Below are 113,806 nucleotides of genomic sequence, written 5' to 3'. Positions count from 1 at the left end.
CAAACTCACCTCAGCTGGCGAGGGACCCGCGGCTCCTGGCTGGTTTGTAAGCACCCGGGCAAGAATAGAAAACATGATGAAAGGTACTGCCTGGCGACACCAGTGAAACACACATAAGAATAATTGCTCGCAGCGGCCGGGGCGTTCCGTTCGCCAGCTGCAAGCGTACAAGGAGGTGGCATGAAAATCGTGATTGCCCTGGTCTTGCTGGTGGTCGGTTCTCTGGCATTTCACTGGTGGAGCCCCTGGTGGTTTACGCCGCTGGCGTCCAACTGGGAAGCTATCGACACGACCATCAACATTACCCTGTGGATCACCGGCTTTGTCTTCGTCGCCGTCAACCTGTTCCTGGCGCTGGCGGTATTCCGCTACCGCAGCACCGCCGGCCGGCGGGCGGACTATGAGCCCGAGAACGCTTCCCTGGAGAAGTGGCTCACCGGCATCACCACCGTCGGCATCGTCGCCATGCTGGCGCCCGGGCTGGTGGTGTGGGCAGATTTCGTCGACGTGCCCGAGGACGCCGATGTCGTAGAGGTGTTCGGCGAACAGTGGCAGTGGAGCTATCGCTTCCCCGGGGCCGACGGTGAGCTGGGTGAAGTCGACGCCCGCTTCATGTCGGCTGAAAATCCTTTTGGCATGAGCCCCAACGATCCCACGGGCGCCGATGACGTCCTGGTCCGTGGCGAAGACCTGCGCCTGCCGCTGGACCGGTCGGTCAAGGTGCTGCTGCGCTCCCGCGACGTGTTGCACAATTTCGCGGTCCCCCAGTTCCGGGTCAAGATGGACATGGTGCCCGGCACCGTCAGTTACGTCTGGTTCACCCCCACCCGCACCGGCCGCTTCGATGTGATGTGCATGGAGCTGTGCGGCATCGCCCACTACGCCATGCGCGGCAATGTCATCGTCGAGGAACCACAGGACTTCGAACAGTGGCTCGCCGGGCAGCGTACCTGGGCCGAAATCCAGGGTGAAGGCCGGGGCGATCCCGTTGCCGGGCAGGAGCACTATGCGGTGTGCGCGGCCTGCCATGGCGCCGACGGTGAAGGCAACCGGGACATGAATACGCCACAGCTGGCGGGCCTCCCGGCCTGGTATCTGCAGCGCCAGCTGCAACACTACCAACAGGGTATTCGCGGTGCACACGAGGCCGATACCTATGGTCAGCAGATGGCGCCCATGGCCGCTGTCCTGGGCAGTCGGGAGGCAGTGCGGGATGTTTCCGCCTGGCTGGCCTCGCTGCCAGCGTCGGACACTGCAGGCACAGTCAGCGGCGATCCGCACCGGGGCGCCGCCCACTACAACAGCTGTGGCGCCTGCCATGGCAGCCGGGCCCAGGGTAACGAGGCCCTGCAGGCGCCGGGCCTGGCCGGGTTGCAGGATTGGTACATCCGCCGGCAGCTGGAGAATTTCCGCAAGGGCGTGCGCGGCGGCCACAGCGACGACCGCTACGGCCAGCAGATGGTGCTGATGTCGCGGTCACTGCAGAACGAGCAGTCCATCGACGACCTGCTCTCCTACCTGAACACGCTTTGAGGGGAAAGGCATGCAACACACTGCAATCGCCGACCAGATCGAGGAAGACCAGCACGAGCCACACAGCTTCTTCACCACCTACATCTGGAGCCAGGACCACAAGGTCATTGCCATCCAGTACTCGATCACCGCGGTCTTCGTCGGCCTGGTGGCGCTGGTCCTGTCGGGCTTGATGCGCCTGCAGCTGGGCTTTCCCGACACCTTCGATTTCATCGACCCCAGCGCCTACCTGCAGTTCGTCACCATGCACGGCATGATCATGGTGATCTACCTGCTGACGGCCCTGTTGCTGGGCGGCTTCGGCAACTATTTGATCCCGCTGATGATCGGCGCCCGGGACATGGTGTTCCCCTACCTGAACATGCTCAGCTTCTGGACCTACCTGCTGTCGGTGATCGTGCTGCTGGCAAGTTTCTTCGTCCCCGGGGGGCCCACCGGAGCCGGCTGGACCCTGTACCCGCCGCAGGCGATTCTGCAGGGCACGCCCGGCTATGACTGGGGTATCATCCTGATGCTGGCGTCCCTGGCCATATTCATCGTCGCTTTCACCATGGGCGGGCTGAATTATGTGACCACCGTGCTGCAGGCACGCACCCACGGCATGACCCTGATGCGCATGCCGCTTACTATCTGGGGCATCTTCACTGCCACCGTGCTGGGTCTGCTGGCCTTCCCCGCATTGCTGGTCAGCGCCATCATGATGATGCTGGACAAGGTCATTGGCACCAGCTTTTTCATGCCTGCGCTGGTGTCGCTGGGCGAATCGCTGGACTATACCGGCGGCAGTCCTATCCTGTTCCAGCACCTGTTCTGGTTCTTCGGCCACCCGGAGGTGTATATCGTCGCCCTGCCTGCCTTCGGCATGGTATCGGATGTGATCGCCACCCACGCCCGCAAGAATATCTTCGGCTACCGCATGATGGTGTGGGCCATCGTCGCCATCGGCGGTCTCAGCTTCGTGGTCTGGGCCCACCACATGTACGTCAGCGGCATGCACCCGGCCTTCGGCTTCTTCTTCGCCACCACCACCCTGATCATCGCGGTACCCACCGCGCTCAAGGTCTACAACTGGGTGCTGACACTGTGGCGCGGCAACATCCACCTGACGGTGCCCATGCTGTTCGCCATCGGCTTCATCTTCACCTTCACCCACGGCGGCCTGACCGGCCTGTTCCTGGGCAATGTCACCATCGACCTGCCCCTGTCCGACACCTACTTCGTGGTGGCGCACTTCCATATGGTCATGGGGGTATCGCCAATCATGGTGCTGTTCGCCGCCATCTACCACTGGTTCCCGCTGGTCTCCGGGAAGCAGTTGCATGTGGGGCTTGGCAAGGCCCACTTCTGGTTTACCTTCCTCGGCACCTATGCGATCTACCTGCCGATGCACTACCTCGGTTTCCTCGGCGTGCCGCGGCGCTACTTCGCCACGAGTGGCACCGACTTCATACCCGAGTCCGCCGAGGCCCTCAACGCCAGTATTACCATGGCGGCGATTATCGTGGGCCTGAGCCAGCTGATTTTCATCTACAACGTGATCCGTACCCTGCGCAAGGGCGAGCCAGCCGGGCACAACCCCTGGGGGGCGACCAGCCTGGAATGGCAAACCCCGGATGTACCGCCCCGGCACGGCAACTGGGGCCCGGAACTGCCGGTCGTGCACCGCTGGGCCTATGACTTCAGCGTGCCGGGCGCAGAGCGCGACTTCATTCCCCAGAACGAGCCCGAAGGCAAAGGAGCTGAAGGATGAATTTCTTCAAGACACTGGGGACCAAGCCCTGGCTCGGCCCCACCATGGTCAGCACCGCCGGAGTCGCGGTCGCGGCCGACCCGCTGGCGGCGCCCCGCACCGCGTTGCGCTTTATCATGGGCATCGTCAGCGTATTGTTCTTCCTGTTCATCATTACCTTCCTGTCGCGCTCCCAGTATCCGGATTTCCAGGCCCTGGCCGGGCAGCCCTGGCAGCCCTTCACCGACCCCAGCCGGCTCTGGCTCAACACCGCTATCCTGGCGCTCAGCAGCCTGGCAATGCAATGGGGCCTGTGGTCGGCGCGGCGCGACCAGGTCAACCGGGCAGTCGCGGGGATCAGCGCGGCGGTATTCTTTGCGGTGGCCTTCCTGGTAGCGCAACTGGAGCTGTGGCGCCATCTGCAGACCATGGGCTACTACGTCAACACCAATCCCGCCAACAGCTACTTCTACCTGCTGACCGCAGTGCACGGGCTGCATGTCCTCGGCGGTCTGATGGTGCTGGCCAATGTGGTATTCCGGGTCTGGTATGACGGCGCCGTGGCCCGCTTGAGCAGCCCGCTCGCACTCTGCACACACTACTGGCACTTCCTGCTGGGAGTCTGGCTGCTGCTGTTTGCCGTGCTCACCAGCCGGGCCGAGACTATCAACATGTTGGCAGCCCTGTGTGGCTTCTGAGGGAGCTCTCATGAAATCAGCCGATCCCGTCAGCAGCGATTACACCCAGCCCGGCGTTCCCGGCATGGTCCGGGACTGGGGCGCCGACAAGCAGGCCTTCGACTTGCCCTGGGGCAAGGTGATGATGTGGATATTCCTGCTCAGTGACACCTTTATTTTCAGCATCTTCCTCACTGGTTACATGAACGTGAGGTTGTCGGCCACCGACCCATGGCCACCCGCCAGCGAGGTTTTTGCCCTGACCATTGGCGGTGTTTACCTGCCACTGGTGTTGATCGCCATCATGACGTTTATCCTGATCACCAGTAGCGGGACCATGGCCATGGCTGTGAACTTTGCCTACCGGGGCGACCGCCGCCGCACCGTAATCCTGATGGCAATCACCGCCGTGCTCGGTGCCAGCTTTGTCGGCCTGCAGGCCTTTGAATGGAGCAAGCTGATCCACGAGGGCGTAAGACCCTGGGGCAACCCCTGGGGCGCAGCTCAATTCGGCTCCGCATTCTTCATGATCACGGGCTTCCACGGTCTGCATGTGAGCGCCGGTGTCATCTACCTCGCCATCATCGCCCGCAAGGTGGGCCGGGGCGACTACGAAAAGAAAGGCTACGCGATCGTCGAGATCACTGGCCTCTACTGGCATTTCGTGGACCTGGTCTGGGTCTTCATTTTCGCCTTCTTCTACCTGTGGTAAGGAGGATTGCATGAGCGACACCGCGGGTGAACAGCACCCCATAGGTATCTACCTGAAAATCTGGCTGCTGCTATTTGTGCTCAGTACCTTTTCCTACATGGTCGATTACTTCCACGTGCAGGGTTACCTGCGCTGGACCCTGATCATCATTTTCATGCTGCTGAAGGCGGGCCTGATCGTGGCCATCTTCATGCACTTCCAGTGGGAACGGCTGGCGCTCAAGTACACCCTGCTGCTGCCAACACTGGCGATTATGGTGCTGATCGCCCTGATGCTGATCGAGGGCGACTATACCTTTGCAACCCGGCAAGCGTTCCTTGACCACGGATGAACATGCAACCTCGCCAGCGCATGTTGCTGGGGTTTGTCCTGGCCAATAGCGCCATCGCCGCAGTCGCGGCCATCCTCCTCCTGAACCGGCCAACACCGCCGCCCCAGATCGAGGGCGTACTGCTGCCCGAGGCCAGGGCGCTGGCGCCGTTTGTGCTGACTGACCACCACGGCGATGCCTTCAGCAACAGCGACCTGAAGGGGCGCTGGCATCTGGTGAGCTACGGTTTCACCACCTGCCCCGATGTCTGCCCCGCAACCCTGGCGGAACTTGCGGGCTTTCGCAGCCAACTGGCACCCGAGTTGCGTCGCGACCTGCAGGTGCTGTTCTACAGTGTGGACCACCGCCGGGATACTCCCGTGCAGATGGCCAGCTATGTCGCGTTCTTCGACCCCAGCTTCACTGGCCTCACCGCTACCGATGGCGGTGAAGCGGGAGCTGCCGCCTTTGCCAGCAGCCTGGGCATCATGTCCGTGCTGGAACCCGCCGAGGGCACCACCCTGGAGGACGGCGATTACGAGGTCGGTCACGGGGTATCGCTGTTGCTGCTGAATCCGGAGGGCAAGCTCCAGGCCGTGCTGGAACCCGGACGCGTTGATGCCCAGGGCTTCCCCGGCTTTGACATTCCCACCCTGGTACGGGACTACACGGCCATCCGCACCCACCTCAGCGATACCCGCAAGGCAAATCCCGCTCGCGGTCAGGATGTCTGAACCGTTGCCGCAGGCAGCCCGCCCCGCAGGGTATACACTCAGCGACCGGCTTCAATAAAAAAGGAATCGCCATGTTTGAGAACGAACATCCCGCGCGCCGTGCGGCGCTGCTGTCGCGGGAATATGTCCACAGCAAGAACAAGGCGGGCTGGCTGGGCCTGTATGCCGAGGACGCCATCATCCAGGATCCCATTGGCGTCTCCCACATCGACCCGGAGGGCAACGGTCACCGGGGGCCAGCGGCGCGCGAAGCCTTCTGGGACAATTTTATCGCCCCGGTGGATATCCGCATCGAAATCCTGGAGTCCTTTGCCGCCGGTGATGAGGTCGCCAACCATGTCAATCTGACCATCACCATTGACGGCGGCGAAGGCAAGACCTTGCAACAGAAGGTGCATGGCATTTTTACCTACCATGTCGACGCCGAGGGCAAGCTTCTGTCCCTGCGCGGCTATTGGGAAACCGACGACCCCCGCAATGCCCTCATGGAAGTGGACGCCGAGGGTAACCTGAAGGCGCTGGCCTGAGCGCTTCCCTATCCCGGGAGGGATCAGTATGCTTGCCGGGAGCATAACGAGCCCGGCTAGCGGGCGCTGCAGGGAGTGGCATGGCAAGCATCCGACAATTGCTTAAGGACATTGAGGCGGCACCCGACGGACCCGGGGTCGCCGCCATCTTCGATTTCGATGGCACGGTCATTTCCGGCTACTCTGCCACCCTGTTCATTCGCGAGCAGCTGCGGCGCGGCGATCTCAATGGCCGGGAACTGATTGAACTGGTGCAGGCCATGGCCAGCTTTGGCCTCGGCAACATGGGCTTCTCGGCGATGATGACCGTAACCGCCCAGTTTCTGCGCGGCATTGACGAAGACAGCTACCACGAGTTCGGCGAAACCCTGTATCGGGACCAGATCGCACGCCGCGTATACCCCGAATCCCGCGCCCTGATCGACGCCCATCGCGCCAAGGGCCACACGGTTGCCATCATTTCCTCGGCCACCTGTTACCAGGTCGAGCCCGCGGCGCGGGACCTGGGCATCGAACACGTCATGTGCACGGCACTGGAGGTTGAGAACGGCAGGTTCACCGGCGGCGTCGTGCGCCCCACCTGCTTCGGCCAGGGCAAGGTGGACGCGGCCGAGCAACTGGCTGCCGACCAGGGCGCCGACCTCGACCAGAGCTTCTTCTACAGCGACAGCCAGGATGACCTGCTGCTGCTGGAGCGGGTGCGCTATCCGCGGGTACTGAATCCGAGCAGCCGCCTGCTGGGCATTGCCCGCGACCGGCAGTGGCCCGTGGTGCGCTTTACCAGTCGTGGCCGCCCGTCCGTCTCCCAGTACCTTCGCTCCGCCGCGGCCACGGTCAGCCTGGTCCCCACCTTCCTGGCGGGCCTGCCGGTCTATGCCCTGACCCGCTCCAGGCGCCAGTCGCTCAATTTCTCCCTGTCCCTGTTCGCGGACACCGCCAGCGCCCTGATCGGCCTGGACCTCAACGTCAAGGGCCAGGAACACCTGTGGTCGCAGCGACCCGCCGTATTCATCTTCAACCACCAGAGCAAGGCCGATGTGGTCATCATGGCCAGCCTGCTGCGGCGCGACATGGCCGGGGTGGGCAAGAAAGAGATTCGCGACATGCCGGTCATCGGCAGGGTGCTGGAGCTGGGCGGGGTGGTGATGATCGACCGCGCCAACTCTGCCAGCGCCATCGAAGCCATGACGCCCCTGGTGGAAGCGATGCGCGAGGAAGGCAAGTCGGTGGCGCTGGCACCCGAGGGCACCCGCAGCGTTTCACCGCGGCTGGGCGCCTTCAAGAAGGGCGCCTTTCATCTGGCGATGCAGGCCGGCGTCCCCATCGTCCCGATCGTGATCCGCAACGCCGGCGATGTGGCGCCCAAGGGCGAGTTTGTATTCCGGCCCGCGACCGTGGATGTGGAGGTGCTGGAGCCTATCGACACCTCGGCGTGGACGGCAGCCAGCCTGGACCGGCATGTGACAGCGGTGCGCAACCTGTTCCTGCAGAGCCTGGGCCAGCCGCTGGAAGAGGGCGTCGCGGCAACCGCGAGCCGGGCGCCGGCAGAACCCACACCCAACGCCAAGGCCAAGGCCAAAACCGGGCCCAAGCCCAAGCCCAAGCCCAAGCCCAAGCCCAAGCCCAAAGCCAAATCCAAGGCCCAAGCGACACCCAAAGCCAAAGCGAAGGCGAAGGCTAGAACCAGTCCCAGGCCCAAGGCTGCCGCCAGGCCCAAGGCCCGGCCCAAAAACCGGGCCGGGACGCAGGCAGCCAGCTCGTGAGCCTGGAGGGCAAGTTCAGCGCCAATCCCTGGCCAGCCGGGGAGGCGCCGGTGGTGTTTATTCTCGATGCCCGCAACGGCTTCGAGCAGGATTTGCTGGAACGCTGGATCACAGCCCATGAAGAGACGGCGTCTGGCCAGTGCCGCACGCATCGGCGCCTGAACCTGAACCTGGGCAATGATCGCCGCGGCATCGATCCCGGCAGCATGCGCGAGCAGCTTTCCAGCAGCGATGACGCCATCATCGCCCCGCTGCGGGTAGCCTGGACACCGCCCCTCGCGGCCCTCAATTCCGGGCCGCGCCTGCGCGACCTGATCATGGGCGACCCCCGGCGCCCGCGCCAGGGTCGGGCGCGGCGTATCGCGGCGCGGGAGCCCGAACGGATGCACCTGGTCAGCGGCGAGCCGGACTCGCTGGCGAACCTGCGCGGCCGCTACCTGGCCAAGTACGCGGAGGACAGCGCCACCGACGTGCACGCATTCGGCATTTTTGTCGCGCGGCAGGCCGCGGTGGTGCTGGATATCGCCGAACGCCGGCTGCAGGGTGGGCGCTACAAGGTGCCTCGCTATGTCGCCGAGAGCCTGCGCGCCAACCGCAGCTACAACGAGGCGCTGGAGCACCTCGCCGCGCAGCAGGGCAGCAGCAAGACTGCACTGCTGAAGGAAGCCTCGGCCTACATGGAGGAAATGATTTCCATCCCCAGCACCTTCTGGCTGGACGTGTGGGCGAGCTTCTGCGGTTTCTGCCTGCGCCTGGGGTACGAGCGCAAGATCGTGGTTGATCCGGCGGCGATCGAGGCAATGCGGCAAATTGTCCGCGACCATCCCTCCATGCTGCTGTGGACCCACAAAACCTACCTCGACGGCATGGTGGTACCCAAGGTCCTGTATGACAACGACTTTCCCATGCCGCACATGTTCGGTGGCGCCAACATCAACTTCGCCGGCGTCGGCTTCATGGTGCGCCGGGCGGGCGGCATCTTCATCAAGCGCAGCTTCAGCGACAACACTCTGTACAAACTGACCCTGCGCCACTACATCGGCTACCTGATGGAAAAGCGGTTCCCGATGAACTGGTCTTTCGAGGGCACCCGCTCCCGCCTGGGCAAGCTGATGCCACCGCGCTACGGCCTGCTGAAATATGTCCTCGAAGCCTGCCACGCCACCGATGCCCGGGACATCCACATCATCCCCATCTCCATCAGCTACGACCTGATACGCGACGTCGAGGAGTATGCCACCGAGCAGACCGGCCGCGGCAAGGGCGCCGAGTCACTGCGCTGGTTCATCGGCTACGTCCGCAGCCTCGCCAGGCCCATGGGCAAGATCTACATGGATATCGGCCAGCCCGTGGTGCTGTCGCAGGCACCGGAACCCGAGGACAGCCTGGCCCTGTCCAAGATCGCCTTCGAGGTGGCAGTAGAGGCCAACCGGGTCACTCCCATCACCTTTCCCTCGCTGGTGACCATGAGCCTGCTGGGAGCGGCTCCCAAGGCACTCACTGAATCCGAAGTGGTGGAGGAGCTGCGCGCGCTGCTGGCCTGGGCCGAGACGCGCCAGCTGCGAATTTCAGCGGATTTCGACCGCGCCTACGCCGAACAGATGGACGGTCTCCTGGGCATCATGATCAACGAGGGCATCGTTACCCGCTATGACGAAGGGCCGGAAGTGGTGTATGGCATCGCCCTGGAACAGCACCCGGTAGCCAGCTACTACCGCAATACCATCATCCACTTTTTCGTCAACAAGGCGATCATTGAGCTCGCCCTGGTGAAGTCCACGGAAGCCAGCGAGGCCCAGGCCCTGGAGGTGTTCTGGGCCGAGGTTGACGAACTGCGAGACCTGTTCAAGTTCGAATTCTTCTACGCTCCCAGCGCTGAATTCCATCGCGAGATCCGCGCCGAGCTGGCGCGCTACGAGCCGGACTGGGAGTCGCTCCCGGAACGCACCCCCGGAGGCTTCACCCAGCTGCTGCTGGCCATGACCCCGCTGGTGGCCCACGTCACCCTGCTGACCTATGTCGAGGCCTATTCCGTGGTGTCCGACCTGGCTGCAAGGTTGCCCGCGGAGCAGGGCATGGACGAGCAGGCCTGCGTCAGCGAGGCCCTGAAACTGGGCCGCCAGCTGTACCTGCAGCGCCGCATCAGCAGTGAATCGTCCATCGGCAAGCTGCTGTTCCGCAACGGCTTCCAGATGTTGCAGCACCGGGGACTCACCAGCGGCGGCGGCCAGGAACGGGGCGAACAGCGGCAGACCCTGGCGCGGCAGCTGCGAGAGCTGAAACGGCGGCTGGAAGTCATCCGCGCCATCGGCCTCACCGGCCGCGACCGATTCAAGGAACCCATGCCATGAGCAACCTCAAAGTCTGTCTCCTGGGGGGCGGCTCCTGGGGCACCACGGTTGCCGCCCTGGTGGCCCGCAACGCACCGGTCACCCTCTGGGCCCGCAATGCCGAGACCGTGCAGGAAATCAATACACGCCACAGCAACGAGACCTACCTCCCTGGCGCCCGCCTGCCGGAGAAGCTGCGGGCGACGGCGGACATCGGCGAGGCCGTGGCCAGCGCCGATGTCATTGTCATGGGGATCCCGTCGCAGAATTTCCGCAGCGTGCTGCAGCAGGTACGCGAACATATCCGGCCCTGGGTACCGATCATCAGTCTGACCAAGGGGCTGGAACTGGACACCCGCATGCGCATGACTGAAATCATCGCCGAGGTGCTGCCCGGGCATCCGGTGGGCGTCCTCACGGGTCCCAACCTGGCCCGGGAGATCATGGCGGGCCAGGCGGCGGCGAGTGTAATCGCGATGGAAGACGCGATCATCGTGCGCGAACTGCAGTGCCTGTTCTCCAGCGGCCTGTTCCGAGTCTACACCAACACCGATGTGGTGGGCTGTGAGCTGGGCGGGGTACTGAAAAACATCATCGCCATCGCCGTGGGCATGGGCGACGGCCTCGGCGCCGGGGACAACACCCGGGCGTCCCTGATCACCCGCGGCCTGGCGGAGATCAGTCGCCTCGGCTGCGCCATGGGCGGCCAACCGGAAACCTTCGCCGGTCTCGCGGGCATTGGCGACATGATCGCCACCTGCACCAGCCCCCAGAGCCGCAACCGTCACGTCGGCATGGAACTGGGCCGTGGCAAGAGCATGGCAACCATCTCCGCGGAGATGTTCATGGTCGCGGAGGGCGCCAAGAGTGCACCCGCGGTGATGGCGCTGGCGGATCAGCACGGGGTGGAGATGCCGATTGCCAGTGACGTCTACAAGGTATTGAGCGGCGAGACATCGGCCCAGCGCATTTTCCGCGGGCTGCTGCGGGTCACCGCGGGGGCCGAGTCGGAGCCCGGCTGAGCCGGACCCGGGAAATGTGCAGGTAACTAAAGTTCAGGGCTGGCGCCGGCACTGGGGCTGGGGCAAACTGGCCCCAGAGGAAAAAACCACGGGATCGGATCATGAAGACGCCGCAGTGGGCCCTGTGCCTGTTTCTGTTGTTACCCGTCACTGCCCTGGCCGCAGGCAACGGCAAGTTTGGCCAGCTCAATGGCAACCCCGGACTGAGATCCGCCTCCGCCATCGTGCTGGACGCCGATGGCAACATCATCTACGGCAAGGACACGGACACGGTTCGCCCCATAGCCTCTATCACCAAGCTGATGACCGCGATGGTCATTCTCGATGCCGGACTGGACCTGGAACAGCCGATCACGGTGACCCGGGACGACCGCGACCTGATCCGTCTCACCGGCTCGCGGCTGGACTACGGCGCCACTCTCAGCCGGCGGGAAATGCTGCTGCTGGCCCTGATGTCCTCGGAAAACCGCGCCGCCAGCGCGCTCGGACGCACCTATCCCGGCGGGCTTGACGCCTTCGTCACGGCCATGAACCTGAAAGCGGAGGCGCTGGGCATGCGCAACAGCCAGTTTGCCGACCCCGCCGGCCTGCACGGCGATAACCTGTCCACCGCCCGGGACCTGGCGCTGATGGTGCGCGCCGCGGGCACGTATCCGCTGATTACCGAAGCCAGCACGACGCCGGGCATGGAAGTCCACCCCTTTGCCCGCCGCGGGCCCCTGAACTACAACAACACCAACCGCCTGCTGAAAAACCAGACCTGGGAAATCGGCCTGAGCAAGACTGGCTACCTCAATGAGGCGGGCCGCTGCCTGGTCATGCAGGCAACCATTGAGGGCGAACCGGTGTCCATAGTGCTGCTCAACTCGTTCGGCAAGCTGACCCCCTTCGGCGATTCCAACCGCCTGCGCAAGTGGATGCTGGCAAACAGCTGAGGAGCGGGCCATGCTGAACAGACGCCAGATTCTGCAACTCGCCGCGACACTACCCCTGCTAGGCACCGGCACGGCTAGCGCGACAGGCCCGGCGGGAAACACTGGCCCGACTGTGAACACGCGCCCCATACCCAGCTCCGGCGAACTGCTGCCGGTCATCGGCATGGGCACCTCGCAAACATTTGACGAGCCCGCCAGTCCCGAGACGCTGCAGCAGTTGGGCGCAGTCCTGCAGGCTTTCTTCGCCGCCGGCGGCACGGTCATTGACTCTTCCCCGATGTACGGTGAAGCGGAGTCGCGGGTCGGCGACATCCTCCGCACCCTGTCGCCGCGGCCGCCGGTATTTGCCGCCACCAAGGTCTGGACCACGGGCCGGGAGGAAGGCATCGCCCAGATGCAGACTTCCGCCGAGCGCATGGCGGTCGAGCGCTTCGACCTGATTGCAATCCACAACCTGCAGGACTGGCGCACCCACCTCGCCACGCTGAAACAGTGGAAAGAGGAGGGCAAGGTGCGCTACATCGGCATCACCACCTCCCATGGCCGCAACCACGAAGAACTGTTGCAAATCATGCGCACGGAGCCGCTGGATTTCGTCCAGTTCAGCTACAACATGGAAGATCGTACCGCAGAGCAGGCCCTGCTGCCGCTGGCGCAGGAGCGCGACATCGCCACCATGATCAACCGCCCCTACCAGCGCGGCTCCCTGTTCGCCAAAACCCGCGACCAGGAATTGCCGGCAGTAGCCGCGGAGCTTGGCTGCAGCAGCTGGGGACAATTTTTCCTGAAATGGATCCTGGGCCACCCGGCAGTGACCAACCTGATTCCCGCCACCTCCAAAGTCCATCACATGCAGGACAACATGCAGGCCAACTTCGGCCCGTTGCCGGACCGCAACCAGCGTGCGGAAATGATGCGCGTCTTCAGCGCACTGTAGTGGCAGCTTGAACGCACAGAAACCCTCCCTGCTGCAGCGGGGACTGGACTTCGCCTGCGACATCCACCCCCGTGAGGCGCGGGCCACCCTGGGCTCCTTCAGCCTGGTGCTGATCCTGATGGCCGCTTACTACATCCTGCGGCCCGTGCGGGACGCCATGGCCAGCGACTGGAGCGATGCCGAAGTCAGCGTGCTCTGGACCCTGACTTTCCTGTTCAGCGTGGTCGCGGTATCACTGTACGGTAACGCCGTGACCCGCATTCGCCTGCGACACCTGGTACCGGCGGTGTACGGCTTCTTTGCCGCAACGTTTGTCCTGTTTTACGTCGGTATCCAGACCGTGGCCGAGCGCACCTTGCTGGACAAGGCCTTCTACGTCTGGATCAGCGTCTTCAGCCTGTTCCACATCTCCGTATTCTGGAGCTTCATGGCCGACACCTGGGCCAGGCCCCAGGCCACGCGCCTGTTCGGATTCATCGGCGCCGGTGCCAGCGTCGGCGCCATGCTCGGCCCGGCCTTTACGGCCCTGCTGGCGGCGGAAGCGGGGACCGACACGCTGCTGCTGATCGGCAGCGCGGCCCTGGTCGCCACCCTGCCCCTGGTCTACTGGCTGCAGCGGCTAAAGGTCGAGGATCTGGGCAATGCCGGTCTCACCGCCAGCGGCCGGGATTTTGACTATATCGGCGGCAACCCCCTGGCGGGTTTCTCCGAATTCCTCCGCAGTCCCTACCTGCTCGGCATCGCCCTGTTCATCGTGCTCTACACCTCCATCAGCTCATTCATCTATTTCGAGCTGAAAAACCTGCTGGAGCCCTATGACCGGGAGACCCGGACCCAAATCTGGGCCGCCATGGACCTCGCCGTCAACACACTGACCGTGGTGATCGCCGCCTTTGCCACGGGGCGCATTGCCAGGCACCTGGGACTGCCCTTCACCCTCGCCTGTATTCCCGCGGTCATCTGTGCCGGGCTGCTGCTGCTGGCTGCAGCGCCCATCGTGGCCGTGGTGGTGGGCGTACAGATCGCGCGCCGGGCGGGCAATTTCGCCATTACCCGGCCCGGGCGGGAGATGCTGTTCACCGCCGTCGACCAGGAGGCCCGCTACAAGGCGAAACCGGTGATCGATATTGTGGTCTACCGGGGCGGAGACATGGTCAACGCGTGGGCCTTCACCGCGCTGACCCAGGGCCTGGGCCTGGGCATGGCCCCGGTGGCCCTGATCGGCGCCGGCATTGCCGCCTGCTGGGGGGCAACGGGGGTATATCTCGGGCGCAGGTTCAACCAGCAGCACAACCCGTCAGACCAGCAAGCCAAATAGTTGAGCCAAGCCCAGCTGCCTGCCGGGCCCGCGGCTCCACGATGTGGCTGCGGCGCCCGCGGCCGTTATACTGGGAATAATCGCGAACACTGGAGGCAAGCACCATGGCAACAGCGGCTGATTACAACCTGGGCCCCAATACCTTTCCCCGGGGCTGGTTCATTGTGGCAGAAAGCAAGGAACTCGACGCCGGACCCATGGCGGTGCGGTTCTTTGGCCAGGATCTGGCGCTGTACCGGGGTGAAAGCGGCAAACCCGTCCTGCTGGACGCCTACTGTGCCCACATGGGCACCCATCTGACTGCCAGCACCAGCGCCATGATCGTCAAGAATGGCGAGCAGATCGAGGGCGATTCCATCCGCTGCCCCTACCACGGCTGGCGTTACAGCTGTGACGGCGATGTCGATGACATTCCCTACGCCGAAGGCCCCTACCCCAAGTCGGCCTCGATCCGCTCCTACCCGGTGGTGGACAACATGGGCTGCGTGATGGCCTGGTATGACCCGGAAGGGCGCCCTCCCGAGTACGACGCGCCCCTGTTGCAACAGTGGGATGATCCGCAGTGGGTGCAGTGGGAGCTGGACCACCTGGGTGAACTGCAGATCCACCCCCAGGAAATCCTCGACAACATGGCCGACAGCCGCCATCTGGGGCCCACCCACGGTGCACCCTGCGAGTATTTCGAGAACGAGTACCGCGACCAGGTGTATATCCAGCGGCAGGGTGGCCCGATGCAGCTGTATGATACCTACCTGTATACCACCACCTGGTACACCGGGCCGGGCCTGCTGTTGTCGAAGCAGGTATTCGGCGACGCCGTCATGTTCGAGCTGATCGCCAACACTCCGGTGGACGACGGCGTGGTCAAGTGCTGGCATGCTGTACTCTACAGGGGCGCCAGCAGCCCAGCCAGCAACGAGGACCGGGAGGCCGCCAGGCAATTCCAGGCCAACGCCCTGGAGGCCTTCGGCGCGGATTTCAATGTCTGGAAGTTCAAGCGCCCGGCACTGAAAATCATGCAATTGAAGACCGACGGACCCTTCCGTACCGGCCGCCAGTGGTACTCGCAGTTCTTCGCCACACCGGATGACGCCGCAAGGATTCGCGATGAAGTCAACGGCAAGCACTACACGAAAGGCCTGGCAACACCCGAGGAAGCGGGCCACGCCATCGACGACGGCCTGCCCTTTTAGGGGGGCCCGCCAAGGGGGGCCCGCCGAGGGGGGCCCGCCAAGGGGGGCCGCCGAGGGGAACGGCCATCCCTCAAAACAGTCAAAATCCTCGCGACATAGACTAGAATAGCCGCCCGTTCGCGAGGGTTCCCCCGATGAAAAAAGTATTTATCCTGCTGACAGTCACCTGCTTCCTGACTGCCTGCGTCACCAGTCCCACCGGCCGCAGGCAGCTGATGCTGATTTCGCCGGAGGCCGCGATCGTGGAATCCCGCGCCGCCTACCTGAACACCGTCTCGGATATGGGCGCCAAGGACCAGCTTTCGAACGACAAGGCACTGGCCAAGCGAGTGGCAACGATTACCGGACGCCTGGTGTCGGTGGCAATTTCCGAATATCCGCAGTCGGCAGGCTGGGAGTGGAGCGTGGCTCTGGTGGATGACGACAAGACTGTCAACGCCTGGTGCATGGCGGGGGGTCGGATGGCGGTGTATACCGGCCTGTTCAAACAGCTCAAGCTGACCGACGCCGAGTTCGCCCAGATCATGGGCCATGAAATCTCCCACGCCCTGGCCAACCACACCGCCGAACGCATGTCCCGGGCGATGGCGACTACCCTCGGGGTGGTCGCGGTCGGTGCCATGTCAGAAAACCCCAACATGGCCATGGGTGCCGCAGGCATGGCTGCCACCCTGGCCCTGCAGCTGCCGAACAGCCGTACCGCCGAGCTGGAGGCCGACCAGTTGGGGCTGGAGCTTGCCACCCGCGCGGGCTATGACCCGGACGCCGCGGTCAGCCTGTGGGCCAAAATGGGCTCTGTGGATGGCGGCAGCCGCCCGCCGGAATTTCTCAGCACCCACCCGGCACCGCACAACCGGCAGGCGGCGCTGGCCGCAATGGCTCTGGCGGCGCGCAAACTGAATCCCCGGGGCCAACTTGCGCCAGTGCATCCGGTGCAGGTACTGACAGCAGAGAAGCGGCCCTGATACGATTTGCCCGGCCTCGGGTTCCGGTACCCGACCGCGCCAGTACAACTCAACCCGCAGGCGGGGTATAGGTCACATCGTCGAGCTCTGCCGGCAGTACCTGACGCAAATATCTGGCCGCAGCTGCCCGCGCCGGCGCCGATAGCGAAAACTGGCGCTCAAAGAAACTGCTGACCACCACCCGGGTAATCATCTGCTGACGCAGGGTATTCATGGCTGCCGGCAGGGGATCCAGCGTACACAGATCGGGCTCCGCCGCGTAATCCAGCCCCATTTCAGGGGGGCCGATGAGGTCGAACCAGGGCTCCTCCATGACGTCGCCGGCATTGCGCTGGACTATCCAGCAGCCGACAACATCCGGGTTGTGCAGCCAGCGCATCACCGCGGCCGGCCCGGCAAAGCCGGTATGGGACCCGGCGCGCAGGGTGACCAGCTCGCCCCCGGGTACCTGCCCGGGTACCGGCGCGGCATTGGCCGCATAAGGCACCAGCGCATCGATGTCCCCGGCCAGCATCAGGAAAGGCAGGCTGTGGTGGCGATAAAAAACCGGGGTGAAAACAAACGTGGGGCCCGCAATCGAGATCGCGGCCCGGATCCGGGGATCGCGCAGCTCCGGGTGAAAGCCCGCCAGCGTAGTGGTCAGGCCACCCAGAGACAGGCCCAGGGCGCCAATGCGCTCCGGATCGATTTGCCGGTACAGGCTGTGGTCGACATCCGCCGACAGCTGCAGCAGGCTGTCGATCAGGAAGCTGACGTCCGCCGGCTGGTTGACCACATCCTTTACCTGCGGACCACCGGGCGCACGCATGTTGGTCAGGGGAAAGTCCGCGGCCACCACCACGTAGCCAAGACTGGCCAGGTGGCTGTTCAGATACGCCCCTTCCCGGCGTGACGAGGAGTACCCGTGGCTGTATACCAACAGTGGATAGGGGCCGTACTCCCGGTCTTGCGGATACCACACAGTGGACTCCAGGCGCCGCTGCTCGCTACCCGCATAGTCACCATTGGCGGCAGTTGGACGGGTGGGGTCGAGGAACTCATGATCCAGGCGCACCACCTCCAGCGGCCCCATCTGCAGGCGGGACGCACTTTCCGAGCCGGGCGGGAACGGTTCCGGCTGCTTGCCATTGACCAGCACCAGTACGCCCACGCCAACAATGGCTGCCAGTATCAGCACGATCTTGAGAAAAGTCTTCATCCGTACCCACCATTGCCAGGAAACAGCGATTATTGCCGATCAGGTGACGCGCCCGCCACTATACCCGCACCTGCAGTTGTTGCACACGTGCCACTACCGCCTGCGCGGAGCGCACTGCGGACTCCAGCAGCGGCACTCCGGGGTAGGCCCAGGAGCCACTGTAGAAGACGCGGCGATCCGGTTCCGCATGCCACCCGACGAGGGTGCTGTGGATCTCGGCGGTACCGGTGTGGACCACCGCCCGCTGCAGCGGCACCCGGGCCAGTACGGTTTCCGGGTCCGGTTCATACAGGGGGTTCCAGGTCTGCAGCACCGGCTCCGCTGCCGCCAGCGTCGGTTCCACGGCATTGACCAGCACCGTGAACATGACCCGTGCAAGTTCAGGGTCAGTCTGGAAATTGAGCGCACTCCAGTCAGCGGTCCGGCGCGGCAGAAAGCGCTGGTCCCGATGCAGCCAGAGCTCGCCGCTGCCGAATCGCACCTGGTCCAGTACCTGCCGCTCCCGCTGGAACTGCTCGCCCTCGAGAAAATCGAGCTGATTGGCCTGCACTGCCAAAATAACCCGATCAAACTGTCCGCCTTCGCCACGGGCATTGTGCACCAGAACCCCGTCTTCCCGCGCCGCCAGCCGCTGTACCGGGCTGCCGGTAAAGGCCGGTATGGCAGCTGCAAGCGCCGCCACCAGTGCCGAGCTGCCACCCTGCAGCCGCACCAGGCCGCCGCCGTGGAGAATCTCATCCAGCAGCGACAGCAGCTGGGGGGCGGGCCAGGTCAGCAGCTGTGCTTCGTCGCAGGTACAAATGGTGGTGAGCAGGGGCAGCACCAGGCCGCGCCAGAACAGGGGGTCAAAAGACTGTTGCTGCAGAAAATCCGCCAGGGTGAAGCTGGCGTCCCCAGCCGCCAGCCCGGCGCTGGCGCGACGCAGCTGCCAGAGGCCCCGCGCCAGGCGCAGGGAGCGGTGGTTGAGATAACGCCAGGAGCCCACCCAGGGCCAACCGGTCACCGGCATGCGGCCGCTGCGAAACCAGGTCTGGCGGTCGGTCCAGCTGCAGGAGGCATAGGTGGCAACCGGGAATGTACCCACCCCCACCTCCGCCGCAAGCGCCAGCACGCTGTGCCAGTTGCGTGGACTCATGACCCGCAACGGCAGGTCGACATTGCCCCCCTGCACGGCCATGGCATGGGCATCCATGCCGTGGCCCGGGCGGGCTTCAAACAGGGTGACGTCAAAGCCCGCCTTGCGACAACCATGGGCCGCGGCGAGTCCCGCCATGCCGCTGCCGACCACTGCCACAGTTGCACCCATCAGCCGCTCCGCTCACCCCTTCGTCCCGGCAGAATGCCCGGATAGTGAGTGAATCTCAAGCGGCGCCAGACCCGGATTCCCGGCGCCTTGAGCATTCACGGTCTATCGGCCATCATTTGTCCGTAATGCCTGAGCGAGGCCCCCGTATGCGACGCCAATGCCGCTACGCTGCGCAGGTCAGCGCCACACTGCTTCTGCTCGCCAGCCCCATCACCGTGGCCGAAGCACGACTCAACCTGTCCGCCGGTCAGGTGGGCATTGATCGCGCACTGGACAACCGCGGCCGCTATGGTCTTGAGTATCGCTTCTCCAGCGAGGTCCGCCTCGGGCTGGCCCTGTACCACCTTTCCAACGCCAGTCTCGGTGACGAGAACCCGGGTAACGAGGAGATCGTAATCTCGGTCAACTTTCCCCTGCGTTGAACCTGCCCGCCCGTGCCAGCAGCTCTGCGGTATCCTGCCCCAGGGTCGGCGGTGCCGCGCCATAGGTGACTGGCGTGCGCGACAGCTTGATCGGGTTGCCCACCAGCTCCAGATCAGGATTCAGCGGGTGGGGCACGTTCACGCGCATGTCCCGCGCCAGGATCTGGGGCTCGTTGAACACCTCCGCCACGCTGTTGATCGGGCCGGCCGGAACACTCGCCGCCTCCAGGCGCTGCAGCCAGTCGGATTTATCCCGCCTGAGCATGCACGCCTGCAACAGCGGAATGAGTTGCTCCCGGTGCTGGACCCGCAGGCGATTGTTCAGAAAGCGGGGATCATCCGCCAGCTCCGGGCATTCCAGCACTGCGACAAACCGCCGGAACTGGGCATCGTTGCCCACTGCCACTACCAGATGACCATCGCGGGCGACGAAGCTCTGGTAAGGCACGATGTTCGGGTGGGCATTGCCGAGACGGCCGGGATTAATGCCACCGACCAGGTAATTGCTGGCCTGGTTGGCCAGGGTTGCCGCAGTCACGTCCAGCAGTGCCAGGTCGACCTGCTGGCCCAGCCCGGAGCGGTCGCGTTCGGCCAGCGCCGCGAGGATGCCGATAGTGGCGTAGAGCCCGGTCATGATATCCGTGAGTGCCACCCCCACCTTCATCGGCTCCGCACCCGGGCTGCCGTCGGGCTGGCCGGTGACGCTCATCAGGCCACCCATGGCCTGTACCAGGAAGTCGTAACCGGGTCGCTCGCGCAGTGGTCCGGTCTGGCCAAAACCGGTAATGGAGCAGTATACCAATCCCGGGTTCAATGCCGACAGACTGGCGTAATCCAGGCCATGGCGAGCGGCATCGCCGACCTTGAAATTCTCCACCACGACATCGCACTGCGCGGCCAGGGCGCGCAGGGTTGCCTGACCCTCGGTGGATTTGATGTCCAGGCAGAGCGACTGCTTGCCGCGATTGGTGCAGAGAAAGTAGGCAGACTCCGCGGTCGGCTCGCCGTCCGCATCCGCCATGAAGGGCGGTCCCCAGGCCCGGGTGTCATCGCCGCCATCCGGGCGCTCGGCCTTGATCACCTCGGCACCGAGATCCGCCAGGATCTGGGTGGCCCAGGGGCCGGCCAGCACTCGCGACAGGTCCAGCACCCGGATGTGGGACAGGGCGCCCATGCTAGAAGGCCGGAATGTCCGTCTGCGTGCGACCCAGGATCAGGGCGTGCACATCGTGCGTGCCCTCATAGGTGTTGACCACCTCCAGGTTCACCATGTGCCGCATCACCGGGTACTCGTCGGAGATACCGTTGCCGCCCAGCATGTCGCGGGCCTGGCGAGCGACGTGCAGGGCCTTGCCGCAGGAATTGCGCTTGATCAGGGAAATCAGCTCCGGTGCAATCTGGCCGGCATCCATCAGCTCACCGGCGCGATGACAGCCCTGCAGGGCCAGGCTGATTTCGGTCTGCATGTCCGCCAGCTTGAGCTGGACCAGCTGGTTGGCGGCCAGCGGGCGGCCGAACTGGGTGCGCTCCATGGTGTAATCGCGGGCGGCAAACCAGCAGCTCTCGGCGGCACCCAGGGCGCCCCAGGCAATACCGTAGCGGGCATTGTTGAGGCAGCCGAAGGGACCTTTCAGGCCCTCCACATTGGGCAGCAGCTGTTCTTCACCCACAAAGACATCTTCCATGACGATCTGCCCGGTGACCGAGGCCCGCAGGGCCAGCTTGCCCTCGATCTTCGGCGCACTCAGGCCCGCCATGCCCTGCTCCAGGATGAAGCCGCGGATCTTGCCGTCGTCGGTCTTGGCCCAGACCACGAACACATCGGCAATGGGGCTGTTGGTGATCCACATCTTGGCGCCGCTGAGCCGGTAGCCGCCATCGACACTGCGGGCGCGGGTGATCATGGAGCCGGGGTCGGAGCCGTGGTCGGGCTCGGTCAGGCCGAAGCAGCCTATCCACTCCCCGGTGGCCAGCCTGGGCAGGTATTTCTCCCGCTGCGCTTCGGTACCGTAGGCGTGGATGGGATACATGACCAGGGATGACTGCACGCTCATCATTGAGCGGTAACCGGAGTCCACCCGCTCCACCTCGCGGGCGACCAGCCCATAGCTGATGTAGTCCACCCCGGGGCACCCGTAGCCGTCGATGGTGCTGCCCAGCAGGCCCAGCTCGCCCATTTCGCGGAAGATGGCAACATCGGTCTCCTCGGCGCGAAAGGCATCCCGCACCCGGGGCGCCAGTTGCCCCTGGGCGTAGTGCCGGGCGCTGTCGCGCACCATGCGCTGTTCGTCGGTCAGTTGCTGCTCCAGCAGGAACGGGTCCTGCCAGTCGAGACGTTGCCACTGCTTGTTCTGTGCCATGGGATTCACTCCAGAGTCATCTGCAGCCACCACCCTAACAGGACATTGTTCATTTATAAAATATATGTTTTCTATGACTTGTATATGCTAAATATATCAAATGGACTTGAGAAAGCTGGATATTTTTCGCGCAGTGGCGGCCCAGGGCAGCTTCAGCCGGGCCGCGGAGCAGCTGCACATGGCCCAGCCGGCGGTCAGCATCGCGGTGCGCAAGCTCGAGGAAGAGCTCGGCCTGGTACTGTTCGACCGCGGCGGACGGCGCATTACCCTGACTGCGGAAGGGCGCACCCTGCTGCAGCAGGCGGTTGCCATTCTCGAGCAGGTGGCGAGCCTGAAGGCGACCGGCGGCGCCCTGCGCGGCCTGCTGCAGGGGGAGCTGGCCATCGCCTGCCCTTCCATGCTGGCGACCTACTACCTGCCGGATTTGCTGGGCCGGTTCCTGGTGCTGCACCCGCAGCTGCGCACCGTGGTGACCCAGGCCGGTACCGACCGCATCCGCCAGTGGCTGCTGGACGATGAGATCGAGCTCGGTGTCATCAGCGGTGCCAGCGAGGATGCCGTCGGCGACTTCACCACCGCGCCCCTGGTCGATGAGGAGATCGTCCTGTGCATGGCCGAGGATCACCCCTGGGCCGGGCGCAGTGCCGTGCCGGTGGCCGAGCTGCAGGATTCGCCCATGGTGGTGTACGAGAGCGGCTACTTCATCCGCAAGCGGCTGGATGAACTGTGCGCCAGCCACGGCGTCAGCCCCGACCTGCGCCTGCAGAGCAACTTCCTGCCGCTGCTGATCCGCATGGTCAAGCAGGGCCTGGGCACCACCATTGGTCTCGCCATGCTGGCGCAACAGGAGCCCGGTGTGGTCGCCGTACCGTTCGCCGAACAGCCGCGAATCCGGCTGCTGCTGGCCCGGCGCCGGCAGCGTTCCATCTCGCTTGCCAACCAGGCATTTCTGGATTGGGCGGCTTTGCAGGTATGATGCGGAATAAACCTGGACAAGAGTCATCGACACCATTCCATGCCGACCACGACCAGCTACAATGAACAGCTCGCGCGCCTGATAAGCCGGGTGGGCCATGCGGACTTCGCCCACCAGCTGGTGGCAACACTGAAAAGCCTGGTGCCCATCGACGATGCCACGGTGCTGGTCTATCCAGATACTGACCTGCCGGTGGTCGAGTATTTCGAGGTCCCGGCCGGTCTCGGCCGCTCTACCCTGGACGTCTTTGTCGCCGGCGCCTTCGTGCTGGACCCCTTCTACCAGGCCGCCAGCCGCGATCGCCGCTTCGGCGTCTTCCTGCTCCGCGACCTGGCACCCACGGGCTTTCGCGACAGCGAGTACTACAAGGCGTGGTACCGGAATTGCGGCTACCAGGACGAGTGTGGCTTCCTGCTGCCCAACGGCACTACCGGATTCATCAACATTGCGCTCGGCCGTACCGGTGCCAGGAGCCGCTTCACCCGGCAACAGGTGGCGGCGCTGGCGGCCGTCAGCCCCGTCATCGAAGTGCTGTGCCAGCAACACTGGCATACGCGTCCTGTCTCCTCATCGGGCCAGGCAAGCGCGGTGAACCTGCGCGAACAGCTCAACACCGCGCTCAACGAGTTCGGCAGCAGCCTGCTGACCGAGCGCGAAGCCCAGGTGATCAACATGGTGTTGCACGGCCACAGCACCAGGACCCTGGCGGAGAAGCTGTCGATATCGGTCGAGACTGTAAAACTGCACCGCAAGCACGCCTACGCCAAGCTTGAGGTCAGCTCCCAGGCAGAGCTGTTCTACCTGTTCCTGGATTCGCTCATGAGTGCCGGCAACTACGCCGGGGGCGATACCCTGATCGCCTACCTGCAACCACCGCAGGCGCAGGCGGCAACATGACCGGGGCGGGACCCTCGCAGCCGGCGGATTCGCGGCAGCAAGCCCTGTTGCAGCGAGGATTCACGGCCCTCGGGCGGGGTGACACCGAAACCGCCGGGCTCTGCTGCCAGCAGGCGCTGGAGCATCAGCCGGACCTGGTTCCCGCGCATTTCCTGGTGGGCCTGGTCGCCCTCGAGGCCAGGGATCGGCGCACCGCTTTCAGCGCCTTCCAGTCAGTGGTGAAGCTGGAGCGGGACCACGCTGCGGCCTGGGCCCAGCTGGCGCGCCTGTACATGAGCGAGGGCCAGGTCAACCTGGCGGATGCGGCCCTGCGGGAAACCCGTCGTATCCAGCCGGATGACCCGATCGTGCTGGACCTGATCGCCACCACCCTGTCGTTGATGGGCGAGCACGGCGCCGCCCAGGCGTTTTTCGCTCGCGCCAACACCCGCCAGCCCGGCCACCCGCCGTTCATGCTCAACCTCGCCAACAACCTCGTGTACCACGGCGACACGGACAGGGCCGACAGCATCTTCCGCGACATCATCCGCCTGCAGCCGGACAGTCCGCAGGCCCACTGGGCCCTGGCCAGCTCGGCCAAGGCGCGCGATGAAAACCACATAGAGATCATGCAGACATTGCTGGAGCGGCATCGCAACAATCCGCGGGCGCGCGCGTTCTATCTCTACGCCATCGGCAAGGAACGGGAAGACCTGCAACAGTGGGATGCTGCCTTTACGGCCTTCAGTGCCGGCGCCGCCGCCCGGCGGGCCACGGTGGACTACGACGAAGTGGCCGAGGAAGCGATGTTCAACGCGCTGGCCGAACTGTATACGCCCGCGTGGCTGGCGGAGCAGAAGCCCGGCAACCCGGACCCCTCGCCCATATTCGTGCTGGGCCAGCCCCGCACCGGTACCACGCTGGTGGAGCGGATCATCAGCAGCCACTCCGAGGTGCACTCCGCCGGCGAGCTGCAGCAGTTTGGCCTGGCCCTGCGCCGACTGGCCAACTACCAGGATCCGCGGCGGTTTTCCGCCGAATTGTTCCACAGCACACAGGAGCTGGACCCGCGCCAGGTGGGCAACCTGTACCTGCAGACCAGCAGCCGCATGCGCGGCAGTACGCCCCGTTTCGTCGACAAACTGCCGCAGAACTACCTGCTGATTCCGCTGATCCTGGCAGCGTTGCCGAATGCGAAAATCGTGCATCTGGTACGCAACCCGATGGATGCCTGTTTCGCCAGCTTCAAGCAACTGTTCGCCGACGCCTACCTGCATTCCTACGAGCAGGGCGAGATGGCACGCCACCACGTACGCTACCGCCGCCTCATGGCGCTGTGGCGCGAGCGCTTCCCGGGACGCATCTTTGACATCTGCTACGAAGACACCGCACGTGCGCTCGAACCCAACGCCCGCGCCCTGCTCGAGTACCTGCAGTTGCCCTGGGAGAATGCCTGTCTCGCCTTCCACCAGCAGAACAGTGCGGTGACCACCGCCAGCGCGGTACAGGTGCGGGAGCCTGCCCACACGCGTTCTATTGGCCGCTGGCAGCGTTACCGGCAACAACTCGCTCCCATGCAGCGGGTACTTGAGGCAGCAGGTATCCCGCTCGCGGAGTAACGCTTTGCCGCCACGCTACACCATAGGGTTATACCCTTTGCAGCACGCTTTTACTATCGTCGAACGCCAAACACCCCGATTGTGCAGCTGTCGAGCAAAGCGTATAAAAGGGGCACACAACGGCACAGGTATCCGGTGCCAAAAAGAACACCACCAGTCGATTCCAGGGGTAGCCATGAATACAGACCATCGCGGCCGGGTTATTGAAAACCGCCGACCCTGCACCACCCACGCGCTTGCCAGGGCCGTATCCGCCGCCGTGCTGGCCTCCACGATCAGTGCGCCGGCCTGGTCGCAAACGCTGGAAGAGGTCATCGTCACGGCGACCAAGCGCAGCGAGTCGGTGCAGGACGTACCGCTGGCGATCACCGCCCTGTCCGGGAATTTCGTCAACAAGGTCAACATGAACGACATCAAGGACCTGGTCTCCTACACCCCCGGCGTCACCGGCAACAGCCAGGACAGCTTCATCGATGCCATCAGCGTCCGCGGTGTCCGCACCCAGGACTTCGGCGTCGGCGGCGACCCCTCTTCCGCCTTCTTCAAGAACGACCTGTACGAAGGCCGCAACGGCTCGGCGGTTACCAGCCTCTACGATATTGACCGGGCCGAAATCCTGCGCGGCCCCCAGGGCTTCCTGTTCGGGCGCAACTCCATCGGCGGTGCCTTCAGCGTTCACACCCAACGCGCGGAACTGGGATCCAGCCCCAGCGGCTACGTGGAAATTGACGTGGCAGAACGTGGCCGGCGCGCTCTCGAGGGCGCGATAAACCTGCCTGTTTCCGATCACTTCGCGACCCGCCTGGCGGGCTATTATTCCACCGAAGACGGGTTCGCCGACAACAAGTTCCCGGGTTCCCCCGACCTGATCGAGCACGACAAGTGGGCACTGCGCTGGTCCACGAACTACGAGCGCGACCGGCTGATGGTGCGCACAATGGTCGAATACGAGGATCGCGAACAATCCGGTTCCGTTTACCGGGCGGTGGATCGCGGTGACATCTGGGAGGCGTTCGACGCAGCCCTGGGTGGCGTGGAGCTGCGCGGCAGCGACGAGGACATTGACTCGGACCGTAGCGGCGGTGACAACGACGACGCCACCATCCTGACCTTCGGCCTGCATGTCGATTACGACCTCGACTTCGCCACGCTCACCTCGAACACGGGCTACAAGGACCATGACTACTTCTACAACGAGGACTACGACGGCACCCCGCTGGACCTGAACAACTACGGCCAGGACCAGACCGGCGAGTACTTCCAGCAGGAGTTCCGCCTGACCTCCACCACCGATGGCCCGCTGAGCTGGTACGCAGGGATCTCCTATTACGAGGAAGATATTGATACCCGCTTCAGCTTTTCCGGGCGCGAGGATTTCTTCTGCCAGTACTACGGCTACTACTACAACTATGGCATGACCTTCTCCGGCTGTGAGGACCTGTACGCCTATTATGGCTCCGAGTTCACCCCGTCGGCGGACGGCCGTCTGGTCGAGACCGGCCGCATCAAGGGCGACTACTCCGGCTGGGCAACCTACGTCAACGCCAACTACTTCCTCACCGAGAGCTTCGATGTGGAGCTCGGCCTGCGCTATACCGAGGACAAGAAGGATTTCTCGATCCTGGTGCCGACACCGGAGAGCGAGCTGGGGCCCTACTGGGCCTACGGTTTCTCCACCGCCGAGTTCATCAGCGACAGCGAAACCTGGGACGACGTCACCATGCGGATACTGGCCAAGTGGCGCCCAACCGGTGAGCGCATGTTCTTCGCCGGCTACACGGAGGGTTTCAAGTCGGGCGGCTTTGGCAGCTTCAACCTCGGCAATAACCCCGCCGGTGAACCCGCCATCGGCAATATCGACCTGCGCCAGGGCGACGGTTTCCTGCCCAATGCCTTCGAACCCGAAACCGTGGACTCCTGGGAAGTGGGCTACAAGGACACACTGCTTGACGGTCGCGCCAATGTCGACCTGACCGCGTTCTACTACGAGTATGAAGACCTGCAGGTGGTCACCTTCGACGGCGGCGCCTCCCTGGTCGAGAATGTCGGTCAGGTGGAAGCCTGGGGCGTAGAGGGCTCGATTACCGGTCGCCTCAGCGACAACTTCGACCTCTACCTCGCGGCCGGCTATCTGGATTCAGAAGCCACGGAACTGCAGGACATCTGCGGCCTGGAAGATGCCGACGGCTGCGAGGGCAGCTCGCTGTTCTGGGCGCCGGAATGGTCTGCCGCAGCAGTGTTGAGCGCCAACTTCCCGGTCAGCGGCGGCGCCATTACCGGCAACTTCGAGCTCACCTACGAGAGCGAGCGCGGTGGCGGCTGGGAGAACCTGCGGGAGACGAAAATCAGTGGCTCGGCACAGTCCAACCTGCGTGTCGCCTACGAGGCGGACGCCAACTGGTTTATCGAAGCCTACGTGGAGAACCTGACCGACGAATTTACCTGGGACGGCCAGAACAACAACGGCGGCGTGCTGCCCTCCCACTTCTTCGGTCCCCAGCGCCCGCGCACCGTCGGCATGCGCCTGGGGATGACCTGGGATTGATCGCTTCGCAGTGGGCCAGAGCAGAGCTGGCCCACTGCACCTCCCGCTACAGGAATTCCACCTTGCCGGTGGCGACATCGTACATGGCGCCGACAACCAGCAGCTTGCCCTCATCCACCAGGCCCTTGAGCAACGGACTGTCGTCGAGAATACGCTGCACCATCTGCGCAACGTTCTCATGCGCGACGGCGTTGACCCAGGCCGTATTCGAGGAATCACGGGGACCCTCTGCGACCGGCACCGCCGCTACCGCCGGATGAATGTGCGCCAGGTTGCTGGTCAGGTTGCCCAGCTCAACGCCGTCACAGGCGCCTTTCACCGCGCCACATTCGGTATGGCCCAGAACCACGATTGCACGGGACCCGGCAACAGCGGCTGCGAACTCCATGCTGCCCAGCAGTTCCGGCGTCACCACGTTGCCGGCAATGCGGGGACTGAAGATGTCGCCCAGACCCTGGTCAAACACCAGCTCCGGTGGCACCCGGGAGTCGATACAGCCGAGTACTATGGAGTGCGGGTACTGGCCGGCAGCCGTGGCGGAAACCTGGTCACCGAGATCCCGCTGCAACATTTCGCCGGCGACAAAACGCGCATTGCCCGCCTTCAGCAGTTCCAGAGCGTCCGCGGGAGCAAGGGCCGCCTGGGAGGACGCGGTCTGGGTGACCGGCAACTCCAGCGCCTGTGCCGCGGGCGCGAGCACGGCAAGTGCTGCGGTCATGGCAAATACGTGAGACAGGGTCTTGAGGGTTTTCATGAACAGCTCCTTGGTCGGGGTATGGACACAACAGCGCCCATACCTTAACGGTCGCAGCGGAATCGATCTATTCGAAATTAACAGCCTTGGTGTTCGATAATATCTGATATCAGGGGGCAACGTTGGGCCGCGCCCGCCCTGCGCTATAATCGTCTCCCTCGCTGCTGCTGGGCGCCAGCGTCCTGCCTAGAGACAGGCGTCATACTCCAGCGGGGTAACCTGGCGGTCGAAGTCGTCCATCTCCTGCTCTTTCATCAGGGTCATCACGCGCTGGAACTCGGGGCCGAAGTTGTCGCGAATGAATGCCGAATCGCGGAATCGGTCCAGGGCATCCGGCCAGTAGCGCGGCAATGACAACGGCACCTGGTCGTAGGCGTTGCCGGTGATGGGCGGCGGCGCCTCCAGTTGCTGTTCGATGCCGGCGAGCATGCCCGCCAGAATCGCGGTGACGGCCAGGTGCGGGTGGGCATCCGCACCGGCAACGCGGTGTTCGATACGAGTGGCCGCTGGCTGGTCGGTCGGCACCCGCAGGGAAACGGTGCGGTTTTCGTAGCCCCAGCAGGGCGCCAGCGGCGCGTGGGTGCCGCGACGGAAGCGGCGGTAGGAGTTCAGGTGCGGGGCGAACAGCAACATGCTGTCCGCCATGTTCGCCATGCAGCCGGCAATGGCCTGGCGCAGCAGCGGGGTGCCCTTGCCGGTGCCGTCGTCAAAGGCGTTGTTGCCCTCGGCATCCAGCAGACTGCAATGCACGTGCATGCCGTTGCCCGCGAGCTCACCGAAGGGCTTGGCCATGAAGGTGGCCAGCAGGCCCTGGCTGCGGGCCACACCCTTGATCGCGCGCTGCAGCATCACCGCCTGGTCGCAGGCAAGCAGGGCGTCGGGGCTGTGGTAGAGATTGATCTCGTACTGGGACGGGGCACCCTCCTTGATCAGAGTGTCCACCGGCAGCTGCTGGATCTCGCAGGCGTCACGGATGCCGTGCATCAGCTCTGACATGGACGCCATGGTATCCAGGCAGTAGGTCTGGCCCGCCTGCAGGCGCCCGCCCACCCGGTCGGTCTGGGTATGGCGCGGCCGGCCCAGGATATCCGCGTCCTCCTGCAACAGGTAGAACTCCATTTCCGTGGCCAGCACCGGGGTCAGGCCCAGCTCGGCAAAACGGGCCATGATCGCGCGCAGCATGAAGCGCGGATCGAGAACGCCGGGGCTGCCGTCGGCCTCGCGCATCGACATCAGCACCTGGGCCGTGGGCCGGGGCATCCAGGGCACCCGGGCCAGGGTGCGGACATCTGCCTCGCAGTAGCCGTCGCCGTCGCCGCCGTTGAACACCCAGGCCTCAATGTCGCGGCCCCAGGTGTCAAAGGCGATGGAACTCGCGGGCAGCTTCACCTCACCGGCAAATACCTTGTGGATCTTGTCCCGGGTGACCCACTTGCCACGCATGCCGCCACCGATATCCGGGAGCATGATCTCGAATATCTCGATGTCGGGATTGCTGTTGAGAAAAGCCTGCAGGCTCTGCTGCACATCATTCATGGAAAACACCACTTTTGGGGTAATTGCTTCAGCGGGGTGCTGTGCCACACTGTTTGGCAACGTCATTAAACTACGCCCGCAACGTGCACGGCTATACCACTTCCGGGTAGATACTCAGGACCACCGACATGACAGCTGAATCACAGGCACTGCGCGATCTCGATCGCTCTCACCACTTCCACCCCTTTACCGACCTGCGCGACTACGCCGCCCATGGCGGGCGCATCGTCAACCGTGCCGAGCACATCTACATCCACGACACCGATGGCAACAAGATGCTGGACGGCATGTCCGGCCTCTGGTGCTGCAATCTCGGCTACAGCCAGCACCAGATCGTGGAAGCCATCTACCGCCAGTTGCAGGAGCTGCCCTTCTACAACAATTTCTTCCGCTGCTCCAACCAGCCCGCGGTGGAACTGGCCCGGGCGCTGGTGGACATTACCCCCGAGCGCTTCAACCACGTGTTCTTCACCAACTCCGGCTCCGAGGCCAACGACACCAATATCCGCCTGGTACACCGCTACTACGACCTGCTGGGCAAACCCAACAAAAAACACTTCATCAGCCGCAAGAACGCCTACCACGGCTCCACCATCGCCGCCGGCTCCCTGGGCGGCATGAACGCCATGCACCAGCAGGCCTGGGGCCTGAACTATGTCCACCACATCAACCAGCCGCACTGGTTTGCCGAGGGTGGCGACCTGTCTCCGGAAGAGTTCGGGGTCAAGGTGGCACGGGAACTGGAGCAGAAGATCGACGAGTTGGGTGAGGACAATGTCGCCGCGTTTATCGCCGAGCCTATCCAGGGTGCGGGCGGCGTCATCGTGCCCCCGGACAGCTACTGGCCGGAAATCCAGCGCATCTGTGACCAGCGCGACATCCTGCTGATCGCCGACGAAGTGATCTGCGGCTTCGGCCGCACCGGAGAGTGGTTCGGCAGCGATACCTACCAGATCAAGCCCCAGCTGATGACCTTCGCCAAGGCCATTACCAACGGCTATATCCCCCTGGGCGGGGTGATGATCAGCGACCAGATTGCCGATGTATTGCTGGCGCATGGCGGCGAATTCGCCCACGGCCTGACCTACTCCGGTCACCCTGCCTCCTGTGCCGCGGGCCTGGCAACCCTGAAGACACTGCACGAGACCAACATCATCCAGACTGCGGCGGACAACATTGCGCCCCATTTCCAGCGCCGCCTGCGGGAACTGGAGAGCCACCCGATCGTGGGCCAGGTCCGCGGCCGCGGCATGTTCGCCGCCGTCGAACTGGTTCGCGACAAGGGCTCCCGCGAGCGTCTCGCCCCCGACAGCCAGGCCGCGGTCTACTGCCGCGACCGCGCCAACAGCAACGGCCTGATGGTACGCCAGACCGGGGATGCAATGATTACCGCGCCGCCGCTGGTCTGCAGCACGGCGGAAATCGACATCCTGGTGGAAAAACTGCACCAGGCGCTGGATGAAACCGCTGCGCACTATGGCGTCAAGTAGCATTTCCCCTTAGCCTGGCCATCCGCCGGGCTTTTTTTGCGGCGCCAGAGGGCTACTGCAATGAGCGAGCAGATCGTGCATACCAGGACACTGCGCCAGCGCGACATGGTGCTGTTCACGGTCTCCGCCATCCTGCTGCTGGATACCCTGACCGCCGCCGCCTCGGTCGGCGCCCCCAGCGTCTTCTGGTGGCTGCTGCTGGGACTGGTTTTCTTTGTCCCCTTTGCCCTTATCTGCGCCGAAATGGGTTGCGCCTACCCGGAGCAGGGCGGGATCTACGCCTGGATCCGGGATGCCTACGGCGGTCGCTGGGGGGCCCGGGCCACCTGGTGCTACTGGGTCAATACCGCGGTGTGGATGCCGGCAATCTTCATTCTCTTCGCCGGTGTCTTCAAGCAGATGTTCTTCCCGGATCTCAACCTCGGCTGGCAGATCGCCATCGGTATCACCCTGACCTGGCTGGCGGTCCTGGTCAACGTGGTCACGCTGGAGGTCGGCAAGTGGATCCCCAACCTGGGCGCCATTCTCAAGGTATTGATTTTTATCGCCATTATTGTCGGCGCGATCATCCACGTGCAGGATCACGGCATGGCCAATCCGCTGACCCTGGAAACCCTGACACCGGACTGGAGCAATAGCATCCACTACATTCCGGCGATCATCTACGGCATGCTCGGGTTCGAGCTGGTGAGTGCCGGCAGCGAGGAAATGCGTAACCCGGCCAGGGATGTGCCGCGCTCCATCCTGATCTCCGGGGTCATCATCCTGGTGCTGTATGTCTGCGGCACCATGGCGGTGCTGGCGGCACTTCCCGCCGCCGACATCAACCTGGTGGAGGGCCTGATCGACACCCTGCAGCTGTTCTTTGGCGGCAGCCCGGCCGGCACCGTGTTCGTGACCGTGCTCGGCGTCGGCGCCCTGTATACCTTCTTCTCCAATGGTGTCACCTGGGCCCTGGGCTGCAACCGGGCGGCGGCCGAGGCGGCGCTGGAGGGCGAACTGCCCCGCATCTTTGCCTTCGAGAACAAATCCCTGGGCACCCCGATCGGCGCCGCGGTACTGATGGGAATCGTCAGCACCGTCGTGCTGCTGCTGTACGGGTTCCTGGCACTGTCCAACGAAGACCTGTTCTGGTCCCTGTTCACATTCAGCGCGGTCATCTTCCTGCTGCCCTACCTCGGCATGCTGCTGACTTTCCTGAAACTGCGGCGCACGGATCCGCTGCACCATCGGCCCTACCGGATTCCCGGCGGCATGCCCCTGGCCCGGCTCTGTGCCTGGGCCTGCTTTACGGTTCTGGCGCTGTCCATCGTTCTGTTCGTCTACACGCCGGTGGGTGGCGTCCAGTGGCCGGTGCTGATCGGCGTCATCGTGACCCTGCTGTTCGGGGAAGGCGTGATCCGCAGTGCCGAGAAGCATCGCCGGCGCTGAACCCGGCCCAGGCTGCAACAGTTCCGGCGGCGAGCCTAACTATTCAGCCCCCGGCGGATGACCCCCTGCCCATACGCCCCTTACACTGCGGATGAATAACAGTCTGGAGGGTGCGAACAATGACGACACAGCGGCAGCAATTGAACAAGACCACCATGGGAATCCGCGACGGACTGCCGCTGGAGGCTACCGGCACAGACATCGAAGGTCTGCGCAAGGACATCCAGCGGCTGATGGACATGGAGGCCATCAAGCAGCTCAAGCACGCCTATTTCCGCTGCATAGACACCGCCAACCTGGACGAGCTCGGCCCCCTGTTCCACGACGACGTCGAGGTGCACTTCATCGGTGGCACCTACGAGTGGAAGGTCAACGGCAAGGCCGACTATCTGGCCAATATCGGCAAGTCTTTCACCAGGCGCTCCGTCGGCCACCACAACGGCCACCAGCCCGAGATCCAGATGCTCAGCGACACCGAAGCCACGGGGATCTGGTACCTGGCAGACAACATGTGGCTGCTGGAACACAACGCCCTCACCACCGGCACCGCCCTGTACTGGGACCGCTACCTGAAGGTCGACGGCCGCTGGCTGATCCGGGAGACCCGCTACGAGCGCCTCTACGAGATCAATGAAACCCTGGATACGCCGCCGTCCCTGAGTTCGCACTACCTCGGCGCCCACGGTAGCTGAGAGGCCGCCTGATCCGGCCCCGGCCGCGATCCGTAACAAAGACCCTTTTCCGAGGTCTTACCAGGATGCCGCCACCACTTGTTGAAAGTGCCGCCAGCCCCCTGTCCTTCTCCCGGCAACTCAGCGAGAAGGCGTGGTTCAATGCCCTCTGGTTCCAGAGCACCTGGTTCTGCACGGTATTGGGCCGCGATGACCTGCTTGCCGTCAGCCTGGGCCTGATCGGCCTGCACTTGCTGCTGGTGCCACAGCGGCGCCTGGAGATGCGGCAGCTGGCCCTGCTCGGCGGCATCGGCATAGCCGTCGACACCGGCCTCAGCGTGATCGGCGTGTTCCAGTTTCAGGGCGGCGTGCTGATGCCGGGCTGGCTGGCCTGCCTGTGGCTGGCCTTCGCCACCACCCCCGGTCGCAGCCTGGCCTTCCTCGGCGCCCGACCCTGGCTGACCGCGCTTGCCGGCGGCCTGGTGTTTCCTTTCAACTACTTTGCCGGCTCTCGCCTGGGCGCGGTGGAATTCGGCTGGCCCCTGTGGCAGAGCTTGCTGATCATGGCCCTGATCTGGTCACTGCTGCTGCCGGCGCTATACTACCTGCAACGGCGTTTGTTCAATTCCACGGAGGTTGAGAGTCATGACCCGCTACCTCGCTAGTCTCGCATTCGGCCTGCTGGCCACTACCGCCATGGCGGCGACTTCGCTGCAAATGGTCGGGGAGGCGCGCCTCAACGTCATGTTCTTCTCGGTATACGACTCGCGCCTGTACACGGCAGACGGCCGCTACCAACCCGACCAGCGCCCCCTGCGGCTGGAAATAGAGTACCTGCGCAACATCACCGCCGAGGCGCTGGTAAAGCAGACCGGCGCCGAATGGGACCACCTGCAGGTGACCCACGAACGCCGCGACGCCTGGCTGGCGCAGTTGACCGAGCTGTGGCCGGACGTGGGCAAGAACGACGTCATCGCCCTGGAGCTGGACGCGGACAATCGCAGCACTTTCTACTTCAATGGCGAGAAACTGGGCATGATGGAGGACCGGGATTTCGGTGAGCACTTCGTCGCCATCTGGCTGTCGCCGGACACCAGCCGCCCGGCCCTGCGCGACGCGCTACTGGGCAGCCTCTAGCGGCACACCGCCCTGGCGCGGCAGGCGGGCGACCAGCTCGGTCAACACGCTTTCCAGCACACCCCGATTTGCCGCCACAATTGCCAGCGCATTGCGCCCGGTCTGCTCGCGTCGCTGCTCATCCGCCAGCAGTGACAGCACCGCGCGGGCCAGACTGTCGCTGTCGACGACCCTGAGCAGCCCGTTGCCTGCCCGCAGCGCCTCGTAGATAACCTCAAAATTGAATACCTGCGGCCCGGTGATCACCGGCAGGGCCCAGGCCGCCGGCTCCAGCGGATTGTGACCGCCACGCTCTATCAGGGAGCCGGCCACAAAGGCGAGGTCAGCCGCCCCGTAGAGCAGCAGCAACTCGCCCATGGTATCACCGAGATAGACGTCGGACCGCTGCGCGTCTTCGCCTCGGGAGCGTCGCGCCAGCCGGAAGCCGGCCACCGTCACTTCATCGGCCACCTGCTCGAAGCGCTCGGGGTGGCGCGGCACCAGCACCAGCAGCGCGTCCGGATACTGTACCTGCACCACGCGGTGGGCGGCCAGCACCTGACTGTCCTCGCCGTCGTGGGTACTGGCGGCAATCCATACCGGACGGCGGCCGCCGAGGGAAGCGCGCAAGGCAGCCGCTGCCAGGCGCAGCTCCGCATCAATTTCGACATCAAACTTGATACTGCCGGTCACGGTAACAGCTTGTGGTGATGCACCAATATCGACAAAGCGGCGGGCATCCTCCCCGGCCTGGGCCGCAACCCAGTCCAGGCTTGCCAGCATCGGCCGGACCAGGGCGCCAATACGCTGGTAGCCGCGCGCAGAACGCTCTGACAGCCGCGCATTGACCAGCATGATCGGAATGTCGCGAGCCCGGGTCAGGGCGATCATGTTCGGCCACAGCTCGGTCTCCAGGATCACCAGCGCCACAGGCCGCACCCGGTCGAGGAAGCGGCGCACCGAGCCCGGCGTATCGTAGGGCGAGAACGCCACTTGCACCCGGTCGCCGAACAGGGCGCGCGCCCGGGCGGCTCCGGTGGCGGTCATCGCGGTCATCAGGACCGGCTGGTCCGGATAGTGCCTGAGCAGGGCGTTGACCAGGGGTGCGGCGGCGATGGTTTCCCCCACCGAAACCGCGTGCACCCAGATCACAGGCCGTGGCGAGGGCTGCAGATAGCCCAGCCGCTGCCGCCAGTCATTGCGAATCCCCGGATTGCCGCGCCCCGACCACCACAGCTGCAGCAGCACGAAGGGCAGTGCCAGGCGAAACAGCAGAGAGTAAATCAGGCGCAACATGGCAATTCCGGCAACGGGGTCACGACGCATTCTACCGAAAGCCGCAGCATGCCGCTGCCGAAGTATTGCCGCTGGCCGCGGGCGGGCTGGTAAACTCACACCCTGAACCAGGACCGAAGTGAGTGCCCCGCAACGTGAGCAAACGCCGGAAACAAGCCCGCGACACCCGCTACAGCAGCTATCTGCACCCGCGCTGGTGGTCAACCTGGCTGCTGCTCGGGTTGATGTGGCTGCTGGCGCAGCTGCCCCTGCGGGCCCAGTGGTGGCTGGGCAAGGGCGTGGGTGAACTGGCCTGGCGCCTGATTCCGCGCCGGCGCCACATCGCCGAAGTGAATATACGGTTGTGTTTCCCGGAACTGAGTGCCCCCGAGCAGCGCGCCCTGGTGCGTCGCGCCTTCCATTCCAACGGCATCGGCATCCTGGAACTCGGCCTGGCCTGGTTCCGCAAGCCGGAGCACTTTCTCCGCCATACCCGCGTGCACGGTCTGGAGCACGTGGAGGCGGCCCTGCAGCGGGGCAAGGGCATCCTCGCCCTGGGCGGCCACTACAGTTCGCTGGATCTCTGCGGCACCCTGGTGACCTGTTTCATCGAGGCCGACGTGATGCAACGCGACCACAACAACGGGCTACTGAACGCCGTCATGACCCGGGCCCGGGAGCGTCACTACGGGGTTGCCCTGTCGGCCAGGGATTTGCGCGGCCTGCTGCGGCGGCTGCGGGAGAACCGCACGGTCTGGTATGCGACCGACCAGGACTACGGTCGCAAGGGAATTGTGTTTGCACCGTTCTTCGGCATTGCCACCGCCTCGATCACCGCCACCTCGCGCATTGCCGAGCACAGCGGTTGCGCGGTGCTGCCCTTCAGCCACTTCCGGCGCAGCGACGCGCTGGGCTATGACATCCACTTCGGGGCACCGCTGGACGATTTCCCCTCGGGTGACGACCTGGCGGACGCGACCCTGGTGAATGCGACCATCGAACGCGAGGTCCGGCGCCACCCGGACCAGTACCTGTGGATGCACCGACGCTTCAAGACCCGTCCCGCGCCGGAGGACCCCGACTTCTACCGCAGCGACCCATAGCGTTGGCCCTGCGCTGATGGTAGTTTCTTGCCCCTGACATCCACCCGGAGCCCTGTCCAGACCATGGCACTATCCCGCGCTCGACTTCTCATCGGCCTGATCCGGCTCGTCAGCAAGCTCAGCCTTGCCACCGCCCAGCGTATCGGTGCCGCACTGGGTGGCCTGCTCAGCCGGTTTCCCAACCGCTCGCGGCAGGTGACCGAGACCAACCTGGCGATCGCGTTCCCGGAGCTCGATAGCGCGCAGCGCCGGCAGCTGGCGCGCGCAAGCCTCCGCCACACCGGCCAGGTCGCGCTGGAGATTCCCCTGATCTGGGAATGGCCGGTGCAGCGCTGCCTGGACCTGATCTGCGAGATCGATGGCGAGGAGCTGCTGGCGGAGGCCCGGGCCAGCGGCAAGGGCCTGCTGCTGCTGGCTCCCCACCTCGGCAACTGGGAACTGTGCGGCCTGTATTTTTCCTCTCGCTACCGCATGGCCGCACTGTACAGCCCGCCCTCCCTGCCCGGCTTCGAGGACTACATGACTGCCCAGCGCGGCCGCCAGGGCACCGAGTACGTTCCCGGTGACCGCCGCGGCCTCGCCCGCCTGATCGGCATGCTGCGCGAAGGCGAGGTGGCGGGCATCCTGCCGGACCAGAGCCCGCGCTCGGCGGGCAGTGCCTATGCGCCGTTCTTTGGCATGGAAGTGCGCACCATGACCCTGGTGTCCAAACTGCTGCAAAAGTCCGCCGCGGTACCGCTGATGACCTGGTGCCAGCGCCTGCCCGACAGCCGCGGCTTCCGCCTGCTGGTGCGCCGCTGCGAGGACGGTATTGCCGACCCGGACCCGGCGGTCGCAACCAGCGCGCTCAACCGTTCGGTGGAGGCCTGCGTGCGCGAGGCCCCGGAGCAGTACCAGTGGGAGTACAAGCGCTTCCGCCACCGCCCGCCCGGCCAGCCCAACCCGTACCGCGAGCGGCCCCAGTGAGCCCCTGTGCTAGACTCTGCGCTTCCTGACCCGGGACCCCGGACACCCGCATGCGCCGCTACCTGTTTTTTGTCAACCAGCCTTATGCCTACTCGATCCTGCGCCCGCTGCAGGCCGAGATCCGGCGTCGGGGTGACGAGGCCGCATGGTTTGTGGCCGGCTGCAGCACGGCGCCGCTGAGGGCCGATGAACGGCTGCTGACAACGCTGGCCGAGGCCCGCGCCTACCCCGCAGTCGCCACGTTCGTGCCCGGGGACTGGGTGCCGCATTTCCTGCCGGGGATCAAAGTGGAAGTCTTTCACGGCCTGGCCCGCAACAAGCGCGGTCACGCCAGTGAAGCCGAGAGCGACCACTATACCATCCGCGGCTGGTTCGACCTGTACTGCACCCATGCCGCGACAGACACGGCGAAATTCGCGGCACTGGCTGCCAGACACGGCCATTTCCGGGTCGCCAGGACCGGCTGGCCCAAGCTCGACCCGCTGTTTGCGGCGGGGGCGCCTGCGGGCCCCAGGGTGCGCCAGGGCGATGAGCCGCCGGTGGTGTTCTATGCCTCCACCTTCAGCCGGGCCATCACCTCGGCACCGGTGCTGGAAGGCGTTATCGCCAGGCTCGCGGAGAGCGGGAAATGGCGCTTCCTGGTCACCCTGCACCCGAAAATGGATCCGGACGTGGTCGCCCGCTACCGGGCACTGGGCGGTCCCAACCTGCGCTATATCGACAGCAACACAGACCTGCTGCCGCTGCTGGCGGAGGCGGATGTGATGCTCTGCGACACCTCCTCCATCATGTTCGAGTTCATGTTCCTCGACCGCCCGGTGGTGACCTACCGCAGCCGCATGGCCGGCCCCTGGCTACTGGACGTGGAAAACGTCGATGCCGTGGAACCGGCGCTGGCTCGCGCCCTCGAACGTCCAGCGGAACAATTGGAGGCGGCTCGCGCCCTGTGCCGCGAACTGCATGAGTTCACCGATGGCCGGGCCAGTGAACGGATCCTGGATGCGGTGGATGACGTACTGGCAGCGGGGCCTGCACCGCGGCGCAAGCCACTGAATCTGTGGCGCAAACTGAAGATGCGCCGGCGCCTGCACAAGGCCCTGCGGGCCACGGCTCAGTCGGCACCGTAGCGGGGTCGATCCCGGGTCCAGAGGCCCGCGTACTTGTTGAAACTCACCTGCGCGTACAGCACCGCCGAGAGATAACCGACCTGCCCGTCGAGGAACCCCAGGCGCACCAGGTAGACATGAACGAAGGTCAGCACGCCGCGCAGCGTCGGGTAGACCAGGGAGCGCACATGCTTGCCCTGCCGATGCTTCTCGCGCGCGCCCAGCCAGGCGTACTGCGCGCCTTTCTGCAGGGCGTGCCCGAAGTCGCGGTGAGTGAAGTGCAGCAACCTGCCGCGCAGGGTGCGCACCCGCCGCCCTTCCGGCAGCAGGATCTTCTCGTGCACCAGCGCCTCGGAAAAACGCACCCCATCCCGCCGGAACAGCCTCAGGGGAGCGCGCCCGCTGCGCCCGAAATCCAGCCGGCTGCCGTAGATCGTCACGGCCCAGGGCAGGCAATAGGCGTCGGCATCCGGGGCGGCGAGCACATGGTTGATCTCTGCTGCGAGACCAGGACTCACCCGTTCGTCCGCATCAATGGACAGCACCCAGTCACCGGTCGCGCGCTCCAGAGCGCGCTGCTTCTGGATTCCGAAGCCGGGCCAGTCGGTCTCCACCACCTTGTTGGTGTACTGGCGGGCAATGGCTACTGTGTTGTCGGTACTGCCGCTGTCCAGCACAATGACTTCATCGGCGACGGCGGCCACCGACGCCAGGCAAGCGCCGATATGCTCTTCTTCATCCCGGGTAATCACAATCGCCGACACGCTCACTGCACGACGCCGGTTGCAGGCACGCTGCAGCTCGAGCACGAGCGCGGCACCACACGCCGCCAGGGTCAGCAGGAAAAAGGTGACAAACACAGTGCGGGAGAACACGGCCTCGGTAAGCCCGAAGACGGCATAGCCCACCGGCAGCAATACCCCCACCGCGGCAACAAAGGCCACCGCCGGCTCGGCGGCACGCAGGTAGCGGGCAAACACGACGATCGGCACCGCGATCAACAGCAGCCAGCCCAGGCCACCCGCCACACCCCGCGTGGCAAGGCTTTGCAGGAGATCGTTGTGGGCGTGACCCGCACAGCAATCGAGCACGAACGCGGGTTGTGCAAGCTCTCCCGCCGCGACCGCGGCCTGCACCGCGGCGTGATAGCCGTTCAGCCCGCTGCCAGTCCACGGGTGGCTGGAAAATTGGGCCCAGGCGATATCCCAGACTGCCAGGCGCGATGCCATTTGCACATCGAGCTCGCCCAGCTGCAAGCCGGCCAGGGTACCGAGAAAGCGGTGACTGCCGGCAATTGCCAGCAGCAGCAGCATGCCGCCCGCCAACAGCACGAGAAGGCGCTGGCGGCCAGACAGCTGCAGCGACAGCACCACAAATAGCAGCGGCAGTGCCAGCAGATTGTTCCTTGTCTGGGTCAGCAGCGCGGCTGCAAGTGCCAGGGCTGCAAGACCCAGTGCCAGCCACACCCGGCGCGGCTGTTGCAGCCGCTGCCAACAGAGCGCGGCGGACAACAGCACCGCCGCGGCCAGCAATGCAAGATTGCCCAGGGTGATGGGATTGATCCACAGCCCGGCGCGCAGCGGCTCTCCCGGCACCGGCGGTGGCGCGAGGTAAAGACTGGCTGCGGTGTGCAGGCCGGCGCCCAGGGCCATCAGCGCAAAGCCGGTGAACAGTCCCCGGGCCCCCAGCCCGGACCAGCTCAGGGCCAGTACCAGCGGCCAGAACAGCAGCAGGCGGGCGGGGCCGTCAAGCTCTTTCAAGGCCCGATAGTCGAACCCGGAGTCGACCCAGGCCAGCACGTACACCAGCACCGGGAACCAGCAGGCAAAATGCAGCAGGCGCAGCTCGCGAGGACGATCCCAGCCGCTGGCGTAGAGCTGCCTGCGCAGCTCGGGCAAGGATGCGGCGCCGGCGAGCAGGGCCACCGCCGCCGACAACAGACTGGAGTAGACCAGAGACCCCGCAAAACCGGCGACCGCCAGGCCAGCCAGCAGGTGTTGGCCTCGTGCCGATGCAATCATTGTGTATACTCTCGTCGATCTGCGTGGCCATCATGGCGAACGCGGACCCACCGGGGCCGCCAGCCGCGCCGCTACTATAACGCAGGTACTCCCGCGGATTCCAACGCCGACAAAGGATGCGGCACCATGAAAGTTCTCTGTATCACTGATTGCGCCGACCGCGCCGAGACCGAGCTGTTCATCCGCCTGGCACAGCGTGTGGAGCACCTCTCGGTGATAAGCAATCCCGAGGGACGGCATCACGGCCTGCTGCTGGAGGCGGGCCTTGCGGTCGTGCCACTGCGGATTCGGAGCCGCTTCGACCGCCACGCCACCGATCTGATTCGGGAGACCGTCTACAGCGGTGACTACGATATCGTGCACGCCTTCAACTCGCGGGCAGTAACCTGCATGCTGCGGGCCGCCCGGCGCCACCGCGCCCGCCTGCTCGCCTATCGCGGCGTCACTACCGGTGTCAGCTACGGCAAGCCGGAAGCGTGGATGACCTTCCTCAACCCCAGACTGGACGGCATCATGTGCGTGGCCGAGGCCATTCGCGAGGCGCTGCTGTCGGTACGCCTGCTGTGGTGGCACTTGCCTCCGGAAAAGGTGAAGACGATCCACAAGGGCCATGAGCTGGCCTGGTATGAGGTGGAGCCCGCGGCACTCGGTGAGTTCGGTGTGCCTGAGGGTGCCACAACGCTCTGCTGCATCAGCCGCAACAGTGCAAAAAAAGGTTCAGTGACTCTTCTCGACGCTTTCGACGCACTGCCGACGGAACTGAATTGTCACTTGCTCATGATTGGCTCGGTCGATCGCAACGAGGCCGTGCGTGCGCGCAGCGCGCGCTGTCGGCACCCCGAGCGGGTGCACTTTACCGGCTACCGCAACGACGTCACCAACATTTTGCGCGCGTCGGATCTGCTGATTTCGCCTTCAGAGAGCGGAGAAGGTCTGCCGCGCGTGGTTATCGAGGCCATGTGCGTGAACACTCCGGTGGTGGCGACCGATACCGGCGGCACCCGGGAACTGGTGCTGGACGGCGAGACCGGCCTGCTGGTGGAACCGCGCAACGCGCAGGCGCTTGCCGCAGCCGTCACTACGGCACTGCTGGACCGCGACAGCACCCTGCGCCGGGTCGCGGCCGCGCGGGAGCACATCGCCCGGGATTTCAACGCCGAGCAGACTGCCACCAATACCCTCGCCTGGTATCAGGAGCGGTTGGCGTCCGCGCCGTAAAAGTCGAGATACCAGTCCACAAACCGGGTCACGCCCTCGGCGATGGAGACACGCGGCGCATACCCTGTGACGTCACGCAGGGCGCTGACATCGGCGTAGGTTTCCGCCACATCGCCAGGCTGCATGGGCAACATGATTTTCCGGGCTTCACGGCCCAGCCGACGCTCCAGCAGCTCAATGAATTCCAGCAAGTGCACTGGCTGCTCGCAACCAATATTGAACACCCGGTAGGGAGCGCTGGAGGTGGCCGGATCAGCCACCACAGGGTCCCAGTCCGGATTCGGGCGAGGCGGCAGCGCGATTACCCCCAGAATGCCGGCAACAATATCGTCAATAAAGGTAAAGTCGCGGCGATGCTGGCCGTGATTGAATACCTCCAGGGGCTCTCCGGCGAGAATCTTGCGGCAGAAAATCATCGGCGCCATGTCCGGACGCCCCCAGGGGCCGTAAACCGTGAAAAAGCGCAACCCGGTGGTCGGCAGCTGGTACAGGTGACTGTAGGAGTGGGCCATCAGCTCATTGGCCTTCTTGGTCGCCGCATACAGGGACACCGGATGGTCCACCCCGTGGCTGACGCTGAACGGCTGACGCGCATTGCTGCCGTACACGGAACTGCTGCTGGCGTAGACCAGATGCTCGACCGGAAAATGGCGGCAGCACTCCAGGATATTGCCGAATGCCACCAGGTTTGAGGTGATGTAGGCCTGGGGGTGTGTCAGGGAATAGCGCACACCGGCCTGGGCCGCCAGGTGCACCACCGCATCCGGGCGATAGTGGGCGAACCACTCACGCAAGCGCGCCTCATCGGAGAGACAGAACAACGCCTCACTGTAGCCGGCCCGTCCCTGCAGCCGTGCCAGCCGGGCCCGTTTAAGGCTGACGTCGTAGTAATCATTCAGATTGTCGATACCGGCGACTTCATGACCTTGGGCCAATAGGCGCAATGCGGTTTCGCAGCCAATGAATCCGGCGACACCGGTAACCAGCACCTTCATACGCTCTCTCGCCTCTGTTTTGCTTTCATTGAGCTTCCCGGTAACCGCTGAGCAGCGCCGCCCAGAGCGCATCTTGCTGCGACCGGGACAGTCGCCCGCAGCGCTTGGCCACGGAACGACGCAGCCTTGCAAGATTGGCCTGCTGCCAGCGCCGCGCGGGTGCTCGCAGGCGACAGCGATCGAAGTCGATCAGCCAGATGCCATCTGATGCGTGCAGCAGGTTGTCGCAGTTCAGATCGACATGATCCAGCCCCACCGCATGAAACCGCCCAAGTACCCTGCCGACACTCTCCCAGAGCGACGGCTCCAGCAGGGAAGGCGATTCCGGCAACGGCACCGCCTCGGTTATCCGCCGGAGCAGGATAGCGGCACCATAGGTCAGCAAACCCTTGCGCGTTGCCAGCGCCGCGACCGGTTCCGGTACCGGAAGACCCTGCTCGCGCAGACGCTGAAGCAGCCGGAACTCGCGCAGGGAACGGGTGCGGCGGAACCCGGTAAACAGATAACTGGCACGGGACAGGCGGGCGACGAGGCCACCGCGCAGGTACTCGCGCAACACGAACTCGCCCTGCGGCGCGGTAATAAACCAGGCACCCCCACGACCGCCAGTTGCGACCGCTCGCACGCCCTCACCCCAGAATCCAGGCGTAAGCCAGGCTGAGGTAACGCCTGCAAACGCCGGATTGAACAACAGGGCAGAGTTCCTGGTCAGTACCGCTGTCTCGACACCATTGCTCAAGAGCTTGCCAAACTATCCGCTTGAGAGTGCCGTTTCGTGGCCGTAATCACCAGCAGCCAGACGACACCGGTGGCCCTGGCGTGGGCGATCTCTGCTTCCGGGTAGCTGACCAGCTCCACGGGCCAGTCCTTGAACTCTGTCTCCGAGGGCTCGTAGCGCTCCAGGGGAGCGTAATCCTCGCGCCAGCGTTCGAGAGTGACATCGCCCCATCGATCCTCGGGCAACTGCCCCCGCACGCGCTCCAGATCACCCATGATAAACATCTCGTTACCATGGAAGTGAACGGGCGCGTCGAAATAGATGCGCCCGTTCGGCTTGAGGACGCGCCAGATTTCCGCAAGACAGTCTTCGTAGGATGCGGGTTCCCGCACACCGTTCGCGCGTTGCCCCCAATGCTCAATGGACTGCACTCCAAACACGGTATCAAACGTGTCGTCAGCGAAGGGCAGGTGACTGGCGTGGCCGTAGCCACCCTGCCCCAGACGGACCTCGCTGCCCGGAGAATGCCTTGGGTCCACGCCGGTCCAGCGACCGCCACAGCGCACAATCAGATTGCGGGCGAGCTTGAAACGGCCGTAGCCAATTTCCAGCGCCTCCTGGCCAGCACAGTTATGGAAGTGCGCCTCGATACTGGAGACGACGCATTTCCTCAGGGGAGTACCGAAACGAATGCCACAGCGCTGGGTGCCGGGCTGGAAGCTGCGACACCCGGTGCAGGCAACTACCCGGTCAGACTCCGCATCCTGCCAGTACCGCCCGGCCCACTTGGAAGCACAGCGATCCGGAGAGATCGTCAGACTGTGCAACCGTTTGAGCAGCGAATCCTTTTTTGAATGCATGCGACCAGTGTCACTCCATGCGATACTTTCCCGGATTGGGACAGCAATTCTGGCGGGAAATGGCTAGAATAGGCGCAGTGTACCAACGATCACCACTCGGCCTCCAGCCAGAATCAAGAGGCCATACTGGAAGGCCGCTTGCTCAATTCCCTCTGCATTCTCCGCCTCTCCGCCATCGGCGATATCACCCACGTCATCCCGGTGGTGCTGAGCCTGCAGGAACAGCAGCCCGACATTGCCATTACCTGGATAATCGGCAAGGTCGAGCACAAGCTGATAGGTGACCTGGCCGGGGTCGAGTTCATCGTTTTCGACAAGAAGGCGGGCTGGCGGGGGTACCGGGAGCTGCGCCGGCAACTGCGAGGGCGGCGCTTCGACGCCCTGCTGCACATGCAGGTGGCGCTGCGCGCCAACCTGGCCGCCGCCGTCATTTCGGCGAGGATCAAGGTTGGCTACGACCGCGCCCGCAGCAAGGACCTGCACCAGCTGTTCATCAATCGCAGTATTGCCGCCACCCCGAGCCAGCATGTGCGCGACTGCCTCGCCAGCTTCCTGGAACCGTTGGGGCTGGCAGCGGCGGCGCCGGTGTGGACGATTCCGCTCGCTGACGCCGACCACGATTTCGCCCACCGCCATCTGGACCCGGCCCGCCGCAACCTGGTGATCAGTCCCTGCGCCAGCCACGCACTGCGCAACTGGCAAGCGGAACGCTACGCGGCATTGGCCGACCACGCGGTGCGCCAGTACAACATGCAGGTGCTACTGGTGGGCAGCCCGGCGCAAGCAGAACAGGACATGTGTGCGGCGATTGCGGCGGCGATGACGGAGCCCGCTCTCAACCTTTGTGGCCAGGACACTCTCAAGCAGCTGACTGCCCTGCTCACCCATGCCGACCTGCTGGTGGCCCCCGATACCGGTCCCGCTCACATTGCCAGCGCCGTGGGCACCGATGTACTGGGACTGTACGCTGCCAGCAACCCACTGCGCTCTGGCCCCTACAATTCACTGGACTGGTGCGTGAACCGGTACCCCCAGGCGCTACAGCAGTTTACCGGCAAGACAGTGGCTGAGGCACGCTGGGGAGCAAAGGCGGAATTCCCCGGCGCGATGGACCTGATTACCGTGGCCGATGCCTGCGCCATGCTGGATCGCTGGGTGGCCGCGCGGAACGACGGCCGGGCTGGTGGGCGTCCCCGACTAGGCGTCCCCGACTAGCGGGTCTGCTTGGACGTGTAGTCCTGGTAGGATTTCTCTTCCACGAAGCGCGAACCCAGGGCCAGGTTGATATCCTTCTTCAGCTTCGCGCGCTGGTCGTTGGTGACATACACCGCCCGCGCCAGCTCGATGAAGCGCGGCCCGAAATCCTGCGCCGCTTCCTGGTCGCGGATATCGTCCTCGATCACCCACAGGGATTCATTCACTGCCTTCAACTGCCGGCGCAGCTCCGCGATCGCCGCCTGGTCAGGCACTGCCTCATCCCAGGTCCGGCCAAGTTCCGCCAGCTCCAGGCGTACATTCTTCAGCTTGGCGGGATCGGCGATGCGCTCGGACTTGATTTCGAGGATGGTGATCTTGTCGAGAACCTCGCCGAAGGAAACCGGGACGGTGATGACGTCGGCCATGGTGTTGTTGTCCTGTTGCTGCGCTGGGAAAGTGCCGCATTTTAACAGGAACGGGCCACCGCTGCCCGCTCAGCTTTCCCGGCTTACGCCGGCCACGTCGAAACCCAGCGCGCAGTTATCGGGACGACCGCAAAGTGGACACTCCGGGGCATTCCCGGGCAGCGGGCCAGTTCCGGGATCGGGACTCGACATGGTTAGCTCCTGCTCTCAAGTACAAGGTGGCTCAGCCTCGCGTCCACTGTCAACGCCAGTCGCGTCAGGGCCTGGACCCGCGCCCTGCCTGCAACGCCGGCCCGGTACAGGTGCGGCGTCATTGCCAGCAGATCGGTGATCGCCTGCTCATCCTGCAGCACCAGCGGATAGGTGATGGACTCCTCGCGCAGCCGCCTGAATCCCTCGGGGACCGGAGTCGGTTCGAGATTCACCGGCTTCAGCTCCGGGTAGATGAGCTCCCGCAATTCCTGCAGGTGCGCCGGCCCCGGGTCCAGCAGCAGGAGCCGGCCTCCGGGCTTCAGCACCCGGGCGAACTCCGGGTAGGCCGGGAAACCGAACAGACACAGCACTCTGTCCATACTCTGCGCCGGCACCGGCAGCCGCGCGTTACTGGCCACCACCCAGGTCGGGCGCGGATCGGCTCTTGCGGCGGCCAGCACCGCCCATTTGGAAATATCCAGTCCAAGCAGTGCCAGTGGCTGCCCGAACCTCGCGGCTACGGCGAGCTGGCGCAGGTAGTAGCCCTCGCCACAGCCCGCGTCCAGGCAGCTCGCCGGCGCGTCGGCGGGCAGATCCTCCAGTGCCGCCCGCGCCACCGCTGCCGCCAGGGCCTGGTAAAACCCCGCCTGCAGAAAGCGCGTCCGCGCAGCCACCATCTCGCGGCTGTCGCCGGGATCACGGGAGCGCTTGTTCTGTACCGGCAGCAGATGTACGTAACCCTGGCGGGCAATGTCAAAGTTGTGGCCGGCGGAGCAGCGCCAGCTGGCATCGTGGCGCTGCAGGCGGTCGCCGTCCAGCGGACACACCAGCGCATCGAATCCGGTAATTGTCATCCCCGCGGTTTCAGCGCAGCGGTACTGCGGCAATGGTACCGTGGAACCAGTAGAAAGCCGCGTACAGAACCAGACCGGCAGCAAAGGCGACCCAGTTGAGGTCCCCCAATGCCAGCCGGGCGCGGCCGCTGGCAAGTGCGGCAAAGGGGATAGCCGAGGTGGTCTGGTAGAAAGCCTGCCAGTCGGCATCTGCGCCGCGGCGTCGCCGGGCGTCAATGGCGAGCATGCCCAGGCCGCTGACCAGACCGATGGTCCCGGCGAGAATGAGCGTGGCGACATCGCCATTGGCCAGTCCGTGGGCGATGGCCCACAGCAGGAAGGCCCACTGCACAGGGTGCCGGGTGATGCGGAAAATGCCCGCGGTCTCCCGCCTGACGGCCGAGGTCATGCCCACCGAGGTGGGATTCTTCGACAGCAGGCCCATCGCCAGCAATACCGAGGAAACCAGCATCAGGCCAGAAGCGGCCAGGTGCAGCTCCCGCGAGGGATACCAGAGATAATCGTGGTGCGGTACCGATGCGTAGGCGTAGATCATCAGACCCAGTGCCACCACGGCCACCAGGGAATAGAGCCCCTGGTAAAGCCCCTCTCCCAGGGCGCTGACCAGCAAACCCCGCAACGGGGTGCTGGAGACTCCCAGATGAGTTGCCAGAAAGGCGAATGCAGCGATGGCGAGCAGTTCCATGGAGTTCCCCCAGTAGCGGAGTATATCAGCGTGGGCCGACCTTGATGTCAGGACATGCGTTACTGACTGACCTGCCAGCCGTACCGGGACACGTCGCCGGAGTCGCTTTGTTGTCGGGCGGTGGCACCGGGGACATCAATGCGGACAGGAATGTCGTCTTTTGCTACGCGCATAACAGGCTCCTTGAGTTGCGGATTGGCGCCGTTTGCGGCGACCATTGGCGGTTGTCGCCAGGCGCTTCTACCCCTGGAGCGTAGCCCAGTTAGTGCAAGCTTGCCCGACTGGCGCTGCGCCCAAGCCATTGCCGCCAGTCCTGCTCCAGCCGCGGCAGTCCACCGGGGTAGGCGGCATCCAGTTCGGCGACGGCAGAAAAAGGCTGACAAAAGCGGGCTTCTGCCTGCTGGATCACGCGCTGCAGCGCATACATCCCCGGGGCATCCTCAAGCAAAAAGTGCGTCAGTGACCAGGCGATGGCATAGTTCCGGCTGCGGTCGGGACCATAGAATGCCTCCCGGTCAATCGAGAAATATTCCGCAAGCGACGGCAATGACGTGCTGCGCAGCAGCGCCATGTGCGCTTCGTTTATGTGGACAAACCCGGCCTGGTCCCGGACCTCAAGTGTTTCGAAATACTCGGCAAGACCCTCGGTCAGCCAGGGCGGCGTCGGGCCCAGGTGACTCGCCGTTATCAGATGGGAGACTTCGTGGAAGGCTACCGCCAGATTCCGGGCCCGATCGGTGGAACTCGCCTTCACCACCGCCTGGTTGTTGCTCATCCGGTAGAAGCCCTGAACCGGGCCCCGTCCGATGGGTATGGGGCCGTAGTAGGCGTCAAAGCGTGCGGGGTCACCGACCATCAGCAGGCGAATGCGTGACTGCCGCAGGCGCTGTTCGCCGAGGAAGAAGTGCCAGATATCGTAGATCCGCTTCGATCCGGCGGCGACTTGCCCTTCGAAGTTCTGCGGCAAGGTGACGCCTTCGGCAACTATTTCGTAGCTGAAATCCTGCTTCGAACGCCCGAGATCCAGCACGGTCGCTATACGTCCCTGCGGGGGCTGGTCCGCCATGTGCGTTCGCCCGCTGTCATCGACCCAACGGTAGAAGACCTGGCGCTCCGTGTCCCGACGTGACTTTGCTCGCGGCCGCGCACAGGCCTGCTGGTCTTCCAGCGTGTGGTCAAACACGGAAGACACCGGGGTCTGGTAGGGAGCCGAAGACAACGTTTCTCCGAAGCTGCCCGGGTGGTCTGGATCAACACTCGAAGAGCTTCGCCGCCAGTCATCGAGCCGTGCCGTCAGCACCTCCAGCAGGGCGAACGGTGCCGCACCGGTGCCGGCCCGCAGCCACAGTGAAGCCAGCAGGGCCGCAACACACAGCGACAGGAACAGGAACCAGTAGCGGGGTAGTTTCACCAGGCCCCGCAGGCGGCAGTTTCAGCCATTACCCAGCAGTTGGCGATCTAGCTCCCGGGCCATTAACGGCTCGAGTTCGAGCGCGGTACCAAGCTGGTCCAGCCAGGCGCGCTCCATGGGGTTCTGCTCATCAATGACGGCCGCACTCACCAGGTAGATCTCCCGGCGGGCCTGAGGGGAGTCGGCGGCGCGTGCCAATGCCGTGGCATCCAGCGGTGCCTCGAACTGCTGCTGGATCCAGGCATGCAGCTCATCGTCCGGTCCCAGTTTTTCAATTTCCTGCGTCAGCAGGGCGCGTTCGCTGCCATCAATGTGACCATCGGCACGGGCCGCCATGATCATGGCCTGGAGGATCTCCAGGCCACGCCGCTCCTGGGCCTGCCCCTGCAGCTGTTCCAGCGGCTGACCCTGCTGCTGGGCTGCAGCACCCTGCACTGGCGTCCCCTGCTGGGCATTGCCCTGATAGTTCTGGTAGGCCTTCCAGGCCAGCGCCCCAACCCCCGCCACGGCACCATACTTGAGCGCTTTCCCACCCAGCTTGCGACCGCGCTTGGAACCCAGCAGCAGGCCCAGGGCACCACCGCCCAGCAGGCTCTTCATATCAATCCCGCCGCCACTCGAACCCTGAGCGCCTCTGAACTGCGAGCCTGGCTGGCTCAACCCATCATTGCCGCCCGGATTGCCACCGGGGTTTGTCGACTGCCCGCCGGTAGCCTGCTGCATGATCTGGTTCAATATGGACATTGCGTTCATTTCGATCTCCTGATGATTGCCCCGGCGCCTGGGCCCAGACGCGCTCGCTGTTACCTATAGGACATTACGCAGCCTGATCTGTTGCAGATGAGGCGGCCCTCACAGCATGCTCTTGCCATCGAAATAGCGCACAGGATGTGACCTGGTCAGGGGGCTACTTCGATCTTTATATTCCCGCAATGACAGCTTGTTTTCACAGAGCTATCCGCGGTCCGGCTGAGCCGTACCGGCCACCACGCTCAATCCCGCTCTTCACAGAGCTGAAGCTGCGCGCCAAACGTATGATTTTCCTTCAGGTCCCGAACCCACCAGTTCAGAAGCCCCTTGCGGTCGCTCTCACTGGTGAACGTTACACCCTCGCGCTCCATATCCCGCACCGCATCTTCCATGCTGTCGACTTCCAGCGACATAAGAAAGAACCCCTCCCCCTTCTCGCGCAGGTGCCTGCCGGGTGCCAGATCGAAATCAGTGGGCTGGACCAGGACGAACCATTGCTCTCCCACCCTGGCCCTGGCGGTAACGACTCCCCGTTGAGGCAATTCATCTTTCTCGAATACATGGCCAACGAGGATCTTCTCGAAGTGCGCAATACCGTCATCGAGGTCTTCCACGATGAAGTTTATGTGATGTATTCGTTTTATGCTCATCAGATACCATTCAGCCATTGTTCTGCCAGCAGGGACACGCCGACACCAAAAACCGCGCCAAGCGGCGGAGCCCAGTGACGCCGTAACCCCAGGCTGCGCTCAAGCGCGAAAAACAGCACGCCGCCCAACAGGAAGAACAGCACCGCCGCGGACGGGTTGCCGACCATCATCGCCCCCTGCGGCTGGAGCACCTGGAACACGGCGCCCAGCGGCATGCAGATGCCGGCGGCGGCTGTCAGGGCGAGCATCATGGTGACTTCAAAGATGAGAAAGGCTCCTAATGCTGACCGCAACGGTGCGACCGGGACGAGTGCCCGTTAGCCGAAGGGAGCTCACTGCCCGTACCGATAATCTGAATCCGCCCAGCCGTAGAGGCACCGGCTTCAGCCATTGCCCTGGCGCCCTGGCTCTGGTCCCAAAGCACAATGTGTTGTTGCGCCGGCCAGTACTTGTCATGAGGCACCTCTTTCCGATCCTGCCGAGAATGCTCGCGGCCGCACCAGGAACCAGCTGGCCAACACCAGCCCAGCAAAAACGGTGTAACAAATCGCGAAAACCCACGCTGGCGCTTGATAGTATAAGAGTTCGTGTAACCAGTGAACTATAAAGGACCCGTCATAGACAGTCTCTCCCGCTTTCGCGCGTAGATCCATTTCCCAAATTGTCAGTGGGCATATGACACCAAACCAGGCTTGCAAGACCACCACGCCAATTCCCGATAAATGTGCGACACGAAACCACGGATTTCTGACCCACTGCCATGATTGAAACTTTCCGACGAAGACAAGAATCAACCCGAGCACGAGAAAGATCGCGAACGCTACATGCGTTACGAGTATGGCGTCGGCGAACAGAGAATATAGTGCCTCGAACTCCACAGTGCCTCCTGACAATCAGTTATGCGACCTCTGCGCGGCCAGTTGCCAGCGGTACTGCATATCCGACCCTGACAGTACATTTGGCGCCACAGCCGGGCGCCCAATGAGCACCTCAAACATGTGAGCCCAACTTTCACTATCCGGCGTCAAATTCAAAATCACGGTACTTACCTGCTGCCAGTTCAGCGACTCGTTTGAAGAATGGTCTGTCGGGGAAGCGACCATTTTTTCTGGTTCGAGCGCAAGCAGCCACCTCAAAGAGAGCCGGATGAAACATCATCTTACCGGAATCACTAGACACATAGTTCTCTGCTTCAGGGCGAAACGACATCTCAATGAAACCGTGAAACCGCACACAGAACGCTTCTGCTTGCAGAGAGTTCTCGCCGGTTAATCCAAGAGCCAAGTCGTAGAGCTCATCCTCTTCGATCACATCTCCACGGCGCTCAGACTCTTCCAGCACGACAATACAAAAAGTCGCGAACCTATGGGGGCTGAGTATCTCCAGACGTTTGGACATGCCTAAACGCTCAAGACTGTATGAAGTGACGTCCGCGAAGACGTTTTTCGGTTATAAAAGACAGCTGGAGCGAAAGCAATGAGATATAAGAGCTCCGCTCTCTCTGTAATCGGGTTTTCTTGTCGAGCTGCTTGAATCGCTAGTAGCTCCATTTTTCTTTTCCTTGGTGAACGCGCTCAACAACGCAAAGCTAAGTGACGCACCGACAAGAGCGTCCGGTGTAGGCCGCAGGCCGGGGAGTACTTGAGCGATTGGCTGGCTTCACAAGGATTTTCCCATGAAGCTAGAGGTTGCGGGGCACAAGCCTGAGAACTGAGCTGTCGCTTTGATAGATTCAGGCGCATTTTCACGCTGGTAATACTCATAGCCAAGCCGCTCAAAGAATTCGCTGGCTGTTGTGGTAAGCAGGAAAAGAGATTCGACTCCCTTTTTCCTCGCCATATTTTCTGCAAACTGGACTAACAAGCCCCCAACCCCAAATCTCCTCAGATTTGAGCACACAGCCAGGGAACGTATGAGCGCTACTTTGCCGTGTACTTCAAGGCCCACAACGCCGGTGACTTTTCCATCGCCATGACACCCATAGAAGTAGAGTGAATCAGATGAGTCTATATCTGAAACGGGCAGATCACAGCCTTGTAAGAGCTTTAGCATCTCCCGGTCTGGGGATATCGGAACAATTTCCATGTGGATAGCCTTCAAGCTAACGCCAAACTCAGGCTTGCGCCCTAGCGCATCGCCTAGAGCTTCTTGTTATGTGTCTAACCGTGGTCTGCGGGATGATTAACGCCATCATAAGTGGGGATGCCCTCGATTTCTAACGGATTAATGCCTTCCAGGCATGCCACATTGAAACCATATTGATCTGGGTTTGACCGACGCTGATGATGGGTATAGATACCGCAGTTAGAACAGAAGTAATGCTTTGCGGTCCGTGTGTTGAATTGATACAGACTCAGCGTCTCCGAGCCTTTAACGATTTTGATTCCCGACAAGGGCACGGACGCTGCTACGGCCCCTCTTCTACGGCACATGGTGCAGCGGCTGAAAGCCCCCTACCCAGCCAGGTATTCCCCAACCTTCGCCTCCGCTTCTTCCCCGAACAGGATCTCCGCCGCCCGGCGCAGGCCGGGGGCATTGGCGATCTCTTCCGGGCGCAGGACCAGTTCTATCTTGGAGCGGCGGCGCATGAAGTCTTCCAGTTTCACCACCATTTCCCGCTGGGCGGTCAGCTCCATTTCGCAGCGGGTGTATTCAGCGCGGACGATGAGCAGGCGGGCGCAGCTGCGGTCCTCGCGGATGCGCTCCAGCAGGTGGAAGGCGGACTGGCCGTAGCGACGCCAGAACCGTTCACTCAGCGGTTCCGAGGAGGAATCGGCAGTCAATTCGTCCAGGTTCATCAGCCGGGCCTGGCGCAGGTATTCCCGGTGGACTTCCGCGGGGGGTTCGCCATACCAGCTGGCGTCGGGATCGGGCACGTCGATCCCCAGTGCGGCCAGCGCCGCCACCACTTCGTCGCCCACGTTCAGGCAGTCGGTGAGCTTGCCCCCGAGTATGCTCAGGTGCATCCGTTCCCGGTCGACTTCCACCTCATGCTTGCGCGAGAGCTGCACCCAGTCCGCCACGCCACCTTCGCCGCGTACGGCCAGTGGGCGCACGCCGCAGCGCTCGGCGATGATGCTGTCCCGGGTCAGGGGCGGGTCCATGTCCAGCAGGGTATTGATGTTGCTGAGGACGAAGTCGCGGTCCTCGTCGGTCACGCCCACTTCCGGGGACTCCACCTGGGTGTCGGTGGTGCCCACGCAGGTACGGGAGCCCATGGGGATGAGGAAGAACAGGCGGCCGTCGCTGGCGAAGAAGGTCAGCACGCGCTTGTTGTCGGTGACGCGGTCGACGATCAGGTGGATGCCCTTGGAGAACAGGTGGTGGTGGGCGGTCTCGATCCCGGCATCGCGGTTGAGCGCGTCCAGCCAGGGGCCCGCGGCATTCACCAGCGCTTTCGCCGCCACGGTAAAGGTCTCGCCGCTGATGGCGTCCCGGGCCTCGACCAACCAGCGCCCCTGCTCCCGGCGCATGGATGTTGCCGCGACATAGTTGGCGGCCACGCAGCCGTAGTCCAGGGCCTTGCGCACGAAGCCGAACACGAAGCGGGCGTCGTTGTCGTAGAGGTAGCAGTCGGAGTATTCCAGGCCGCCGGCGGCGTTTTCGGTGTTGATCACCGGCTCGGTGGCTTCCAGTTGGCGCGCGCTTACATATCGGGGAGGCCTGGTCTTGAAGCGGCCCATGATCCAGTACAGGACGCTGCCCAGGAAAATGAACAGCGGCGGCCAGCGGAAGCCCCTCTGTATGGTGGTGAAGAAGCGGATCTCCTTCACCGTGGAGGGGTAGGCGCGCATCAGTTCATTGCGCGAGCGGCAGAGCTTGTTGACCAGCAGGAACTCCCAGCTCTCCAGGTACTTGATGCCGCCCCAGGCCAGGTTGGAGGACTGGGAGCTGACCCCGCTGGCGAAGTCCTCCCGCTCAATCAGCGCCACCTTGACGCCGCGCCCGGCCAGGGCCGCGGCGGAGACGGCGCCGTTGATGCCGCCGCCAATAACAAGCACATCGAATTCCTGCCCCGCGAGGCGGGCGAGATTGGTCTGGCGCAGTGTGGTCATGGGGCAGTCAGGCGCTCCGTATGGGTCCCTGATATTGCAGTATGGTCGCATCCATTGTCAGCAGCAGGAAACCTTCAACCTCTGCCTGGGCGATCAGAATGCGATCGAAGGGGTCGCGATGGATCGGGGGTAAATGTGCCAGCGCCAGCGTATGGGCGCTGGTCACAGGGAGTTCTGAATAATCATTTTCGATGAGGCCTCGCCGCAGCAAGTGCGGGTCCACGTGGAAGTCTTCCCGGCCCAGTCCGTTCTTGATCACTACTTCCCAGATGCTGGCGGCGCTGAAGTAAACCCGATGGACGGGGTCCTGGATGAGGTCGCGGGCGTCCTGTGACAGGCGTTCAGGCTCGCTTGCGGCCCACAGGAGGATGTGGGTGTCCAGTAGCAGGTTCATGGTTAGCTGCCAAAGAGCTCGCTGATTTCTCCTTCCGCCATGCGGTCGAAATCATCCGGCACCCTCGTCTGGCCCTTGAGGAAGCCGAGCCGCCGCGCACTGCCGGGGTCCGGCGCATCAATCGCCGACACCCGTGCAACTGGCTTGCCAGCCCGGGCGATAATGAACGGCTCTCCCTTGGAGGCTTTGTCCACCAGCTGGGAAAGCCGGGTCTTGGCCTCATGCATATTCACGATTTCCATACCAATCTCGATTAGCTAACTCAAGTTAGTCTATCAGAGGTTGTGGAGGTGTCAAACCATAGTGAATGCGGGACCCACGCCCGGCCACCACCCGGATTGGACAGGGGCCGTCACGGCGGGTAATACTTCTGCCATGCACGAGGCTAACAACCGATAGGACGCACAGCCATGACCGCCACCCCCTGGCAGCACATCCAGCTCACCGCCCTCGGGGGCCCGGAGATGCTGCAACTGGTGACCGAACCCACCCTGCCCGAACCCGGCCCCGCCCAGGTGCGGGTAAAGGTGCTGACCGCCGGCACCGGCTTTACCGACACCATCATCCGCCGGGGTCAGTATCCCGGCGTGAAGCAAAAACCTCCCTTTACCCCGGGCTATGACTGGTTCGGGGTGGTGGATGCCCTCGGCAGCGGCGTCAGCACCCTGCAGCCGGGCGACTGCGTCGCCGACATGCCGGTCATCGGCGGCTACACCCAGTACCTGCTGGCGGACGCCGGGCGGGTGATCCACTGCCCCGCGGGCCTGAATCCAGCGGAGGCGGTGTGCATGATCCTCTCCTATACCACCGCCTGGCAGATGCTGACCCGGGAGTGCAGCCTCCAGCCCGGCGACAGTATTCTGGTGCACGCGGCCGGAGGCGCGGTGGGCACCGCCCTGCTGGAGCTGGCGCGGGAGCTGGGACTCACGGTGTACGGCACGGCCTCCAGCGGCAAGCACGAACTGGTGCGCAGCTTCGGCGCCACGCCCATCGACTACCACAGCACGGATTTTGTCGCGGAGATCAACCGGCTGACCGGCGGCCGCGGGGTGCAGGCGGTATTCGACACCATAGGCGGCCACAACTGGGCACGCTCCTACCGCTGCCTCGCCAAAGGCGGCAAGCTGGTGGGCTTCGGCGCCCTGCAGGTGACCACCGGAGAGGAATCCGTCGCCGGCCTGTTGTGGGGCTTCGCCAAACTATTGGGGCTCTGGCGCTGCCTGCCGGACGGGCGCCAGACGGGCTTCTACAACATCCAGTCCCGGCGTGAAAAGCACCCACAGGAGTTCCGCGACGATGTGATGACCCTGATGCAGTGGCTCAAGGAGGGGCGGCTGCACCCGGCGGTGGCCGAAGTGCGGCCGCTGGCGGAGGCGGCGGAGGTGCACCGCCTGATCGATGCCGGCGCGGTACCGGGCAAGATCGTGCTGGATTGCCAGGCTTAGGTCGCGGCGCCGGTTTCGACCACCACCTTGCCGTGGGTACGCCTGGGCTCTGTCAGATAGCGGCAGGCGTCGATATACCCTTCCAGCGGATACACGCGGTCGATGGTGGGTGATATTTCGCCTGCAGCCAGAGCCTTGTTCACCCAGTCGATGCCCTTGGCGCACATCTCGTCGTCTTCGATGTAATTAAACACCGAGTAGGCCTGGAACAGCGCATTGGACTGGAACAGTGCGGCGTAGGGAATTTGCGGGAAGTCCTTGTCCAGCATGCCGTAGAAAAAGATCCGCGCATTCTTCGCCAGGGCGCCGACGTACTGGTTCATCAGCCCGCCGCCAATCGAGTCGTAGGCCGCATCGATACCGCGGCCACCGGTCAAGGCTTTCAATTCATCCGCGAAGCCGTCATTGGCGGCGCCGGTGACGATAACATGGTCGGCACCCGCCTCCATGAGGTAGTCCCGGTTGTACTCGTAGCGGGTGGTACCAATCATCGTGGCGCCGCACTTGCGCCCGATCTCCAGGGCGGCAGTGCCCGCAGTGCTGGTTGCGGCGGTAACGAGGATCACTCGCCCGGGTGCCGCCTTGGCAAGCTCCACCACCGGGTAGTAGGCGGTGAGATACTGCATCCAGATGGAGGCACTTTCGACCGCACTCAGATTCGCGGGCGCCGGGGTCAGGTAGCGCGCGCTGACAACCAGTGACTCGCCACTGGCGCCGCGATTGTCGTAGAAGTGCGGCAGGGTGCTGTAGCGCGCACCGATTCCAATGTCGTCGACCCCCGGGCCTGTCGCCTCGACGATGCCGGCGGCTTCCATGCCAATCCGCGCGGGAAAACTGGAGAAGCTGTAGGAGTAGCGGTCTTCCATCAGGTCCATGTCGCCCCAGTTGAGGGCGAAGGCTTCGATGCGCAGCCGGACCTCGCCCGGACCGGGTTCCTCATCGGGGAACTGTTCCAGGGTGAGCCCTTCAAAGCCGCTGTAGTCCCGCATTACCCACGCTTTATGCATATTCTTTATCTCCCGTGAATGGCAAGGTTATGCGGCGGTGGTTGAGCAACAGGAAAATCGCCGCCGACGCCAGAATGGCATCAATGGATGAGACGCCGGTGATAGCCAGCAGCTCGTTCTGTACCGCAAAGCCGAAGCCGGTGGCGAGCGCCCAGGCGAGCACCGCCCGCCACTGCGTGATTCGCGGCAGCGCAGGGCTGGCGTCGGCTGCCGGCGCCTTAAGCGACCGCCTCAATAGCAGCGCTTCCACCAGATAGATGGCACCCACTGGCGGAATGGTTATGCCCAGCAGCACCAGGAAGTTCACCAGGTAGGTCTGTGCATCCACCAGCGCCAGCAAGGTGCCCAACACGCCAATGGTGACTACCACTTTCCAGTAGGTCGCCCTCCGGATCACTGTGGACATGGACAGGCTGGAGGAGTACAGGCACAGCACATTCGATGACCAGGCTCCCAGGAACAGCAGGGTGAAGGCGGGCAGGCCGACGCCCATGGCCAGCAGCAGGCCGCGCAGGTCGACCTGGCTGAGCGCGGAGCCGGGAATGGCGGCGAGGAACATCACGGTGGGAAAACACAGCCCCAGCGCAACAAAGGCCGCGCCCACCGCGTGGCGCGCGTTGCGGGCGAAGCGGCTGTAGTCCGGCTGGATAATCACCCCGGCGATATAGGAGCCCACCACGGCGGAGACCGCGGCGGAGAAGCTCATCGGCGTGGCACCTTCGACCGGTCGATTCCAGTGCGGCACCTGGTCCACGCTGCCTAGGGCCGCATACACCACCAGCAGCAGCATGGCCGGGGTCATCCACAGCGCAATCCTGTCGATGCCGCGAAACCCGGTGATGGTCACCACCACGATCGCCGCACTGCTGGCGACGATGTAGACCGGGACCGGCAGCTGCCAGCCGTAGAGGCGCGAAAAGACGAAATCCGACAGTGATCCCAGGGTGTTGCTGATCACCGCAAACCAGCCGATCAACGACAGTGCAATCACCGTATTGACCAGCTGGGCGCCGGCACCACCAAAGGCCTGTGCGCAGAGCTGATAGGTGGTGAGCCGGGTAGTGGCGCCCACATGGGAGGTCAGCGAGCCCATGACCGCGAGAATCAGGCAGCCGGCGACAAAGGCCCAGGCCGCACGCTGCAGGCCCAGGGAGCCGCCGATCTGCGCGGACACCAGGAACACGGCCATGCCGATGGTGCCGCCGATGATCACCAGCGCGATATGCACCCCCGACAGCGTTTCCCCCGCACTCACCCCCGGTGCGGCCATGACTACTGGTCCACCGCCTCCGCAGCCACCCCATACACCGCGCTGGCGTGCTCGGGGGAGATGAAGCCGTCCAGCAGGTCCTCGCGCACCTGGCGGGGGTCCCGGTCCCGCGGATCACCGTAGCCTCCACCGCCGCCGGTCATGGACTTGATCACGGTACCGGGGGGCATTTTGATGTCATTGGCCTTGAGCCGTTCCAGCGTTTCCTGGCCGGGACGCTGGATCAGGACCTTGGGCGGCGCGCCGGAGCCACCGTCAAACAGGCCCCAGGCCGGTGTATCGGAGCGCTCGAACCAGAGCCAGAGCGAGGCGTCGGACTCCACCAGGTACTCCCGATAGGTGCCGTTGCCGCCGCGATACTTGCCGGCGCCGCCGGAATCCTGGCGAATGCCGTAGCTGAGAATCCGCAGCGGATACTTGCTCTCGAAAATCTCGATCGGCAGGTCCTTGAAACTGCCGTTGACGTTGTTGATCAGGGAGTTGGCGCCATCCCCGCCGTTGAAGGCGCCCCAGCCACCGGTGGTGGGCTCGATCATGAGGAAGAAGTCATCGTCGTTGCGCGGGTCCTGCCCGGCGATGGTGATGACCATGGAATCGCCGTAGTGGGCGCCCGCGGCCTTGTCCGGCAGCACCGGGGCCAGCGCTTTCACGATCAGGTCGATCAGCAGGCCCAGCGGGGTGAAATACCAGCCGCAGGGGGCCGGCTCCTGGGCGTGGAAGATCGAGCGCGGCGGCGCCAGCACATCCAGCGCCCGAAACGAGCCACCGTTGGGCGACACCTCGGAGCAGATCAGGAGCTTGTAGGCCACGCGCGCCGCAGCCACGGTCTGGGTCAGCCCGCAGTTGACCGGGCCGGCCGCCTGGGGCGCCGATCCGGCGAGGTCGACGGTCATGCCGTCGCCCTCGATGCGCACCGTCAGCTTCACGCCCAGCGGGCCGTTACCCAGACCATCGTCGTCGATGGTGCCCTCTGCGGAGTACTCGCCATCCGGCAGGGCGACAATGGCCTCGCGCTCCTTGGCCTCGGTCTGCTTGTAGATTTCATCCCGGGCTGCGCAAATGGTTTCCGTGCCGAAGCGCTCATACAGCGCCTGCAGCCGCTGCTCACCGGTGCGACCAGCGGCAATCTGCGCGTTGAGGTCGCCAATGGTGGCGTCGCCGAAGCGGCTGTTGAGCCGCAGCAGTTCAATGACGTCATGCCGCGGCTTGCCGGCATCGTAGAGCCGTGTCGGGCCCCAGCGGGTGCCTTCCTGGTAGATTTCGTGGGAGTCCACCGGGGTGCCCGGATCCTTGGCCCCCACATCCAGCCAGTGCGCGCGCGAGGCGGCGAAACCCACGCGGATGCCGCGCCAGAAGATCGGCATGATGATGGTGGAGTCGTTCAGGTGGGTGCCGGTCATGTAGGAGTCGTTCATGTAGAACACGTCCCCTTCCTGGAAATAGTCCCAGCCATAGCGCTCGGCCATGATCTTGACGCAAATCTCCAGGTTGCCCAGGAACAGCGGCAGCCCCAGGGACTGGCCCAGCACTTCACCGTTCTCGTCAATCAGCGCCACCGAGCAGTCCTTGCCCTCGTAGATCACCGGAGTGAACGCGCTGCGAATCAGGGTCGCGTTCATGTCGCTGGCGATGGAAATGAAGGCATTGCGGATGATTTCCGTGGTAATCGGATCTACCTGGCTCATGCTGCGGTTCCTCGCGTCAGTATCAGGTTGCTCTCCTCGTCGACCCGCAGCTGCCAGCCGTCGGGCAGGACCGTCGTCGCGCTCTGCTCCTCGATGATGGCAGGGCCGGTGGCCTGGTAGCCGACCGGCAGGCGGTCGCGCCGCAGCACCTGCGTGGCCAGTGTGTCACCGCGAAAAACCGCCTCGCGTTGACCGATCACGGCATCGCTGCCATCGCCGGTGACCTGATGCGGGTGCTCGTCGTACTTGCTGATGGCACCGATCGCCGCCAGCCGCAGATTGACGAATTCAATCGGCGCTTCGGGGCTGGAGTGGCCGTGACGCTGCTTGTGGGCGTCGTGAAACCGCGCGCTGAGGGCCGCGATATCCAGCTCGTCGGGCAAGGTGATGTTGATGGTGTATTCCTGGCCCGAGTAGCGCATGTCCGCGGAGCGCAGGAAGGAAATCCGGTCAGCGGGAATACCTTCCTGCATGACAGCTTCCCGGCCCTCGGTTTCCAGCTCGGCAAACAGGCCCTGCAGCTCCTCTGGCGCCACTGCCGCGGCGGGCCGGAAGAAGCTCAGGGTGAGATCGTGGCGCAGGTCAGTCTGCAGCATGCCCCAGGCGGAGAACGTACCCGGGAAGCGCGGAATCAGTACTTCGCGGATATCGAGTTCCTCCGCCAGGAACACCGCCGCCATTGGCCCGGCGCCGCCGAATGCCACCAGGGTGAAGTCGCGCGGGTCCACGCCCTCGCTGACGGTGATGGTACGCATGGCATCGGCCATGGCCGCGTTGGAAATCGCCAGGATGCCCTCGGCAAAGGCCACCGGCTGCATCCCCGCCCGCTCTGCCAGTGACTCGATCGCCGCGCTGGTAGCCGCGCCATCCAGCGACATCTCGCCGCTGAGCAGGGACCTGGCGCCCAGGCGCCCGAGGTAGAGGTTGGCGTCGGTCACTGTGGGCTCCGTGCCGCCGTTGCCGTAGCAGGCGGGGCCGGGCACGGAACCGGCGCTGCGGGGCCCTACCCGGACAGCGTCATTGTCCAGCCAGGCCACCGAGCCGCCGCCGGTGCCGATGGTCTGGATATCAACGATGGACATCAGCAGGGGCAGGCCCTCCAGCTCGGTCTCCAGGGTGGTGCTGGCCTCGCCATCCACCACCAGGCTGAGGTCAAAGGAGGTGCCGCCCATGTCGACGCACAGCAGGTTGGGACGCCCGGCGCGCTTGGCGAGCGAGGCGCCGGCAATGGTGCCGCCCACCGGACCGGAGAGCAAGGTGAACACCGGCTTTTCGCGCGCGGTGTCGGCCGTGGTGACGCCGCCGCTGGACTGCATGATATGCACGCCCGAGCGCATGCCGCGCTCCAGCAATTGCTCCTGCAGGCTGAGCAGGTAGCGCTCGACCACCGGCGCCACGTAGGCGTTCATGACCGCCGAGGAAGCGCGCTCGTACTCGCGCCATTCCCGCGCCACGTCATGGGAAAGGGAGATGGACACCCCGGGCAGCGCCGCCTTGAGGATTTCGCGGGCACGCACTTCGTGCGCGGGATAGGCGTAGCTGTGCAGCAGGCACACGGCCACCGCGTTGATGTTTTCCGCCTTGACCTTGTCGATGATCGGCAGGAAATCGGCCTCGTTCAGCGGCTCGATTTCCCTGCCGTCCCAGGCCAGGCGACCGCGTACCTCGTGCACATCCCGGCGCGGCACCAGCTGCGCCGGCTTGCTGTAGCGCAGGTCGTAGAGCGCATCGCGATTGCCGCGGGCGATGACGTAGCTGTCGCCAGCGCCTGCGGTGGCAACCAGCAGGACCCGCTCGCCACGGCGCTCCAGAAACGCATTGAGCCCGACGGTAGTGCCGTGCACGAAGTATTCAATGTCGGCCAGATCCGGCACCACATCCTTGATGCCGTTGATCACGCCCAGCGCAGGATTCTCCCGCGTCGTTGGCACCTTGTTGACGAAGACCGGGCCATCCGATGGTTCGATCACGATGTCGGTGAAGGTGCCACCGATGTCGGCTGAAACATGATATTTAGTCATAATTAGAAGTTATACCTGAGTCGAAGGTTCCAGATTTTTCCCGGCGCCCGGGCGGAGAAACCCCCCGCCACCCACTCCGAGTTGTATTCCTCGTCCAGCGCGTTCTGTACCTGCCAGATCAGTGACCATTTGTCAGCCGCATCGGTGACCCCCAGACGGAGACTGAGGAAGTCCAGCGGGTCGCGCTCGGTTGAATTCTGCACATCCCAGTACTGGGCGCCGCGGCGCTCGTAGTCCACCCTGGCGAACAGGTTCAGGTTGGCAAAATTCAGCGGCACCTCATACTGGGCGCCGATATTGGTCGTGGTGTCGGCAATATAGGGCGCATCGTTGCCTTCCACGGTCGGGTCTACCAGGTACTCCTTGATCTCACTGTCGGTGTAGCCCACGGAGGCGTAGAGATCGAGGTTCTCGGTCGCCCGCAGGTTCAACTCCAGCTCCCCGCCGTACAGCTGCACTTCATCGACATTGGTGAGAATCTGGGCACTGATGGCCCCGATAAAGGAGAAGAACTGCTGCCCTTCCACCTTGGTGGCAAATCCCGCCCCGATCAGGCGCAGACGATCGTTGAAGTACAGGCCCTTATAGCCCAATTCAAAGGACTCGGACTCTTCCTGGTCCACCACGTCATTGATGCCAACCAGGCCGACGGAAGCGGCCACGTCGGAAATCCCGTTCTGGTTGAACTGGCCGCTGCGGAAGCCCCGACCCCAGGTTGCGTACCAGTTGTGCTGGTCCGACGGCTGGTAGCGCAGGGTGACCTTCGGCTGCACCATGTCGAAGGTTTCCTTGTTGCGTGCTCCCGGGACACCGGCGGGAAACTGCAGCGGCGAGACGTCCTGTACCCGCTCTTCCTCGTCGTAGCGCAGCGCCAGCGACAGCTCGAAATCGGTGCCGATGTCAACGCTGGCCTGACCGAACACCGCCATCGCCGTGTTGCTGTTGTCGTCGGCCAGGAACGAGGTGGTGGGATTGCGCGGGTCCGTCGTCGGCTCGCGCTCAAGGCGCAGGATCCCGGCGCCGGTGTCCACCCCGGTGGACAGGGACACAAAGCGGTCCCACTCCAGGTAATACGTACCCACTTCCCAGCGCACCGGCTGGTCGTCAGGTGAGCGGAAGCGGAACTCCTGGCTCCAGGCGTCGATCTCGAAGAATCCGGTCTGGGTGCCGTCAAAGCCGAACAAGCCCGGCGCACTCATCGCGGCGGTGTAGGGGAACTGGTCCGAGTCAGACCACTCCTCCAGATCGGTATAGCTGGTGGTGGAGATGAATGTCCCCAGCTCGGTAATCCAGTCCACCTTGAGGGCGAAGTCGTTCATGTCCCGCTCGCCGTAATCGACGTTGTTGTCCCGGACAGGCAGGACGTTGTTGGCGTCGATCGGCCCGGTGTCGGTGCCGAAGGCAATGGCGGTGATGCCATCCGGCGCCAGGTCCACGGCCTGGTACTGGAAACCGATGCCGCGGCCCTTGTGGCGGGCGATGTTCGCACGCAGGTCAAAGGACAGATTCGCCGTTGGCTCATAGATCAGACGCCCCCGCAGAGTGCTGTCCTCGAAGCGGTCAGCCTCTTCGTTGCGGGTGATATTGGTCAGGTAGCCGTCGCGATCAATGTGCTTGCCGGACACCTGGGCGAACAACTGGTTTTCGATCAGCGCGCCACCGTAGGAACCCTCGACCATGTACTCGTCCCCGGCGCCTGCGCCGGCACTGACGTAACCCTCGGCCTCATTGGTGGGGCGCCGGGTATTGATGATGATCGCGCCTCCCGTGGCATTGCGGCCGTAGATCGCGCCCTGGGGACCTTTCACCACCTCGACACTTTCGACATCGAACAGCTCCTGCCGGAACTGGATACCGCTGAACTGCAGAACGCCATCAATGATGGTGGCCACCGGCGCCTCGCCGTTGCGCACCTGGGTCAGGCCGCGAATACTGAGAAAGCTGGTGCCGATGCCCTGCGAGGTCGCGAGGGTCACGTTCGGCGTCAGGGCGATGAAATCTTCCATGCGCTGCACATTGGCATCCTGGAGTGCTTGCGCCGTGAAAGCAGTCACCGCGTAGGGCGCCTCCTGGAGGCTTTCGTCGCGACGCCGCGCCGTCACCGTCACTTCCTCCAGCACCATTGCGCCGGCCGGCTTGTCGGCCTGTGCCAGCGCCAGCGGGGCGACTGGCAATGCAGCCAGCAGCGCCAGCGTACCCGTCAAACCATTGCTCGAAATTGTCTTCATCTATCCCTCTCCCCGGATTCCATGCCCGAAACGTATAGCCCACAACAGGCGGTTGGCACAGTGGCCTGCAAGCTTCCACAGGAAAACCACTGCCATTAAAAATGGGTTAAAAATTTAAGTATGTCAATAATTTTTGACAAAATGTTTTCGTCGGGTACACTCCTCACATAACGTTTGAGGGGATCCAGTGTGGAGAAGAAAAAGAAATCGATGATGAAGCGGTCGCTGGGCGGCCTGCTCAAGGCGAGGCGCCTGGAGCAGAAGCTCACCCTGCAGGAGCTGGCCGAGAAGGCGGAGCTGTCCGCCGCCTTCCTGTCCCAGGCGGAACGCGGCAAGGCCACACCGTCCATCGTTTCCCTGATCAACATTGCCCGCGCCCTGGGCACGGACATCAACTACTTCATCTCACCGCCGGTGCCCGCGGAGCTGGTCAGCAAGGCCAGCGACCCGCAGTACCTGAACATAGACTCCCCCATCACCTACCGGGTGCTGAACGCCTCCATCCCAAACCAGCAGATGAGTGCACTGCTGATGGATATCCCCCCCGGCGTGGAACTGCCGACGGTCCACCGGGATGAAGGCGAGGATATCTTCTACATCATCAAGGGCCGGGTGGAGCAAATGATCGACGACAAGGTGTTCAGTCTGCAGGCGGGAGACTGTGTGCACATGAACACCCAGCTCGGCCACAACATCGTCAACAAGAGCAAGGGTACGGCGACGATTCTCTGGGTCGGCACGCCGGTCCTGCTGCCCGCCGGCTAGCTGGAACCACCATGGCATTTCTGGACGTAGCGACCGAACTGGGCAGCTTCAGTGTCATGCTGCGACCGGATGCGGCGCCGGTGACCTGCGACTACTTCGCGCGGCTTGCCCGCAGCGGAGCCTTCCACAACGGCAGCATCTTCCGCATTGTCTCCACCAGCAAGCACGGTGGCGTCGAGGCGAGCCCGATTGACGTTGTGCAGGTCGGCACATCGGCCGGGATGGATGAGCAACGCACCCGCATCCGGCATGAGCATACCGGGCTGACCGGCCTGCAACATGTACGCTGGGTGGTATCCACCGCCCGGTTTGAACCCGGGGAGGTCTACGGCAGCTTCTTTGCCTGCCTGCAACGCGAGCCGGCTCTCGATTTCGGCGGTAACCGGCACGCGGACGGTCAGGGCTTCGCAGCCTTCGGCAGTGTGGTCAGTGGTCACGAGGTGATTGAGCAGGCGCACATCCGGGCCGAGGAGCATCCCTGCCTGAGCACCCGAATCGCGGTCGCCAACATCCGTTATCGGGACTGATACCTCGGGCGCCGTGACGCGCATCCACCGTGGTCCAGGCGTTCTCCCGCAAGAGCCCGGAGCTTGCTGTCAACCCAGCTCTCGCTCCCGCGCCAGAATGTCGGCGATGGGCACCGGCTTGACCGGCGAGCGGGCACTGAACGGGCCCACCTCCGCTGCACTGATATCGTTGTGCCGGGCCAGCAGCCGGGTCACGAAATAGCCGCAGTAGCGGCCCTGGCACAGGCCCATGCCGGTGCGCGAGCGCAGCTTGGCGGAATTGGCAGTGGCAATCGTGCTGTGCTCCTGCAACAGGCCGCCGAACTCACCCACGCTGATGCCCTGGCATTTGCACAGGGTGGTGCTGTCAGTCAGCAGCTGCTCAAACACTCCCCAGGGCGGCAGCGAGATTTGCGCCAGCACGGCGGCAAATTCCCCCAGGCTGGACAGCCGGCGGCGGACGGGAGCGGCCAGCTTTTCCGCCTGCGCGGCATCGAGCACGCCCTGGTCCTGCAGTACCGCCAGCGCCGCCAGTTCGCCCTCCTCCCGCGCCACGTCCGCCCCTGCCACACCCGTGGTTTCGCCGGCCGCGTAGAGCCCGGCGACGGAGCTGCGCTGCCAGCCATCGACATCCACTATCCAGCCGCCGCGCTCCGCGGACCAGCTGACGGCGGCCCCCGCCTGGCGCGGCAGCTCGGAGGCGACGAGGAATGAATAGCAGACGCCCAGGTGATCGCAGGCTATGTCCTCCCGGGTTTGCTCCGGCTCGAATACGCCGTCCCGCAGCCTGGCCACGCGCACGGCCGCCAGCTGCCGCTCGCCCTCCGCGGCCACCACGGTGCTGCCGAAGCGCACCGGAATTCCGGCTCGCCACAGCCGCCACATGACCCCACCTATATGCAGCAACTTGCCCAGGTGACGGAGCATCAGCAGCGGCCGCTTGCGCACGCCCAGCATCGCCCCAAGCGGCTGCGCGAACAGTACCGCTGCTACCTCGCCGCCGCCCCGGCGGATCTGGTCCGCGACAATCAACTGCAGGGGATGGCTGCCCGCGAACACGAACCGCTCCCCGGGCACCAGCTGTTGGCTCTTGACCATGGCCTGCAGGCCACCGGCAGCCATGACGCCGGGCAGGTTCCAGCCCGGGAAAGGCACCGCCAGATCGTGACAGCCCGCGGCGACCAGCACACTGCGCGCAGCCAGTTCGCTGGTGCCCCCGGGGCCGTGCAGCCACAGGCGCTGGCTCGCCGGGTCGTGAGGATCGCGGTCGAGGAAGCCCAGCACCGTGGTCTGCCAGCACCACTCGATACGGCTGTCCTGCTGCGCCCGTTGCAGCAACTGCTGCTGGCGACGGTACACGCGGTCGCGCAGCCAGTTGCGTACCCGGATCGCGGCCGGGGGTTGCCGCAGGATCTGGCCGCCCGCCTGCTGCTGTTCATCGATCACCACCACCCGCAGGCCGTGTGCAACCGCGGTCAGCGCCGCCGCCATCCCGGCGGGGCCCGCACCCACGATGGCGAGGTCCACCGGCCTCACAGGGTTTCCTGCAGGCATTTACCGGTGCGCACCCGCATGCCTTCACTGACCGGTGTCATGCAGGCACGGCGCCAGCGCGGCTCCCGCGCCTCGCCCGGTACGCTGACCGCAACCAGGCACTCGAAGCAGCTGCCCATATTGCAGAACAGGCTGCGGGGTTCACCGTCGCGGGTGGTGTAGCAGTGCTCCCGGCCGGCCAGCAGGAGCGCAGCGGCGACGGTTTCACCGGGATGGACACGGACAGCAACGCCGTCGATCTCGATCTGCAGGGACGGCTGGCGCTCGACGCCGGTCTCGATACGGTGTGCCATCAGTGGCCGGCCTCGCGCATGAACATGTTGATATGGCTGAATCGCGCCGGCGAAAACGGGGCTATCGGGTAGGCGGTCTCGCCGGCGGCGATCAACTGGCTGATCAACTCGGCGTAGGTCGGGCCAAAGGTAAACCCGGAGCCACCCGCGGCAACGAAGTAGCGCGGCAGCTGGGGAACCTCACCCAGCAGCGGCAGCTGATCGGCGGTGACTCCGGTGACACCGGTCCAGGTACGCAACAGATGCAGCTTGCGCAGGGCCGGCACCACTTCCGCCGCCGTCGCAAGATTGCCGCAGACCGAGCGGTACAGGGGTCGCGCAGCCGCAGAGCCCGTACCTGTCAGCTCGGGCAACCGGGCGGACCAGCCGCCACCGATGAGCAGGTTGCCCTCGCGCACCTGCTTCATCGACAGCCGCCGGCCCACGTGCTGCACCAGGTGCCCCACCAGCGGCGGCGCCTCCTCGGTGACATTCATCGTCAGGCCCACCGGGAAGATGGGCAGGTGCACCCCCGCCAGGCGCCCCACACCGGCGGCCCAGGCGCCGGCCGCGTTGAGGATGGTATCGCAGCGGTAGTCCGCGCGGCCCCCGTGCTCGGCGTCACCGGCGACGGATGCAACGGTAGCCAGCGCCCATTCGTGGCGCAGGCGCTGCACGCTGTGCACACGGGTGCCGGTGTGAAAGACCGCGCCCAGCCGCTGCGCGGCACGCGCATACGCCAGAGTGAGATAGCGGGGATTGCAGTGGCCCTCGTCGGCGCAGTACAGCGCGCCCTGTACCCGATCATCGAGATAGGGTGCGCGGGCGCGCAGCTCGCTGCGGGACAGCAGCTCCAGCTGCATGCCGTGCCGGGTTTCAAATTCGTATTTCTGTTGCAGCCGCTGCAGCTGGTCGGCGGTCTCCGCCACCATGATGCCGCCGTGCATCACCAGTTCCAGATCCTCCCCCAGCAGCGTCTCCAGCCCCCGCCACTGCTCGATGGCGCGGCGGGTAAACGGGACGAGGTGGGCAATGTGGTCCTGCAGCTGCTCCTGGTATTCCAGCAGGCGGTACTCCAGCTGGAAGTGCAGGGAGCCGGCGTTGCGGCCGGAGGCTCCGCCATTGAGGGCATCGCTTTCCAGCACGATCACTCGCTTGCCCAGCCTGGTCAGGTAGAAGGCCGCGGCGCAGCCGATCAGGCCTCCTCCAATTATCGCCACATCACAGCTGTGCAACATTGCTCCCCGCTTTTCAGCCTCGGCCAGTGTGCCGGCCCTAATCCTGCACCGTGCGTCCCAGGGCCACCAGCGTTGTGCGAATCTGGCTCGCGCCCTCGGCATCCAGCGGCTGCAGGGGCAGGCGTGGAAAGCCCCCGTGCAGTCCCTGCTGGTTCAGGGCTTCCTTGAAAATTGCCTGGGAAGAGCCGAACTTGCCGGTCAGGTCGGGATTGAACCAGCTTTTCATTATAGTGTAATCGCGGGCCGCGTATTCCAGGGCCCGGGCCTCGTTGCCCGCCCACAGCTCGTTGAAGAAATCCGGCTGTTCGTGACCCAGCACGGCCCCGGCGCCCATGGTTCCGTCCGCATCGTGCTGTTTGACCAGGGTCGCACCGGTCTCGTTCATGGGGATACCGAACACCCGCACCTCGCGGCGCAGGCGGAAGAAGACATCGAGGAAACGGCGCAGGTCCGAGGTTGAGTTCTTGATGGCAACCACCTGCTTCAGCTGCGCCAGCGCCACCAGCAGGTCCGGGGACATGTCCACGTGCGTACCGGGAGGCCAGTTGTAGACACAGATGGGCATCCTGATCGCCGCGTCCACGGACCGGTAGAACGCGAGGATATCGGACTCGGAGGGTACCATGTAGGGTGGCGGCGTCAGCAGGATACCGTCGAATCCGGCCTTCTCTGCCAGTTCCACCTGCGCCAGGACATCGGCCAGAGTATAGCCGCTGCAGCCCGCTATCAGCGGTATGCGCCCCTGCACCCGCCCGGCAACTTCCGCCAGCAATACCGCCTTTTCCTCCAGATTCAGCGTAAACCACTCTCCCTGTGTCCCCGCCACCACCAGGCCGTGCATGCCCTGGCCGAGCAGCCAGTCGACATGCTTGCGCAGCGCCTCGACATCGAGCTCGCCGCTACGGCTGAAGGGCGTTGTCATGGCCGGTATATAGCCGCGCCAGCTCACCGAATGTCTGTTCATAAAGTCCTCTACACTTTCCCAGCCGCAGGGTCATTGTTCCCCGATCGACTTGTTATTTTACTGCCCCCCGTGGGCAATTTATGTTTAAGTTCGTTGTCCTGACCGCAAACCACATGAGCCAGCCCCATGAACGTCAGCCAACGTCGCCTGCACTATCTCTACGAATCCGCACGCCTCGGTACCATGCGCGCCGCAGGCGAAAAACTCGATGTCGCGCCCTCCTCCATCAGCCGCCAGATCGCCGAACTGGAGAGTGAGCTGGGCACGCCGCTGGTGGAGCGCGGCCGGCGGCGCCTGAAACTGACCGAGGCCGGGGAACTGGCCTTCCAGTTCTACCAGGACCGCTGCGCCCAGCAGGAAGCCTTCCTCTCCCAGATCAGGGAGCTCCAGTCCCTCAATACCGGCAAGATATCGATCGCAGTCGGCGAAGCCTTTATCTCCGAACGCTTCAGCGACACCCTGCAGAGCTACATGCAACGCTATCCCGGCATCTCCGTGGGCGTCAGTGTGTCCAGTACCAATGAAGTGGTGCGCATGATCAGTGACGACGATGCCCACTTCGGGATGATTTTCGACACATCGCGGGACCCGAAGGTCAGTTCGCGCGTCCATTTGCCGCAGCCGATGAAAGTTGTGGTACACCGCAGCCATCCACTGGCCGGCAAGAAGCTGGTAGAACTTTCGGAGCTGGGGCAGTACACGGTGGGCCTGCTCGACGGCGCCTACCGCATCCGCCAGATCATCGAGCAGAGTGAGCAGGAACAGGGGATTTTCTTTACCCCGCACCTGGCCACCAGCTCGCTGGCGCTGCTTCGCGGCTTCATCAACTCGGGCTCCGGCGTCTCCCTGCTACCCGACCTGGTGGTCGGCGAGGAGCTGGCCGCAGGACGTTTTGTCGCCATCCCTACCGACAGCGCCACGCTCAACAGTACCCAGATAAGCCTGGTCACCCGCAGCGGCCGACAGCTGCCGATCGCCGCGTTCAAGTTCATGCAATATATCGAGGACTATTTCCGCAACCTGGCGCCCGAGTCCTGACGAGCATCTGTGCTACAGGTTCCAGTCGTTGCGCACCACGGCGCCGCCCTTCATCACCAGGCCAATACTGCGCAGGGCGGAAATGTCAGCGATGGGGTTTGACTCCAGCAACAGCAGGTCGGCGTACTTGCCTTCGCTGATGGTACCGACTTCGCCCTCCACGCCCAGCAAGCGCGCGGTCTCGACGGTGGCCGAACGCAACGCCCGCAGGGGCGTCATGCCGGCATCGACGTAGAGCTCGATCTCACGCACTGAGGCAACGGTGCCTTCATTGGGCTCGAAGGGAAACTGGTCGCTGCCCATGGCGATATTGACGCCTTCATCAATGGCGGTTTGCAGCGCCTTCCAGTGCACCTTGCCCACCGAGGCGGCGCGGTCCAGGTACCACTGGGGCGAACCGATTTTCTGGAAGAATTCCAGTGCCCCGACCTGGCTGACCACGATGGTCGGCACGTACCAGGCGCCCGCGCGCTTCATCTTGCGGAACACTTCCTGGTTCAGGTAGTAGCCGTGCTCAAAGCAGTCCACGCCGGCTTCCAGTGCTTCGAGGGTAGCCTCTGGCGAACCGGAGTGGGCCGTGACCTTGAACCCGGCCCGGTGAGCGACGTCCACAGCCGCGCGCATTTCCTCCAGCGTCATGTCGGAGGCCGCAATCGACCCCGCCGGAGACGCGATGCCCTTGCTGATCATCAGTTTGAGCCAGGTCGCCCCGGCGCTGATCTGTTCGCGCGCCATGCGGGTGACCTCGTCGGGACCGTCCACACCCACCTCGCCGTGACTGGTGCCATGACCGCCCGTAGGCGCCAGCGGCAAGCCTGCGGCGTGGATCCGCGGGCCGGGAATTTCACCGCGGCGGATGGCCTTGTCCACCGCGAAAATCGCGTGCCCGCGGTCACCGGGAGCGCGAATCGTGGTGGTACCGGACAGCAGGCTGAGGCGGCCATTCTCGGCCATTCTCAGCGCCAGCTCCGCCTCGGATTCATGCTGCAGCGCCATGGAAGCGGCGCCTGGCAGCTTGAGACCGAGGTGCACGTGCATGTTCATCAGGCCGGGCACTATCCACTTGCCGCTGGCATCAATGACCCTTGCGTCCGCGGGTATGGCGACATCGCCGCGGCTGCCCACCGCCGCGATTCGCTCCCCGTCCACCAGCACCACCGCGTTGTCCAGCGCCGCGCCGTTATCGAGGTTCACCACGGAACCGCCGACCAGCGCGGTAAGCGCCGCACTGGCGGGCAGCGCCAGACTCGCGAGTGCAAGCCCGGTGGCGGCCAATAACTGTTTCACTATTCCCGTTGTCATAAGCAATATTTCCACAATGGATCGACCCTTGCAGGTCGGTAAATAAATTGATCGGGGGCTGCCTGGTTCCGGCGGGCTTCAGAACAAAGAAGGTCCAGTTCCCGCTGGAAAAAGGTCAGGCACCGCCGCTAACCTTGAGCACCCGGCCCCCCGGCAGACGCAGCGTCTTGCCGTCATAAGTTGCGCTAATGACAGCGTCGCGCGCACTGATGGTTTCGGCACCATCAGTTTCAGCCCAGCGAATCACCTCAATGAAGTAGCGGTCGCCCTGCTGGCGGTAGCGCCCGTAGCCCGTCACCGCGTAGCTGTCATCGCCGCTGACCACAAGGAAATGCTCGTCCACCAGTGCCAGCATGCCGTGCTCCAGCGCCACGATTTTCGCATCCGCGGCATCACCGATGCGACGCAGGGTCTGCACGGTGCCGCTGCCGAACACCAGGGTCAGGCCGTCGTCGTCGCGGGTGACGGCAAGGTCGTGCTCCGTCACTCCGTTGGACGACAGCGGGTTCGCGGGCGACAGGCTGAGCGTCTGCTCGGCAACCAGATGGACGCCGCCCTCAATCGCGGAATAGGGGCCGGAGTGCGCCATGGCGCTCTGCTTGAAGTAGGGCTCGCCATTGAAAACGGCCTGCTGGATGAAAGAGCCATCCTTGAACAGGAAGATGCCGGTCAGCGGCATGGACTTGCCACCGGACGAGGTCAGTCCGGTGTAGGCCCAGAGCCCCTCGACCTGCTGCATGGACGTTTCCGCCCGCGACAGCAGTGGCGTTGCCAGCAGTGCCAGCATCATGCAGGCGGTGCCCAGTGTGCGGCGGATGCTTGTGCCCTGTGTTCTGTTCATTGCTGTTCTCCTTGGCTGATCTGCGCCGTGGCTTCGATTTCAATCAGGAAATCGGGCAGGGCCAAGGCCTGCACTCCGATCCAGGTATTGGCCGCCGGCGTGACGTCCCCGTAGAACTCGGCCAGGGCGGCACCCACCGGACCCAGGCAGTCCGGGTTGTGGTTCACCACATAGGTGCGCAGGCGCACGATATCTTCCACCCCGGCGCCGGCCTCGGCGAGCACCGTCTTGAGGTTGGCCAGCGCCTGGCGTGCCTGCGCGCCAAGGTCGCTGCCACCGACCACCTGGTAGTCCCTGTCCCAGGCCACTTGGCCGGCACAGTGCACCAGGGTAGTGTCGCTTGACGCCACCGCATGGGAGAAACCGTAGGCCGTGCTTTCATACAGCTCGGCGGGATTGATGACTTTGCGTGACATGTGATCACTCTCCTTTCAATTCGTCCGGCCGCGGTCCGCGGCCATGGATAATCTTTGAGGCAGCGGTTCGCCGGCCCGGTTCAGGTGTACTGCACCAACTCGAGTTGATGCCCGAAGGGGTCGAGAACATACCAGGACAGCGAGTCCGGTGCGGGGCCGCCATCGGCAACGATGGGCCCGGCCATTGGGCGACAACCATTGGCCTGGAGGTAGTCCACCGCCGCCTGCACGTCATCGACCTGCAGACAGATATGCCGGCTGCCAACATCGCAATTGCGCGGCGGCGTGGTTGCCGCATCCGCGGGCCGCTCATACTGGAACAGCTCCATCCCCAGGTTGTCACACAGCTGCAGCATCGCGATCTGCAGGCAGGCGTCCGGCACGTTCACATGCGACTCGGTCCAGTCCCTGCCATCCCCCATGGGCGGAATTTCGCGGGCATCGAACGGGCCCATGCGGTACTTGAGCGTGGCGCCCATGACCCCGGTGTAGAACGCGATCGCCTGTTCGATGTCCGCAACCGTCAGGGATACGTGGTCAGCGCGCCGGAATGTTGGTTGGCCAGTCATTGTGATCTCCTGCAAAGCCTGTGTTGTGGAATACGCCTGCGTCGCTACGAGAACAGCGCCGCCATATAGTCGGGGAATTTCTGTGCCGCCAGCACCAGCGACAGCAGCAGACCCACCCCGAGGATTGCATTGCGCCACCACTCGGTGGGCACGTCGTGCATGACTTTCCGGCTGTTGGCAAGGTACAGCAATATGACAAAGACCAACGGGATCACCAGCACGTTGATGCCCATCAGCAGCACGACCTTGAGCAGCGCCGGGAAACTCCAGTGCGGCGCCAGGAGCGCGGCCCCCAGCACCAGGACTACCACGATGGCGTGATAGGCCTTGTTGTCGGCGGCGAAACGCCACTGCCGGCCCACTGTGTCCAGCATAAAGTAGGCGGTTACCTGGGCGGCGACCACCAGGGTGGTCAGCGCGGCCATAAACACGCCCACAGAGAACACAATGGGACCGAGAAAGGCCAGGCGCTCGGGAAATACGCCGTGCAGAACTTGAGAAGCTTCGGAGACATCGGCCAGCGAGGCGTGATGGGCCAGCGGGTACAGCGCGAAGCCGCCCGCGATGACTACGAAGATGGCGTAGGCGCCGAAGATCAGGCCCAGATTCACCACCGCGCGGCGAAACGCCTTCTTCAGACCATGGGGATCGACACCCGAGTCTGCCGCCAGATACGGCATGCCGAGCAGCGCCGCGGGGGCGATCGCGCTGCCCACCATCGCGGTGATGGAAGCGACCGAGGAGCGCGCTGTCTCCGTACCCGGCACGGGCAGGTCTTCCGGTACGGCGGGCACCATTCCGGCGAGGATATCCCGCCACTCGGAGAAGCCGCGGAAAGCCACCAGCAGGAAACAGAAGAACATCAATACCATCATCACGGTCATGACGTTCTGCATGCGGTCGAAGCCACGGGAGAACACCAGCCAGAGGATCGCCACAGCGATCACCAGAGACAGCGTCATGTCCGTGAGCAGGGCTCCGCCGGCACCAGAACTCGCCGCCGGCAGGCCCAGGGTGGACGCGACCACGGAACTCATCACGGACAGCTGGCCCATCACGATCAACAGGTGGACGGGCACATTGACCAGCAGGAGCGCCCAGGCCAACCCGGGCGTGATGCGCTTGCAGATCAGCGCGAACATACCCTCGTCGGGGTTGCAGGCACCAATCCGCGATGCGGTATCGACCGACACCACGAACACCGGCAGCATGCACAGCACTACCCACAACAGTTCGTAGCGGAACCAGGCGCCGGCAAGCAGAAAGGAGGCAACGGCCCCGGCACCCATGGTCCCCGCAGCGATGACAGCGGTGGGTCCGACGATATCGCGGACCAGGCGTACCGGTGCGGCAGCGACAGCCCTAAGCACGGGGCAACAACCCCGCACGGCCGCTGGCGCTGTTGCGTCGTTTCACTCTGTCCATCGTCATAAGCACTGCTTCCAGATTCGGGTCGACCGTAACAGGTCTAGAAATTGACGGGTTGCCTGTCGGCGAGCCCGGCCGCCTGCACGGCAAGACTACTCTCTATCCAGCGATCTATGCTGCTGTCCATTACGTCCAGCGGCAAGTAGCCGTTCTCCAGCACCGCCCGGTGAAAGGCGCGAATATCGAACTGCTCGCCCAGCGCTGCCCGCGCCCGCGCCCGGGCCTCGAGAATGCGCCGCATGCCCACCTTGAACGAGGTCGCCTGGCCCGGTACCGCAATATAGCGATTTACCGCGCGCACATTGGCCGCGTGGGGACTGGGCGTTGTCTCATCCAGGTAGCGAATCGCCTCTTCCCGGGACCAGCGCCTGGCGTGCAGGCCGGTGTCCACCACCAGCCGGCAGGCGCGCCACAACTCCGCCGCCAGGCGCCCGAAATTTGCATAGGGGTCCTGGTAGAAACCGATGTCCGCTGCCAACTGTTCCGCATACAGGGCCCAGCCCTCGACAAAGGCGGTGTTGAGCCACCAGACATTCTGCTGGCGCAGGGCCGGGATGCCCGGATCCGCACTGATTGCCGAGATCTGCAGGTGGTGCCCCGGCAGGGTCTCGTGATACACCAGCGCCTCAAGGTCATAGACAGGCACCGCGGCCATGTCATGCAGGTTCAGGTAAAAGCGCGCCGGGCGCCCGGCGGAGCCCGCCTGGTAGAAAGCACCCGGTGCCGACTCTTCCCGATAGGCCTCGAACCGCAGGATCTCAAGCTCCTGGGTGGGCGGGTCAAACACCAGTTCCGGCAGGCGCGCCTGCATCGCCCCGAACAAGGACTGCGCCCGGGCCAGGAATTGCGCCCGGCCTTCGGCATCGTTACTCAGGTAAAACTGCGGCGAGCTGCGCATGTGCTGGAAAAACCCGGGCAGGTCGCCGTCAAATCCAACCTGCTCGACGATGGTCCGCATTGCACCGTGAATCCGCTCGACCTCGGCCAGCCCGTAGGCATGCAGCTCATCTGCGCTCAGCCGGGTGGTTGTGAACTGGCGCAACAGGAAAGCGTAGAACGCGTCGCCGTCGGGCATCTGCCAGACTCCGCCCTCGCGGACGGCACCGCTCTGGTGTTCCGCCAGTATGGCGATCAGGGAATGGTAAGCCTCGCGGTAGGGCCCGAGCAGAGCCGCGCGGACACGCTCAAGGTGGGCGTCCCTCGCGGAGTCCTCCAGGGCGCCCTGCTGCAAACGCTGTCTTACCGAGGACCAGACCGGGTTATCCGCGCCATCGTCAAAGGGCGCGCCGCTGATGATCTGGCGGGAACCCTCGATCAACAGCGGATACAGGCTGGCCGGCAGGCCGCCCGCCACCTCACGCTGCCGCGCCAGCTGTGCTTCCAGCTGGGCCAGCAACGACGGCACGCCCGCCAGGTCCCGCAGCAGCGCATCCACCTCCGCCGCTGAACTCAGTGGTCCGCCCTGGGCCAGACGACCCGGGATCTCAAGATGGGTGCCAACGATCTGGTTGACCGGGTACCCATGGCCGCGCCAGCGATGGCGCTCCAGCAACAACTCCAGCTCGTAAACCAGCGCGTCATACTGGGTCCGCGCTCTTGGTCCCAGTTCGGCGGGCTGGAATTCCTTACGCAGCGTTGCCAGCTGCTGCCTGACCACCGCGATGTCAGCGTCCTCCGCGGCGGGGGAGAGGTCGGGCCAGCCACCCCCCGCAGGCAGCGCCGCGGCGCCGCCTGCGAGTTCGGGCCTGCTGGCCTGCCGATACTCAAGGACTGACTCGATAAAGTCCGCCAGCCTCGCCTCCGGGGCCGGTGACCCGGCGGCCAGTGCCGCACCACCGGAGGCTACTAGCAGCAACGCTGTCGCGAGCCTCCTCACGCCGCTACCCGATACCGCGGGAGAGAAGCAGCCCACTTACAGCGTCCGCAGGGTTACGCGCACACCAAAGGTCTGGTAGGAAGGCTGCACATGCAGGCCGCCCAGGAAGGCCTTCTGGTAGGCGTTGGTGTAGTACTCCTCGTCAAACAGGTTTTCCACGTAGGCGGTTACGCTGAAGCGATCGGTCTCAACCCCGGCTCGGAGGTTGAAGTGATCATAGCTGGGCACCTGGAACGGGAAACCTTCATCCTGGCGCACCAGGGAAACCAGGTCGGGCAGGATATCGTCCCGATGGAACCACTCGAGACGGACAAAGCTGTCGTAGCCGCCGGCGAAGGTAAAGCGGTACTCGGCGTCAGCACCGAAAGTCCATTCAGGCGCGTTCGGCATGGACTGGCCGCTCAGGTCGTAGAGAGCGCCGTCGACGAAGGCGTTGGTGAAATCATCAAACTCCGAGTCGACATAGCCCGCGGAGAAATTGACTGCGAAGTTCTCGCTAACGGCCGCGGATATCTCCAGTTCACCACCCAGGGATGTGGCAGAGGCCGCGTTCTGGATGCCGGAGTTGAAAACAATGAGACCCTCGTCATTGGTTGCGGCAACAGCGTAAGAGGCCTGCAGGTCATCCCACTCCAGGTAAAACAGCGAGCCGTTGAGGCGCAGACGGTTGTCCAGCAACTCGGACTTGAAGCCCAGCTCGTAGTTCCACAACTCTTCTGGGTCGTAGTCGGACTGTTCAAAGTCGCTGCCCAGCTGAACCCCACCGGCCTTGAAGCCCTTGGACACTGTGGCAAACACGCTCATGTCCTCGCCGAGGGCGTAGCGCAACGATACCTTGGGCGAAAAGTCAGTGAAGTCCGCCTCGTCTTCGACAAAACCATTGATCACGCCGGATGACAGGTTGTACTGGGACACTTCGACTTCGTCCCTGGTATAACGGCCACCGAACACCAGGTCCAGCTGGTTGTTGAGGTGCCAGGTCAGCTCACCGAAGATCGCTGCGCTGGTGCTCTCGTTTTCACCCACCGAAGCTGTAATCTGGAAGTCCTCCGGCAGGCCAAACAGGCCGCCGGCACCGGCGAAGGTCTGCTGGAAAATATCACCTTCGTCCTTGCTGTAAATCACCCCCACCGTCCAGTCCAGGGTTTCGTTGCCAGCGGACTGCAGGCGGAACTCCTGGCTGAAGGATTCACGGCTGATCGGCTTTTCCTCGTAGATCAGATCCTGGCTGCTGCCGTCGATATCACCACGGAGGAAGGTGTCGGACTCAATGTAGCCGGTGATGCCAACCAGGCTGAAGGCATCCAGTTCGTATTCAAACTTGGCAGTGTAGAGCTCCCATTTGGAGCCCACCTCCTGTGGCCGGTCGAAATTGACCCGGTCAGTATTCTCCGGGAAAAAGCCCACGCCATCGGGATCCGCCACGTTGCCGTAGAGACTGGCGGCAAACCTCGACATCACACCCGAGGGGACACCCTCGCGCATGCCGACAACCTCATCCGAGGTGGTGGCCATCAGGTCCACGGTCAAGCGGTCCGTCGGCGTGTAGCGGGCGCTGAGTCGGCCGTACTCGTATTCGGAGTCGTTGCCGCCGCCTGTAGGGTTGATGTTCTTGATGTAGCCGTCGCTCTCGGAATACTTGTAGTTGGCCCGCACCGCCAGCACGTTGTCGATCAGCGGCATGTTGATTACGCCCTCGATGTCGCGGGTGTCGTAGCGAGCCAGCTCGCCCGATATCTGGGCGAAGAATTCCTGGTCCGGCTTGGCCGTGGAGATGTTGACGGCGCCGCCGACCGCGTTGCGGCCAAAGTAGGTGCCCTGTGGCCCGCGCAGCACTTCGATACGCTCCAGGTCCATCACCCCCGGGTTTGCGGTCGCACTGACCACGTTGACGTCATCCAGGTAGAAAGCGAAGGTGCTCGCGCGCACCAGGGCCTCAGTGGTATCGAGCTGGTTGGTCACGCCGCGAATGCTCAGCTCCTTGCGGTCGCGAGAACCGGTGGAGATGTAGCTCACATTGGGGGTCCGGGAAAAATAGCCCTCGATGCCCTTGAACATGTTGCGCTCAATGGAATCGGCGGAGAATGCGGTAATACTGACCGGCACGTCCTGCAGTGATTCCTCCCGACGGCGGGAAGTCACCACCACTTCCTCGATCATTACCCGATTGGCATCCTGCTGGGCCGAGGCCGCGCCGGACCAGACCGCGGCGGCACCTGACACGACCAGTCCGGGTATTAATGCCGCGGCACTGGTGATGCCGCTGCAGATCAATTTCCGTTGCCATTGCTTGCTCATGTTGCTTTCCCTCATAGAAAGATAATTCCCTGGCCAATGTCGGCCATGTTCGTGATGCCCCGAAACCCGTGGCACAAGCGCTGTGATCGACCCCTGAACCGTATACTTGTTAGCAGTGACATTTAAAGCCAGAAAGTGTTGCCTGCTGAGCAACAGACAATAGCCGGGTCTGCATCCGCGTCATGCCTGCCGTGCCAGCCAACGCTCCACCACATTTTCCAGCACCGCCATCGGCACACTGCCGGCCAACAGCACGGTGCGGTGAAACTCGCGCAAATCGAAGTCGTCACCCAGCTGCTGTTCGGCGCGGGCCCGCATTTCCTGGATCTTTAGCTCGCCGATCTTGTAGGCCAGCGCCTGCCCCGGATAGGAGGCATAGCGCTCCACTTCTGCCCGGGCCTCGGCCTCACTCAGTGAGGAGTGCTCCAACATCCAACGAATGCCGTCTTCCACCGACCACCCCAGGGCGTGAATTCCGGTATCAATCACCAGCCGATTGGCCCGCATCATCTCGTAGTTGAAATAACCGTAACGCTGCCAGGGGTCTTCAAGCAGTCCCAGTTTCCTGGCCAGGGACTCGGCGTACAGGGCCCAGCCCTCGCCAAAGGCCGTAGTAGACTCGAAACGACGAAACGCAGGTACATTCTCCACTTCCCGGGCAATCGCCATCTGGAAGTGATGTCCGGGGAGCCCCTCGTGTACCGACAGCGTGGTCAGGTTGAAACGACTGGTGATCCCCGGGGAGTGGATGTTTATCCAGAGGATACCCGGCCGCGAGCCGTCGGCGGCCGCCGCCTGGAAATAGCCATTGCCCTGGAGGGTGCGCGAGGAGTCCGGGAGCGCCCGGATCTCGTACGCGGCCTTCGGCATCAGGTCGAACATCTCCGGCAACACGCCGTAGATATCGTCGCGCCGGGCATTGAAGTCGGGCACGATCTGATCGCGCTCATCGCCAGCATAGTAGAGGGCGAGATCATTCCTGGCGTGCTCGAACAGCGCCTGCACATCACCCTCAATACCAAGCTCCGCCTGCAATGCGCGAAAGCCATCCATGATCCGGCAGACCTCGGCACGCCCCAGCCTGTGTACCTCCTCTGCTTCCATATAGGTCGTCGTGTGCTCGCGCACATAATGCTGGTACAGCTCCCGCCCGGCGGGCAGCGCCACCAGGCCCACCGTGGCGCGAGCGTGCTGCAGATAGCTGTCCTGCAGATAGTCGTGCAGCCGCTGATAGGCCGGCTGGATCACCCCGGCGATACTGGCCTCGTGGCGCTGGCGCAGATCGGCTGCCGCAGTATCGTCGATTGTCGCTGGCAGCGAAGCCAACGGCGTCCAGAACTGGGTCTCGCGGGGACCCTTGCCGAGATGGATAGACAGCTGGGGCAGGATCCTCTCGACCACCATCCGCGGCAGGACCACCCCCGCCTCAACCCCTTCCTCCAGCCGCAAAATCGCCTGATCTACCCAGCGGGCGAAGCCCTTTGCCCGCACCAGGGCCTGTTCATAGTGAAATTGGGTCTGGAACGGATAGGTACCCGAGCCCGCCGCCGATTCCGCAAACCGGATATGCTGGCCCCGGAACTGGTCCAGCGGCAGCATCCTTGCCCGCGCAAACAGGTCGCTGCCATAGAAGCGACGGTCCTGCTGCAGGCGCCAGGCCAGGAAATCGTAGCTGACCTGCTCGCCTTCACTCAGGCTCTCGGCGTCTACAGCCTGCAGGCGGGCACGGTAAGTGTCGACCAGGGCCAGCATGGCCGTGTGCCAGTCACCCTCCAGCGAGCGATCAAAGCGGCCGGGGTGCCGGTAATCTCCCTGGGACAGGGCCCTGTCTGGCTGCAGCGCCAGGAGCTCCTCCCAGTAATCGTCGAACAGGCTGCCGCCGGCGCCAGGCTCCCCGGCCGCCACGGTCGGGGGAGTCTGCGCAAGCGCCACCACGGCCAGGGCCAGTGACAACGCCATCCACTTCCCGATCGAAACTCTCCAGCGCGCCACGTGTCGCCCCTCCCCTGCTGCCACCCCTCTGGACGAGGAGCCGCACGTTCCAAAGACCACAGTTTTAACAGGCGAACAGGGGCATTGGTAATCCATTATTGTTGCCTTTGAAGCAACACACACTGGCTAGTACTCACACTCTGCCACAGCTATCGGGAGCGGCGGCGATAGCGCAATTCAAATTGATGTAGCGCAGGTCGGTACGTCATCCCGGCCACGCCCGGGAAGGCTATGCCGGTATACTCGCTTGTTTTGCCGAGTTAGACAGTTCCAGGGGGGGCCCCGGGAGGATGAAAGCGCGCTCTTGAGAGCACCTGGCAACACCCCGCTAAGGGGTGTAGTCGCGGATGGAGGCAGTCGAACCCTGCCTCCCTATCGATACCGGCGGAATTCAGCCGCCGGTGCGGCGGCGCAGGTACTGGATGCCGAACAGAGCCAGCATAAAGCTGAGCATGCCCAGAACCACAGGGTTTGTTACCGGAACAGCGATGGCAGTGAATCCGGAAGCGGCGAGCAGGGCCATATCCCAATCCGCGCGCTGCGCGGGAGTGTCACCACAACACCAGTCCCAGGAAAGATAGGTCACCGAGCCGCTGCCAAATGAAGCGGAAGCAACATGGGTTTCCCCACTCAATTCATAGGCGCTCAGCACTGAGGGCGGAATGGACGCCGTGTCGATAGTCAGGTGATCATTCAGAGTTGGCAAGGAAGCGGGCGCGCTGGCGAAATTGCTTGAGTCCCCGGCAGACGTCCGCGGGATTGGCGGTGTACCCGATCCCGAGGTAGAGGTTCCGTCCGTCATCGTAGTACCCAGTATCTCGTTCATCAGGGCAATATTTTCCGACGAACGCAGCAGAAGAAGCGCACCGCCGCCACTGACAAAGTCTGCGATATCACTGCGCACGGCGGGGGACAGCCCCGCAACCTGGCCTGATTGCCCCTGGAATATCACACTGGCGCTGGCCAGGGCTGTTCCCCACTCGCCATCGCTACTCCCATCGAAGGGCACCGCGGCCCCCCCCAGAGACGCAGCGAGCTCCGCAGCGGCGGTTGCAATTTCCCCGCTGTGGCTGGTGTTGTCCGAATAGTATACGGACTGCGCACTCGCCAGCCCCGACACAAGCAGCAACGCTGCCCCATAAATCCAGAATGTGAGCTTGTTCATACCCCTACTCCTTATCAAAAGCTTCCCCATGCTATCCGGAACTCTGGCACACGAATCGGCCAAGTTCAATCCGCAGTGCACAACATCCACAATGCGCGAATAAAAACGGCCGATGACTTGCCAGAGGTATCTATACTTGTACCCGCAACGCAGTCACCGGGGCTGACACTCCAGGGCCCGCCGTTCGACAATAGAACCCCAAATCCTGCACAGGAACCAGCTCCAATGAAATACAACATAGACCCCGAACTGCGCCCCATCCTCGACCTGCTGCCGCCCTTCGATCTCAGGGAGCCGCAGGTGATGCGCGCGACCATGGACGCCATGGTGGCCCCGGCCAATGCGGAACTGGATACCAGCGGCCTCGACATCAGCGAGCACAAGGCTCCCGGCGCCGCCGGCGACCCTGAGGTACCGGTGCGGGTGTACCGGCCCGCCAATGCCGCCGGGGCGCTGCCCGGACTGGTCTATCTGCACGGAGGCGGTTTCGTCTTCGGCAACCTCGAGAGCGAGCACGCGACCTGTGTCGCCCTGTGCCGCAACCTGGGCATCGTGGTGGTGTCGGTGGACTACCGGCTGTCGCCGGAGACCGCCTTCCCCGGCCCGCTGGAAGACTGCTACGCCGCCCTCTGCTGGACCCACGCCCAGTGCGACAGTCTGGGCATTGACGCTCGCCGCCTCGGCATCATGGGCCAGAGTGCCGGCGCCTGCCTGGCCGCGGCCACGACCCTGGCGACCCGGGAACGCGGCGGCCCGGCCCTGTGCTACCAGTTCCTGTCCATTCCAGTACTGGACGACCGGCTCGACACCCCCAGCATGACGGCCTTCACCGACACTCCCATCTGGCACCGGCCCAACGCCGAGCAAAGTTGGGACTATTACCTGGGCAGCAACTACCAGCGCGGCGCCGACAATGTCCCGGCTCTGGCCGCCCCGGCCCGGGAACAGGACCTGGCCGGCCTGCCCCCCGCCTGCATCACTGCCATGGAATTCGACCCGCTGCGTGACGAGGCCCTGATCTACGCCCAGCGCTTGCTGGCCGCGGGCGTCTCCGCCGAGATCCACTGCTATCCAGGCACGTTCCACGGCTCCAGCATGGTGGTGGACGCCGCCCTCAGCAAACGCGGCGTGGCAGACATGTTCACCGCGCTGGCCCGCGGCCTCTGCATCGACCCGCAGTAATCACTGTCAGGAGCAACAGCAAAATGGATAACAATGCGCTTTACCACCCGCCCCTGATGCCGCACCTGCTGATCGAGGGCCTGAACCGCTATCACGACCAGCCCTGCCTGTTCCTGGGGGACAAGGTCGCCACCTACCGCGAGGTGCGCGAGCGCACCAGCCAGCTGGTGCAGGCCCTGCAGTCCCTGGGCCTGGGCCGCGGCAGCCGGGTGGCGGTGATCTCCGGCAACCGCCCCGAGGTGCTGTCCAACATTGCAGCGATGCAACTGGCGGGCTGCATAGGTACGCCCCTGCACCCGCTGGGCTCGCTGGAGGATCACGCCTACGTGCTGGAGGCGGCGGAAATCGACGCCCTGGTTTTCGACCCGACGGCTTTCGATGCCCACGCCGGCGCCCTGCAGCAACGGGTCCCGGGGGTGAAACATCTGCTGGCCTTTGGCCCCAGCGACAGCGGCATCGACTATCTGCAACTGGCGGACGGCTTCACGCCCCAACCGCTGGTGGCGCCGGACGTGAACCCGGAGGACATTGCCTCGGTCAATTTCACCGGTGGCACCACCGGCAAGCCCAAGGGGGTAATGAGCAGCTACCGGGTCACCAGCTACATGACCCAGATCCAGCTGGCGGAGTGGGAATTCCCGGAGGACCTGCGGATGTTGATCGCCACCCCCCTGTCCCACGCGGCGGCGGCCTTCTTCATCCCGGTGCTGCAGAAAGGTGGCGCCTTCTATGTGATGCAGGGTTTCAGCCCCGACGGTTTCTTCGACATGGTCGAGCAGCACCGGATCACCGCCACCATGCTGGTGCCGGTGATGCTCTACTTCCTGCTGGATTCGCCGCGGGCCAAGACCGCCGACATGTCGAGCATGGAATCCATCTTCTACGGCGCCTCGCCGATGAGCCCGGCGCGCCTCACGCAGGCCATCGAAATGTGGGGGCCGGTGTTCTACCAGTTCTTCGGCCAGTCCGAGGCGCCGATGGTGATCGCCAACATGCGCCGCGGTGATCACGATCTCAGCAAGCCCGAGCGCCTGGCGGCCTGCGGCCGGCCTTCGCCCTGGGTGCACCTGGCACTGCTGGACGGCGACGGCAACCCCGCGCCTGCCGGAGAGCCCGGCGAGATCTGCGTGCGCGGGCCGCTGGTCATGACCGGCTACAAGGACATGCCGGAAGCCACCGCCGAAGCCTTTGCCGGCGGCTGGCTGCATACCGGCGACGTCGGCCGGCTGGATGAAGACGGCTTCCTGCATATCGTCGACCGCACCAAGGACATGATCGTGACCGGCGGCTTCAACGTCTATCCGCGGGAAGTGGAGGATGTACTGTCGCGGCACGATGCCGTACAGCAGGTGGTGGTGATCGGCGTGCCCGACGAACAGTGGGGCGAGGCGGTGAAGGCGGTGGTGGTGGTCAAGCCCGGCGTGAACGCGGACGAAGCCCTGGCCGCCGCCCTGAAACAGCAGGTGAAGGACGCCAAGGGCTCCGTGCAGGCGCCCAAGAGCGTGGACTTCGTCGACGCCATCCCGCTGACACCGGTGGGCAAGCCGGACAAGAAGGCGGTGCGGGCGCGCTACTGGGGGGACCAGAAGCGCGGGGTCAGCTAGGCCTGAGCGCCACACCAATAAGCACCGGCAAGCACGGTAACGGCAAAGCCGCCCCGTTCGATGACCGGCAGCGTCGCCGGTTCAGCGACCGCTCTGCAGCGTGCTGTAACTGGTGATGAGGTTGCGATAATCGGGAATATGGTTGGAGAACAGTGCTCCCAGCCCCTCGACATCATTGCGCCAGTCGCGGTGCAACTCACAGGCAGTGCCGAACCAGGTCATCAACTGCGCGCCAGCTGCGGCCATGCGTTGCCACGCCGCATCCCGCGTCATCGGGTTGAAAGTACCGGAGGCATCGGTCACCACGAACACCTCAAAACCCTCCTCAATGGCCGAGAGTACCGGGAAGGCGACGCAGACTTCGGTCACCACGCCGGCGATTATCAGCTGCTTCTTGCCGGTGGCGCGCACGGCCGCAAGAAAGTCTTCGTTGTCCCAGGCATTGATCTGCCCCGGGCGAGGGATGAAGGGCGCATCGGGGAAGATGTCCTTCAGCTCCGGCACCAGGGGGCCATTGGGGCCGTCCTCGAAGCTGGTGGTCAGGATAGTGGGCAGCTGGAAGTACTTCGCCAGGTCGGCGAGCGCCAGCACATTGTTCTTGAACACATCCGGATTGATGTCGCGTACCAGTGACAATAAACCGGCCTGGTGATCTACCAGCAGGACGGCGGCATTGTCCTTGTCGAGACGGGCATATTGCTTACTCATGGGTCTACCTCCTCGGGGTAATCAAGCTGTCATGAATACCCGGGGCACCCTTGGGAAAATCTTCCAAGCCTGCACCAGGTTGATGTAGATTATTATTGGGACGACAATTGCGGTAGAAGCCATTATTGCAACTCACTGTTCTATTTTTGGGACTATTTTTGTCATTCCCACGCACAAGAGAGCCTGGCAATGCAGAATCTCAACGATCTCTACTACTACGTCCAGGTAGTCGACCACGGCGGCTTCGCTCCTGCCGGCCGCGCACTCGGCGTACCCAAGTCGAAACTCAGCCGACGTATCGCCCTGCTTGAGGAGCGGCTGGGAGTGCGCCTCGTGCATCGTTCGACGCGGCAATTCCGGGTCAGCGAGGTGGGTCAAACCTATTACGATCACTGCCGTGCCATGCTGGTAGAGGCCGAAGCGGCCCAGGATGCCATCGACATGGTGCATTCCGAACCACGCGGCATAGTCCGCCTTAGCTGTCCGGTAGCGCTGTTGCAGGCACATGTAGCCGGGATGCTGGCAGATTTCATGGTTCGCTACCCCATGGTCAAGGTGCACCTGGATGCCACCAATCGCAGGATTGATGTGTTGGCGGAGGGATTTGACGTGGCAATCCGGGTACGACCGGCACCCTTGGCTGATACTGAACTGGTAATGCGGGTGCTGTCCCACCGTAGCCAGTGCCTGATGGCAGCACCATCACTGGTGCAACGTTTCGGCATGCCATCCGAACCTGCGTCCCTGAGTTCCTGGCCCAGCCTCGGTCTGGGCGGGCCGGAAGAGAGCTACCAATGGGTTCTGCATGGACCAGAGCTCGCCAGCGTCACCATTGAACACCAGCCACGCTACATCACCACGGATATGGTGGCCCTGCGCGATGCCGCATTGGCGGGAGTCGGCGTGGTGCAGTTGCCGACACTCGTGGTGCGCGAGGAACTGGCCGCCGGCGGGCTGATCAGCGTTCTGCCCGGCTGGGCACCGCGGCGAGAAATCATCCACGCCGTGTTCCCGTCCCGCCGCGGCATGTTGCCGGCGGTACGGGCACTACTGGATCACCTTGCCGATGCCTACGCATCGATGGACGAGGATTGACCATTGCCCCGACCCAGTCACAGCAGATTTGCGGTAATGAACCCCGCGCAGCGCTCGAAGGATGTTCTGGCGCCAGGCCACTTCCTCTGTCCGCTGCGCGGCCATTCAGCTTGTTCGCGGGCGATTTATCGCCCAGAGACTGGGCTCCCACCAAGACTCCGCTTCCACGGCAGTCATTAGGGCGCCAGGTAGCCTGCCTCTCGCTGACTGCGTACCGCCAACACAAAAACGACATCGATAGCGGACACGTAACGGTACAGGGCAATGTAACCCTGACTTCGCCGGCCAATCACCAGCTCGCGCAAGTCATCGCCAGTCGGGCGACCGAGCAGCGGATTATCCTCCAGTACGGTAATTGCCCGGTTAATCGCGGTGATACGCGCGGCTGTGTCCGCAGCCTCGTGCTCGACAAGATGGGCAAAAATGCGCTCCAGATCTTCGCCGACCTGAGGTGCAAGCTCGATTCTTGTCATTGATCAAACGTCAACGGGAAAGCTTGCGTGCCAATGGCGGGGTCGATTTCTTTCCCGCCAGCCGGTCTTCCAGATAATCGCGCATGCTGGACCAGGGTATCGTTTTGCCAGAGGCGAGGATTTCCGCGTAGCGCTGTTCCGCAGTATCGTGCATTTCATTACGCTGCTCTTCAGCGGCCAGACGCTCGGCAATGGCATCCAGAATCAGCGCATGTGAGGTTGTCCCGGCCCGCTCAGCAACCAGGGCAAGGCGCTCCTTGAGGTCATCGGGGAGTCGAACGGTTGTTGTCGACATCGGCTTGGCGCTCCAACTGAATGCTTGACCAGCAAGAGTAGCACAGTTGTGCTACTGGAGAGGTAATGTACGCTTGCGCCGCAGCCGCACCGCCCCGGTCGCAATCCCGGTGCCCAGCAGGGTGACCACCATGCCCACAAGTACCTGCAGGCTGATGGTTTCGCCCAGCAACACCACGCCCCAGGCCAGGGCACTGACCGGCACCAGCATGGTCACGGTGGAAGCCGCGGTGGCGCCAGCGCTGGCCAGCACCTTGAAGTACAGCAGCAGCGCCGCGGCGGTGCTCAGGGCCGCCAGGCCCAGTGCCGAACCCCAGGCAACGTCACTGACCGGCGCTTCCGGCCAGAGCAGCAGGCCGGGGATCGTCAACACCAGCGCCGCTACCGCACAACTGCCGGCAGCCAGCACCCGGCTCGGCAGGTGGGAGAGGCGGGTGCGGGAATAGTTGCCACCAAAGCCGTAGCACAAGGTGGCGCCCAATGCGGACAGGATAAACCAGCCATCGCCACCGGTGCTGAAATCCAGTCGCCCCCCGGACAGCACCGCCACCCCGATCAAGGCCAGGGTAAGCCCGAGGACCTGCTGGCGCAGGATCGGCGTGGCGAAGAACACCGCGCCGATCAGGGCCGTCGCTATGGGCGTGGCCGCATTGATAAGCGAGGTAAAGCCAGCTTCCAGCCGCATGGTTGCCAGAGCCAGCAGGGTATAGGGCAGCGCCGCGGTGGTCAGGCCCAGCACAAACAGGGGCCCCAGGTTCTGACACAGCAGGCGCAGGTATTCACGCTTGAGCAGCAGCGGAACCAGCAATAGCGCCCCCAGCGCCATGCGCAACAGAATCAGACTGACCGCACCGAACTCTGGCGCCGCCACGCGCATGAAGATAAAGGAGAATCCCCACAGCGAGGAAAGCAGGAGCAGGCGGAGGGTATCTGCCAGCGACATGGTGGGAGACCTTGGGAGAATTGGCCCGCTATTTTATCAGGGTACGTCCTTTGGCAGATACCTTGATCCGGATACCTCGTCTGCGGCTGCCTGGACGTTATTTAACTGGAAAATGCCGAGGGCCGCACCCCACCGCACAGCACCTCGGTCACCGCCTCGGTGTCCATGTATTCCTTGAGCTCGAGCAGCTTGCCGTCGCGCCAGGTGAACAGGAAATGGTAGCGGTTGACGTAGTCCCTGCCGGACACGTGACACCCCCTGCCTGTGGCCTCCACTGCGACCCGGTTGCCCTCGGCGGTGACCGCGTGGACCGTGTAGCGCAGCCCCTTGGGGAAGGCGTCCAGCACGCTACCGGCAAACTGGCGAATCTGTGACCTGTCGTAGACACCGGAGATCAGGGTGTTGCCCATGGTATGCAGCTTGCCATCGTCGGCATAGGCGTCAGCGATATGATCTGCGTCGCCGCGGGCAATGGCCTGGATCAAGCGCAGGGTGCGCTCGCGGTTGGACTCCACAACCACCTTGGGCACCTTCGGCTCATCCGCGGGCGCACCCAGTTCGCACTTCTTGCAGACCAGCGCGGTGCCCAGCATGGACGCCCGCCCCTCCGCCGTCTGCACCCAGGGGCGCTCGGCAAGGGGTGGCTGATGACGCACATGCTGGTAGTGACCGCAGGCGAGTTCCGCCACCCAGTCGTGATGCTCATCCTGGTTATAGCCGGCAATCGCCTGTCGCATGAATCTACCTCGCTACGTGCTGGAACAAAGCAGTGTAGCGGGAATAAACCGCTTGTTGTACACAGGCATTCCGGCCAGAAACGGAGACAACCCGCATTGTCCCTATCCGGGCAGATAAGCATTATTAGATTTGCGCCGACGGTAGCAGTTTAAATATGATGGGCCGACAATCGTTGGCGTGGTGAATTATGAATGCGCAATCCCCGAAGTGAGGGTTTGGCCCAAATCATCGCCCCATAATAATGGACCAACTGGACCAGGAACTCTTAGTGGAAAATCAGCCTCGTCGACGATATAGCCGCAATCATCAAAGGGCGATCAAGTACATGCTGGTCTCCCTGGTACTTGGGGCAATGCTGATGGTGACCGGCATTGGCTGGATGGTGACTGCATACAAACTATCCGCGACAAAGCAGCAGTTTTTCAGTCGCCATATTCCAGATCCGGTAGTGGGGGCACCCGCGGACGATCTACGATCCAGAGTCAGCGCCCTGGAGCAGGAGGTGCTGACCTTGCAGGAAGAAAAGGCGAGCCTGGTACAAAACCGGATTCCCGACCTCAATCCCTTGGTGTTCGACACTACCGTGCCTGTCGGCCAGGGTTACGTGAAGAACATCAGATTCACACAGACAGGTACCGAGACAGATAAAAAGTTCGAGTACTTTGTCATTCTCCAGAACGATGGTGAGCGCAGGATTACACCGGACGTCGTCATCTACCTGTTCGACTCCCTGGGCATTCAGATTGGGATGGCCAGGCTTGCAGATAATGATATATCACCAGATACAACAGGCAGGGGCTTGAAGGAAGGGGAATCACGTTCCTATTTCAGTCAGATCCAGCTGATTCGCGACCGCGATCCGGCGTATTTCCATATCGAAGTGAAATGACGTAAAGGGTTCTACCCCACTTCAACGAACGGCTCCAGACCCCACGGCTAATCCATTATAGGTCGGCACTCCCAAGTGCGGGAAGCGTGTCCGCGGAGACGCTTCCCGCCAATATCGTGACTAGAGGCTCTTCATGGAAACCTCGAATTCCGCTGACTATACTGTATTCACACGTCGACCTGAGACTACTTGACCAGTGCAATCAAGATTCGCAGAGAGTGCGTGATTCAGCAATGGAGTGGCCACGATATGAAGTATTTACACGTCAATATATTCGTTTATGTGATACCAGCGATCGTAATCGCAGCTATAGCCGGCTGCGGAAATGATGATTCTTTACCGAATAGCGGTGATATATGGTTTGACGCGGGTATTGTGCAACAGATGTATGCAGGACAAATACGGATGGAGGCGGTTGAAGCCGGCAAAAGCGAAGCTGATATGAGCTGCGGGGCCGTGCTTCCACTGGCAAAAAAATCATTAAGCGATTCCGGCAGTGGGACGGTTGCTCAAATAATGTATAAGCTTTGCAACAATGCCGGGTTAAAGTTTCAAAAAGAGATTCGATGCGAAGCCGATCGACTCCAGGTGCTGTGTCGATAATAGCGGATTTCCATAACCGTTAAATTTCGCAACGGTTCCCTGAACAGTAGAAGTCCGCAATGCATTGCGCCAGGAGGCTTCTGGCCAGTCAATCCCGTTTGTCTCAAAACAGGACGCAGCTGCCACATTGGGAATGGATTTTCGAATCCATAACCGACCGCGACCTTCGGCCACAAGCGGACATCGGACAACAACCGACTGAGGGTCTGCTGACACCACATCAGAGACATTAGCGCTTTCGGAAAATTCAACAGCAGTCCGCTGAGGGCTATTGCTAGTTTTGGCGTGAGATAGCCTCTGACTGGCTTACTTCGCTCCTCATAGCGCGGCAGAAGCATATAAAAAAGCCCGCACTAGGCGGGCCATAGATCAGGCGTGATGTTTAAACTTTTCTCCGACGCGTCCAGCCAAGCCCTGCAAGGCCAAGACCAATGAGCGTCAAAGTGCCGGGCACTGGGACGGAAGCCTCGTCGGCTGTGAGCGACAGTCTGCTATTGTCAAAGGCGAGACCGGCGAACTCGTTTTGGGCAATCCAGCCATATCCCTCTCCGCCGAAGTCACCTATCGGATCGGTGCCAATAGACCAACTGTTAACCAGTGAGCCACCGGCATCGAGGATTGATAGATCCGCGCCTAACGTGCCTCCATTGTCAAAGAAGGAGTGCTGGAACGTATACCAACCAGTGGTATCGATAGCCACCGGACTCTTCCCGGGATTCTTCGGGTATGTATTGGCTCTACCAGAGTTGTTGCTCGCTGAAATTATGAAACGGTCGGTGTTGGCGCCTGGACCGTCTGCATCATCAGAATCGTAGAAGCCGACATTGAAGACGAAGTCGCGCAAGAAACCCTCGTCGGGCTTCTTGAGCGCCACCGTGTAGTCGAACCGCGTGTCGTTAGACCAACTACCGCCCACGTCAAGATAAAAATCAATAGCAGCCGTAAATGGGCTAGTGAACGATCTGGTACCGTAAGAGCCGTCACCAAAGTAGTGAAACGGGGTGTTCGGGTCACCGGTTGCTGCTGATCGGGCGTGGAACCCTCCGCTCGCTGAAGCGATGCCGCCGGTGCCGGAAGCAACACGGCTCGCGCCTACCCAGTCGCCCGTGTCGGTCTCGAATCCTTCGAAATAAAGCGGCGAGGCGTGCGCAACTCCCGTAGCGATGGCCGCACTTAAAACAGCACTAATTGCTCTATAAATCATGATCTGTATCCCTCCTCAGGGTGCTACAACTGTGTAATTTGGATTTACTCAAGAGCATGCACAAGGGATGCCAGTGTCACTTTCCATTAACAAAAAACGTTTTAAAACAATAAATTAGACCTTCAGGCCATTAGTGACTAGCTGCTTGAATCATTGAAAAGCGATTTCGTAGTAAAATTTTTCGACACTGTTGGACGCGATTCTGTTCGATAGCGGGCCTTCTAGCTCACTTAAATGTAACGACTGCAGATAGGACAAAGCGGTCTTGGCTGCTTCGCCGACAGGCGAAGCGGCTGTTTTCAGGCTAAGCTGCGGGTCATAGCTCAGGCCGCCACCACAACCAGGTGAGTACCGCGACGAAACCGGTGGTAATCCCGGCGGCCAGCAGCGTTGGCGCAGCGGATACCCAAAGAACCGTGGTGCTGCCGCCGAGCATCGCCGTGGCCAGCCACTTGGCGCGTCGCGAGATCGCGCCATCTTCCCGCCAGGCCGTGATGTGCGGGCCGTACTCGGGGTGGTTAAGCAGCCATTCCTCGAGTTCAGGCCAGCCACGGGAAGCGGCCCAGGCTGCCAGCAGCAGGAAAGGCACCGTGGGTATGATCGGCAGCGGCACACCCACTGCCGCGAACAGCAGTGCTGTGACTGCGATCCACCGCCATAACGTGGCATGCATACAGGTTTGCCAGCTCCCGAAACAAGATGGCCGTTTACTTGTGTCTGCGTCGAGATAGAGTGCGGTGCCCGCTGGGATAAGTAAACTGTCACCAAAAATGCCATGCACCTTCAGGCGAGACGAATAATTTCAGCATCGCCGTCGACTTCCACCATTTCGCCATCACTGACGGCGTCAAAAAGCGCAGGGTCATCGCATTCCAACAGCGGGATACCGGGGCCGTACCACACCTCTGACAGCACGATACCCGAGACCAGCAGCGAGTCGGCCTGCTGCACTATCATTGCGACAGGCCCCTGCCCCCGGCTGACCAGGTCCAGTATCACCAGCCCAGTGTGCGTGGAGCCCACGGCCGAGGGAAACAACAGCACTTTCCCTTTTACATTCTTGCCAAATAGTTCATGGTGGTTATCGCGGATCTCCGCCTTCCGACCAGGGACCAGGTTTGCAGGCTTGCACATGGCGCCGGTAAAATTTATTGCTTGGCTGGTTTTCAGGGCAGGGCCATTGGCACAACCACCTGTCACTCTTCTTGCCTTGAATTCACGCATGTCAGTCCACCACCCCACACACTTGCAGTACATCATTGAGATCACCGTACTCGGTGCCCTCCAGGTAATAATGAAGCTTGCCTGAAGGAGTGAGCACCCGCTGTTGTCCGATACCTATGCGCAGGGAAAGACCTGATAGCGGACAATGCTCATAAATTTCGGCACCGGATTTCAGAACCTCGTCGAAAAGGTCCGTCTTCTCAAACTCGCGCAGTGCTGCGGGCATTGCATGTAGCATGGTTTTCTTCTTCACCCGTTTACCAACGAAATAGCCCGCGACTTCTGTAACTTCCTTCAGGGTCATCTGCGGACAGCCTATTGCGACCATGGCAGTGCTTTTTTGCACACCATGATCTGCTCTCAACTCATCGAGATCGCGCTGAGTGATCGTGATTGACTCCTCGGCCTCCTTGCCGCCCAGCACCGTCTCTTCATCGGGCGCTTCGGGAGTGAGCCCTAGCACGTGAAACATGGTGACTCCGCCGCTGGCCGCCATGGCCCCACCCATGTTCTTCAGTTCGGCGACGTCAAACGGATAATGGTCGATCAATGGCGTTCGGTCCATGCACTTACGACCCAACAAGAAACCCAGTGCCGGTGCATCCATGTTCTCAACATCAAGTTTTACACGCACACGACCTCGCCGATTTTCGTCCAGCAGGTAACCGAATTCTGGCGTCAACCCCAGGATTGCCTGACAGATATCCGCGAACAGGGCGTGACGATTGGTGCGCGCACCAATCACTGAGTTGGCGTAGATCACCGCGGAGGATTCCGCCCATGCCAGGATGTCACCAAAATCGGGCTTGTTGTGGTACTCGTAACAGACGCAGGAGTAATTGGGTGTAACCCCGAGCGTTTCCAACAGGCTTTCGTGCTTTTTCTGACCGCGAAAGAGCAAGCGATTCTGCGGCGCATACTCGTAGCCAGGATGCGGATTGAGGGTGGTGGGCACACTGACTTTCAACCCCGCATCAACGATACGCTGCAATAGTTCGTAGTACCCTTTAAAAGAGGTTATCTTAAAACTGCCGGTGAGATGGGCGCTCTTTATCGGCACCAGCCGTGGTGCGCCAAACGCCTCACCCATGCGCACCAGGGTCTTCATGCAATCGGCCAACTCTGCCCCCTGGCCACCATCAAGAATGTTACGTTGCTCGCTCGTCAATTCCATAAGATCCACCTCCACACTAGTCATTGCCTTCCACCCCGGTGGGACAGCAGTCCCCAGGGGAACAGATCCCGACGTCCGGATAAGATTTTGCAGTCTCCGCGGAAGCCATCCGGTCAGTACCGACACAGGCGCCCCAGCACGCCCACCGACACGGCAGTCACCAGAAATAGCGTCAACAGGAACGCAAGTTCCGCGGCGCCCGGCTGTCCGGCCATTACCTGTCCCATCACCGCAGTCCCCAAACCGCCACCGACCATGGTCGTGAGGCCGTTATACAAACCGGTGCCGCTGGCGATGACCGGCTGGGGCAGGATACGCTGCACCATGGCGAACTCGCAGGCGTTGAACGAGGCGACGAAGAAAACCCCCAGGCTGAACAGACCCACGGCCAGGTAGACGGAGGCGGTTTCAAAAGCCGCAAAAATCATCCCTCCCGCACAGACAAAACCGAACATCGCGTTTCTGCCCCGGCGCCCGCTCCGGTCGCCTAACCATGACCAGAACGCCAGGCCGAGGAGAGAAAAGGAATAGGGCAATGCCGCCAGGTAGGCCAGGTCCTGATAAGCCACTCCCTCGCGGGAAGCGAGGTAGGTCGGCAGCCAGGAGCTGATCCCCAGCGACAGCACGTTGTTGAGAATGCCCACCAGCACCATCAGCAGGAAAACCGGCTGGCGGGCCACGCTGCCCAGGGGCTGCGCTGCCGCCGAGGCTTCCCCCATCAGCCCCACCTCGATATATCCCCGCTCCGCGCCCTGAATACGTGGGTGATCGGCCGGCCAGTTGTGCACATAGCGCCAAACCAGCGGCAGGCTGATCACCAAACCGGCTAACGAGAGCAGGACGAAGCCCGCCCGCCAGCCAAGATGATGCATCAGTGGCACCAGCAGCAGGGGCGCGCTGAGTATCGCCAGGAACAGGCCGGCAATCCACAGACCATTGGCGCGACTGCGCTCGTGCGGGGGAAACCAGTGCTTGGTGAGCTGGCTCATCATCGGAAAGTGAATACCCTCCGCCAGCCCAAGTAGCACCCGCGAGGCCAAAAACACCGCCAGCCACTGGCTGGCCAGGGCGCCGAGCGCGGTAAACAGCGACCAGAGACAGATAATCAGCAGCAGGCTGGCGCGCGGACCCACGCGCGCACCCCACGGCGTGAGGAAAATGTTCGCAATGCCGTAGGCACCGAAAAAGAGCCCCATCAACAGGGACCCGTAGAACTGTTTCTGCTCAAGGCCCCAGCCGTACTGCTCGGCAATCAGGGGCAGCGCCAAGCTGATATTGAGCCGGTCGTAATAGGCGATGAAGACCGTGACCATGAGTACTGTCGCCAGTTTCCAGCGCTGCCACCCCGCCGCCTCCGGCAACCTGCCATCCAGTGTATCTGCTTGCATACGTATCGTCCGCCAGATCCGGGCATCGTGTTATAAGCACGCCCACAATGTACCTCCCACGATATGTTTGCACAACTGTACAATTACGCGGCCATGGGCGCAGTGCGCGCAACCACCGGAGAGTCCACCCATGGCGCCGGAAGGTATATACTGGCGTTCCAGCTCTACGGCAACCGACAACAGGTGAAACAGTGACATCTCCCGCCGCCGCCCGGAAGCGGCAACAACGCGCAACGCGACCAAAGCACTCCCGCGGTGAGCAGGCCCGGCAGCTGATTCTGGAAGCCACCCTGAGGGTCATCGCCCGCGGAGGTCACCGCTCGATCACGCACCGCGCCGTTGCCGCCGAAGCCGGCATCAACTTTTCCCTGGTCAACTACTATTTCCGTGGCCTTGATGACCTGCTGCTGCAAGCCTTCGAACATGTCACCGAACGCGGCAGGCCGGCAATCGAATCCACGTGGCAGGAGGTTTGGGCGAGCCTTGCACCGTCACAGCGTGGTGATCTGCGGCGCCGCGACAGGCGTGAGTCCCTCTGCAGGCGGCTCACCGATATCGCGGTGCGTTATGTTAGCCACCAGTCACGCGAGTACCCGGAAGGCCTGGTGTTGGAGATGACCGCGCTCTACGACACCAACATTAATCCCCGTCTTCGCGAACTGGCCCACCGCTATCGCGCCGATCTGGCCGAGCGCTTCCAGACGCTCTGCGAACAACTCGGCAGCCGACAGCCCGCACTCGACGGCCAGATGCTGTTGGGGACTCTGCAGCGACTGGAGTACGAATCCGTGAGCAACCCTGCGCTGATCGAGTCGGGCACACTGGCCGAGCAGCTGCACCGACAGTTTGCCTGGATTATAAACCTGCCCGACCGCTGACTAACGACAGTTGGCATAGCGACAGCCCGCACCCCAACTTGCCGCCACCCCTGGTTTCCGGTAGTGTTTTGCACATCTGTACAACTAAAATGGTTATGACCCCACGGTCGCCGTCAGCGGCGCCACTACCCGAGAGCTGCGCCATGGATGCCCATCACGCGGACCCCAATGTCCATGCCTCGTATTTCAGCGAGCTTTCCCGCCGCCTGCAGCGGGATGCTGACGGACAGCCACGACTGCTGGTGGACTGCGCGCGACTGGACCGGAACCTGGCGACAGTACGCGCCCGCCTCGGCGGCAGGCGGCCACGGCTGGTGGTCAAATCGCTACCCAGCGCACCGCTACTGCGTCGCGCCGCCAGAGCATTGGACACGCGCGCGTTCATGGTGTTTCACCGTCCATTCCTGCAACAGATATGCGCCCTGTTTCCCGAGGCTGACCTGCTTCTCGGCAAGCCTTTGCCGGTCGCGGCGGTTCGCGCCTTCTACCGCGACCTGCCGGACGATGCGGAATTTCAACCCGCCAGGCAACTGCAATGGCTGATTGACGATGAGCGGCGCCTGACCGGCTACCTGGCACTGGCTAGCGAGCTGGGACTGACGCTGCGTATTAATATAGAGATCAACATCGGTATGCAGCGTGGCGGCCTGGACGAGCCGGCCATGCTCCGCGCTCTGCTCGACCGCATCGGCGAACACCCGGAGCACCTCGAATTCAGCGGCCTGATGGGCTACGACGCCCATGTTGCCAGGGCGCCATCGCCACTGCACCATCCGCAAGGCGCGCTGCGACGGGCCAACGACCGCTACCGGGCATTTCTTGGCGTGCTCACACCCGCGGAGCGCGCGGCTGAGCTGACGCTTAATGGCGGCGGCAGCCCCACCTACCAGTTGCACGGCGATGATTCCCCGCTCAACGACATCAGCCTCGGTTCCTGCCTGCTGTTACCCACAGATTTTGACATTCCCACGATTTCCGACCACCAGCCGGCGTGCTTTATTGCCGCACCGGTGCTAAAGGTCCTGGACCGGGTAAGCCTGCCCTATTTCACCGCGCTGAGTCGTCTGATGGCACGCTTTCACGCGCGCCGCGGCCGCAGCCTGTTCCTGTACGGCGGCCGCTGGCTGGCCACACCGGAATACCCCGAGGGTATGGCCACGCACGCCCTCTACGGATTGAGTTCCAATCAGCAGCTCATGACCGTGCCCCGAGACTGTTCGATCCAGCCGGATGACTTCGTTTTTTTTCGTCCTACACAGAGCGAGGCGGTACTTCTGCAGTTTGGTGACCTGTTCGCTTATGACGATCACGGAGAGCTTGAGCGCTGGCCAGTGCTCAGACAGTAAGCCACCGCTATCACGCCCACAGGAGGCCACATGAAACTGTTCCGTATCATCTCGGTGCTCGCTCTGCTGGCCGCCCTGGCACTTGCCGCAATATATGTTGCGCTGCGAGCCTCGCTGCCCGGTGAGCGCGGCGAGCTGGTCATCGCCGCGCTGAACGAACCGGTGGCGCTGCGTTTCGACGAGTGGGCGCGTCCCTACGTCACCGCGTCCACGCTGCGCGACGCCCTGGCGGCAGAAGGCTATCTTCACGGCACTCATCGCCTGTGGCAGATGGAACTGTTGCGTCGCGCGGGGCGCGGCCGGCTCGCCGAAATGCTCGGCGAAGACCTGCTCGCCACCGATCGCGAGCTGTGGCGCGTGGGCGTACCTGCGCTGGCACAACGGCTGGAGATCAATGCCGGCGCACGTCTGCGGCAGTGGGTAAACAGCTATGTGGCGGGGATCAACGCCGCCATTGACGCTTACCCGTTACTGCCACCCGAGTTCCTGCTGTTGCGCCAGGGAGCCCGTCACTGGGAGGCGCGGGATGTCTTCGCTGTTGGCGCATTGATCGCCTTCCAATCGGGCAACAACCTGGAGCGCGAACTACTGCGCCTGTCATTGCGTGACCGGGTCGGTAGCAAGCGCTTTGCGCTGTTCACGGAAGATTATTCCGACCGCGCTGATTTTCCCTATGTGATCGGCCGCGAGGACTCACCGTCCACGGACAGGACGGCGATCGCCCCGCCGCCGTCAGGCGCAGCGGGAGATGCACTGCAACGGCTGGCGCTGCTCAACCCCGACCGCAATCCGCTGATGCCCCGCGGCGCCTTTGGCAGCAACGGCTGGGTGGTGGCGCCGGACAAAAGCGCCAGCGGCCATGCGCTGCACGCCTTTGATTCTCACGACACGCTCGGGCTGCCCAACCTGTTCTACGAGGTCCACCTGTTCTTCGGCAAGGGCAGGCAGCTTCGCGGCTGGTCCCTGCCCGGCCTCCCCGGGGTCATCAACGGTTTCAACGAAGCCATCGCCTGGGGCTTCACCAATATCGGCGACAGCCAGGACCTGTTCCTGGAAATACCTTCGCCGGAGGACCCGCTGCTGTTCCGCGACGGCGACGCGTGGTATCGGGCCCGTGAAGAAACCATATCGATTCCTGTTCGGGGCCGTAGCGAGCCCGCCACGGTCACCATCGTGCACACCCGCAACGGCCCGCTGATCAGCGACGAGCCACCCCTGTCGCTGCGCTGGACCACCCAGAGCCTGCAGGGCCGCAGCCTGGGCGCCATGCTGGAACTCAGCCTGGCTCGCGACTGGGAGGCTTTCAATGCGGCCGCCGACGACTTTCCCGGCCCCTCCCTCAACGCCACCTACGCCGATATCGCGGGCAACATCGGATTCCGCACCGCGGGCCTGCTGCCACAGCGCGGTCACGGCAACGGCCTCTACCCGGTGCGCGGCGACCTGCCGGAAAACCGCTGGCAGGGCATGGTGGCAAACCGCGACATGCCGCGGCTGCTCAACCCGGCGGCGGGGTTTATCGCCGCCGCCAACGCCCGAGTCAACCCGCCCGGCAGGTGGCCACTGATATCGGCGGACAATGCCTCTCCCTACCGCATCCAGCGGCTGCAGGACGTGCTGGGCGCCGGCGATGCCTTCACCCTCGCGGACATGCAGGCCCTGCAACTCGACTGGCACGACTCCCAGGCCGAATATCTGCTCCCCACCCTGCTTGAGTTGCTCGATCAGGGCGGCGGTGCGCCAGAGGCCGCGCTGCTCCGCGACTGGCTCAAGCAGCCGAAAGCCGCCCCGGACAGCGCCGCGGCGCTGCTGTTCCAGCAGTGGTATGTGGAACTGGCCGGGGCGCTATTTCAGGAACCGTTGGGCGATACGCTGTATCGGGAACTTATGGGTGAATCCTATATGCTCAATCACGCCCTCGACACCTTGCTCCTGACGGACCGCCACACTCAATGGTGGCCGGGCGAGAAAGCGACGGTGGTTCGCGAGGCCCTGGCTTCGGCCTCTGCGACACTGGCGTCACAGCTGGGTGAAGATCAAACCCGGTGGCGCCTGGATGCCCTGCAATCGGTTGGGCTGTCGCACGAGTTGAGCCGGGCAGAGCCGCGCCTGTCCCGGCTGCTCGACGCGCCGGCCCGGCCCTGGGGCGGCTCGCCGGCCACCGTGGGACGCGCCGCCTACCGCTATACCGAGCCTTTCCGCGTACGCATGGGGGCCACGGTGCGCACAGTGGCGGAAATGAAGGCAGGGCCCGAAGTGCTGTCGGTCATACCCGGCGGGCAGTCGGGTCACCCCCTTAGCGAACACTACGACGACCAGTTCCCGGCGTGGCTGGCCGGCGAGCTGTACCCGATTCAGGCGACGGCAGGTGACGCCGCGCCCCGGCTGCGGCTCGTCCCTTCGCGGTAGCGGCGCAAGTGATTGAGCAGGGCCGGCGAGCCGGCCCGAGAAGGAATTGCTCAGTGCTGGTCGGGGTTGTAAAGGCGGTTGATATACTCGCCCAGCAGCATTTCGCGGCTGTCGGCAGGCAACTGGTTCAGCATGTTGTTGATTTCCACCATGCTGTCCGGCAGGGACGTGCCATCGCCCAGCAGTTCGGTCAGCTGGTCCAGCACTTCGGGCCCGGCACCGATAATGAGCTGCTTCAGCTCTTCCGGGATCTCGAAACGGGCCTTCCCCATTTGCTGCTGGCGAACCCGGGTAGCGACCTCGGTGAGGTCGCGCACGAACTCATCCACCGCATGAACGTTGTGGTAACCCACTGACAGGTGCATATTCTCGGCGCTGTTGGCGAAACCAAACTGGGGCTGGATGTACCAGCCACGGCGCTTCATCTCATCGGCGAGCGGGAAGATATCGAAGTCCAGCGCGCGGATCGCCAGCATATTAAGATTGCCTTCGCCCATGACCTCCATGCCCTCAATGGCTTCTACGGCGTCGACAATCTTGCGTGACGCCTGCTGCGCCGCATCCACCAGCTTTAGATAACCCTCTCGCCCCAGGTAGTTCAGTATGGCCCAGCAGGCGGCAATGGGCCCGCCGCTCTTGGTGGAGGTCACACCCGGGTTAATCACGGCATAGCCGGTCCAGTTGGCGTAGGAAAATATCTGGTAGCGGCGCAGCTCGCGATCGTTGTAGAGCACGCAGGAGGCGCCCTTGGCGGCGTAGCCCCATTTGTGGAAATCCATCGACAATTGGGTCACGCCCGGCACCGAGAGGTCAAAGTCGGGGATGCTATAGCCAAGTTCCCTGGCGAAGGGCAGGTACATACCGCCGACGCAGCAATCAACGTGGAACAGAAGGCCATGCTTGAGTGCTATCTCGCCCAGCTCACGTATGGGATCAATACTTCCATGGGCATAGGACGGCGCCGAGCCGACCATGAGAATGGTGTTGTCGGTTACGGCTTCCGCCATCTTTTCCGGGATGGCGCGGAATTTGTCATCCACATCTACCAGCACCGCCTTCAGATCGAAGTAGTGGCAAGCCTTGTGGAAGGCGGGGTGCGCGGTGGTCGGCAACAGGATTTCCGGCTCAGTGATATCCGGGCGCCTGTCGCGGTAAAAATCCCGCGCGGTCTTCAGAGAAAGGAGAATGCTTTCAGTGCCGCCGGACGTGAAGGTCCCGGTTGCCTGTTCGCCGCCGTTCATCAGGTCCACCGCCATGCCGATCACGTCCTTTTCGAGCTGCATGCAGCTCGGGAAGGAGGTGGGATCGAGCCCGTTCTCGGTCATGTACAGCGAGAACGCGTCCTTGAGGAGTTGCTTGGCTTCGGGGCCCGCGTCGTAGATATAGGCGAACACACGCCCTTCCTCCCAGGGCACATCATTGCCCTTGCGCGCGTCGAGCTGGGACAGGAGAGCGTCGGGCGATTGGCCCTGTTGCGGAAACTTCATGAATTTACCTCGGTATTACGAAAGAGCCGGCAGGCGCCGGCTCACGTGGGTCAATATCAGAAATTATACTCCAGGCGCACACCGGCCCAGCGCGGTTTACCGACGCTGCGTTGCATGCCTGTATAGAAGGTTTCAAGGTTTTCAACCCCGGAACTGTACTCCTCGTCCGCCAGGTTCTCCACAAAGGCCTGAATACCAAAGTGGCCATTGTCGATACCCGCACGCAGGTTCCACAGCTCGTAGCTTTCAATCAGCCTTTCAGGACTATTGTCGGCGCTGGCGAACTGGTCGTCGATGAAGCTGTAGTCCACGCGCAGAAACCCGTCCCAGCTGCCCAGCAGGAACTCATACTGCAGCGCAGCGGAGAAGGTATTCTCCGGGGCCAGCGGGATGCGCAGACCGCTGCCGTCGAACAGGTTCCCGTTGGTGTCGATGGCGTTGGGGAACCTGTCAAACTCGGCGTCGAGGTAGCCGTAGGCGAGATTGAGACTCAGTGATGCTGTCAGCAGCGCGCTTAACTCCAGCTCGCCCCCCTGGGTGTACGCCGAGTCGGCGTTGACGACCACCTGACGCTGGGTACGCACATCCTGCCCACGCACTTGCAGATCCGACCAATCGAAGTAAAAGGCCGCGGCGTTCAACTGCACACGCTCGTTCCAAAAACGGGATTTCAGCCCGAGCTCGTAGTTCCAGCCCTCCTCCGGCTCGAAGGTCAATTTCACCAGGTCCTGGGAGGCATTGAAGCCACCAACCTTGTAGCCTTTGCTGACCGTCCCGTAGATCGTGACCTGCTCGGTGGGGAACCAGCTCACATTGAGGCGCGGGCTCCAATCGTCGAAGTCACGACTGGTGGAGATATCAGACACAGGTATGGTGATCGCGGGACGGGTCACTTCGAAATAGTCGACCTCGTCCTGGGTGTAGCGCAGCCCCACGGCCACTTCCCAGTGCTCCGAGATCCGCCAGCTCATGTCACCGAATGCGGCGTAGCTGGTTGTGTCAGCGCCACGGTCGACATCCTCGAAGTTGCCCACGGTCACCCCACTGGGGCCGTTGGTGATGATGTCGCCAATATCCCCCGGCAGACCGAACTCCAGCACACCGAGAATATCCCACAGGGCGAGGTAGGGGTCCGTCGCCAAGTGCGTGCTGAGGTCGGTTTCCACCGTTTCGTCCCTGGCGTAAATGGCACCGACCATCCAGGTGGTGTCGCCGTTCCAATCCCCCGACAACCTCAACTCCTGGCTGAAGGCATCCAGCTCGCTGTCGCGACTGACGAAGAAGGCCGGCGCCACGGAGGCGTCGCCCTCCCCTGCCTGGCTGAATTCGTTATCGATGTAGCCGGTCACCGAAGTCAGGGTAAACCGATCAAAGTCATAGACCAGGCGCGCCGTGTAGATCGCCGTGTCACTGCTCTCGGCGCGGTCCATGTCAGTGGCTGTGTGGTCATGGTTAGCGGGGAAGAACGGCACGTCGCCCAAGGGCCAGACAGGCACGTCGAATACATCAAACAAAAAGCCCCCGTCGGTCACCACCTGGGTGGGAATCGAGCCGAGGTTCCCGGAGGGCACCATGGCGGGGTAGTCCTGTTCCAGCCTGGACCAGGAGGCGCTGAGATCCAGGGCCAGGCGCTGGGACGGGTTCCAGGACAGCGCGAGCCGACCTCCCTGGTTCTGCTCTGAATTGGACGCACCGGAGGGCCCCCGGTTGGTGATAAAGCCATCGTTCTCATCGTAGTAGACCGTGGCCCGCAGCGCGACACTATCTCCCAGGGGGACATTGACCATGGCCCTCCCCAGCAGGTGGTCCCACTCGCCGACCTCGGCCACGACGCTGGCGTCAAAGCCCGAGGGGTCGGGTTTTACCGTTGTGATATTGATCGCGCCGCCCATGGTGTTGCGACCGAAGAAGGTGCCCTGCGGACCGCGCAACACTTCGATACGTTCGATATCCAGCAACTGGGTGTCCGCCGTCCGCGACGTTCCAGTGGACAGCACGCTGGGCACCACGTTCACCTCGTCGACATACACCCCCACGGCGTTGGCCTGACCGCCGATATTGGTGACGCCGCGAATACCAAACTTGGTATCGGAGCGGCTACCGCGTTGCTGGAACCCCACATTGGGGGTCTTCATTGCGTAATCCTCGAAGTCCCGGATGCCAGCGCGCTCGATAGTTTCCGCGGAGAACGCAGTGACGCTCACCGGCACGTTCTGGAGCGACTGCTCCCGCTTCTGCGCCGTTACCAGTACCTCCTCCAGCATCGGCCCTGCGGTGAGCTGCGCATAGGCGGTCTGAGTGAACCCGCCGGCGGCCAGCAGGGCGAGTGCTATAGAGGGGCATCGAGTGGCAAGAATGTTCATGGCGGCGGCTCCTTCGGGTTTTTAGTAGTCTGTGGGCACCTGAAGGAAAGTTAGCAAATCTTTGCACATTTGTACAATACTGTACGCATGACCCATGGTATCCCTAAATCCGAGAAGCAATAGACAAGCGCTCTTTAGGGTTACGGCTTTCCTGCCGCCGCTGAAACACGGCGCCATTATCGCTCATACATCTGTACAACCCCAGATTACACGGCACTGCAGGCCGCCACCGTATGCTCTGGGTTCTGGTGACAGTTAACTCATCTCCGGCTTGATCGAAAGGGGGCGGATTAGCGATATAAATAAACCATGCCGGCAATTACTGGCATCCTAACTCCGAGCCTGCCGATAACCACAGAAACCCAATAGGCCGCCGAGTAACACTAGCGACCACAGTGGCATCAACGCCCGTGCTCGAGCACCTGTGTGAAGCTGCAAGGTAACGGAACAACGGTCATTGCGTAGCGGACTGCTAACCTGGTTAATTATTGCGATGAAACTGCTCGTTGTAATACATCCTGCGCCCAGGCATTTAAACTTTTCCCTTCAGCCTCCGCGCGAATTGCGGCCCTTGCATGAATTGCCGGATCAATGCGCAACATCACTTTGCCTGAATACGGGCGCTGTGGGGCACGCTTTAACTTCTCACAAGTGGCAACATAATCCTCAACCGCTTCTTCAAATGCGGTCTTAAGTTCTTTGACAGAATCACCATGAAATCCAACTACATCCCGAATTCCGGCAATATGACCGATAAAGCATTGATCTTCATCGCTGTATTCAATTCGGGCCGAATAACCCTTGTAATTCATAATGTTCATAATTGTACTCCTGCTCGGAAGAGAAACTCTTTGGCGCCCCTGACCTGATAGGGCTTTGCTTCCTTATGAGGATGTGGCCTATGAAAAGTAGCCACTACCCCATTCAGTTCAAACCGTACTCGAGACCCACTGCCTTCAATCGTCTGCGCCCCCAGCGCTACGAATAGCGCTTCTATTCGACGCCACTCCATGGTCGAAGTGTTGGAGGTGCCTAGAATAGCGGCCAGCGTCTTTCGATGAGTGCTGTTCATGGCGAGAAAGCTATCACATTATGATATCACTTGATAGCGCGAATTGCGGACGAACTCCCACCATCACCGGAGGGTTGTTGAGGCGCCGGGGGCGCCTGTCAGAGCAAGTTGCCGGGTCGAATTGAAGAAGCTTCAGCCCAGCAAACGACCGGGGGACAGCTGTCTGACGACACCTCGGACCCCAGCAGTATACTTCCGGTCTAGACGTCGACCAATGATGAATCAATAACCATACTCATAACCCACCCCTGTGGAGGGTTATATAATGGCAAACGTCAATGAACGCTTACACCAATGAAGCACCTGGAACAAAGGCAGAGTGGTCGGCCAAAAGCCACCACTTAAACTCAGAGAAATCTGGGCACTTCGCGTCAGGCTCGAAATCGCCAACCACCATCGCGACCTCGCCTTGCTCAACCTGGCCATCGATAGCAAGCTCAGAAGTTCCGACTTCGTGAAACTGAAGGTAAGAGACGTCGCGCAAGGTGCCAACATCCTGAAACGAGCGATGGTAATCCAACAGAAAACGTTACAACCGGTAAAGTTCGAAATCACTCAGCAGACGCGGGAATCTTTAGCAACCTGGATCGAATCGAAAAAGCTGACTTCCGAAGATTATCTGTTTCCAAGTCGCATCCACCGCTGCGCCCATCTCAGTACCAGACAGTATGCGCGAATTGTAAAGTCATGGGTTGCACAAATTGGCTTGCAACCTGAAGATTACGGCACCCACTCATTGCGTGGAACCAAAGCAACCCTGATTTATAAGCGAACCAAAAATCTGAGAGCAATTCAATTGCTGCTCGGCCATACGAAGCTGGAAAGCACGGTCAGATACCTTGGTATCGAAGTAGACGACGCTCTGGAACTGGCAGAACAGACCGAAATATAGCTCTGGGCAATCATTTTCAGATTGGCGGCGTTCTCTAAGCCGCCACCTTTCCGGTTAGGCGATTATCGGCCAAGAGCTGACGTTGAACTCAATGCCAATTAGCGCCGGGAGTCACCTCAAGGCGGTCGTTGGCTTAGCCCGGAATTGCTTAATCTCGACCGTCGCTATTTGCCAAGAGCCGCTACCACAACGTGTTCTGTTTCTGGGGCAGGCCATCCACAAGCGAGCGAAACTCATCACCAAATTGATGGCGACGCAGGCTCCATACGTTGCGCGACGCATCTGAACTCATCGTATCTTCTAGTTGGCGCAACATACCCTCCCAATAAAACCGGTCGAGCCGCCCTTGTTGATATTGATAGTAGGCCTCCTCGCAGAGTTTCAGACCGCCGATAAAGTAGGACACCATTTGAATCCTTTCGACAGGGTCCAGCGTAGCATATCCATCAAGCCCCTTAACCACTATGGCGGCGAGATCCGGCTCGCACAATGACGACAGCATAGTACGATAGGCCTCGTTGATCTCATGCACTGATGCCACGCGGCGCTCGTGGTTTTGTGCTCGAACCTGAATACCCAAGAATATGAGCGAGGCAACCACCGCTAAGGCTCCAATGCTGTCTACAACAGCCGAAATCATTTCCCAGTTCATGCGCAAAAGCCCTGCCTTTGTGACACCGGAACTGCACATTCTATGCTCTTTTTAACTAGATCGTGTAGGGGGAAGTCGGCTATTGCTGTAGATCGCTTCGGTCTGACAACCATTGTCGTATTGGTAGCGGCCAAACGTCGCACAGTAGGCGATAGCGGACTTGGCTGCTTCCACCTCAGAACGTCCCTGAGCAAGGGGCAGGATTAACCAACTTTAGCGGCCCGCCTGTGCAAGAGTTGGTCATACGAAACAAGAACTTATTCCATGGCATTTGGCTCGAAATAGGTAAGCGCAGTACCTATTCGATGCGGTTGTCCAGATGCCCCAGAAAGGTGGCCCTGGTAATAACTCGATCCCCGCGTTGCAGGTAAAAATCCTGATTCCATATATTCACGGGTTTAAACAACACGCCGGCAGCAGTGCCGGTCAGAATCAGCGAGCCACGCGGGATGAAGCCTATCGGAAGCAGACTCACAGGCTCCTCGCCATCCAGAAACGTGCGCCCCCCATGGGAGAACGCCTGGCGCACTATGTCGTCCACCTTCAGGATCATTTCGCTGGCGGTAAACCGTTGTCGCGCCACACCGTTCACAGCAAGCTCCAGCGAGATCTTCTCGTAAAACTTGGCTGACCTCGGGATCACAAACAGGTAGCCGGCGGGCAGGAAAGTGGGTCGACCTTTGCCAGACGCGAAGCCCGTGGTGCCCATCGGCTCGCTAAAATCAAGCTGGCGTAGGAGGGTCCAGCGATCAGTGAAATCGTTGCAAAGCACTAGAGCATATTCAACACGGTCATCGGGAGAGTCGATATCAGCAAGCGGTACCATTGCAAGCTCGGCCTCGAAGTCTAGCCGTGGGTGGAAGGTTACCGGGTCGTTCCACACGCTCGCCCTTGCCAGCTTCGGAAACAGGAATGGCGGGTCGTTCAGGTAAACCTCTTCAGCATGCTCGTTATAATTTGTGCCAACCGCGATGTGAGGGTAGTGGAAGTCCACTGGCAGCAGCAGGTCATGAACCGGGATGCTGACCGTTTTGCCAGTTATTGCAGCAAGGCCCTCGTAGCCCAGCCGGGCGTAAGCTTCGATCAGATCGCTGGTGTCGCCGAGTCCAGCAGTGATGTCGACTCCCTCGACATCGTCACCTTTATGCCGGGTGATCCGTATAATGGACGAGGCCGTACGTGCGAACGTTAGCGCCAAAGCAGGATCTGCGATGAGCTGAGGCGGCGCGGCGTCCCAGTTGGTGTCCACGACGGGGCGGGAGACGTAATAACTGTAGGCGGCGATCGCAGCGGTCGATACGATCAGCACCGCTAGTGTGCGGACGAAAAATCTCATGCATTTCATCTCTATTCTCGGTGCGATTGTCTAATGTTACACACGAGCCAATTTTAAAACCAAAGTCAGTAGCAGCATAGCGTGAGAGGCCGCTTTTAGGACAAGCTGCTCTCTTTTAGAGCGCCATCTCAACTCCAGAGCCGCCACCTACGGCCAGGAGCGGACGTTAACGCCGCATTCAGCGGCTCGTCCGCTGTAATGCTTTGTTAAATGCAGTGCTAGCCGAAGAAATGTAGGCCGAACAGATCGTTGGTTCTTTGCTCTCACGGCATATTGCAGCCCAAATATGACCGCCGTATTCATACATTGAGGCAAAATCTTTGCCGTATGATTCTACAGCCCGCGCCACATTTTCTTTATCTTGAAGTTCGGCCCGGTAGATTTTCACCACGGAAACTTGCTCCCTCATTATTTCAAATTTATTGCCACTTACATGCTTCAAAAATACTAGATACATTTCACCCAGATGATTTGGAACATCCGGCTGTGGAAAAAGGGCATTTATCGTCAGTTTTTTTACGGGGCTGCCCTTCAAGGTCATTTCAACTTTGGATTCTAATATATACCCCTTGGATACGACATACTGACCTTTGACGATAGTTACAACACCAACATAGTCTGAAGAATCCCATAATTCATCATCAGTCATTGAATCAAAGTTTGGCGTATATCCAACCGCTAGACTCGAGATCAATGAAAAAACCAGTGCGGCAAGTAGTGTGTTCTTCATGGCAGTTAACGCCGTAATATGGGGCAGCCGAAACAGAGTAAAGCGGCGAGTAGGCTGTCTCAGCCCGCGCTTTTTGCGGGCGACATGATTACCTTGTTAGCTTCACCGACAGAAAAGCCAGTAGAGCTACAAAGCCCAGAAATATATATACGAAAGCTACCACCGCGATAGGCCATCTATTGCTATCCTCTGTTTCTCCAGCGGGAGCATCAATTAAGGTGTTACCAAATGGCAACCATACCTTGTTGCCTGCCAGATAATTAAGTAATGCTTGAATGCCAAAACTAATATAAATGACAGTGAATATCACGCCGCCCTCAAGCCTGGAAATATCCCTACCTGAAAGCCCGCTCACTATATAATAAATAAACGCTATCACCGCTAAAGCAGTAAATCCATATCCAATTGTTATTGTGCGATCTCTCATAGGAAAGCTAACGCCCACAGTTGCGGGTGAAACCGCGCAGCGGTTTTAACGTTCGCGTGGCTTGATTTGTTAGGTGTTTATACGCGCTCATATGGCTTACCAGTAAAAAAGTATCTAATCATTCTCCACGAAACTCTCCAAAAAAAGATGAACATATATAGAAAAGGCGGAATTGATATTAACATCAGGGCCATGGATTCTAGCCAGATGGAAAGCGTAAGTAGTCCGAATACTAGAAAAAACATGACAAAGCATTTAACCATATCCTTTACATAAGGATCTTGCGCTTTCTTACGATACTGGGAGAGAAGATATGCTTTGACATTTGGCGCGCCGGATCGACGCGCCTCAATCTCTAACCCTGTCAAATTCGGCGGTGAGTTACATCCGGGGCAAATAGTCTCGCTTGACCTATTGGATTTTCCACAAACGCCACACTCCCAATCGTAGTCAGGCATATGCCACCTAACTCCTTCGGCAAGGGCAGCCACGGAGTGGCTGTCCCTCTTGCCCGTACTTGTTATGCGTCTTTTTGACTGCCATAGGTATCCAGGCTCAGAGCCTTCACTATTTTAGAGACCGCCTTTTTGTCTTCAGCGTTGAGGCGCCGAAAGTTAGAGATCAATGCCTTTTCATCGGTCTCTAGATTGATTCCTGAGCTCTGTTTTTCTCCGTCACCGTACTCCAACCACGATGGAGTTACTCCCAAGAACTCAGCGATCTTGGGGATATGGACAGAACGCTTTGTTGTTCCGTCCTCGATTTGAGCAATGCTTCCCTGAGACACACCAACAAATAGAGCAACCTGAGCTTGGGAAACACCCTGTTCTGTTCCTTCCTTGTTTTTTTCAATCTTTCAGTGAGTGACATTATTCGATCCAAAACGCATAACGCTTCAAGCTGCCGCGCGCAGCGTCCGCCAGCCTTGATTTGTTAAATGCTTTACAATGCGCATTGGAGTGCGCATAATACCGAGGTATATCGTTTGGAGGAATCATAGATGAACCGCCTTTTTGATACAGATGCTCCCAAGAAAGCCACAAATCTTAGCTTAAATAGTGATCTGCTGAGCAAATCCAGAGCACTGAACATAAACCTTTCTGCAACTCTGGAACAGGCATTGCAAGCCAGGCTGGCCGAGGCTAACTCCGGAAAATGGGCCGCCGAGAACCGAAGCGCTATTAGAGCATATAACGAGTTCGTCGAGGAGCACGGCTGTTTTGGCGAGGAATACAAGGAATTTTGATGCCGCAGTTTGATGTTTATGAGAATCCGAGCAAAACTACTCGCCGAGCCTACCCCTTTATAATGGATATTCAAAGCAGCGTCATCTCCGAAATAGCTACGCGAATAGTGCTTCCACTTGGGCGATTAGCCGACTTTAGAAATGAAAAAATGGAAAGGCTTACACCAACGGTCACATACGACGGGGAGGAACTTCTTCTGCTCATACCTCAGATTGCATCCATGCCTGCCAAGGCTTTGAAAAAGCCTATTGGTTCCCTCAGCCATTTAAGAGAGGAAATAGTTACCGCACTGGATTTCGCGCTGACTGGCATTTAACGCCGAGGTGAGCGGCGGCTAGTGTGGAGCGGCGTTTGCGCATTAATGGCGAAGCCATGCGCAACAAGCCGCGGAGGACCAGCCGTCCGAGTGCGGAGCAAAGCGACGAACGGCTTGACCGATTTGTTATGTTTCATGGTCGTACCTTACTTTGATTGCATCAATTGTAATCATAGCTATCACCTGTATTCCACTCGTGAAGTAGATCGGCTCGGATTCGGTCTCCGCCCCCCCAGGATAGCGGACACGTAATTTCATCGCGGCTTCGTCGTTTACGCTGAATTCGTAGGAGGACATTGGGGCAATGTTGCCAAGTTCCTTCTCTTCATTTCGCCATTCTGCGACAACGAAAACTGGCAGCGTCGTTTTATTCACTACCTCGAACGCAGGATCGAAGAACGATGGAACCGCCAATATAACCAAGACCCCGAAAAAGATTGCGACTGCTACGGTCAGAATGTTGAAGGTGCGCCGAATCATTTAGATACATAACGCTTAAGGCTGGGGCGCCGGTTACGGCGTCCCAAGCCCTTTCTTGTTACATGGCTGCTACTCATGAATCTCTACACTCTTGGCCCCGGCACTGTAACCCACTTCATAAAGTACTCGCTGCTCAACTCCACACAGCCCACCTTCGGACATTTCTTTCGGGTATATGTGAACTTTTGGTTTGAAGAAGCGTGGGAACGTTCTAATACGCATTTCCTTGAACCCATTCCGGAGGCACTCCTCAGCTTCTTGAAAATTACCGACTAACAGCCTCGACGTTGAAAATGGTGACTTTGGAACCAGAGTTCTCGGGGTCCCATTTGCGTAAACGATGAACTTATTTCGGTAGACCTCAACCTTTACGTCCACAACATCTCCATTTCAAAGGCCATGTAACGCTCAGCGCAGCGGCGAGCCACGTAGTGGCGAGTCCGGCGGCCGCAGGCCGCGCATTGCCGCTGCTTGTTAAATGGCCTTGGCGATTTGTTCATGGTTTACGACAACCTTTGCGATAACCTGATCAAGAACGCAAGAAGCCAGCTCCGGATCGAGACCATACTGCCGCGACAACTCTTGAATTCGGGCATGCTGCAACGCCTCACGATCCCCGTCTTTGGCAGGAAGTCCATGGCTGGCTTTGAAATACCCAACCCGATTCGTGACCTTGAAGCGCTCAGCTAGCATAGCCACAATCGCGTTATCGATGTTATCGATACTTTTCCTCAAATCTTCAAGTGATTCCACGACCATCTCCTGGGCCATTTAACACCTTAGCGTTTATTCGACATGCAAGCATGGCGTATAAACGTCTGTTGATCTGAACCGCTTTGCGGTGGCTGCATCTTATATAGGGGATTGTTTTTAGAGTGGATGGACGATCATGGCCAATCAGCCCTGACGCAA

At 62.4% G+C, this 113,806-nt stretch carries 110 protein-coding genes (1 of these 110 cut by a window edge); 46 read left to right on the top strand and 64 right to left on the bottom strand.

From position 1 onward, the window contains the following. The 16 genes from RLO07_RS11310 to RLO07_RS11235 all read left to right on the top strand — a co-directional run. Nucleotides 1-106, top strand: the final stretch of a protein-coding gene (locus RLO07_RS11310) for an NAD/FAD-utilizing enzyme (RefSeq protein WP_462292254.1). 461 nt of this gene lie to the left of the window's left edge; only the last 106 of its 567 coding nucleotides appear in the window; its start codon lies off the left edge, out of view; it ends in the stop codon at nucleotides 104-106. Between the two features lie 74 nt (nucleotides 107-180). Further along, a complete protein-coding gene (locus RLO07_RS11305) occupies nucleotides 181-1,533 on the top strand; it encodes a c-type cytochrome (RefSeq protein ID WP_462292253.1) in 1,353 nt (450 codons plus the stop codon). A gap of 10 nt (nucleotides 1,534-1,543) precedes the next feature. Next, nucleotides 1,544-3,283 (top strand): cytochrome c oxidase subunit I, encoded by a 1,740-nt coding sequence (locus RLO07_RS11300; protein WP_462292252.1) that lies wholly within the window; start codon nucleotides 1,544-1,546, stop codon nucleotides 3,281-3,283. Beyond that, entirely contained in the window at nucleotides 3,280-3,960 is a 681-nt protein-coding gene (locus RLO07_RS11295; protein WP_462292251.1) for a cytochrome c oxidase subunit 3, read from the top strand. The genes RLO07_RS11300 and RLO07_RS11295 overlap by 4 nt, the downstream gene beginning before the upstream one ends. Nucleotides 3,961-3,970: 10 nt before the next feature. Beyond that, entirely contained in the window at nucleotides 3,971-4,651 is a 681-nt protein-coding gene (locus RLO07_RS11290; RefSeq protein WP_462292250.1) for a heme-copper oxidase subunit III family protein, read from the top strand. A gap of 10 nt (nucleotides 4,652-4,661) precedes the next feature. Further along, a complete protein-coding gene (locus tag RLO07_RS11285; protein ID WP_462292249.1) occupies nucleotides 4,662-4,982 on the top strand; it encodes a cytochrome C oxidase subunit IV family protein in 321 nt (106 codons plus the stop codon). Further along, nucleotides 4,979-5,695 (top strand): SCO family protein, encoded by a 717-nt coding sequence (locus tag RLO07_RS11280; protein WP_462292248.1) that lies wholly within the window; start codon nucleotides 4,979-4,981, stop codon nucleotides 5,693-5,695. The genes RLO07_RS11285 and RLO07_RS11280 overlap by 4 nt, the downstream gene beginning before the upstream one ends. Before the next feature lie 71 nt (nucleotides 5,696-5,766). Further along, complete coding sequence (locus RLO07_RS11275) at nucleotides 5,767-6,222, top strand: nuclear transport factor 2 family protein (protein WP_462292247.1); 456 nt, start codon at nucleotides 5,767-5,769, stop codon at nucleotides 6,220-6,222. A gap of 80 nt (nucleotides 6,223-6,302) precedes the next feature. Then, a complete protein-coding gene (locus tag RLO07_RS11270; protein WP_462292246.1) occupies nucleotides 6,303-7,985 on the top strand; it encodes an HAD-IB family hydrolase in 1,683 nt (560 codons plus the stop codon). Further along, nucleotides 7,982-10,336 carry a glycerol-3-phosphate 1-O-acyltransferase gene (locus tag RLO07_RS11265; RefSeq protein WP_462292245.1) on the top strand — a complete coding sequence of 785 codons (2,355 nt, stop codon included), beginning with the start codon at nucleotides 7,982-7,984 and terminating at the stop codon, nucleotides 10,334-10,336. The genes RLO07_RS11270 and RLO07_RS11265 overlap by 4 nt, the downstream gene beginning before the upstream one ends. Beyond that, entirely contained in the window at nucleotides 10,333-11,337 is a 1,005-nt protein-coding gene (locus tag RLO07_RS11260; RefSeq protein ID WP_462292244.1) for an NAD(P)H-dependent glycerol-3-phosphate dehydrogenase, read from the top strand. Before RLO07_RS11265 ends, RLO07_RS11260 begins: the two co-directional genes overlap by 4 nt. Before the next feature lie 101 nt (nucleotides 11,338-11,438). Then, entirely contained in the window at nucleotides 11,439-12,272 is an 834-nt protein-coding gene (gene pbpG, locus RLO07_RS11255; protein ID WP_462292243.1) for a D-alanyl-D-alanine endopeptidase, read from the top strand. Between the two features lie 10 nt (nucleotides 12,273-12,282). Beyond that, nucleotides 12,283-13,209, top strand: a complete 927-nt coding sequence (locus tag RLO07_RS11250) for an aldo/keto reductase (protein ID WP_462292242.1) — start codon at nucleotides 12,283-12,285, stop codon at nucleotides 13,207-13,209. A 7-nt stretch (nucleotides 13,210-13,216) separates the two neighbouring features. After that, on the top strand, nucleotides 13,217-14,527 hold the full coding sequence (locus RLO07_RS11245) for an NTP/NDP exchange transporter (protein ID WP_462292241.1): 1,311 nt from the start codon (nucleotides 13,217-13,219) through the stop codon (nucleotides 14,525-14,527). Between the two features lie 104 nt (nucleotides 14,528-14,631). Further along, the gene (locus tag RLO07_RS11240; RefSeq protein WP_462292240.1) at nucleotides 14,632-15,720 is read left to right on the top strand and encodes a Rieske 2Fe-2S domain-containing protein; all 1,089 of its coding nucleotides are present in this window, start codon (nucleotides 14,632-14,634) and stop codon (nucleotides 15,718-15,720) included. Between the two features lie 134 nt (nucleotides 15,721-15,854). Further along, nucleotides 15,855-16,685, top strand: coding sequence for a M48 family metallopeptidase (locus RLO07_RS11235; protein WP_462292239.1), 831 nt, complete (start codon nucleotides 15,855-15,857; stop codon nucleotides 16,683-16,685). 49 nt (nucleotides 16,686-16,734) lie between these two features. Here RLO07_RS11235 and RLO07_RS11230 read toward each other — a convergent pair whose 3' ends face one another. Beyond that, nucleotides 16,735-17,883, bottom strand: coding sequence for an alpha/beta hydrolase family protein (locus tag RLO07_RS11230; protein ID WP_462292238.1), 1,149 nt, complete (start codon nucleotides 17,881-17,883; stop codon nucleotides 16,735-16,737). Nucleotides 17,884-17,941: 58 nt separating this feature from the next. Then, entirely contained in the window at nucleotides 17,942-19,189 is a 1,248-nt protein-coding gene (locus tag RLO07_RS11225; RefSeq protein WP_462292237.1) for an FAD-dependent oxidoreductase, read from the bottom strand. Nucleotides 19,190-19,335: 146 nt separating this feature from the next. On the opposite strand from RLO07_RS11225, the gene RLO07_RS11220 reads away from it, so the two are divergent. Beyond that, complete coding sequence (locus RLO07_RS11220) at nucleotides 19,336-19,611, top strand: acyloxyacyl hydrolase (protein ID WP_462292236.1); 276 nt, start codon at nucleotides 19,336-19,338, stop codon at nucleotides 19,609-19,611. Here the strand turns inward: RLO07_RS11220 and RLO07_RS11215 are convergent. Beyond that, a complete protein-coding gene (locus RLO07_RS11215; protein WP_462292235.1) occupies nucleotides 19,592-20,785 on the bottom strand; it encodes a CaiB/BaiF CoA transferase family protein in 1,194 nt (397 codons plus the stop codon). The two genes, RLO07_RS11220 and RLO07_RS11215, sit on opposite strands and share 20 nt — an antisense overlap. A gap of 1 nt (nucleotide 20,786) precedes the next feature. Beyond that, on the bottom strand, nucleotides 20,787-21,971 hold the full coding sequence (locus RLO07_RS11210; RefSeq protein WP_462292234.1) for an acyl-CoA dehydrogenase: 1,185 nt from the start codon (nucleotides 21,969-21,971) through the stop codon (nucleotides 20,787-20,789). A gap of 100 nt (nucleotides 21,972-22,071) precedes the next feature. On the opposite strand from RLO07_RS11210, the gene RLO07_RS11205 reads away from it, so the two are divergent. The 4 genes from RLO07_RS11205 to RLO07_RS11190 all read left to right on the top strand — a co-directional run bounded on the left by RLO07_RS11205 (nucleotide 22,072) and on the right by RLO07_RS11190 (nucleotide 27,987). Beyond that, nucleotides 22,072-22,947, top strand: coding sequence for a LysR family transcriptional regulator (locus tag RLO07_RS11205; protein WP_462292233.1), 876 nt, complete (start codon nucleotides 22,072-22,074; stop codon nucleotides 22,945-22,947). 39 nt (nucleotides 22,948-22,986) lie between these two features. After that, the gene (locus RLO07_RS11200; protein ID WP_462292232.1) at nucleotides 22,987-23,844 is read left to right on the top strand and encodes a response regulator transcription factor; all 858 of its coding nucleotides are present in this window, start codon (nucleotides 22,987-22,989) and stop codon (nucleotides 23,842-23,844) included. Further along, on the top strand, nucleotides 23,841-25,442 hold the full coding sequence (locus RLO07_RS11195; RefSeq protein WP_462292231.1) for a sulfotransferase family protein: 1,602 nt from the start codon (nucleotides 23,841-23,843) through the stop codon (nucleotides 25,440-25,442). Before RLO07_RS11200 ends, RLO07_RS11195 begins: the two co-directional genes overlap by 4 nt. A 175-nt stretch (nucleotides 25,443-25,617) precedes the next feature. Continuing rightward, a complete protein-coding gene (locus RLO07_RS11190) occupies nucleotides 25,618-27,987 on the top strand; it encodes a TonB-dependent receptor (protein ID WP_462292230.1) in 2,370 nt (789 codons plus the stop codon). Nucleotides 27,988-28,033: 46 nt separating this feature from the next. Here the strand turns inward: RLO07_RS11190 and RLO07_RS11185 are convergent, their stop codons facing one another. Both RLO07_RS11185 and RLO07_RS11180 read right to left on the bottom strand, forming a co-directional pair. Further along, on the bottom strand, nucleotides 28,034-28,741 hold the full coding sequence (locus RLO07_RS11185) for a carbonic anhydrase family protein (RefSeq protein WP_462292229.1): 708 nt from the start codon (nucleotides 28,739-28,741) through the stop codon (nucleotides 28,034-28,036). 186 nt (nucleotides 28,742-28,927) lie between these two features. Further along, a complete protein-coding gene (locus RLO07_RS11180) occupies nucleotides 28,928-30,277 on the bottom strand; it encodes a glutamine synthetase family protein (protein WP_462292228.1) in 1,350 nt (449 codons plus the stop codon). Nucleotides 30,278-30,405: 128 nt separating this feature from the next. On the opposite strand from RLO07_RS11180, the gene RLO07_RS11175 reads away from it, so the two are divergent. The 5 genes from RLO07_RS11175 (at nucleotide 30,406) to RLO07_RS11155 (ending at nucleotide 35,006) form a co-directional block, all read left to right on the top strand. Further along, nucleotides 30,406-31,767: an aminotransferase gene (locus RLO07_RS11175; RefSeq protein ID WP_462292227.1), complete on the top strand. Its 1,362-nt coding sequence runs from the start codon at nucleotides 30,406-30,408 to the stop codon at nucleotides 31,765-31,767. Between the two features lie 60 nt (nucleotides 31,768-31,827). Further along, nucleotides 31,828-33,198, top strand: a complete 1,371-nt coding sequence (locus RLO07_RS11170; protein ID WP_462292226.1) for an APC family permease — start codon at nucleotides 31,828-31,830, stop codon at nucleotides 33,196-33,198. Nucleotides 33,199-33,317: 119 nt separating this feature from the next. After that, nucleotides 33,318-33,890 carry a nuclear transport factor 2 family protein gene (locus RLO07_RS11165; protein WP_462292225.1) on the top strand — a complete coding sequence of 191 codons (573 nt, stop codon included), beginning with the start codon at nucleotides 33,318-33,320 and terminating at the stop codon, nucleotides 33,888-33,890. A 65-nt stretch (nucleotides 33,891-33,955) separates the two neighbouring features. Continuing rightward, the gene (locus RLO07_RS11160) at nucleotides 33,956-34,534 is read left to right on the top strand and encodes a DUF2878 domain-containing protein (protein WP_462292224.1); all 579 of its coding nucleotides are present in this window, start codon (nucleotides 33,956-33,958) and stop codon (nucleotides 34,532-34,534) included. After that, entirely contained in the window at nucleotides 34,515-35,006 is a 492-nt protein-coding gene (locus RLO07_RS11155; protein WP_462292223.1) for a chalcone isomerase family protein, read from the top strand. The genes RLO07_RS11160 and RLO07_RS11155 overlap by 20 nt, the downstream gene beginning before the upstream one ends. Here the strand turns inward: RLO07_RS11155 and waaA are convergent. After that, nucleotides 34,989-36,281, bottom strand: a complete 1,293-nt coding sequence (waaA, locus tag RLO07_RS11150) for a lipid IV(A) 3-deoxy-D-manno-octulosonic acid transferase (protein ID WP_462292222.1) — start codon at nucleotides 36,279-36,281, stop codon at nucleotides 34,989-34,991. The genes RLO07_RS11155 and waaA overlap by 18 nt on opposite strands. A 134-nt stretch (nucleotides 36,282-36,415) precedes the next feature. Between waaA and lpxL the strand changes: the two genes are divergently transcribed. The 3 genes from lpxL to RLO07_RS11135 all read left to right on the top strand — a co-directional run bounded on the left by lpxL (nucleotide 36,416) and on the right by RLO07_RS11135 (nucleotide 39,456). Beyond that, nucleotides 36,416-37,363 carry an LpxL/LpxP family Kdo(2)-lipid IV(A) lauroyl/palmitoleoyl acyltransferase gene (gene lpxL, locus RLO07_RS11145; RefSeq protein ID WP_462292221.1) on the top strand — a complete coding sequence of 316 codons (948 nt, stop codon included), beginning with the start codon at nucleotides 36,416-36,418 and terminating at the stop codon, nucleotides 37,361-37,363. 63 nt (nucleotides 37,364-37,426) lie between these two features. Further along, a complete protein-coding gene (locus RLO07_RS11140) occupies nucleotides 37,427-38,329 on the top strand; it encodes a lysophospholipid acyltransferase family protein (RefSeq protein ID WP_462292220.1) in 903 nt (300 codons plus the stop codon). A gap of 50 nt (nucleotides 38,330-38,379) precedes the next feature. Beyond that, on the top strand, nucleotides 38,380-39,456 hold the full coding sequence (locus tag RLO07_RS11135; protein WP_462292219.1) for a CDP-glycerol glycerophosphotransferase family protein: 1,077 nt from the start codon (nucleotides 38,380-38,382) through the stop codon (nucleotides 39,454-39,456). Here the strand turns inward: RLO07_RS11135 and RLO07_RS11130 are convergent. Continuing rightward, complete coding sequence (locus RLO07_RS11130; RefSeq protein WP_462292218.1) at nucleotides 39,441-41,456, bottom strand: glycosyltransferase; 2,016 nt, start codon at nucleotides 41,454-41,456, stop codon at nucleotides 39,441-39,443. The genes RLO07_RS11135 and RLO07_RS11130 overlap by 16 nt on opposite strands. A 126-nt stretch (nucleotides 41,457-41,582) precedes the next feature. Here RLO07_RS11130 and RLO07_RS11125 point away from each other — a divergent pair, with 126 nt between their 5' ends. Continuing rightward, entirely contained in the window at nucleotides 41,583-42,674 is a 1,092-nt protein-coding gene (locus tag RLO07_RS11125) for a glycosyltransferase family 4 protein (RefSeq protein ID WP_462292217.1), read from the top strand. Here the strand turns inward: RLO07_RS11125 and RLO07_RS11120 are convergent. The 3 genes from RLO07_RS11120 to RLO07_RS11110 are packed head-to-tail and all read right to left on the bottom strand — an operon-like array spanning nucleotide 42,647 to nucleotide 45,247. Further along, on the bottom strand, nucleotides 42,647-43,669 hold the full coding sequence (locus RLO07_RS11120; protein ID WP_462292216.1) for an NAD-dependent epimerase: 1,023 nt from the start codon (nucleotides 43,667-43,669) through the stop codon (nucleotides 42,647-42,649). The genes RLO07_RS11125 and RLO07_RS11120 overlap by 28 nt on opposite strands. A 25-nt stretch (nucleotides 43,670-43,694) precedes the next feature. Beyond that, nucleotides 43,695-44,360 (bottom strand): 3-deoxy-D-manno-octulosonic acid kinase, encoded by a 666-nt coding sequence (locus tag RLO07_RS11115; RefSeq protein WP_462292215.1) that lies wholly within the window; start codon nucleotides 44,358-44,360, stop codon nucleotides 43,695-43,697. Between the two features lie 44 nt (nucleotides 44,361-44,404). Further along, nucleotides 44,405-45,247 carry a class I SAM-dependent methyltransferase gene (locus RLO07_RS11110; RefSeq protein ID WP_462292214.1) on the bottom strand — a complete coding sequence of 281 codons (843 nt, stop codon included), beginning with the start codon at nucleotides 45,245-45,247 and terminating at the stop codon, nucleotides 44,405-44,407. Nucleotides 45,248-45,385: 138 nt separating this feature from the next. On the opposite strand from RLO07_RS11110, the gene RLO07_RS11105 reads away from it, so the two are divergent. Continuing rightward, the gene (locus RLO07_RS11105) at nucleotides 45,386-46,462 is read left to right on the top strand and encodes a glycosyltransferase family 9 protein (RefSeq protein ID WP_462292213.1); all 1,077 of its coding nucleotides are present in this window, start codon (nucleotides 45,386-45,388) and stop codon (nucleotides 46,460-46,462) included. On the opposite strand, the gene RLO07_RS11100 is transcribed toward RLO07_RS11105, so the two are convergent. The 14 genes from RLO07_RS11100 to RLO07_RS11035 form a co-directional block, all read right to left on the bottom strand. Beyond that, nucleotides 46,459-46,869: a DUF6165 family protein gene (locus RLO07_RS11100; RefSeq protein WP_462292212.1), complete on the bottom strand. Its 411-nt coding sequence runs from the start codon at nucleotides 46,867-46,869 to the stop codon at nucleotides 46,459-46,461. The genes RLO07_RS11105 and RLO07_RS11100 overlap by 4 nt on opposite strands. A gap of 194 nt (nucleotides 46,870-47,063) precedes the next feature. Continuing rightward, the gene (locus RLO07_RS11095; protein ID WP_462292211.1) at nucleotides 47,064-47,915 is read right to left on the bottom strand and encodes a putative RNA methyltransferase; all 852 of its coding nucleotides are present in this window, start codon (nucleotides 47,913-47,915) and stop codon (nucleotides 47,064-47,066) included. A 10-nt stretch (nucleotides 47,916-47,925) separates the two neighbouring features. Further along, a complete protein-coding gene (locus tag RLO07_RS11090) occupies nucleotides 47,926-48,600 on the bottom strand; it encodes an NnrU family protein (protein ID WP_462292210.1) in 675 nt (224 codons plus the stop codon). A 262-nt stretch (nucleotides 48,601-48,862) separates the two neighbouring features. Next, nucleotides 48,863-50,011 (bottom strand): DUF1570 domain-containing protein, encoded by a 1,149-nt coding sequence (locus RLO07_RS11085; RefSeq protein WP_462292209.1) that lies wholly within the window; start codon nucleotides 50,009-50,011, stop codon nucleotides 48,863-48,865. A gap of 21 nt (nucleotides 50,012-50,032) precedes the next feature. Next, nucleotides 50,033-50,764: a tellurite resistance TerB family protein gene (locus RLO07_RS11080; protein WP_462292208.1), complete on the bottom strand. Its 732-nt coding sequence runs from the start codon at nucleotides 50,762-50,764 to the stop codon at nucleotides 50,033-50,035. Nucleotides 50,765-51,003: 239 nt separating this feature from the next. Next, nucleotides 51,004-51,411: a VOC family protein gene (locus RLO07_RS11075; RefSeq protein ID WP_462292207.1), complete on the bottom strand. Its 408-nt coding sequence runs from the start codon at nucleotides 51,409-51,411 to the stop codon at nucleotides 51,004-51,006. Next, a complete protein-coding gene (locus RLO07_RS11070; RefSeq protein ID WP_462292206.1) occupies nucleotides 51,411-51,662 on the bottom strand; it encodes a hypothetical protein in 252 nt (83 codons plus the stop codon). Before RLO07_RS11070 ends, RLO07_RS11075 begins: the two co-directional genes overlap by 1 nt. 201 nt (nucleotides 51,663-51,863) lie before the next feature. Beyond that, a complete protein-coding gene (locus RLO07_RS11065; protein ID WP_462292205.1) occupies nucleotides 51,864-52,289 on the bottom strand; it encodes a DUF2784 domain-containing protein in 426 nt (141 codons plus the stop codon). Between the two features lie 136 nt (nucleotides 52,290-52,425). Then, nucleotides 52,426-52,809, bottom strand: coding sequence for a hypothetical protein (locus RLO07_RS11060; RefSeq protein WP_462292204.1), 384 nt, complete (start codon nucleotides 52,807-52,809; stop codon nucleotides 52,426-52,428). A 261-nt stretch (nucleotides 52,810-53,070) separates the two neighbouring features. Then, complete coding sequence (gene arsN2 / locus RLO07_RS11055) at nucleotides 53,071-53,496, bottom strand: arsenic resistance N-acetyltransferase ArsN2 (protein WP_462292203.1); 426 nt, start codon at nucleotides 53,494-53,496, stop codon at nucleotides 53,071-53,073. A gap of 74 nt (nucleotides 53,497-53,570) precedes the next feature. Beyond that, nucleotides 53,571-53,843: a GFA family protein gene (locus RLO07_RS11050; protein ID WP_462292202.1), complete on the bottom strand. Its 273-nt coding sequence runs from the start codon at nucleotides 53,841-53,843 to the stop codon at nucleotides 53,571-53,573. Nucleotides 53,844-53,864: 21 nt separating this feature from the next. Next, nucleotides 53,865-55,466, bottom strand: coding sequence for a glycerol-3-phosphate dehydrogenase/oxidase (locus RLO07_RS11045; protein WP_462292201.1), 1,602 nt, complete (start codon nucleotides 55,464-55,466; stop codon nucleotides 53,865-53,867). Between the two features lie 7 nt (nucleotides 55,467-55,473). Next, a complete protein-coding gene (locus RLO07_RS11040; RefSeq protein ID WP_462292200.1) occupies nucleotides 55,474-55,860 on the bottom strand; it encodes a type II toxin-antitoxin system VapC family toxin in 387 nt (128 codons plus the stop codon). Between the two features lie 2 nt (nucleotides 55,861-55,862). After that, complete coding sequence (locus RLO07_RS11035) at nucleotides 55,863-56,102, bottom strand: type II toxin-antitoxin system Phd/YefM family antitoxin (protein WP_462292199.1); 240 nt, start codon at nucleotides 56,100-56,102, stop codon at nucleotides 55,863-55,865. A 168-nt stretch (nucleotides 56,103-56,270) separates the two neighbouring features. Here RLO07_RS11035 and RLO07_RS11030 point away from each other — a divergent pair, with 168 nt between their 5' ends. Further along, nucleotides 56,271-57,305, top strand: coding sequence for a medium chain dehydrogenase/reductase family protein (locus RLO07_RS11030; RefSeq protein WP_462292198.1), 1,035 nt, complete (start codon nucleotides 56,271-56,273; stop codon nucleotides 57,303-57,305). On the opposite strand, the gene RLO07_RS11025 is transcribed toward RLO07_RS11030, so the two are convergent. From RLO07_RS11025 to RLO07_RS11005, 5 genes are read right to left on the bottom strand one after another with little or no spacing between them, the layout of a single operon-like run. Then, entirely contained in the window at nucleotides 57,302-58,312 is a 1,011-nt protein-coding gene (locus tag RLO07_RS11025) for a zinc-binding dehydrogenase (protein WP_462292197.1), read from the bottom strand. The two genes, RLO07_RS11030 and RLO07_RS11025, sit on opposite strands and share 4 nt — an antisense overlap. Further along, complete coding sequence (locus RLO07_RS11020; RefSeq protein WP_462292196.1) at nucleotides 58,305-59,582, bottom strand: cytosine permease; 1,278 nt, start codon at nucleotides 59,580-59,582, stop codon at nucleotides 58,305-58,307. The genes RLO07_RS11025 and RLO07_RS11020 overlap by 8 nt, the downstream gene beginning before the upstream one ends. A 2-nt stretch (nucleotides 59,583-59,584) precedes the next feature. Next, complete coding sequence (locus RLO07_RS11015) at nucleotides 59,585-61,267, bottom strand: hydantoinase B/oxoprolinase family protein (RefSeq protein WP_462292195.1); 1,683 nt, start codon at nucleotides 61,265-61,267, stop codon at nucleotides 59,585-59,587. Beyond that, a complete protein-coding gene (locus RLO07_RS11010; protein ID WP_462292194.1) occupies nucleotides 61,264-63,288 on the bottom strand; it encodes a hydantoinase/oxoprolinase family protein in 2,025 nt (674 codons plus the stop codon). Before RLO07_RS11010 ends, RLO07_RS11015 begins: the two co-directional genes overlap by 4 nt. A gap of 2 nt (nucleotides 63,289-63,290) precedes the next feature. After that, nucleotides 63,291-65,516: a TonB-dependent receptor gene (locus tag RLO07_RS11005; protein WP_462292193.1), complete on the bottom strand. Its 2,226-nt coding sequence runs from the start codon at nucleotides 65,514-65,516 to the stop codon at nucleotides 63,291-63,293. Between the two features lie 189 nt (nucleotides 65,517-65,705). On the opposite strand from RLO07_RS11005, the gene RLO07_RS11000 reads away from it, so the two are divergent. Continuing rightward, entirely contained in the window at nucleotides 65,706-66,281 is a 576-nt protein-coding gene (locus tag RLO07_RS11000) for a helix-turn-helix domain-containing protein (RefSeq protein WP_462292192.1), read from the top strand. 11 nt (nucleotides 66,282-66,292) lie between these two features. Next, nucleotides 66,293-66,808 (top strand): peptidylprolyl isomerase, encoded by a 516-nt coding sequence (locus RLO07_RS10995; RefSeq protein ID WP_462292191.1) that lies wholly within the window; start codon nucleotides 66,293-66,295, stop codon nucleotides 66,806-66,808. A 69-nt stretch (nucleotides 66,809-66,877) separates the two neighbouring features. On the opposite strand, the gene RLO07_RS10990 is transcribed toward RLO07_RS10995, so the two are convergent. The 4 genes from RLO07_RS10990 to RLO07_RS10975 are packed head-to-tail and all read right to left on the bottom strand — an operon-like array spanning nucleotide 66,878 to nucleotide 70,815. Then, entirely contained in the window at nucleotides 66,878-68,323 is a 1,446-nt protein-coding gene (locus RLO07_RS10990; protein ID WP_462292190.1) for an FAD-dependent oxidoreductase, read from the bottom strand. Then, complete coding sequence (locus RLO07_RS10985; protein WP_462292189.1) at nucleotides 68,320-68,634, bottom strand: (2Fe-2S)-binding protein; 315 nt, start codon at nucleotides 68,632-68,634, stop codon at nucleotides 68,320-68,322. The genes RLO07_RS10990 and RLO07_RS10985 overlap by 4 nt, the downstream gene beginning before the upstream one ends. Further along, nucleotides 68,634-69,851, bottom strand: a complete 1,218-nt coding sequence (locus RLO07_RS10980; RefSeq protein ID WP_462292188.1) for an NAD(P)/FAD-dependent oxidoreductase — start codon at nucleotides 69,849-69,851, stop codon at nucleotides 68,634-68,636. Before RLO07_RS10980 ends, RLO07_RS10985 begins: the two co-directional genes overlap by 1 nt. Before the next feature lie 37 nt (nucleotides 69,852-69,888). Next, complete coding sequence (locus tag RLO07_RS10975; protein WP_462292187.1) at nucleotides 69,889-70,815, bottom strand: dihydrodipicolinate synthase family protein; 927 nt, start codon at nucleotides 70,813-70,815, stop codon at nucleotides 69,889-69,891. A gap of 126 nt (nucleotides 70,816-70,941) precedes the next feature. On the opposite strand from RLO07_RS10975, the gene RLO07_RS10970 reads away from it, so the two are divergent. Continuing rightward, a complete protein-coding gene (locus RLO07_RS10970; protein ID WP_462292186.1) occupies nucleotides 70,942-71,853 on the top strand; it encodes a LysR family transcriptional regulator in 912 nt (303 codons plus the stop codon). A 12-nt stretch (nucleotides 71,854-71,865) separates the two neighbouring features. On the opposite strand, the gene RLO07_RS10965 is transcribed toward RLO07_RS10970, so the two are convergent. The 9 genes from RLO07_RS10965 to RLO07_RS10925 form a co-directional block, all read right to left on the bottom strand. Then, nucleotides 71,866-73,140, bottom strand: a complete 1,275-nt coding sequence (locus tag RLO07_RS10965) for an amidohydrolase family protein (protein WP_462292185.1) — start codon at nucleotides 73,138-73,140, stop codon at nucleotides 71,866-71,868. A 130-nt stretch (nucleotides 73,141-73,270) separates the two neighbouring features. Beyond that, nucleotides 73,271-73,996: a hypothetical protein gene (locus RLO07_RS10960; protein WP_462292184.1), complete on the bottom strand. Its 726-nt coding sequence runs from the start codon at nucleotides 73,994-73,996 to the stop codon at nucleotides 73,271-73,273. Beyond that, nucleotides 73,993-74,412, bottom strand: coding sequence for a RidA family protein (locus tag RLO07_RS10955; RefSeq protein WP_462292183.1), 420 nt, complete (start codon nucleotides 74,410-74,412; stop codon nucleotides 73,993-73,995). Before RLO07_RS10955 ends, RLO07_RS10960 begins: the two co-directional genes overlap by 4 nt. An 80-nt stretch (nucleotides 74,413-74,492) precedes the next feature. Next, on the bottom strand, nucleotides 74,493-74,981 hold the full coding sequence (locus RLO07_RS10950; protein WP_462292182.1) for a VOC family protein: 489 nt from the start codon (nucleotides 74,979-74,981) through the stop codon (nucleotides 74,493-74,495). A gap of 44 nt (nucleotides 74,982-75,025) precedes the next feature. Continuing rightward, the gene (locus RLO07_RS10945; protein WP_462292181.1) at nucleotides 75,026-76,351 is read right to left on the bottom strand and encodes a divalent metal cation transporter; all 1,326 of its coding nucleotides are present in this window, start codon (nucleotides 76,349-76,351) and stop codon (nucleotides 75,026-75,028) included. Between the two features lie 98 nt (nucleotides 76,352-76,449). Beyond that, nucleotides 76,450-78,264 carry a DUF885 domain-containing protein gene (locus RLO07_RS10940; protein WP_462292180.1) on the bottom strand — a complete coding sequence of 605 codons (1,815 nt, stop codon included), beginning with the start codon at nucleotides 78,262-78,264 and terminating at the stop codon, nucleotides 76,450-76,452. Nucleotides 78,265-78,321: 57 nt separating this feature from the next. Beyond that, nucleotides 78,322-80,583: a TonB-dependent receptor gene (locus RLO07_RS10935; protein WP_462292179.1), complete on the bottom strand. Its 2,262-nt coding sequence runs from the start codon at nucleotides 80,581-80,583 to the stop codon at nucleotides 78,322-78,324. A gap of 180 nt (nucleotides 80,584-80,763) precedes the next feature. Continuing rightward, a complete protein-coding gene (locus RLO07_RS10930; RefSeq protein WP_462292178.1) occupies nucleotides 80,764-82,542 on the bottom strand; it encodes a DUF885 domain-containing protein in 1,779 nt (592 codons plus the stop codon). 424 nt (nucleotides 82,543-82,966) lie between these two features. Continuing rightward, nucleotides 82,967-83,740, bottom strand: a complete 774-nt coding sequence (locus RLO07_RS10925; RefSeq protein ID WP_462292177.1) for a hypothetical protein — start codon at nucleotides 83,738-83,740, stop codon at nucleotides 82,967-82,969. A 225-nt stretch (nucleotides 83,741-83,965) separates the two neighbouring features. Between RLO07_RS10925 and RLO07_RS10920 the strand changes: the two genes are divergently transcribed. Then, a complete protein-coding gene (locus RLO07_RS10920; protein WP_462292176.1) occupies nucleotides 83,966-84,922 on the top strand; it encodes an alpha/beta hydrolase in 957 nt (318 codons plus the stop codon). A gap of 23 nt (nucleotides 84,923-84,945) precedes the next feature. Further along, entirely contained in the window at nucleotides 84,946-86,526 is a 1,581-nt protein-coding gene (locus tag RLO07_RS10915) for an AMP-binding protein (RefSeq protein ID WP_462292175.1), read from the top strand. 81 nt (nucleotides 86,527-86,607) lie between these two features. Here the strand turns inward: RLO07_RS10915 and ycaC are convergent, their stop codons facing one another. Then, nucleotides 86,608-87,234, bottom strand: coding sequence for an isochorismate family cysteine hydrolase YcaC (gene ycaC / locus RLO07_RS10910; protein ID WP_462292174.1), 627 nt, complete (start codon nucleotides 87,232-87,234; stop codon nucleotides 86,608-86,610). A 189-nt stretch (nucleotides 87,235-87,423) separates the two neighbouring features. On the opposite strand from ycaC, the gene RLO07_RS10905 reads away from it, so the two are divergent. Then, entirely contained in the window at nucleotides 87,424-88,329 is a 906-nt protein-coding gene (locus RLO07_RS10905) for a LysR family transcriptional regulator (protein WP_462292173.1), read from the top strand. Between the two features lie 176 nt (nucleotides 88,330-88,505). Here RLO07_RS10905 and RLO07_RS10900 read toward each other — a convergent pair whose 3' ends face one another. The 4 genes from RLO07_RS10900 to RLO07_RS10885 form a co-directional block, all read right to left on the bottom strand. Continuing rightward, a complete protein-coding gene (locus tag RLO07_RS10900) occupies nucleotides 88,506-88,802 on the bottom strand; it encodes a type II toxin-antitoxin system RelE/ParE family toxin (protein ID WP_462292172.1) in 297 nt (98 codons plus the stop codon). 10 nt (nucleotides 88,803-88,812) lie between these two features. After that, entirely contained in the window at nucleotides 88,813-89,097 is a 285-nt protein-coding gene (locus RLO07_RS10895) for a CopG family ribbon-helix-helix protein (protein ID WP_462292171.1), read from the bottom strand. Between the two features lie 51 nt (nucleotides 89,098-89,148). Further along, the gene (locus RLO07_RS10890; protein WP_462292170.1) at nucleotides 89,149-90,039 is read right to left on the bottom strand and encodes a DMT family transporter; all 891 of its coding nucleotides are present in this window, start codon (nucleotides 90,037-90,039) and stop codon (nucleotides 89,149-89,151) included. Nucleotides 90,040-90,140: 101 nt separating this feature from the next. Continuing rightward, a complete protein-coding gene (locus RLO07_RS10885) occupies nucleotides 90,141-90,776 on the bottom strand; it encodes a DUF3565 domain-containing protein (RefSeq protein ID WP_462292169.1) in 636 nt (211 codons plus the stop codon). A gap of 326 nt (nucleotides 90,777-91,102) precedes the next feature. Here RLO07_RS10885 and RLO07_RS10880 point away from each other — a divergent pair, with 326 nt between their 5' ends. After that, a complete protein-coding gene (locus tag RLO07_RS10880) occupies nucleotides 91,103-91,666 on the top strand; it encodes a hypothetical protein (RefSeq protein ID WP_462292168.1) in 564 nt (187 codons plus the stop codon). Between the two features lie 249 nt (nucleotides 91,667-91,915). After that, entirely contained in the window at nucleotides 91,916-92,269 is a 354-nt protein-coding gene (locus tag RLO07_RS10875) for a hypothetical protein (protein ID WP_462292167.1), read from the top strand. Between the two features lie 382 nt (nucleotides 92,270-92,651). Here RLO07_RS10875 and RLO07_RS10870 read toward each other — a convergent pair whose 3' ends face one another. The 5 genes from RLO07_RS10870 to RLO07_RS10850 form a co-directional block, all read right to left on the bottom strand. Beyond that, the gene (locus RLO07_RS10870) at nucleotides 92,652-93,473 is read right to left on the bottom strand and encodes a PEP-CTERM sorting domain-containing protein (protein WP_462292166.1); all 822 of its coding nucleotides are present in this window, start codon (nucleotides 93,471-93,473) and stop codon (nucleotides 92,652-92,654) included. Between the two features lie 316 nt (nucleotides 93,474-93,789). Next, on the bottom strand, nucleotides 93,790-94,146 hold the full coding sequence (locus RLO07_RS10865; protein WP_462292165.1) for a YbaN family protein: 357 nt from the start codon (nucleotides 94,144-94,146) through the stop codon (nucleotides 93,790-93,792). 110 nt (nucleotides 94,147-94,256) lie between these two features. Continuing rightward, nucleotides 94,257-94,697, bottom strand: coding sequence for an aconitase X swivel domain-containing protein (locus RLO07_RS10860; RefSeq protein ID WP_462292164.1), 441 nt, complete (start codon nucleotides 94,695-94,697; stop codon nucleotides 94,257-94,259). A gap of 1 nt (nucleotide 94,698) precedes the next feature. Continuing rightward, entirely contained in the window at nucleotides 94,699-95,871 is a 1,173-nt protein-coding gene (locus RLO07_RS10855) for an aconitase X catalytic domain-containing protein (RefSeq protein WP_462292163.1), read from the bottom strand. Between the two features lie 113 nt (nucleotides 95,872-95,984). Continuing rightward, a complete protein-coding gene (locus RLO07_RS10850; RefSeq protein ID WP_462292162.1) occupies nucleotides 95,985-97,259 on the bottom strand; it encodes an MFS transporter in 1,275 nt (424 codons plus the stop codon). Nucleotides 97,260-97,450: 191 nt separating this feature from the next. Between RLO07_RS10850 and RLO07_RS10845 the strand changes: the two genes are divergently transcribed. The 3 genes from RLO07_RS10845 (at nucleotide 97,451) to RLO07_RS10835 (ending at nucleotide 101,892) form a co-directional block, all read left to right on the top strand. Then, complete coding sequence (locus tag RLO07_RS10845; protein ID WP_462292161.1) at nucleotides 97,451-98,137, top strand: TetR/AcrR family transcriptional regulator; 687 nt, start codon at nucleotides 97,451-97,453, stop codon at nucleotides 98,135-98,137. A 143-nt stretch (nucleotides 98,138-98,280) separates the two neighbouring features. Then, entirely contained in the window at nucleotides 98,281-99,483 is a 1,203-nt protein-coding gene (locus RLO07_RS10840) for an alanine racemase (RefSeq protein ID WP_462292160.1), read from the top strand. 30 nt (nucleotides 99,484-99,513) lie between these two features. Then, nucleotides 99,514-101,892, top strand: a complete 2,379-nt coding sequence (locus RLO07_RS10835) for a penicillin acylase family protein (protein WP_462292159.1) — start codon at nucleotides 99,514-99,516, stop codon at nucleotides 101,890-101,892. A 50-nt stretch (nucleotides 101,893-101,942) separates the two neighbouring features. On the opposite strand, the gene RLO07_RS10830 is transcribed toward RLO07_RS10835, so the two are convergent. From RLO07_RS10830 to RLO07_RS10815, 4 genes are all read right to left on the bottom strand, one after another. Further along, on the bottom strand, nucleotides 101,943-103,379 hold the full coding sequence (locus RLO07_RS10830) for a pyridoxal phosphate-dependent decarboxylase family protein (RefSeq protein WP_462292158.1): 1,437 nt from the start codon (nucleotides 103,377-103,379) through the stop codon (nucleotides 101,943-101,945). Nucleotides 103,380-103,435: 56 nt separating this feature from the next. Further along, nucleotides 103,436-105,742, bottom strand: a complete 2,307-nt coding sequence (locus RLO07_RS10825) for a TonB-dependent receptor (protein ID WP_462292157.1) — start codon at nucleotides 105,740-105,742, stop codon at nucleotides 103,436-103,438. 485 nt (nucleotides 105,743-106,227) lie between these two features. After that, the gene (locus tag RLO07_RS10820; protein ID WP_462292156.1) at nucleotides 106,228-106,563 is read right to left on the bottom strand and encodes a type II toxin-antitoxin system HicB family antitoxin; all 336 of its coding nucleotides are present in this window, start codon (nucleotides 106,561-106,563) and stop codon (nucleotides 106,228-106,230) included. Further along, nucleotides 106,560-106,754 (bottom strand): type II toxin-antitoxin system HicA family toxin, encoded by a 195-nt coding sequence (locus RLO07_RS10815; RefSeq protein WP_462292277.1) that lies wholly within the window; start codon nucleotides 106,752-106,754, stop codon nucleotides 106,560-106,562. The genes RLO07_RS10820 and RLO07_RS10815 overlap by 4 nt, the downstream gene beginning before the upstream one ends. A 379-nt stretch (nucleotides 106,755-107,133) precedes the next feature. Between RLO07_RS10815 and RLO07_RS10810 the strand changes: the two genes are divergently transcribed. Further along, nucleotides 107,134-107,706: a tyrosine-type recombinase/integrase gene (locus RLO07_RS10810; RefSeq protein ID WP_462292155.1), complete on the top strand. Its 573-nt coding sequence runs from the start codon at nucleotides 107,134-107,136 to the stop codon at nucleotides 107,704-107,706. A 181-nt stretch (nucleotides 107,707-107,887) separates the two neighbouring features. On the opposite strand, the gene RLO07_RS10805 is transcribed toward RLO07_RS10810, so the two are convergent. The 5 genes from RLO07_RS10805 to RLO07_RS10785 form a co-directional block, all read right to left on the bottom strand. Beyond that, on the bottom strand, nucleotides 107,888-108,358 hold the full coding sequence (locus RLO07_RS10805) for a hypothetical protein (RefSeq protein ID WP_462292154.1): 471 nt from the start codon (nucleotides 108,356-108,358) through the stop codon (nucleotides 107,888-107,890). Between the two features lie 298 nt (nucleotides 108,359-108,656). After that, nucleotides 108,657-109,694, bottom strand: coding sequence for a fumarylacetoacetate hydrolase family protein (locus tag RLO07_RS10800; protein WP_462292153.1), 1,038 nt, complete (start codon nucleotides 109,692-109,694; stop codon nucleotides 108,657-108,659). 178 nt (nucleotides 109,695-109,872) lie between these two features. After that, a complete protein-coding gene (locus tag RLO07_RS10795; RefSeq protein ID WP_462292152.1) occupies nucleotides 109,873-110,424 on the bottom strand; it encodes a hypothetical protein in 552 nt (183 codons plus the stop codon). Nucleotides 110,425-110,512: 88 nt separating this feature from the next. Next, complete coding sequence (locus RLO07_RS10790; RefSeq protein WP_462292151.1) at nucleotides 110,513-110,851, bottom strand: hypothetical protein; 339 nt, start codon at nucleotides 110,849-110,851, stop codon at nucleotides 110,513-110,515. A 520-nt stretch (nucleotides 110,852-111,371) separates the two neighbouring features. After that, complete coding sequence (locus RLO07_RS10785; RefSeq protein ID WP_462292276.1) at nucleotides 111,372-111,704, bottom strand: helix-turn-helix domain-containing protein; 333 nt, start codon at nucleotides 111,702-111,704, stop codon at nucleotides 111,372-111,374. A 147-nt stretch (nucleotides 111,705-111,851) separates the two neighbouring features. Between RLO07_RS10785 and RLO07_RS10780 the strand changes: the two genes are divergently transcribed. Further along, complete coding sequence (locus RLO07_RS10780) at nucleotides 111,852-112,097, top strand: type II toxin-antitoxin system CcdA family antitoxin (protein WP_462292150.1); 246 nt, start codon at nucleotides 111,852-111,854, stop codon at nucleotides 112,095-112,097. Beyond that, on the top strand, nucleotides 112,097-112,414 hold the full coding sequence (locus RLO07_RS10775; protein WP_462292149.1) for a CcdB family protein: 318 nt from the start codon (nucleotides 112,097-112,099) through the stop codon (nucleotides 112,412-112,414). Before RLO07_RS10780 ends, RLO07_RS10775 begins: the two co-directional genes overlap by 1 nt. Before the next feature lie 126 nt (nucleotides 112,415-112,540). Here the strand turns inward: RLO07_RS10775 and RLO07_RS10770 are convergent, their stop codons facing one another. Then, entirely contained in the window at nucleotides 112,541-112,894 is a 354-nt protein-coding gene (locus RLO07_RS10770; protein ID WP_462292148.1) for a hypothetical protein, read from the bottom strand. A gap of 474 nt (nucleotides 112,895-113,368) precedes the next feature. Further along, complete coding sequence (locus RLO07_RS10765; RefSeq protein WP_462292147.1) at nucleotides 113,369-113,647, bottom strand: chorismate mutase; 279 nt, start codon at nucleotides 113,645-113,647, stop codon at nucleotides 113,369-113,371. Between the last annotated feature and the right edge of the window lie 159 nt (nucleotides 113,648-113,806).

It is taken from the genome of Haliea sp. (assembly GCF_040221975.1).
Classification (GTDB): Bacteria; Pseudomonadota; Gammaproteobacteria; order Pseudomonadales; family Halieaceae; genus Haliea.
Note: the sequence above shows the minus strand (reverse complement) of the source record. Positions and strands in the feature narration are given on the sequence as shown.

Coding starts and splice junctions, on each gene's coding strand:
- RLO07_RS11305 (WP_462292253.1), top strand. CDS start 181: ATGAAAATCGTGATTGCCCTGGTCTTGCTGGTGGTCGGTTCTCTGGCA.
- RLO07_RS11300 (WP_462292252.1), top strand. CDS start 1,544: ATGCAACACACTGCAATCGCCGACCAGATCGAGGAAGACCAGCACGAG.
- RLO07_RS11295 (WP_462292251.1), top strand. CDS start 3,280: ATGAATTTCTTCAAGACACTGGGGACCAAGCCCTGGCTCGGCCCCACC.
- RLO07_RS11290 (WP_462292250.1), top strand. CDS start 3,971: ATGAAATCAGCCGATCCCGTCAGCAGCGATTACACCCAGCCCGGCGTT.
- RLO07_RS11285 (WP_462292249.1), top strand. CDS start 4,662: ATGAGCGACACCGCGGGTGAACAGCACCCCATAGGTATCTACCTGAAA.
- RLO07_RS11280 (WP_462292248.1), top strand. CDS start 4,979: ATGAACATGCAACCTCGCCAGCGCATGTTGCTGGGGTTTGTCCTGGCC.
- RLO07_RS11275 (WP_462292247.1), top strand. CDS start 5,767: ATGTTTGAGAACGAACATCCCGCGCGCCGTGCGGCGCTGCTGTCGCGG.
- RLO07_RS11270 (WP_462292246.1), top strand. CDS start 6,303: ATGGCAAGCATCCGACAATTGCTTAAGGACATTGAGGCGGCACCCGAC.
- RLO07_RS11260 (WP_462292244.1), top strand. CDS start 10,333: ATGAGCAACCTCAAAGTCTGTCTCCTGGGGGGCGGCTCCTGGGGCACC.
- pbpG (WP_462292243.1), top strand. CDS start 11,439: ATGAAGACGCCGCAGTGGGCCCTGTGCCTGTTTCTGTTGTTACCCGTC.
- RLO07_RS11250 (WP_462292242.1), top strand. CDS start 12,283: ATGCTGAACAGACGCCAGATTCTGCAACTCGCCGCGACACTACCCCTG.
- RLO07_RS11240 (WP_462292240.1), top strand. CDS start 14,632: ATGGCAACAGCGGCTGATTACAACCTGGGCCCCAATACCTTTCCCCGG.
- RLO07_RS11235 (WP_462292239.1), top strand. CDS start 15,855: ATGAAAAAAGTATTTATCCTGCTGACAGTCACCTGCTTCCTGACTGCC.
- RLO07_RS11230 (WP_462292238.1), bottom strand. CDS start 17,883: ATGAAGACTTTTCTCAAGATCGTGCTGATACTGGCAGCCATTGTTGGC.
- RLO07_RS11225 (WP_462292237.1), bottom strand. CDS start 19,189: ATGGGTGCAACTGTGGCAGTGGTCGGCAGCGGCATGGCGGGACTCGCC.
- RLO07_RS11220 (WP_462292236.1), top strand. CDS start 19,336: ATGCGACGCCAATGCCGCTACGCTGCGCAGGTCAGCGCCACACTGCTT.
- RLO07_RS11215 (WP_462292235.1), bottom strand. CDS start 20,785: ATGGGCGCCCTGTCCCACATCCGGGTGCTGGACCTGTCGCGAGTGCTG.
- RLO07_RS11210 (WP_462292234.1), bottom strand. CDS start 21,971: ATGGCACAGAACAAGCAGTGGCAACGTCTCGACTGGCAGGACCCGTTC.
- RLO07_RS11205 (WP_462292233.1), top strand. CDS start 22,072: ATGGACTTGAGAAAGCTGGATATTTTTCGCGCAGTGGCGGCCCAGGGC.
- RLO07_RS11200 (WP_462292232.1), top strand. CDS start 22,987: ATGCCGACCACGACCAGCTACAATGAACAGCTCGCGCGCCTGATAAGC.
- RLO07_RS11195 (WP_462292231.1), top strand. CDS start 23,841: ATGACCGGGGCGGGACCCTCGCAGCCGGCGGATTCGCGGCAGCAAGCC.
- RLO07_RS11190 (WP_462292230.1), top strand. CDS start 25,618: ATGAATACAGACCATCGCGGCCGGGTTATTGAAAACCGCCGACCCTGC.
- RLO07_RS11185 (WP_462292229.1), bottom strand. CDS start 28,741: ATGAAAACCCTCAAGACCCTGTCTCACGTATTTGCCATGACCGCAGCA.
- RLO07_RS11180 (WP_462292228.1), bottom strand. CDS start 30,277: ATGAATGATGTGCAGCAGAGCCTGCAGGCTTTTCTCAACAGCAATCCC.
- RLO07_RS11175 (WP_462292227.1), top strand. CDS start 30,406: ATGACAGCTGAATCACAGGCACTGCGCGATCTCGATCGCTCTCACCAC.
- RLO07_RS11170 (WP_462292226.1), top strand. CDS start 31,828: ATGAGCGAGCAGATCGTGCATACCAGGACACTGCGCCAGCGCGACATG.
- RLO07_RS11165 (WP_462292225.1), top strand. CDS start 33,318: ATGACGACACAGCGGCAGCAATTGAACAAGACCACCATGGGAATCCGC.
- RLO07_RS11160 (WP_462292224.1), top strand. CDS start 33,956: ATGCCGCCACCACTTGTTGAAAGTGCCGCCAGCCCCCTGTCCTTCTCC.
- RLO07_RS11155 (WP_462292223.1), top strand. CDS start 34,515: ATGACCCGCTACCTCGCTAGTCTCGCATTCGGCCTGCTGGCCACTACC.
- waaA (WP_462292222.1), bottom strand. CDS start 36,281: ATGTTGCGCCTGATTTACTCTCTGCTGTTTCGCCTGGCACTGCCCTTC.
- RLO07_RS11140 (WP_462292220.1), top strand. CDS start 37,427: ATGGCACTATCCCGCGCTCGACTTCTCATCGGCCTGATCCGGCTCGTC.
- RLO07_RS11135 (WP_462292219.1), top strand. CDS start 38,380: ATGCGCCGCTACCTGTTTTTTGTCAACCAGCCTTATGCCTACTCGATC.
- RLO07_RS11130 (WP_462292218.1), bottom strand. CDS start 41,456: ATGATTGCATCGGCACGAGGCCAACACCTGCTGGCTGGCCTGGCGGTC.
- RLO07_RS11125 (WP_462292217.1), top strand. CDS start 41,583: ATGAAAGTTCTCTGTATCACTGATTGCGCCGACCGCGCCGAGACCGAG.
- RLO07_RS11120 (WP_462292216.1), bottom strand. CDS start 43,669: ATGAAGGTGCTGGTTACCGGTGTCGCCGGATTCATTGGCTGCGAAACC.
- RLO07_RS11110 (WP_462292214.1), bottom strand. CDS start 45,247: ATGCATTCAAAAAAGGATTCGCTGCTCAAACGGTTGCACAGTCTGACG.
- RLO07_RS11100 (WP_462292212.1), bottom strand. CDS start 46,869: ATGGCCGACGTCATCACCGTCCCGGTTTCCTTCGGCGAGGTTCTCGAC.
- RLO07_RS11095 (WP_462292211.1), bottom strand. CDS start 47,915: ATGACAATTACCGGATTCGATGCGCTGGTGTGTCCGCTGGACGGCGAC.
- RLO07_RS11090 (WP_462292210.1), bottom strand. CDS start 48,600: ATGGAACTGCTCGCCATCGCTGCATTCGCCTTTCTGGCAACTCATCTG.
- RLO07_RS11080 (WP_462292208.1), bottom strand. CDS start 50,764: ATGAACGCAATGTCCATATTGAACCAGATCATGCAGCAGGCTACCGGC.
- RLO07_RS11075 (WP_462292207.1), bottom strand. CDS start 51,411: ATGAGCATAAAACGAATACATCACATAAACTTCATCGTGGAAGACCTC.
- RLO07_RS11070 (WP_462292206.1), bottom strand. CDS start 51,662: ATGATGCTCGCCCTGACAGCCGCCGCCGGCATCTGCATGCCGCTGGGC.
- RLO07_RS11060 (WP_462292204.1), bottom strand. CDS start 52,809: ATGTCCAAACGTCTGGAGATACTCAGCCCCCATAGGTTCGCGACTTTT.
- arsN2 (WP_462292203.1), bottom strand. CDS start 53,496: ATGGAAATTGTTCCGATATCCCCAGACCGGGAGATGCTAAAGCTCTTA.
- RLO07_RS11050 (WP_462292202.1), bottom strand. CDS start 53,843: ATGTGCCGTAGAAGAGGGGCCGTAGCAGCGTCCGTGCCCTTGTCGGGA.
- RLO07_RS11045 (WP_462292201.1), bottom strand. CDS start 55,466: ATGACCACACTGCGCCAGACCAATCTCGCCCGCCTCGCGGGGCAGGAA.
- RLO07_RS11040 (WP_462292200.1), bottom strand. CDS start 55,860: ATGAACCTGCTACTGGACACCCACATCCTCCTGTGGGCCGCAAGCGAG.
- RLO07_RS11035 (WP_462292199.1), bottom strand. CDS start 56,102: ATGGAAATCGTGAATATGCATGAGGCCAAGACCCGGCTTTCCCAGCTG.
- RLO07_RS11030 (WP_462292198.1), top strand. CDS start 56,271: ATGACCGCCACCCCCTGGCAGCACATCCAGCTCACCGCCCTCGGGGGC.
- RLO07_RS11025 (WP_462292197.1), bottom strand. CDS start 58,312: ATGCATAAAGCGTGGGTAATGCGGGACTACAGCGGCTTTGAAGGGCTC.
- RLO07_RS11020 (WP_462292196.1), bottom strand. CDS start 59,582: ATGGCCGCACCGGGGGTGAGTGCGGGGGAAACGCTGTCGGGGGTGCAT.
- RLO07_RS11015 (WP_462292195.1), bottom strand. CDS start 61,267: ATGAGCCAGGTAGATCCGATTACCACGGAAATCATCCGCAATGCCTTC.
- RLO07_RS11010 (WP_462292194.1), bottom strand. CDS start 63,288: ATGACTAAATATCATGTTTCAGCCGACATCGGTGGCACCTTCACCGAC.
- RLO07_RS11005 (WP_462292193.1), bottom strand. CDS start 65,516: ATGAAGACAATTTCGAGCAATGGTTTGACGGGTACGCTGGCGCTGCTG.
- RLO07_RS10995 (WP_462292191.1), top strand. CDS start 66,293: ATGGCATTTCTGGACGTAGCGACCGAACTGGGCAGCTTCAGTGTCATG.
- RLO07_RS10985 (WP_462292189.1), bottom strand. CDS start 68,634: ATGGCACACCGTATCGAGACCGGCGTCGAGCGCCAGCCGTCCCTGCAG.
- RLO07_RS10980 (WP_462292188.1), bottom strand. CDS start 69,851: ATGTTGCACAGCTGTGATGTGGCGATAATTGGAGGAGGCCTGATCGGC.
- RLO07_RS10975 (WP_462292187.1), bottom strand. CDS start 70,815: ATGAACAGACATTCGGTGAGCTGGCGCGGCTATATACCGGCCATGACA.
- RLO07_RS10970 (WP_462292186.1), top strand. CDS start 70,942: ATGAACGTCAGCCAACGTCGCCTGCACTATCTCTACGAATCCGCACGC.
- RLO07_RS10960 (WP_462292184.1), bottom strand. CDS start 73,996: ATGAACAGAACACAGGGCACAAGCATCCGCCGCACACTGGGCACCGCC.
- RLO07_RS10955 (WP_462292183.1), bottom strand. CDS start 74,412: ATGTCACGCAAAGTCATCAATCCCGCCGAGCTGTATGAAAGCACGGCC.
- RLO07_RS10950 (WP_462292182.1), bottom strand. CDS start 74,981: ATGACTGGCCAACCAACATTCCGGCGCGCTGACCACGTATCCCTGACG.
- RLO07_RS10935 (WP_462292179.1), bottom strand. CDS start 80,583: ATGAGCAAGCAATGGCAACGGAAATTGATCTGCAGCGGCATCACCAGT.
- RLO07_RS10930 (WP_462292178.1), bottom strand. CDS start 82,542: ATGGCGTTGTCACTGGCCCTGGCCGTGGTGGCGCTTGCGCAGACTCCC.
- RLO07_RS10925 (WP_462292177.1), bottom strand. CDS start 83,740: ATGAACAAGCTCACATTCTGGATTTATGGGGCAGCGTTGCTGCTTGTG.
- RLO07_RS10920 (WP_462292176.1), top strand. CDS start 83,966: ATGAAATACAACATAGACCCCGAACTGCGCCCCATCCTCGACCTGCTG.
- RLO07_RS10915 (WP_462292175.1), top strand. CDS start 84,946: ATGGATAACAATGCGCTTTACCACCCGCCCCTGATGCCGCACCTGCTG.
- ycaC (WP_462292174.1), bottom strand. CDS start 87,234: ATGAGTAAGCAATATGCCCGTCTCGACAAGGACAATGCCGCCGTCCTG.
- RLO07_RS10905 (WP_462292173.1), top strand. CDS start 87,424: ATGCAGAATCTCAACGATCTCTACTACTACGTCCAGGTAGTCGACCAC.
- RLO07_RS10900 (WP_462292172.1), bottom strand. CDS start 88,802: ATGACAAGAATCGAGCTTGCACCTCAGGTCGGCGAAGATCTGGAGCGC.
- RLO07_RS10895 (WP_462292171.1), bottom strand. CDS start 89,097: ATGTCGACAACAACCGTTCGACTCCCCGATGACCTCAAGGAGCGCCTT.
- RLO07_RS10890 (WP_462292170.1), bottom strand. CDS start 90,039: ATGTCGCTGGCAGATACCCTCCGCCTGCTCCTGCTTTCCTCGCTGTGG.
- RLO07_RS10885 (WP_462292169.1), bottom strand. CDS start 90,776: ATGCGACAGGCGATTGCCGGCTATAACCAGGATGAGCATCACGACTGG.
- RLO07_RS10880 (WP_462292168.1), top strand. CDS start 91,103: ATGCTGGTCTCCCTGGTACTTGGGGCAATGCTGATGGTGACCGGCATT.
- RLO07_RS10875 (WP_462292167.1), top strand. CDS start 91,916: ATGAAGTATTTACACGTCAATATATTCGTTTATGTGATACCAGCGATC.
- RLO07_RS10870 (WP_462292166.1), bottom strand. CDS start 93,473: ATGATTTATAGAGCAATTAGTGCTGTTTTAAGTGCGGCCATCGCTACG.
- RLO07_RS10865 (WP_462292165.1), bottom strand. CDS start 94,146: ATGCATGCCACGTTATGGCGGTGGATCGCAGTCACAGCACTGCTGTTC.
- RLO07_RS10860 (WP_462292164.1), bottom strand. CDS start 94,697: ATGCGTGAATTCAAGGCAAGAAGAGTGACAGGTGGTTGTGCCAATGGC.
- RLO07_RS10855 (WP_462292163.1), bottom strand. CDS start 95,871: ATGGAATTGACGAGCGAGCAACGTAACATTCTTGATGGTGGCCAGGGG.
- RLO07_RS10850 (WP_462292162.1), bottom strand. CDS start 97,259: ATGCAAGCAGATACACTGGATGGCAGGTTGCCGGAGGCGGCGGGGTGG.
- RLO07_RS10840 (WP_462292160.1), top strand. CDS start 98,281: ATGGATGCCCATCACGCGGACCCCAATGTCCATGCCTCGTATTTCAGC.
- RLO07_RS10835 (WP_462292159.1), top strand. CDS start 99,514: ATGAAACTGTTCCGTATCATCTCGGTGCTCGCTCTGCTGGCCGCCCTG.
- RLO07_RS10830 (WP_462292158.1), bottom strand. CDS start 103,379: ATGAAGTTTCCGCAACAGGGCCAATCGCCCGACGCTCTCCTGTCCCAG.
- RLO07_RS10825 (WP_462292157.1), bottom strand. CDS start 105,742: ATGAACATTCTTGCCACTCGATGCCCCTCTATAGCACTCGCCCTGCTG.
- RLO07_RS10820 (WP_462292156.1), bottom strand. CDS start 106,563: ATGAACATTATGAATTACAAGGGTTATTCGGCCCGAATTGAATACAGC.
- RLO07_RS10815 (WP_462292277.1), bottom strand. CDS start 106,754: ATGGAGTGGCGTCGAATAGAAGCGCTATTCGTAGCGCTGGGGGCGCAG.
- RLO07_RS10805 (WP_462292154.1), bottom strand. CDS start 108,358: ATGAACTGGGAAATGATTTCGGCTGTTGTAGACAGCATTGGAGCCTTA.
- RLO07_RS10800 (WP_462292153.1), bottom strand. CDS start 109,694: ATGAGATTTTTCGTCCGCACACTAGCGGTGCTGATCGTATCGACCGCT.
- RLO07_RS10795 (WP_462292152.1), bottom strand. CDS start 110,424: ATGAAGAACACACTACTTGCCGCACTGGTTTTTTCATTGATCTCGAGT.
- RLO07_RS10790 (WP_462292151.1), bottom strand. CDS start 110,851: ATGAGAGATCGCACAATAACAATTGGATATGGATTTACTGCTTTAGCG.
- RLO07_RS10780 (WP_462292150.1), top strand. CDS start 111,852: ATGAACCGCCTTTTTGATACAGATGCTCCCAAGAAAGCCACAAATCTT.
- RLO07_RS10775 (WP_462292149.1), top strand. CDS start 112,097: ATGCCGCAGTTTGATGTTTATGAGAATCCGAGCAAAACTACTCGCCGA.
- RLO07_RS10770 (WP_462292148.1), bottom strand. CDS start 112,894: ATGATTCGGCGCACCTTCAACATTCTGACCGTAGCAGTCGCAATCTTT.